This window comes from Streptacidiphilus rugosus AM-16, from assembly GCF_000744655.1.
Taxonomy (GTDB): Bacteria; Actinomycetota; Actinomycetes; order Streptomycetales; family Streptomycetaceae; genus Streptacidiphilus; species Streptacidiphilus rugosus.
The window spans coordinates 6702648-6817990 of sequence record NZ_JQMJ01000004.1; the positions used below are offsets into that span (position 1 = coordinate 6702648).

Here is a 115343-nt window from a genome sequence, read left to right on the forward strand (position 1 = left end):
ACGTCGATGGACGGCACAACTGTCTCCTCAGGGGGATGCGGGTTGTTACGCACAGAGCCTAGCCCGTGTCGGGGCCGGGACCACTCAGGACCTTTGCCCTGTCTTGACTGACGGACATCTGGCGCAAACGCGGGAAAGCCCCTACCGGTCGGTAGGGGCCTTTCGCGAAGGTGCGTGCCGCGTCCGCTACACGAGGACGAGCCGCTCGCCGACGAAGATCAGATCCGGGTCGCTCCCGACGGTGGACCGGTTCCGCTCGTACAGCGCGTGCCAGCCGCCCGCGACGTGGTGGCTCGCGGCGATGCCGGAGAGGGTGTCGCCCGCCTCGACCGTGTAGACGCCGGCCGTGGACGAGCCGCCGTGCGCCGGCGCGCCGGGCCTCGGCTTGGCGTGCTTGGGGGCGGACTTCTTCGGCGCGGCGGGCTTGCTGTGCGAGTGGCCGGAGCCGGACTTGGAGGAGGTGTCGACGGTGGCCGGCGCACCGCCCGCGCTCAGACCGGCCCGCGGGCCGCAGACCGGCCACGCGCCCGGCCCCTGACTGTCCAACACCTTCTCGGCGACGGCGATCTGCTGACCCTTGCTCGCGTGGTTCGCGGTGGAGGCGTAGGCGCCGCCGCCGTAGGCCCGCCAGGTGCTGGCGGAGAACTGGAGCCCGCCGTAGTAGCCGTTCCCCGTGTTGATGGACCAGTCGCCGCCGCTCTCGCACTGGGCGACCTTGTCCCAGGTGGAGACGGACGCGGCGCTCGCACTGGCCGCCCCGATGAAGGGGAGGGCCACCGCGGCGCCGGCCACGCCGGTGGTCGCGACGATGGCCTTGGCCTTGTTGACGCGGATTCGGCGATGGCGGCCGTTGCCGGAGAGGAGCATGAAGGATTCCCTCTGCGACGCCTGCGAGGTGAGCTGTCGGGTTCGGGCCGTAGAGGCTGGCCCGGACGCTGATGCGTCTTCACCCCGAGCCGTCCGCGCTCCCGCGTGAACGGCGACCTACCTGGGTCCCCCACTCCTGCCCGTTCGTCAAGTCGACGTTGCCGCCCCACGGTGGACAGGACTCGGCGTCCCGCGAGGCGGTGTCCGCTGACGCGAACTTCACGGAGGCTAGGCAGGTTTTCATACGAACTCAACCTCCGACACGAGGAGCCGGAGGGCCGCCGACCCGGCGTCAGCCGCGTGAACTGGGCTTCCTCTGCGCCAGGACGTCAGATGTGAGCTCCGTTACCCTGCCGTGATACGAGCAACCGGTGGGTCAGGTGTGACCACTCGTCAAAGAGGGACGCCTGGGGAACGCCCACCCCCAGCAGCCGCTCACTCCGCCGCGACAACCCGCCGGCCCAGCCCAGAAAGCGCACTCCCGCCGCGCGCGCGGCCGAAGCGTCGCCGACCGCGTCGCCGACGTACACGCAGCGGGAGACGGCCTCGCCGGCCACTCCCAGAGCGTGCAGCGCCTCCTGGATACCGGAGGGGTCCGGCTTCATCCGCGCCAGGTCGGCGGGGCGGCCGACGACATGCTTGGCCAGCGCCTCCACCAGGCCCGCACCGAGCAGGTACTCCTCGATCGCGGGACGTGCGTTGTTGCTGACCACGGCCAGGGGGACGCCGGCCTTCGCCAGCGCCAGCACACCCTCGCGCGCACCGGGCGTCGGATCGGCCGAGACCGCCGCCAGCAGCTCCTCGCGGGCCAGGGCCCGGTCCGTCAGCGCGATCAGCCGGGCGGCCTCGGCCGACGGCGTTCGGGCGGCGTCGAGCAGTGCGGGCAGTCGGGCCAGCAACCCGTGCGGGTCGTCGGTCTCCTGGAGCCATGCCACGCCCTGCCCGCGCAGCTCGTCGAGGAGCACGCGGGCGACCCCGGGCGCCGGGCGGCGGGCGAAGAGGTTGCACACCGGCCCGTCGAAGTCGAGCAGCACGGCGGCGACGGCCTCGTGCGGCGGCTGAGGGTGCGTGATCGCGTCACTCCGGTTCGTTCACGTGCGCCGGCCCGTCGAGCGGTGGCCGGTCGTGCTGCGGTTCGTCGGGCAGGGGTCTGGAGAGGGAGACGCCGTAGGGCTCGGCCCTGGCCCACCAGGAGGCGAAGAAGGCCCGGGCGGTGTCCACGTAGACGGAGTCCGTGTGGTTGGCGAGAGCCTGGCGCCGGCGCGGGAAGAGCCGGGTGCTCAGGCCGGTCAGGTCCTCCAGCCGCACCAGGTGGCCTCCGACGTGGACCGGGCGCTCTATGAGTTCGTACCAGCCCTCCAGCACCTCGTCGTCGTTCAGCACGTACAACTTCGACATCGGCGGAAAGGGCACGGTGCGGACCTCGATCACCGGCTCCGAGTCGACCAGCTGGTAGGTCTGCAGCGAGAGGGCCGCCGAACGCAGCGAGGTCACCTGGTCGTGCGAGATGCGGCGCAGCCGCTCCAGCGGCCTGGTGTCGCCCGGGTCGCCCAGCACCCGCGGATAGGTGGGGGTGGCGCTGAAGTCGCAGACGATCAGCCGGATCCTGAACTCGCTCAGCCGGGGCTCGCGGCGCGCTCGCAGGCCGATCAACTGGAGCTGGAGGGCGGAGACGAAGGACTCGGCCGTGACGCACAGGACGTCGACGTGGAGGCGTCCGCTGCGCAGCACCCGATCGAGGTGGCGTCCCAGCACGTTGACCGCGCCCTCGGCGGCCGGCTCCGGCGGTGCGCCCGGCTCCTGGGGACGGGCGCCGGTCAGCACGGCGCGCTTGCCCGGGTGGGTCTCGATCAGGCCGTCGCGAGCCAGCACGGTGAGGGCCTTGTGCACCGTGACCCGGGACACCTGCAGCTCCTCCGCCAACTGCCGCGCGGAGGGCAGCGACTGACCGGCCTGCCACTCCCCGGCCGCGATGCGCTGCACAAGCCGCTCCCTGACACCTTTCGGAGCCACTGGACCACCCCCTCACGGGGAGCCTACTCCCCTATGCAGCACGCAACCTGTCTATCCGTCAGATTTACAGGTTACCCAGTTGGCTGTACTGGAAATCATCTGTGCAACAGGGGAGGTGGACAGATGGAAGTACAAGGCAAGCTGTTCGACTGGCTGCTGGAGCTGTTGCTCCAGAACGCCGGCGTCGACACCGGCGTGATGCTCGTCGCCATGATCGCCCTGCTCTGCCCGCGCGAGCAGCGTCGCTCGCCGGTCGGGGTGATCCTGGCGCTCGGGCTGGTGATGTTCTTCGGCGGACACCTGGTCCTCCGCATCACCGTTCCGGGCTCGTCGACGTGACGCGGCGTGACCTCGACATGATGTGACGTGACGTAGGGCCAGGGATCAGAACTCGACCGGCAACTGCCGCAACCCCCGCATGATGAGGCCGCCGCGCCAGCGCAAGTCCGCTGGGTCGGCGGCCAACGTGGTCTTCGGGAGCCTGCGCAGCAGCGCACCGATCGCGTACTGCGCCTCCATCCGGGCCAGCGGCGCGCCGATGCAGTAGTGGATGCCCAGCCCGAAGGCGATGTGCGGGTTGTCCCGCCGGGCCAGATCCAGCACGTCGGGCGCGGCGAAGCGCCCGGGATCGCGGTCGGCTGCCGCGAGCACCACCAGCACCGGGTCGCCGACGGCGATCTGCTGCCCGCCGAGCGTCAGCGGCTCGGTGGCGAAGCGCCACGTCGCGATCTCCACCGGCCCGTCGTAGCGCAGCAGTTCCTCGACGGCGGATTCGAGCAGCGCGGTCTCCCCGCGGTCGAGCGAGGCCTGCAGCAGTGCGCGCTGCCCGGGGTGCGTCAGCAGCGCGTACATGCCGTTGCCGATCAGGTTGACCGTGGTCTCGAAGCCGGCGAAGAGCAGGATGAAGGCCATCGCCGCGGCCTCGTTCTCGGTGAGGTGCTCACCGTGGTCACTGGCCCGGATCAGGCCCGAGATCAGGTCGTCGCCGAGGTCCGCGCGCTTGCGGTGGATCAGTTCGGCGAGGTAGCCGCGCATCTTCTTCACCGCCCGGCCGACGCCGCCGCGCGGCGACTGACCGTGGTGGATCATCATGCCCGCCCAGTCGCGGAAGTCGTCCTGGTCCTCAGGAGGCACGCCGAGCAGGTCGCAGATCGCGTAGATCGGCAGCGGGAAGGCGAACTCGTGGATCAGGTCCGCGTGGCCCCGCTCGGCGAACCCGTCGATCAGCCGGTCCGTGATCTCGCGCACCCGCGGCTCGAACGCGGCGACGCGACGCGGTGTGAACGCCTTGGCCACCAGACGCCGCAGTCGGGTGTGGTCCGGCGGGTCGATGTTGAGCAGGTGCGTCATCAGGTCGGCGCTCCGCTCCCCCGGGATGCCGACACGTCCGCTGCGGTGCGCCTGCGTGCTGTGACGGGCCGGGTTCTTGCTCAGCCGCGCGTCGGCCAGGGCCTGCCGGGCGTCCGTGTATCGCGTGACCAGCCAGGCGTCCACGCCGCTCGGCAGTGTGGTCCACCGCACGGGCGCGTGCTCGCGCAGCCAGGCGTACGCGGGGTAGGGATCCGCTGCGAAATCGAAGGAGAACAGCTGAGGCGGGATCGACGATTGCACTCCACGACGTTAACCGTTCGTAAAGGTGGGGAGAGACACACTGTCGTACCCACCGGCAGTGAGCTTACGATCGCCCGCAGCGATCGGGCCGTGCGGGGGTCCGGGCTGCCGAGCGGAGACAGGGGTGCGGGCATGGAGCTGAAGGGTGCCGTCGTCGTCATCACGGGCGCGGCCGGTGGGATCGGCGCGGCGATGGCGCGGCGTTTCGCCGCGGAGGGCGCACGCGGGCTGCTGCTGGCCGACCTCGACGGGTCGAGGGTCGAGGATCTGGCGCAGGAGCTGGACCGGGCGGGCTGCCACACGGTCGGCGTGGCGAGCGACGTCGCGCGCGAGAGCGACGTCAAGGCGCTGGTCGACACGGCGGAGAAGCATCTGGGTCCGGTGGACCTGTTCTGCAGCAACGCCGGAATCGGCAGCGGCGCGGGCATCGGCGCGCCGAACGAGCTGTGGCAGGCCAACTGGGACGTCAACGTGATGGCCCACGTCTACGCGGCGCGGGCCGTGCTGCCCGGCATGCTGCGGCGTGGCCGCGGCTATCTGCTGAACACCGCGTCCGCGGCGGGCCTGCTGCAGATGCCGGGCGACGCGGCGTACACGGCGACGAAGCACGCGGCGGTGGCCTTCGCGGAGTGGCTCTCGGTCGCCTACGGCGAGCAGGGCATCCGCGTCAGCGCGCTGTGCCCGCAGGGCGTGCGCACGGGCATGACGGCGCAGGAGGACGTTCGCGCGGTCCTGACGGCCTTCGGCCCCATGCTGGAGCCGGAGGACGTCGCGGACTCGGTCGTCCGCGGCCTGGCCGCGGAGCAGTTCCTGATCCTCCCCCACGAGGAGGTCGCGAGCTACGAACAGGGCCGCGTCGCCGACCGCGAGGCCTGGCTCGCCGGCATGCGCAAGGCCGTCACCCAACTCCCCACCCTCGGCGCGTAACCCCTCCGGGTCCCCGGGCAGGACCCGGGGACCCGGAGACGCCTCCGCGGTACGGAGGGCCGTGGGTGCGGCCCCGCCGGGGAGGCCGGGCCTGGCGGGCGGGCCTGGCGGGCGGGCCTGGCGGGCGGGCTCGGCGAAGACGCCCTAGTGGACGACGCGGTAGTCGACGAGCAGGTAGCCGGTCGGGGACGTCTCGCTGTGGATCACCTCGAGGCGGATCGGCGGCAGGCCGTCGAGGAGGCGGCGGCCGCGGGCGGCGATCCGCGGTGCCGTGACGAGCCGGAGTTCGTCGACGACGTCGGCCGCGAGCAGGGCCTGTGCCACCGTGATGCTCGCGTGGACGCCGATGTCGCCGCCCGGCTGCTGCTTCAGCTCACGGACGAAGCCGACCAGGTCCCCGTCGATCGCCGTCGCGTGGTCCCAGCCCCCGTCGAGGGGCGTCGACGTGGCGACGTACTTCGTGACCCCGTTGATGAACGTCGCGAACGGCTCGATCTTGCTCTCCGGCCAGAACCGGGCCCACTCGTCGTAGCTGCGACGGCCGAGAACCACCGCGTCCTGGGTCTCGATCACAGCGGCGAGGTTGGCGTCCATCGCGCCGTCCCAGTCCGCGAAGAACTCGTCCGGGCTCTCGGCGACCCCGTCGAGGGAGAGCAGGGTGTAGACAACGATCTTTCGCACGCCTCATACCTCCGATTGGCATCGATGCTACTGATCGGACGGATCGGGACCTCGGAACTCATCGGTGCGACGTGCGGGAGTTCCGCCTACGCGGTGACCAGCCGCAGCGGGATCGTGCCGCAGGCGTGGGTCGCGGCGGGGTCGAGGGCGCGGGCGAGGTCGCCGGGGAGGCGGGCGGCGGTGGTGGAGGCGACGACGCGGCCACGGGGATTGACCAGGAAGGCCGGGCGCGCCAGCGCGCGCAGCGCGGGGACGGCGACGGATTCGAAGTGCCGCAGGTAGACGTCGGCCGCCGCGACGCCCGCGAACGATCCGTCAGGGCCGTGAACCGGCGCGGCCAGCGTCAGGCTGTACTCGTCCGTGCACAGGTAGTCCACGTAGGGGCCGGAGATCGCCCGCTGCCCGGTGTCACGGGGCAGGGCGTACCAGTCCCAGTGGGTGTAGTCGCTGTACGCCGAGGTCGCCGGGTCGAGGTCCAGCAGCAGGGGCTGGACCCGCGCGTCGGCCCGCAGCTGCCACCACTCCAGCCAGGCCGGCACGTCCGCCAGCAGGCCAGGCGCGGCCACGAAGCCCACGCCCACCACCAGTCCGCCCAGCTCCGCCCGCAGGGCCGGCTGCAGGCGGGCCAGCTGCCCGGTCGTCGGCTCGGGAACGGCGTCCAGCAGCGCCGTGACCGAGCGGCGGGTCCGCTCGACCGCCGCGAAGACGCTCTCCAGCAGCCCGCCGATCGCGTGCGCGACCGAGGCCACGGCGACCTCGTCCGTGCGGGGCCCGCTGCTCACGCCTGTTGCTGCCATGGGCCGTCCAGTCGCCGTTCGATGAGGCGGCGCAGCGCGACGTGCACGTGCTGCTCGGCGAGGTCGCGTGCCAGCTCCCCGTTGCCGGACGCCACGGCGTCCAGCAGCGCGCGGTGCTGGGCGTCCGCCTCGCGATGGGCCTCGGGTTGGTTGAACGCGAGACAGAGTAGCGGGCCGATCTCCGTCTGAAAACGGATCTCCTCGCGGGTCAGCCGCGCGGACTGCGCGGCCGCCGCGATCTCCACATGCAGGCGTCCGTCGATCCGGCCGCGGGCGGCCGGGTCCTCGGCCCGGGCGAAGTCGAGCAGGGAGCGGCGCGGGGCCTCCAGGTCGGGGGCGTCCGCGCGTTCCGCCGCGAGGCGGGCGGTGCCGCCCGCGAGCGCGGCCCAGTGGTCGGCGAGGTCGCGCAGTTCCTCCGTGGTGTGGGCCAGCAGTCGCGCGCGCAGGCGCTCGTCGAGGGTGTCGGCGGGCGCGCAGACGAAGGTGCCGCCGCCGCGACCGCGACGGGTCGTCACCAGGCCCTGGTGCCGCAGCACCACGAGCGCCTCGCGGAGGGTGACCGTGGCGACGCCGAGCTGGGCGGAGAGCTCACTCTCGCCCGGCAGTTGCTCGCCGTCGCCGAGCAGGCCCAGCGTGATCGCGTCGCCGAGGCGCCGGACCACCGCGTCGACGCGGGGCTCGGCCGCGAGGGACGCGAAGACCGCACGGCGGGCGGCACTCGAGAGCGGCAGCGGCTTCACGGGGGCCATCCCATCACACGCGATCACGAATCGAACTCATAGCCGGCCACCCATTGCCATATGACCTATGGATTCATATGTTTTGGCCCCACGGCTCAGCACAGCGCACACCCCACAGCCCCCACAGCTCCCCCGAAAGGTTCCCGTCCATGAGTGACGTCGTGTCACAGGACCAGGACGCCGCGGACGCCGCGCAACTCGCGGCGCTCGGCTACCAGCCCAGACTCACCCGGGCGCTCGGCCTCTGGTCCAACTTCGCGGTCGGCTTCACCTACCTCTCCCCGCTCGTCGGCGTCTACTCCGTCTTCGACTACGGTCTGGCCACCGGCGGTCCGGCCTTCTTCTGGACCATCCCGGTCGTCCTGCTCGGGCAGGGCCTGGTGCTGCTGACCTTCGCCGAGGTCGCCTCGCAGTACCCGCTGGCCGGCGGGATCTACCAGTGGGCCAAGCGCCTGGTCGGCCCGAGGTACGCCTGGCTCTCCGGCTGGATGTACACCTGGGCGCTGCTGGTGACCATCGCGTCGGTCGCCTACCCGATCGCCACCTACGCCGGTCCGCTGCTGGGCTACCGGGTCAACCACTGGAGCACGGTGATCACCTGCGTGGTCGTCATCCTGCTCTCCGCCGTGGTGAACCTGCTCGGCGTCCGGCGGCTGGCCTTCGTCGCCAACATCGGCGTCTTCGCGGAGGTCGTCGGCACCCTGGTGCTCGGCGGCTACCTGCTGCTCTTCCACCACAAGCAGCCGGTCAGCGTCGTCGTGCACACCTTCGGGGCGGGCGGCAGCGGCGGCTACCTGGGCGCGTTCCTGGCGTCCTGCCTCTTCGCGGTGTGGATCTTCTACGGCTTCGAGGCCTGCGGCGACATCGCCGAGGAGGTCAAGGACCCCTCCCGCAAGGTGCCGCGGGCGATGGGCATGACGCTGGGCGTCGGCGCGGTCGCCACCGTCGTGCTGACGCTGGGTCTGGTGCTGGCGGTGCCCGACTTCGGCGCCGTGATCAGCGGCAGGTCCACCGACCCGCTGGGCGACGTGCTGGCCGCCTCGCTGGGCACCGCGGGCAGCAAGTTCGCGCTGGCGCTGATCGTGGTCGGCTTCGTCTCCTGCACCCTGGCCATCCAGGCCGCCGCCACCCGGCTCGTCTACTCCTACGCCCGTGACGGCGTGATCGTCGGGGCGAAGTGGCTCTCCAAGCTGCACCCGACCTTCCACATGCCCCCGGCGGCCACCGCGGTCACCGCCGTGATCCCCGCGGCCTTCGCCTTCCTCCCCTCGGCGACGGTCACCAGGATCATCACCTTCTCGGTGGTCGGCATCTACGTCGGGTTCCAGTCGGTCGTGCTGGCGTCGATCATCGGCCGTTCACGCGGCTGGAAGCCGGCCGGCGCGTTCACGCTGGGCCGCTGGGGCTGGGCTGTGAACATCGCCGGCCTGGCCTACGGCGTGACCGCGATCGTGGTGCTCTCGGTCAAGACGCCGGCGAACGGCACCGGATTCTTCGACCGCTGGCTGGTGCCGCTCTCGGTGGGCATCGTCGCCGCGCTCGGCGTGGCCTACCTGCTGGTGTTCCGCCCGAAGGAGCAGATCGCCGACGAGGACCGCGCCGACGCCGCCGGGCGGGCCGCGCTCGGCAGCGACGGCGAGGCGGTGGTCACGACGGGCTGACCGCCCTGATCGCCGCGGCCAGGGCCTGGGCGCCCTGGCCCGGCGTGGGCAGCAGTGCGGGGACGGGCACGGTGACGCCGTTCTCCACGTAGGCCCGCAGCTGCTCCCGGCAGCTCTCCGGGGCGCCGTGCACGATCAGCGCGTCCACCACCTCGTCGGGCACGGACGCGGCCGCCGCCTTCCGGTCGCCGGCGGCCCAGTTCTCCCAGAGCGGCTTCAACTGCTCCTCGCGGCCGAGCCAGCGGTGGAACTCGGCGTAGGCCGGGACCGTGAGGTACGCCGCGATGAGCCGCCGTCCCAGCGCGCGGGCGTAGTCCGCGTCCTGGGTCGGACAGACGAAGATCCTGGCGACGACGTCCTTGCCGTGGTCGGGCCCCGCCGCGGCGTCGAACTCCGCCCGCGCGGTGCGCACGTCCTGTGCGGACAGCCAGTTGAGGATCGTTCCGTCCGCCTCCCGTGCGGCGAGCTTCAGCATCCCCGGCCGCAGCGCGGCCAGCAGCACCGCGGGGGTGTGCGCGGGGACCCGGTCCAGCCGGAAGCGCCGGACCGCGAAGGTCGTGAACTCCTCCGTCACCGGGGCGCCCGTGAACGCGGCTTTCAGGAAGCGCAGGACGTCCCGGCTGCGCTGGAAGGGCTGCTCGAACGGGATGGCGTTCCAGTCCTGCACGATGACCGGCGACGAGGCGCCGATCCCCAGCGTGAAGCGCCCCGGCGCGGCCTCGGCGAGAGCCGCGGCCTGCATGGCCAGCAGCGCGGGACCACGGGTGTGCACGGGCACGATCGCGGTGCCCAGCCGCAGTTGCGGCGCCCAGACCGAGGCGAGCGCGAGCGGCGTGAAGGCGTCGGCGCCTGCGGTCTCCATCGACCAGAGGTCGGTGAAGCCCAGATCGGGAAGCGACTCCACGAGCGCACGCTGCGCGCCCAGCGGAATGCCGTCCAGCGGGAAGGTGAGGCCCCAGCGTGCGGGGGCCGTGGGGGTGGCGGTCATGGGCCGATGCCACCATGTCTGCGAACCGCGGACAAGAGGGGGCCCTGTGAGGAACACCCGGTTGACGGAACCCGCGGACGCGGGGACGCAGTGGCTTCCTTCGAGGGGACTGGCCGCCGGCGCGCTCGCCCTCGCCCTGGCGGTGGTCGCCGCGGCGCTCGGCATCATGGCCGTCGGCCCGGTGCGCTGCTCGCCTACGACAGCGGTCTGGCCGGGACCCCCGGCCGCTTCACCGCCGCGCACTGCTGGTCGGTCAAGCAGACCAGGGGCAGCACGAGTTACTGCGAGGGAAGCTTCACCGCCGACGACCGCTCTGTGACCGTGCCCGGGGTGACGCTGGTGAACACCCGGGCCGCGCCGGGCCGGCCGCTCGCCGTCCGGCGCGAGGCCGACGGCTCCGGCTACGCCGTCGGCGGCGTCCCGAACGTCTGCTTCGACCTGGCCTTCTGCCTGTTGATCCTGGCGATGGCGGGAGGCACGGTCGGGATGCTGGGCACGCTGCCGCGCCGGCAGGACCGCGACTGGGACCTGAACGCCCAGGTGCATCCGTGGGTCGGGATGCTGCTGACCGGCGTGGTCGTGTTCTTCGGCGGCTTGGTCCTGGCGGCGCTCAGCGGCCTGGTCGGCCTGGCGACGGGTTGGCTCGGCGGGTTCTGACCCGCTGCACTGCGGCCGGGTGCCGCCCGCCGCCGCGGGCGAAAGGCGCAGGCGACCGGCGCGGGTGACGGTGCGCGCCACGGACACCCGGGCCGGCGTGCCGGCGTGATCAATCGGCCGCGGCCCCCGCATGCGCGTCGCGCAGCGCCTCACGGCAGAGGCGGTCGGCGAGGCGGGTGGTCTCCGGCAGCCGGTAGCGCCGGGCGGCGTCCAGCACCACCGCGGTCGCGTCGTCCAGGTCCACCAGATGCCCCACCGAGACCGTCACCGGCCGGACCCCCTGCTGCGTCCGCAGCACCCGGGCCACGATCTCGCCGCGGTCGGTCACCTCCGCCGTCGCGCCGCGCTCGGACCCCGGCTCGTCCCACTCCCCCAGCAGCGGGGTCTTGGCGACGCCCAGCGTCGGCACACCCGTCAGCACGCCCAAGTGGCAGGCGAGACCGAAGCGGCGCGGGTGCGCGAGTCCCTGTCCGTCGCAGAGCAGCACGTCGGGGGCGACCGTCAACTTCTCCAGTGCGCGCATGAGGACCGGCAGCTCACGGAAGGCGAACAGGCCAGGGATGTAGGGGAACCCCGCCGTCCCGACGGCCGTCGCCTGCTCCACCGGTTCGAGCGTCACCGCGTCCAGCACGACCACGGCCGCGGCGACCGCGTCGTCAGCGCTGCCGTGGGCGCCCGCGTAGGCGACGTCGAGACCGGCGATCAGCCGGGGCGGTCGCGGCAACGCCGTGGCCCGCACCAGCGGGCGGAGCCGCTCCTGCACCGCCAGCGCCTCGGCCTCGGTCCGGGGCCACGTGTGCGCGTCCGCGCGCTCCGTCCCCATCACCGGGACTCGGCGGACCGGATCGCGTCGCGGTAGGCACGCGCGGCCTCGCGTAGCGCGGCCTCCGGGTCCGTGCCCGCCGCCTGGGCCTCGACCGCCAGACGCAGAAGTCGCGCACCGAAGTCCTCGCCCGTGGGGGCCGCCACCCGGACGCCCGCCTTGGTCGCGCGGGAGTGGAGCTTCGCCGCCAGCGCCAGTGCGGGCTGGCCCAGCGGGACGCCGTCGACGGCGGAGTCGCGCTGCTTCTCGGCGGCCTTCAGCTCCTCCCAGTTGGCCTCGACCTGGTCCGGTGTCGAGGCGTCGACGTCGCCGAAGACGTGGGGGTGCCGGTACATCAGCTTCTCGACCAGGTCGCCGACCACGTCGTCGATGGAGAACGGCTCGGTCGGGTGCTCCTGCGCGATGCGGGCATGGAAGAAGACCTGCATCAGGACGTCCCCCAGCTCCTCGCGGAGCATGTGGCGGTCCTCCTCCTCGATCGCCTCGACGAGCTCGTACGCCTCCTCGACCAGGTACTTCACCAGCGAGGCATGGGTCTGCTCGGCGTCCCAGGGGCAACCGCCCGGCGAGCGGAGCCGGTCCATCACGGTGACGAGGTCGAGCAGGCGGGCGCCGGGGAGGTCGTAGGAGCCGGGCAGCAGCTCCAGCTCGGGGATGACCGCGCCGGGCGTCTCCGCGCCCTCGACGGCGAAGCGGGCCAGCGAGTCCGTCAGTCCCGGGTCTCCGTCCGCGCCGACCAGCCACACCACGAGGGTTCCCCGCGCGGCCTCCGCGAGGGTGCGCGGCAGCGCGTAGGAGGGGACGTCGAGCACCTCCACGGCGACGCCGGCCCGCGCCAGCGGCGCCAGCTGCGGATGCGCGGCGTCCCCGACAAGGACGCGCTCCGCCGCGTGCAGGACCTGCCAGGCGGGCCAGGAGAGCAGGCCGGGGGCGACCCGGTGCGTGCTGCCCAGCAGCACGAGCCGCCCAGGGCTCGTCGGCTCGGGTCCGGTCGGCCCTGAGTCGGGCAGCTCGGCGGGGGAACCGGCGGGGTTGGTCTCATTCAGTGCCACGCACCGAACCTACCCCGCCCGGATCACCCGGCAGGTCCTATCCCTGCTTGATCCACGGCTGGGCGGCCTCGGGCAGCTGCGGCTGGCCCGGGTTCCAGGAGCCGCCGTAACGCGGGTTGATGTCGATGCCCTGCGCCGCGGCCGCGTCGTCGAGCATCTTGGTGAGGGCGGGGGCGGCCTCCGGCGAGTCGGTCGAGACACCGGCCGACTGCAGCAGCTTCACCTCACCGGAGGTCATCCGGAACCAGTCGTCCAGATCCGCCGGGGGCAGCCCGGCCTGCGACACGAACTGGGCCTCCAGGGCGCTGCGACTGGTCCCCTGGGCGAGGACGTGGGCCTCCTCGGCCGTGACGTCGCTCGCCGACACGGTCAGCCCCTTCTGGTTCAGCGCGGCCTGCACGACCTGGGTCTTGATCAGGAACTGCAGCACGTGGTCCGGCATCCCGGAGGAGTCCTGGCCGTAGATCGCGGGGCTGGAACTCGTTCCCGGCTGGCCGTGCGCGGGGGCGACGTCGCGGAACGCGGTGACCTGGCTGTCCAGCGCCGCCACGCTGATCCGCTGCCCTCCGACCACGGCCGCGGAGCCGGTGTGCACGGTGCCGCCGCTGCCGCCCGAACACGCCGAGAGCCCCGGAACGGCGACCACGGCGAGCAACGCGAACAGGACGGTGCGAGGGCGGTTCACTGGGCCTCCTGCGACTGACGGTCCGTCTGATGTCTGTGGCGACGAGTGCGGTTCACGCTTTCGGAGATTCGGAGATCACCGTGCCACGCGCGCGGCCCGCGCACCAGAGCCCGACACGAAGACCACCGGGTTGCACCAGCCCCACGGCTCAGCGCGCGGCTCGGGGCACGGCGAGCGCCCGCGCGGTCAGCCGGGCGAAGGCCTCGGGGTTGTCCAGCATGATGTTGTGGCCGCAGTCCGGCACGGCCACCACGTCGATCCCGGCCGCGACCAGGGCCTCCTCCCCCTTGAGCGGACCGTCGGCGGCCGGACGCAGGAAGGTCCGCGGCAGGCTCAGGCCGAGCAACTGCTCGCGCATGGTCGGCACGCTGCCCCGGGCGAGGTGGGTCGCGCTGCGGTACAGCGCCTCGCGACCGGCCAGCCGCATGGTCGCCCACCAGTGCGGACCGACGAGCTCGGCCAGCTCCTGCCGGCCCGTGCTCAGGAACTCCGCCTCGGAGTACGCGGCGACGGCGCCGCTGACCATCCCTTGGCCGGGTTCTACCGGGTCCAGATTGGCGTCGACCAGGACCAGCCGGCCGACCAGGTCCGGGTGGCGCGTGGCGAGGAGGACCGCGACGGCGCCGCCCATGCTGTGCGCGACCAGGTCCGCGGCCTCGACACGGGCGGCGCGCAGGGCGGCGGCCACGGCGTCGGCATGGTCCTCCAGCGTGTAGCCGAAGTCGGCGGGCCGGTCGCTGAGGCCGAAGCCCAGCAGGTCGACCAGGAGCGAACGGTGTCCGGCGAGCGCGGGATGCGTGGCCGAGGCCGCGAAGTACGGCGCGGCCGACGCACCGAGCCCGTGCAGGTAGACGCGGGCGGGTGCGGTCCCGCCGGGGATCTCGACCCAGCGGATGCACGAACCGTCGGCGGTGACGGGGGCGGCGCGCATACGGCTCCTCTCACGTGCCTCGCGCGACGCTGCCTGTCGCGCGATGACCCGACCACCTTATACCTCGATGCCGATGTATATCGATGATGAGGAAGAATGAGGGCATGCTGGAACTGGCCATCCTGGGTTTCCTCTGTGAACAGCCACTGCACGGCTACGACCTGAAGCGCCGCGTCGCACAGCTCACCGGGCACGTGCGCCCGATCGCGGACGGCACGCTCTATCCGGCGATCAAGCGTCTGGAGCGGGCCGGATGGCTCGAGCGGCACACCGAACCCGGCAGTCGCGCGGCACCCAGGCACGTGCTGAGCCTGACTCCGGCGGGGCGGGCGGAACTGCTGCGCCGCCTGCGCGACGCGGGCGAGACGGACGGGACGGACATCAGCAACGAGAACCGCTGGTTCACGGTGCTGGCGTTCCTGCGGCATCTGGCCGACGCGGGGGACCAGGCGGCGGTGCTCCGCCGACGGCAGGCGTTCCTGGAACAGCCGAGCAGTTTTTTCTACGAGGGCGCGCAGCCGCTCACGGCCGAGCAGGCGGGCGATCCCTTCCGCGCGGGGATCCTGACGATCGCCCGCGCCACCAGCGAGGCGGAGTTGCGCTGGCTTGACGCGACGCTGACCGCGCTCGACGCCGCCCACGAGGGCTGACGGGGACGGAACGGCCCTGGTTTTACGGCCCCGGTTCAGTGACCCTGGCGCTCGGGCTGCGGCTGCGAGTGCTGCTGCCCCGGTCGCGGCTCGGCGGCGACCGCCGCGCCCACCGCCGACTGCGAGCCCGCCGCCTCCGCACCGCCACCCGCAGGCTCGGTGGCCGTCTCGGCGTTCTCCGCGGCTTCGGCCGGGGCGACCTCGCCGAAACGGGCGAGGGCCAGGGCGCCGGCCACCGCGACGGCGAAGCCGAGCAGCGCCAGCCACAACATGCCGGGACGGGTCCGGTCGCCCAGCAGGATCACGCCGAGCACCGCGGGCAGGGCCGTCTCACCGAGCACCATCGCGGCCGTCGCCGTGGTCACCTTGCCGCCGCGCACGCCCTCGGTCATGAAGACGAAGGCCACCGCACCGCCGCAGAGCAGGGCGTACGTCGCCGGATCCTTCAGCAGCGGCACCAGGTCCATGCCGTGGACGGCCGGCAGCAGGCGCACGGACAGGCCGACGACGCCGAAGCCCAGACCGCAGAGAGCGCCCATCACGGCCGCGCGGCGGGGCTCGGTCAGTCGCCAGGCCGCCGCACCCGCGACGGCGATCACGACGATCGCACCGAGCAGGATCCAGTGCAGGGCGTCGCCCGGATGCTTGTCGCCCTCCTTGCCCGCCGTCGCGCCGAGCAGTGCGAGTCCGACGCAGACGCCCGCCACGCCCAGCCACTCGGCACGGCCGAGCCTGAGCTTCAGCAGGGCCGCGCCCAGCACCGCCGTCACCGCGAGCGCGCCGGCCAGCGCCGCCTGCACCACGTACAGGGGAAGCGTGCGCAGCGCGACCAGCTGGGCGGCGAAGCCGAAGAGGTCGAGCAGCAGCCCGCAGGCGAACGGGATGTTCAGCATCGCCTTGGCCGTGCCGAGCAGTCCGGACCCGGGCTCCGCCGGCGAGTGCCGCTGCGCGCCGAGGGCCTGCAGCACCATCGCCGAGCCGAAACAGAGAGCGGCGAGCAGCGCCATGGCGAGTCCGAGAAGCATGACTCGAGCCTATCCGCAGCCGGGCGGTGAGAACGAAGCCGTCCGGTTCCGGTCCGCACCCGGCGCGCCGGGGCGCAGCGCCCCGACCGGCCGCTTCACACCCGCGTGAGCGCGAAGCGAAGCTCCTCGGTGAAGGGGTGCCGGGGACCGTGAACCCGTTCGGCGTCCGGCAGGAGCCCGGCGAGCGCCTCTCGCGCGCCCGCGCGGTCGCCGAGCGCCAGCCGCATCTGCGCCTCACGGCGGCGGATGTCCAGCGCCTGGCGGGGGTCGACGCCCGCGTAGGGGTTGTCGACGTAGCCGCGCAGCGACCGGTACTCGGCGAGCGCGGCCGCGAACTCGCCGAGCTGTTCGAGGCACTGGGCGGCCTCGTACCGGTACTGGAGCACCTGCTGGTCCGCCGGTCCCGACTCGCGGGCGCGGTCCTCGGCCAGGCGTCGCAGTTCGGGCAGGGCCCGCGTGTACTGCCCGACGCCGAGCAGCGTCCTGGCGTACTGCTTCCGCAGCATCCGCGCCACCGGTGAGCCCTCGCCCTGCTCGGCCACGACGGCCGGCAGCAGGCCGCCCAGCACGTCGACGGCCTGGGTGGCCTGTCCGGCGTCGAGCAACCGCTTCACCTGGTCGACCGCCTCCGCCAGGCCCGGCAGCTCGGGCTGCGAGGCCCTCGGCTGCCCGGTGGCCACGGACGCCGCGGAGCCGCCCGGCTCGGGCCAGGGCGAGCAGGGGCGCAGGAACGGACGCGTCGGGTCGAACTGCGGGCCCGGAACGCCCCGCACGGGCAGCAGGGCCACCAGCTCCCGGTGCACCTCCGCGGCGCTCGCCGGGCGCGCCTGCTGGTCCTTCGCGAGCAGGCGCAGCACCAGCGCCTCCAGCGACTGCGGCACCTCGGGCCGCAACTCACGCAGCGGCTGCGGCTGCTCGTACAGGTGCTGGTGCAGCACGCCGACGTCCGTCGGCGCCGTGAAGGGGACGCGGCCGCTGAGCAGTTCGTGCAAGACCACGCCGAGCGCGTACAGGTCCGTGCGCGGACCGACCGGGCCGCCCATGGCCTGCTCGGGCGCCATGTACGCGGGGCTGCCGACGGCGGCCCCGGTGCGGGTCAACCGCGTGGTGTCGGTGCCGAGGACGGAGGCGATGCCGAGGTCGAGCACGGTCAGCGCGCCGTCCGGGCGGACGATCACGTTGCGGGGCTTCAGATCCCGGTGCACGACGGGGACCGCGTGCACCGCGCCGAGGATGGCGCACAGCTGCGCGGCGACCGCGACCGCCCAGGGCCACGGGTAGGGGTGGTGCTCGGCGAGGTGGTCGGCCAGATCGGCGCCCTCGACGTACTGCATGACCAGATACAGGTCGTCGCCGTCGGCCCCGGCGTCGTGGACCGTGACCAGCCCCGGATGGTCGACCCTGGCGGTGACCTGGGCCTCGCGCAGGAAGCGTCGGCGCAGTTCCTCGGTGCCCTCCCCGTGCATCCGGTCCGGGCGCAGCAGCTTCACCGCGACGGAGCGGCCGAGGCGTTCGTCGTAGGCCTTCCAGACCTGGCCCATGCCGCCCTGGCTGATGAGCGAACCGATGGTGTAACGCCCGGCGATGATGCGGCCGTTCACCGGTCCCGTTCCTTGCGCAGGTAGTCGCTGAGCTCGTCGAGCTCCGCGCGCACCTGGCCGAGCCGGTAGGACTGCTCGGGTATCGGCGGCTGGGCCAGCGGCCGATGCGCGGGAGACCCGTACGGGACGGGGCCGGCGTCGGGCGTCGACCCGTGACCGGCGAAGGGCCCTGCGTGCGGCGGCTGTTGCAGGTGCATCGGCGCCACTGGACGCAGCCGGGGCGGCCGCAGGTCGCAGACCACGTAGTAGACGGTCGCGGCGATGCCCTGGCCCAGCATGCCCACCGACAGGAGGCTCACCAGCACCCCGGGGTGGTTGCTGTCGTGCTGTGCGGAGACGGCGACGCAGCCGACGACCGCGTAGACGAAAGCACCGAGGGTGAGCCACAGGTCGCGCCGCTGCCGCCGACGGACCGCCAGCACCCCGAGCGGCACGAAGGCGAAGATGCCCACGCCGCCGATCAGCACGACCGCGATGACGAACCACGCGAGCGCCCGCCCCACGGTCGCACCGCGACGGGCGGGCGGGGCCGGAGCCATGAGGGGCGGCGGGCCGTACATCTGCGCTCCTGGTGAACGGGCTGTGTCGTCGACGCGTCGAGCCTAGCGACCCGCGACGACACCGTACGTTCGATTCCACCGATCGCATCCGCCGGGCCGCCGCCGCTGCCCCGCGCCGCCCGCACGTCACGCCTCCGGGGGCAGCGTCCCGTCGGTGAGGGCGTCGTGGAGCCCGCGGACCAGCTGGTCGCCGAAGCGTCCCGCCTGCCGCAAGGCCTCCTCGAACGCGGCCAGTTCACGGAAGTGCGCGCCGTAGCGGCGCTGCTCGGCGAGCGGCAGCCGGGGCAGCTGGAGCCTTCGCACGTCGAGCCGCGCCGCCGTGGACGCGTAGCTGCTCGCCTGGCGGGCGTTGGCGCTGCCGCGCAGGAAGCCGGCGAGGAACCAGGAGTCGAGCGCCGCCGCCTCCGGGCGCAGCACCTGCAGGTTCCGGCCGAGCGCCGCACCGGCCGTGTCCGCGTCCACGACGCGGGCCACGCTGCCGCCGCCGAAGACCGGCACGACCACGTCTCCCTCGCGCAGCAGCACCGCCTCCTCCCCCTGCTCTCCGGCGAGCAGTGCGGCGGCGCCGGTCGGCCCGGTGCCTGCCAGCACGTCCTGGTCGGTGAGGACCCGGACCTGGCCCTCGACCGCACCGGCGCCCCCGGCCCGCATCACCAGCGCGCCGGTGCGTGCCAGTTCGCCGACCGTGGTGGTGGTCCAGCGCACGGCCGGACCACTCTGCGCGGACGCCGCCTCCGCCGGAGGCGGCGGGGGCGTGAGCTCCACGGTGCGACGCAGGGTGTCGCTCAGACGGCTGCTGAGCTCCCCGAGTTCGGCCAGGCCGCCCGCGCCCGCCGAGGAGGGCAGGTGACGGGCCGGAGCCAGGTCGACGTCGTCGTCGAGCAGTTCGAGGACCGGCACCACCCGGCTCAGCGGCACGGCGGTCCCGGTGTCGACGCCGCCGGTCGTCCGGCGTCGGCCACGGGCGACCGGCGTGCCACCGGCTCCGGTGGCCCGCTCGAAGGACTCCCAGGCCTCCAGGACCGCGTTCCTGACGGACTGCCACTCCGCCCCGTCGGCGCCGGCGGTGGGGAGCGCGGAGACGTCGACCAGCAGCACCTCGGGGCCGCCGGGCGACATCGCCGCGGTGCCCCCGCCCGGCCTGCGCAACACCCACAGGTGCAGCGGCACGCTCTGCGGCGGCGCCACCCCGGCGGGCAGCGCCACGACCGCGCGCAGCGCCCCGCGCCGCAGCAGTTCGGCGCGGATGCGCCGTCCCGAGCGCCGGGAGGCGACGGCGGGGGGCAGCAGCAGGACCGCGCCGCCGCCGTCGCGGAGCCGGGCCAGCGTGTGCTGCACCCACGCCAGCTCGGACTCGACCCGCGGCGGCAGGCCGTACTCCCAGCGCGCGTCGTAGGAGAGCTCGTCGTAGCCCCAGTCCCGCTCGTTGAACGGCGGATGGCAGAGCACCGCGTCGGCGCGGAGCTCGGGGAACGGGTCGGAGCGCAGGCTGTCGACGGCCGCGACGCGGATCGCCGCCTCGGATTCGAGGGCGAGCCGGAGAGCGGTCAGGGCGGCCTGCCCGGGATCGCTGTCGACGCCGTAGAGCACGGCCGGGTGCGCGGGCGGCAGAGCCTCGGCGCGGAGCAGCGCCCCGGTGCCCGCCGCGGGATCGAGCACGCTCGGGCGCTGCCCGGCCGCTGCGGTGTGAACAACCGGGCCGGCCAGCGTCGCCATCAGCTCGGCGAGCCCCGGCGGCGTGAGTGTGTACAGCCGCGGGTTGGCGTCGAGATGGCGGCCGAGCAGGAACTCGTAGGTCTGCCGGGCGCCGAGATCCGCCGCGAGCTCCACGGCGGCGCGCACCAGCGGCAGTGCGGACGCCAGTTCACGGCCGGTGGGCGTGTGAACCGGGCGGTCCCGGCCGAGTCGCGAGTCCAGGGCGTGATCGACGAGCGGTGGCAGGAGCTCGACCAGCTCCGCCTCCGGGCGGCCGGCCAGTCCCTGCCAGAGATCCGGATGGTCGCGGACGACCAGCAGCACGCTGCCGATCCTGACCAGGGCGGGGACGACCCCTTCGGCCTGGGCCGCGAGCTGCTGCCAGACGCGTTCCCGCAGGGGCAGTTCGGCGATCTTCCCCTGGCCGCGCAGCCATGTCTCGACGTCGGCCAGAGCGAAGGAAGGGCTGGTCTCGGTGCCGCCGACCGGCCTCGGGAAGTCGGCGTGGCGGCGTCGCCAATTGCTGACGGCGGCTCTGCCCACCCCCGCCAGTCGGGCGATCTCGGCTGCGGTGACTTCGGCCTGGTGCTCGGCCATCCGGTTGCTCCCCTTCCCGTGCCGGCCGCCCGGACGCGGGGGCGGCCGGGCGTGCACCCGAGCATACCCAGCCGCTCAAGCCCAGTCGGTTCACAGTGTGAACATCTGATTTTCTCTGACTTATGTTGACTCGGTTCACAGCACCGTGGTTCTGTGTACTCATCAGCCCGGCGGCCCGCCGGGTGGATCGACTCACAAGGGGTACCGCCATGTCGCGCACCACCAACCGCTCGCGTCGCACCGTTCTCGCCGTCGCCCTGGGGGCGCTGATCATCGCGGGCACCGCCGCGTGCAAGGACACCACCGGCGGCTCGGTCTCCACCGACGCCAAGCCGACCACCGCGGCCTCCGGCCACTCCTCGGGCTCCGGCTCCGGCAGTACGTCCGGCTCCAAGTCGGCCAAGGTCGGCGACACCATCGCGCTCAAGGGCATGGACAGCACGGCCGACGTCACCGTGGTCAGGATCGTCGACAACCCGGCCGGAGCCGACGAGTTCAACACTCCGGAGGCGGGCAAGCGCTTCTTCGCCGTCCAGTTCCGGATCAAGGCCACCGGCAGCAAGGCCTACAGCGACTCGCCTTCCAACGGCGCCAAGGTCGTCGACAGCCAGGGGCAGGCATACGAGGCCGACATCAGCGACACCAAGGCAGGCCAGTCCTTCCCCGCCTCCGTGAACATCGCCCCCGGCGGGAGCGGCCTCGGCTTCATCGTCTTCCAGGTCCCGTCCAACGCGAAGATCACCCAGATCCAGTTCGGCCTGGACAGCGGCATGGCCGACCAGACCGGCCAGTGGAACGTGAACTGAGGACGCGGAAGGGCGCGAGGCGACACGCCTCGCGCCCTGGACCGAGCAGCCGCCGTCGAGCGCTCAGCGCTTGGCGGCCAGCTCCTCGAACATCACCGAAAGGAACTCCGCGCACCAGGTCAGCAGCTCACGGCCGACCACGGGCTTGCCGCCGATGCGCGCCGTCGACGGCCGCGGCACCAGCGCCAGCCTGGTCGCCGCCTTCACCTGGCTGCGCGGGTAGAGCCGGCCGAGGCGCAGCTCCTGCGACTCCCGCAGCTCGATCGGGCCGAACCGGATGAACTGACCCTGCAGTGTGATGTCGGAGATCCCGCAGCGCCGCGCGAACAGTCGCAGCCCGGCCACCAGCAGCAGGTTCTCCACCGGCTCGGGAAGCTTGCCGTAACGGTCCGTCAGCTCCGCCCGCACCTGCGCGATGTCCTCCTCCGAGTTCACCGCCGCGATCGACCGGTAGGCCTGGAGCCGCAGCCGCTCGCCCGGCGCGTAGTCGTGCGGCACGTGCGCGTCGACCGGCAGCTCGATCTTGACCTCCAGCGGCTCCTCCTCCGGAGCCTCGCCGCCGTTGGCCAGCTGCTCGCGGAACTCCGCCACCGCCTCGCCGACCATCCGCATGTAGAGGTCGAAGCCGACGCCCGCGATGTGCCCGGACTGCTCGCCTCCCAGCAGGTTGCCCGCGCCGCGGATCTCCAGGTCCTTCATGGCCACGTACATGCCCGCGCCCATCTCGGTGTGCTGCGCGATGGTCGCCAGCCGCTCGTGGGCGGTCTCGGTCAGCGGGCGCTCCGGCGGGTAGAGCATGTAGGCGTAGCCCCGCTCGCGGCCGCGGCCCACACGCCCGCGCAGCTGGTGCAGCTGGCTCAGACCGAAGGTGTCGCCGCGCTCCACGATCAGGGTGTTGGCGTTGGAGATGTCGATGCCGGACTCCACGATGGTGGTGGAGACCAGGACGTCGAACTCCTTCTCCCAGAAGTCGACGACGACCTTCTCCAGCTGCTGCTCCCCCATCTGCCCGTGCGCGGTCGCGACCCGGGCCTCGGGGACCAGCTCCTTGATGCGGGCCGCCGCCTTGTCGATCGACTCCACCCGGTTGTGGATGTAGAAGACCTGGCCCTCGCGGAGCAGCTCGCGGCGGACCGCGGCCGCGATCTGCTTCTCCTCGTAGGGGCCGACGAAGGTCAGCACCGGGTGCCGCTCCTCCGGCGGGGTGGTGATGGTGGACATCTCGCGGATGCCGGTGACCGCCATCTCCAGCGTGCGCGGGATCGGCGTCGCGGACATCGTCAGCACGTCGACGTTGGCGCGCAGCTTCTTCAGCTGCTCCTTGTGCTCGACGCCGAAGCGCTGCTCCTCGTCGACGATGACCAGGCCGAGGTCCTTGAACTTGGTCTCGGACGAGAAGAGACGGTGCGTGCCGATGACGACGTCGACGCCGCCCTCGCGCAGGCCCTCCAGCACGGCCTTGGCCTCGCTGTCGGTCTGGAACCGCGACAGCGCCTTCACCACGACGGGGAAGTTGCCGTAGCGCTCGGAGAAGGTGGAGAAGTGCTGCTGCACCAGCAGCGTCGTCGGGACCAGCACCGCGACCTGCTTGCCGTCCTGCACCGCCTTGAACGCCGCGCGCACCGCGATCTCGGTCTTGCCGTAGCCGACGTCACCGCAGATCAGCCGGTCCATCGGGACCGACTTCTCCATGTCCTCCTTGACCTCCGCGATGGTGCTGAGCTGGTCCGGCGTCTCCGCGTAGGGGAAGGCGTCCTCCAGCTCGCGCTGCCAGGGGGTGTCCGGTCCGAAGGCATGGCCGGGCGAGGCCATCCGGGCGGAGTAGAGCTTGATCAGGTCGGCCGCGATCTCCTTGACCGCCTTCTTGGCCCGGGCCTTGGTCTTGGTCCAGTCCGCGCCGCCGAGCCGGTGCAGGGTCGGGGCCTCGCCGCCGACGTACTTGGTGACCTGCTCCAGCTGGTCCGTCGGCACGAACAGCCGGTCGCCCGGCTGGCCCCGCTTGGCGGGCGCGTACTCCAGCACCAGGTACTCACGCGTCGCGCCCTGGACGGTGCGCTGCACCATCTCGATGTAGCGGCCCACACCGTGCGCCTCGTGGACGACGAAGTCGCCCTGCCGCAGGGCGAGCGGGTCGATCGCGTTACGGCGGCGCGAGGGCATCCGGCGCATGTCCTTGGTGGAGGACTTCTGGCCGGAGAGGTCGGTCTCGGTGATCACGCAGAGCTTGAGCGCCTCGTGGACCAGACCGTGCTCGATCGCGCCGCAGGCCACATGGATCACGTCGGCGTCCGGCGCGGCGGTCAGGTCCGGGGTGAGCCGGGCCCCGATGCCCTCGCCGCCCAGCATCTCCGCGATGCGGGACGCCGGGCCCTGGCCCTCCGTCACCAGCACCACGCGCCAGCCCTCGGCGAGCCGGCCCTTGCAGTCGGCGATCGCCCGCGCGGTGTCGCCGCGGTAGGCCTCGACCGGGTGCATGCCCAGGTGCAGCACGTCAGGACCGGTCGCGCCCTCCTCGTCCGCGGCGAAGGGACTGACGGACCACCACGGCAGCCCGATCTCGGCGGCGTGCTCGCGGACGTCGGCCAGCGACCAGAGCGAGGCCGCGCCGACGTCCAGCGGCGCCTTCCCGCCGGACGCGGCGGCCACCCAGGACGCCTGGAGGAACTCGGCGCTGGTCGCCACCAGGTCGGCGGCGCGCGTGCGGACCCGCTCAGGGTCGCAGACGACGGCGACGCTGCCCTGCGGCAGCACGTCCATCAGCAGTTCCATGTCGTCGACCAGGACCGGTGCGAGCGACTCCATGCCCTCGACGGCGATGCCCTGGGCGATCTTGTCGAGGATCTCGGCGAGTTCGGGATGCTCCGCGGCGAGCTCCGCGGCACGGGCCCGCACCTCGTCCGTCAGCAGCAGCTCACGGCAGGGCGGCGCCCACAGGCCGTGCTGGGCGATCTCCAGCGAGCGCTGGTCGGCGACCTTGAAGTAACGGATCTCCTCGACCTCGTCGCCCCAGAACTCCACCCGCAGCGGGTGCTCCTCGGTGGGCGGGAAGACGTCCAGGATGCCGCCGCGCACGGCGAACTCGCCGCGCTTCTCGACCAGCTCGACCCGCTGGTACGCGGCGGCGGCCAGCCGCTCGACGAGATCGTCGAGATCCACCTCCTGACGCTGCCGCAGGCTGACGGGCACGAGCTCGGCGAGCCCCTTGACCTGCGGCTGCAGCACGCTGCGCACCGGGGCGACGATCACCTGGAGCGGGCCGGAGGCGGGGTCGTCGGCGCTGGGGTGGGCGATCCTGCGCAGCACCGCGATCCGGCGGCCGACGGTGTCGGAGCGGGGCGAGAGCCGCTCGTGCGGCAGCGTCTCCCAGGCGGGGAACTCGGCGACCGCGTCCGGCGGCAGCAGGGAGCCGAGCGCGGCGGCGAGATCCTCGGCCTCGCGGCCGGTGGCCGTGACGGCGAGGACAGGCCTCCCCCGGCTCCCCTTCGCCTTCCCTGCGAGGGCACGGGCCAGCGCGGCGACGGCGAACGGCCGGGCGGCCGGCGGTCCGACCAGATCCAGGTGCCGGCGGTCCCCGGCGAGTGCGGCTTCCCCGGCCTCGGCGAGCGCCGAGTCCGAGGCGACGATGTCCAGCAGGCCGGTCAGGCTCATCTACTTCTCTCAGCCAGAAGGCAACGCGAAACGCCCGGACAGCGAGGCGGCCCGGGGGTCCCAGGGTACGCCGCGCGACGCCCGAGCGCCGAGCGATAACCCGCGTGAAGCCGCACTCCCCGTCGGCGGGGCAGGCTCACTGCCCGAGGCGGGCGGCTCCGCCGATCTGCGCCTCCGGCGCGTGGGGCGCGACCAGATCGGGACGCTGCGCGACGGCGGGCCAGGTGCACCGTCCCAGGGGCGCGAGGCTCCGCCGATCCGCGCCTCCGGCGCGTAGGCGCGACGAGATCGGAGCGCCGCGCGACGGCCGGGTAGTTGCGCCACCCCAGGGGCGCGGGGAACTGCGCGGCAAGCCACCCGCGCAGGTGCCGGTCCGAACGCGCAGGGCCATCCGCACGGCGGTGGTTGCTCGCGCGCGCCCTGGCGGGGAGCTCAGTCCTCGGCGTTGTCCACAGCCTGGGGAAGAGTCGGGAGCTCGGAGGTGTCCGCCTCGCTGTCGCTCTCGGCCGGGGCCGGGTCCTCCGGGGTCACCGTGCCGGTCAGCGCGGTCAGCGTCTCGCGGATGTGGTCCAACTGCGACTGGATGAGGTCCCTGCGCTCCGCGAAGGCGGTCTCCTCACGGGCCGACTGCTCGGCGATCCGTTCCGCGTCCCGCCGGCCCTTCTCCAGTCGGCGTTCCGCCTGCGTCGCCGCGTCCGCCTCGATCTGCTCCGCCTTGACCTGCATCGCCTTCAGATGACGGTCGACCTCGGCGAGCTTGCGATCGCCCACCGCGACGATCTCGTCCTCCCAGGCCAGCACCTTCACGTCGTGCGCCGCGAACTCCTGGTCCGCCGCCCGCTGCTGCCCGGCCAGCCAGGCGTGGGCCTCGCGGGACGCGGTCTCCGCGCGGGCGCCTGCCTCCTCGGCGTGGGCCGTCGTGGCCTCGCGGATCGCGCGGGTCTCGCGGTCGGCCTCGGCGCGCAGCGCCTCCGCCTGGGCGCGGGCCCGTTCCAGTTCGCGCCGGTGGGACTCGTCCGCCGCGGCACGCAGCCGGTCCGCGAACTCGCCGGCGGTCGTCCGCGACCGGCGCGCGTCCGTGCGCGCCGCGCTGTCGATCCGGTTGGCCTCCTGCACCGCGTCGGACCGGACCGCCTCCGCCTCGTCCTCCGCCGTCACCAGCAGTCCGGCCGCGCGCGGGCTCAGCACCTCGAAGTCGGGGACCGTGGCCTCGGCCGCCTGCTGCGCCTCCCGCAGGTCCATCAGCCGGCGTTCCAGCGCGCGCATCTCGTCGCCGAGACCCGCCAGGCGCTGCCAGGCCTCGTCGCGGGCGGCGGTGAGCCGGGCCAGGGCCTGGTCGACCTGATCGACGTCGTAGCCCTTGCGGATCAGCGGGAAATCCGCCGCGTTCGGAGTCGTCAGGTCGCTCATGATCTGCTTCCGTTCCTCCGGATGCCGGACATGGTCGTGTGTCGTCCTATTTTGAGCAGATTAATGCTTCTTAGGACGGTACCGACACAGAGGAGGGGGTCGGCCCGATGGCCGACCCCCTCCTCTCCCGCGTGTCCAGCCGCTACAGCAGGCCGTCCCAGAACTGCTCGAGCACCACGGCCCACCAGTTCTCCGGCGAACCGAGCGCCGCCGGGTCGATGGCGGCGAGCTCGTTCTGGAAGTCCGTCGTCCAGCGACCCGCCTGTTCCTGCGTCAGGCCGTAGCGGAACCGCCACAGCCTTCCGAGCACGGCGAGGCTCCGCACGAACTCCGGCAGGCCGCTGTTCACGAAGCGCGGCTGCGCACCCTCGGGGCCGGCCGGCTGACCGGCCGTGCCCAGGTCGACCGCGACGATCGCATTGGTGCCGTACTGCACGCAGATCTGTCGGCCGTAGTCGTTGCCGAGGACCAGGTAGGTCCCCGCGTCGGCTCCGCTGACCAAGCCGCGCTCGGCGGCGTGCTCGGCGAGCGTCGGCACCGGCCGGCCCGGCTGGGCCTGCGCCCAGAAGAACGGACCGAAGTCGCGCGGCAGACCCGCCCAGGTCAGCGTGGAGGCGACGACCTCGGGGACGCCCGCCCGCGAGACCGCCTGCGGGTCGTAGCGGAACAGGTTCTGGTCACCGAACGCCGCCTGCAGCTCCTGCGCGAGGGCCTGCGGGGGCGGCGGGGGGCTCGGCTGCTGCGCGCCGACCGGCGGCAGCGGCGCCCGCACCGACGGCACGGGGGCCGGGCCGGCGGCGTGGGTGTGCAGCTCCTTCAGGTGCTCCAGCAGGTGGTCGACCCCGCGTCGGCGCGCGCCGGCGTCCCGCCCGTAGGGGGCGGTGTGGGTGATCCTGACGTTCGGCCAGGCCTCCTTGACCATCCGCGCGCAGTAGCCCGCAGGCAGGTCGCAGCACTCCAGCTCCGTGTGGAGCTCCAGCACCTGCTCCGGCGGCACGTTGAGCCGACGGACCTCCTGGAGGATCTGCCACTCCGGGTGCGGCAGTCCCAGCGCGGAGCGCTGGATGACCTGCTGCTCGGAGCCGTCCGGGCCCCGGTACCGAAGCACGGCGAGGTAGCCGGGTCCGACCGTCGGCGCGCCGGAGGGAGGCGCGGCGGGCGCGGGCGCTCCGCCCATCGAGGCGCCAGGAGGCGGCGGAGGCGCGGCGGGAACGCCCTGGGGCCCGGCCCGGGCGCGCCCATCGGGACTCCGGGCGGCGGAGGCGGCGGCGTGGGCACGCCGGGCGTACCCGTCGCTCCCGGACGCGCCACCGGGGGGCCGGCGAGCATGGTCGGCGCGTAGTCGATCCCGCCCTGCGGCGCACCGGGACCACCCGCAGGCCCACCCGGAGGCGGCGGAGGAACGCCAGGACCACCGAGCGGCGCGCCCGGAGGCGGCGGAGGCAGACCGGGACCACCCGACGGCGCGGCCGGAGCGGGCGGCGGAGGAGGAACGCCGGGACCGCCCAGCGGAGCACCCGGAGGCGGCGGAGGCAGACCAGGACCGCCGGAGGGAGCCGCCGGGGGTCCGGCAGGCGAGGGAATCACGACCGGGGGTCCGGCGAGCATGGTCGGCGCGTAGTCGATCCCGCCCTGCGACGCACCAGGGCCACCCGGAGGCGGCGGCGGAACGCCAGGACCACCGAGCGGCGCGCCCGGGGGCGGCGGCGGCAGGCCAGGACCACCCAGCGGAGCGCCCGGAGCGGGCGGCGGAGGAACGCCGGGACCGCCCAGCGGCGCGCCCGGAGGCGGCGGAGGCAGGCCAGGACCACCCGAAGGCGTGCCCGGAGCGGGCGGCGGCGGGAGCACCGGGCCGGAGCCGGGGCGCGAGCGCACCGTCGGGGCGTACTCGATGCCGCCCTGCGGCTCGACCGGCGGCGCACCGTGCTGCACGCCAGGAGGCGGCGGAGGAACGCCGGGACCGCCCACGGGCCCCGCCGGAGGCGGCGGGAAGCCGTAGCCGCCCTGGCCGCCGCCCGCCGCCTGCGCCGCAGCGGGCGCGGCGGGCTGGGCCGGCGCCGGGCGGGGCGTCGGCGGGGCGAGCATCGTCGGCACTTCGCCAGGAGGGCCCGACGAGACCGGCGGTGCCACCTGGAGCCTGGCGGGCTCCTCCACCGGGGCAGGGGCCGCGGCCTCCTCCAGCCACTGCGGGGGGCTGAGCAGGAAGGACGTCGCCTCCGCCATGTCCCGCCCCGGCATCTCCGGCATCCGCGCCGGGGTCACGCCGATCGGGCGGCCGTACGTCTCCTCGTAGCGCCGCACCACGTCGTTGATCGGCAGACCGGGCCAGAGCGTGGTCGCGCCCGTGTCCCGTGCGATCACCATCCGGGCCGCGCCGCCGTCCGAGGACGGCCCGTCGCTGCGGTCCACCGCCCAGGCCACGAAGCCCAGGTCGAACTCGCGCACGCGAACCTCGCGGCGCCGGTACGCGGGCACCCCCGCGTTGATCCACTCCTCGGCGCGCTGCTGCGCCTCCGCGTAGGTCACCACGCCGACGTCACCCTCACCCCTCCACCGGGACGGCGCGCGCGAAGCCGCCGTCCACCATCAGTTCCGCGACCGTCTGCAGCTCCGGCGGACTGCCCGCGAGCCGCAGCAGGAAGGCGTCGAAGTCCTCGCCGCAGGGCAGCAGCAGGCGCTCGCAGCGCTGGGCCGGCGTGAGCGCCGGGTCGCCGTCGTCGCGGGCGTCGTCGTGGGGCAGGAAGCCGACCGTGCCGATCCTGTCCCCGCGCACCTTGATCACCAGCAGGCCGCCCTGCGCGTAGCCGATGCCCAGGTAGTCCTTGGTCACGTGGTCCCGCAGGCACTTGTTGACGTACGCCACGTCGTCGAGCGTCCGTTCGCCGCGCAGCGCGAAGAACGGCTGGTCGATCAGCACGCCGAGATCGGTGTCCAGCCCCAGGCCCTTGGGGGCGCGGCCGCCGGCCGCCTTCAGGAAGAGCCGGTAGGGGCCCGGCAGTGTGTAGCCGAGGGCCTCCTCCACCGACTGCAACCGCTGCTCCGTCTCCGCCGGTCCGAGCTGCGCCGCGGCCTCGCCCTCGGCGGCGCCGTCCGCGCCGTCGGGCAGCGGGAAGTGCACGGGGCGTCGCTCCTGGAGCGGCCGGGTGCCGCGCTTGCCGTGGTCGGCTCCGGAGAGCGCGAGGCCGGCGTGATGCCGCAGCAGCATCTTGACCTCGACCGGGATCAGTTCGAGCCGCCGGTTGCCGGGCGAGGCCGGGGCGACCGAGTGGTGCCAGGTCCAGCCGACGGGCGTGCCGACGGGGCTCTCGACATCGGCCCAGAGCTCGTGGCCCTGGGCGCGGAGCGCCACGTTCGCCGAGACGTAGTCGGTCAGTCTCAGCTCGTCGACGCCGAAGCCCTCGGGCGGATCGGCCACCTCGGCCGCGGCCCGCGCGAAGGGGGCGAAGTCGGGGTGCCCCGCGGGGTCGACCTTCACCCCCGAGGGGTACAGCTGCGCCCGCAATGGATCGGGAAAGTGCACGACCTGTCCGGCGTACGCCGCGTTGGGCCGACCTGTCGTCATGGAGTGTGCCCCCTGCTGGAACTGACTGCCGGTGCCAAGACTAGGGGGTTGGCGCTCCGGAGGGATCTCCCCGGTGGCCCCAGGTGTTCGAATCGCAGCGATCGCCGTCCGAACACACCCCCGACTTCACTGTCCGTGGCCGCATTTGGCACCCTGATCACCAGAACGTTCACGGGGGTTCACGGGGGAAAGGAACCTATGATCATGGAAACCACGGGTCACCAGCGCAAACATGCGCCCGCGCCGCTGCTGCGTCATCGCAGGGACAGCCTGATGCCGATCGTGGCGGCGGCGCTGTCGGTGCGGGGTGATACGTATACGCATGTGAGCGAGAAGGGTGAGCTGCCGCGGCTGCACCCGCTGGTCGGGGGCTTTCTGGCGGACCTTCCTGTCGAACAGCTGGAGCGGTTCACCGGGCGCTGCCCGGAGGCGGTGCTGCTCTCGCAGTTCCTCGACCAGACGGAGGCCGGCCGGTCGGGGCGGGCGGCGCGCAAGGCCTTCGGGGAGGGCGAGGCGCGCAAGGCGCTGCGCGGCGCGAAGATGACGACGGTCCGTATCCGTGAGGAGGGCGACCCGGCGCACGGCACGCACCAGCCGCCGTGCCGTTCCTGCCTGCCGTTGCTCGACCACTTCGGCGTGAAGACGATCTCGCTCCGTCCGAAGCAGTAGTCCGGTCGTGCGGCAGTAAGGAAGGAGGGCACACATCCATGGAGGTACGGTTCCCGGCGGAGGTCGCCTCCGCCCTGACGAAGGCCGGGTGGTTCCCCGGCCGCAAGCGCCTGCAGCGCGCCGAGGAGTGGGCCGGTCAGCTCACCGCTTACGCGTCGCCCGAGGGTCACCGGCACGCCGTCTTCCCGGCGGCGCTGGAGGCCTGGGCGGAGTTCGGCGAGCTCTCGGTGACGCTCGACGGCCCGGGCGCGGAGGTCGCCCGGACGCCGTTCTCGATCGACCCGCTGTGCGGCCTGCACCAGCCGCGCACGCTGGCGGACCTCGGCCGCTCACTGGAGCTTCCGGTCTGTCCGCTGGGCGAGGAACGCGCCGGCGCGGCGCTGCTCGCGATCGACGCGGTCGGCCGCGTCTACAGCCTCGACCACGCGGGCGAGTGGTTCCTCGGACACTCGATGGACCAGGCGCTGACGACCCTGATCGCCGGCCGCCGAGCCGAGCGCCTGCGCTTCCTGACCGACGCGCTGTAACCCGCCTGGCCTGCCCGTGCCCAGGGCACGGGCAGGCCGGGCGGCGTCCACGTCGCCCCCGACTGCCGAAGCCACGCGCGACGGGACCGTCGTCAGCGGGCAGAGGACGCTCAGGATCCGGTTGACTCCCAGAGAGGGAGGACGGCTGCCTGGCCGCGCGCCGGCGGGATGCGGGGGCGTCAGTCGCCGTAGGCCTCGTGGAGGGCCGTGGTCAGCAGGTCCAGCGCCTGCGCCGGGGGGAGGCCCAGGGACTTCGCGCGCTGGGCGTAGCGCGCCGCCGCGCTTGCGAGTTCGGCGAGGGCGCGGTCGCCCGAGGCGGCGATCACCGTGCCCGCGCGGCCGCGGGTCTCGACCACGCCGGCGGACTCCAGCTCCCGGTACGCCTTCGCGACCGTGTTCACCGCCAGCCCGAGATCCTCGGCGAGCTTGCGGACCGTCGGCAGGCGCGTCCCCACCGGCGCGGCGCCGCTCGCCGCCGCCGCGGCGATCTGCGCCCGGATCTGCTCGAAGGGCGGGACGGCGGAGGCGGGGTCAAGAGAGATCAGCACGTTGCGGACTCCGGCGCTGGGGGCTTCGGCACGCCCCTACGTTAGTACCGCCGCCCGGCCGGGCTCCCTCAGTGCGAGGCCAGGAGCCGGGCCTCGACCCGGAAGCCGCCCTCGTCCGTGGGGCCCGCGGTGAACGCGCCGCCCAGCGCGGTGACGCGTTCGCGCATCCCGACGAGGCCGTTGCCGCCGCTCGGAATGGCCTTCTCCAGGTCCGCGTGCCGGTCCGCCGACGGACAGCCGTTGGAGACGGCCAGGGCGACGCCGCTGGGCACGTACGCGACGACGACCTCGACGTCCGCGCCCGGCGCGTGCTTGAGCACGTTGGTCAGCGCCTCCTGGACCACCCGGTACGCGGTCTGCTCGGCCTCGGCCGACAGCATCCGACGCGCGCCGCCGAGGGTGAACCGCACGCCGAGTCCGGCCGCGCGCGACTCGTCCACCAGCTTGGGCAGGTCCGCCAGCCCCAGCGGAACCGGTCCGGTCGGAACGACCGCCGACGGCGGAGTCCCGTCCACGGGGGCGACCACATCCGCGTCCTCGGGCTCGACCGTGCGCAGCACGCCCAGGATCTGCCGCAGCTCGTCCAGCGCCTGCCGGCCGATGTCGCCCATCAGCTTCGCGCTCGCCGCGGCCTTGTCCGGCTCCTTGTGCACGACCCGCTCCAGCGCGCCCGCGTGCACGACCAGCAGGCTGACCCGGTGCGCGACCACGTCGTGCATCTCGCGCGCGATCCGGGTGCGCTCCTCCATCCGGGCCCGGCGGGCGCGCTCCCTGGCCTGCTCGGCGAGCAGCGTCAACTCCGTCTCCAGGCCCTCGGCCCGTTCGGTCAGGGCGATCCAGAGGCGACGCCGCGCCCCGATGTAGAGGCCGAGCATGGTCGGCGGGACGCTGATCGCCACCGCGACCAGGACCGACAGCACGATCAGCACGGGCTCGGGCACACCGCGGTGCAGGGCCTCCTGCTGCTGGGTGCCGAGCGTCAGCGTGGAGACCAGCACCGTCTCGGCGATCGCGATCGCGCACAGCACGCTCATCGCCCGGCGTTCGGCGAAGCGCCCGGCCGCGCCCTCGGGCCGGTAGGCGCCCAGCGTGTACAGGCCGATCATCAGCAGCATGTAGCCGGAAAGCAGCGGGATCGTCGCCAGCGCCGCCGCGACCGGGACCAGCGGCCAGCGTCGCCGCACCAGCACCGTCGCCCCCGCGACCAGCCCGAACACCGCCACCGCGGCCATCGCCGCGGTGCCGAGGCGCTCCCGGTAGGCGAACATCGCGGCCGAGTAGGCGCACTCCATGGCCGCGGCCGCAGCCATCCCCAGGTCCAGCCACATGCTCCGCCGGCGCGTCCACGCTCCCACCCTCATGACCACAAGCCTAGAAGGAGGCCGCAGCCGCGGTGAGACCCGCGCCGCGATGTCCGCATAGCGACCATTCTCGTGGACGGTCACCGCCCGCAACCTATGCTGGACCGCGAGAGAAGCGGCTCACCGCCAACCACGCGGTGAGCCGTAGGGAACTCTCAGCCGCAGTTCACAGCAGTCAGTCAGTTCACAACCGAAAACTGCAGGACAGAGCAGAGCACCATCGGGGCGGACAGCGCGGTCCGCAACACGCCCATGCCCGTCCCCACCCACCCCGCAAGGGAGTACCAGCGTGAGCGACGCACGCGAGGCCACCGCGCCCGCCGTCCCCCCGGCCGAGACCGACAACAGCGCCCTGCGCGCCGACATCCGCCGCCTCGGCGACCTGCTCGGCGAGACCCTGGTCCGCCAGGAGGGCCAGGAACTGCTCGACCTGGTCGAACAGGTCCGCGCCCTCACGCGCAGCGACGGCGCCGCCGCCGCCCGGCTGCTGGAGGAGACCGACCTCGAAACGGCCGCCAAGCTGGTCCGCGCCTTCTCCACCTACTTCCACCTCGCCAACGTCGCGGAGCAGGTGCACCGCGGCCGGGAGCTCAACGCCCACCGCACGGACAACGGCAGCCTGCTCTCCCGCACCGTCGACAAGCTCGCCGACGTCGACGCCGACCACCTCGCCCTGACGCTGAAGAACCTCAACGTCCGCCCGGTCTTCACCGCGCACCCGACCGAGGCCGCCCGCCGTAGCGTGCTGCAGAAGCTGCGCCGGATCGCCGAGCTGCTGGACCAGTTGGACACCCCGTCCCGGCCCACCGGCCGCCGCCAGGCCGACCGCCGTCTGGCCGAGGTCATCGACATGCTCTGGCAGACGGACGAACTGCGCATCGCCCGCCCCGAGCCCGCCGACGAGGCCCGCAACGCCGTCTACTACCTGGACGAACTCTACAAGCGCGCCGTCCCCGACGTGCTGGAGGAGCTGAACGAGGAGCTGTCCCGGGTCGGCATCACCCTCCCCGAGGGCGTCCGCCCGCTCACCTTCGGCACCTGGATCGGCGGGGACCGCGACGGCAACCCCAACGTCACCCCCGAGGTGACCCTGGACGTGCTGGTGCTCCAGCACGAGTACGGGATCAACGACGCCCTCGACGTCATCGACGAGCTGCGCGGCTCGCTCTCCTCCTCGGTCCGCCTCTCCGGCGCCAGCGAGGAACTGCTGACCAGCCTCGCCGACGACCTGGCCCGGCTGCCCGAGATCAGCCCGCGCTACAAGCGGATGAACGCCGAGGAGCCCTACCGGCTCAAGGCCACCTGCATCCGCCAGAAGCTTCTCGGCACCAGGGAGCGCCTGGCCAACGGGACGCCGCACGTCACCGGCCGCGACTACCTCGGCACCGGCGAGCTGCTGGCCGACCTGGAGGTCATCCAGTCCTCGCTGCGCAGCCACAAGGGCGAACTGATCGCGGACGGCCGGATGAGCCGCGCCATCCGCACGCTCTCCGCCTTCGGCCTGCAGCTGGCCACCATGGACGTGCGCGAGCACGCCGACGCGCACCACCACGCGCTGGGCCAGCTCTTCGACCGCCTCGGCGAGGAGGCCTGGCGCTACACGGACATGCCGCGCGAGTACCGGCAGCGCCTGCTGGCCAAGGAGCTCAAGTCCCGCCGCCCGCTCGCGCCCACCCCGGCTCCGCTGGACGCGGCCGGCGCGAAGACGCTGGGCGTCTTCGAGACCGTGCGCGAGGCCTTCGTGCGCTTCGGCCCGGAGATCGTGGAGAGTTACATCATCTCCATGTGCCAGGGCGCCGACGACGTCTTCGCGGCGGCCGTGCTGGCCCGCGAGGCCGGTCTGATCGACCTGCACGGCGGGGTCGCCAAGATCGGCATCGTGCCGCTGCTGGAGACCACCGACGAGCTGCGCGCCGCCGACACCATCCTCGACGAGATGCTGCGCGACCCCTCCTACCGCCGCCTGGTCTCGCTCCGCGGCGACGTCCAGGAGGTCATGCTCGGCTACTCCGACTCCTCCAAGTTCGGCGGCATCACCACCTCCCAGTGGGAGATCCACCGCGCCCAGCGCAGGCTCCGCGACGTCGCCCACCGCTACGGCGTCCGGCTCCGTCTCTTCCACGGCCGCGGCGGCACCGTCGGCCGCGGCGGCGGCCCCTCGCACGAGGCCATCCTGGCGCAGCCGTACGGGACCCTGGAGGGCGAGATCAAGGTCACCGAGCAGGGCGAGGTGATCTCGGACAAGTACCTGATCCCCTCGCTCGCCCGGGAGAACCTGGAGCTCACCGTCTCGGCCACGCTGGAGGCCTCCGCGCTGCACACGGCCCCGCGCCAGTCGGAGGAGGCGCTGGCCCGCTGGGACGCGACCATGAACACGGTCTCGGACGGCGCGCACGCCTCCTACCGCCGCCTGGTCGAGGACCCCGACCTGCCGGCCTACTTCTTCGCGGCCACCCCGGTCGACCAGCTGGCCTCGCTCCACCTCGGCTCCCGCCCGTCCCGCCGCCCGGACTCCGGCGCGGGCCTGGACGGCCTGCGGGCCATCCCGTGGGTCTTCGGCTGGACGCAGTCCCGTCAGATCGTGCCCGGCTGGTACGGCGTCGGCTCCGGCCTGTCCGCCGCCCGCGAGGCCGGGCTCGGCGACATCCTCGACGAGATGCACGGGGAGTGGCACTTCTTCCGCAACTTCCTCTCCAACGTCGCCATGACGCTGGCCAAGACGGACCTGCGGATCGCCCGCCACTACGTCGAGCAGCTGGTCCCCAAGGAGCTGCGGCACATCTTCGACCTGATCGAGGCCGAGCACGCGCTCACCCTGAACGAGGTCCTGCGGCTCACCGGCGAGTCCGAACTCCTGGCGCACAGCCCGGTGCTGAAGCAGACCTTCGCCATCCGGGACGCCTACCTCGACCCGATCTCCTACCTGCAGGTCGCCCTGCTGCGCCGTCAGCGCGAGGACGCCGCGAACGCCGTCTCCGAGGACCCGCTGCGCTCGCGGGCGCTGCTGCTCACCGTGAACGGCGTGGCCGCGGGCCTGCGCAACACCGGCTGACCGGGACCGCCCACACGACGGCGGCCGGCCTCCCCTCGGGGAGGCCGGCCGCCGTCGTCGCGCTCTCAGGTGTTGTAGACCGACTGGGCCCGCTCCAGCCCCTCCGTCAGCAGCGACTCGACCGAGTCCGCGCACCGGTCCACGAACCAGGGCAGTTCCTTGCGCTCGGACGAGGAGAAGTCCCGCAGCACGAAGTCCGCGACGTCCATCCGGCCCGGCGGACGGCCGATGCCGGCCCGGACCCTGAAGTAGTCCGGGCCGAGGGACTTGGTGATCGACTTCAGCCCGTTGTGGCCGTTGTCCCCGCCGCCGCACTTGAGGCGCAGCGTCGGGTAGTCGATGTCGAGCTCGTCGTGGATCACCACGAGCCGGTCCACACCGACCTTGTAGAAGTCGCGCAGCGCCACGACCGGGCCGCCGGACAGGTTCATGAAGGACATCGGCTTCGCCAGCACGACCCGCTGCCCCGAGAGCCGGCCCTCCACCACCTGGGCCCGGCTCTTGTGCGCCTTGAACTTCCCGCCCACGCGCTCGGCCAGCAGGTCCGCGACCATGAAGCCGATGTTGTGCCGGTTCCCCTCGTACTGAGGACCGGGGTTGCCGAGGCCGACGACCAGCCAGGGTCCCTGCTCGCTCATCTCGCACTGCTCCAATCAGGATGCGACGCTGCCCCGGCCGTCGACGAGGACGACCGGGGCAGTGTCAGTGGTACGCGGGTTCAGACACAGAGGCTGAGGATCAGGCCTCGGCGGGAGCCTCGTCAGCGGCCTCGGCCGCCTCCTCGGTCTCCTCCTCGGCGGGGGCCTCGGCCTGGGCGCCGATGACCTGCAGCACGACGGCGTCCTCGTCGACCGCCAGCGTGGTGCCGGACGGCAGGGTGATGTCCTTGGCGAGGATGGAGGCGCCGGCCTCCAGGCCCTCGATGGAGACGGTGACGGCCTCGGGCAGGTGGGTGGCCTCGGCCTCGACCGGCAGCGCGTTGAGGACGTGCTCCAGCAGGTTGCCGCCGGGGGCCAGCTCGCCCTCGGTGTGGACCGGGACCTCGACCGTGACCTTCTCGCCACGCTTGACCAGGATCAGGTCGACGTGCTCGATGGTGCGCTTGATGGCCTCACGCTGGACGGCCTTCGGCAGCACGAACTCCTGCTTGCCGTCGATCGGCAGGGAGATCAGCGCGTTCGGGGTCTTCAGCGCCAGCATCAGGTCGTGGCCCGGCAGGTTCAGGTGGACCGGGGCGTGGCCGTGGCCGTAGACGACCGCGGGGACCAGGCCGGCGCGACGGGCGCGGCGGGCGGAGCCCTTGCCGAACTCGGTGCGGACCTCGGCGGACAGGCGGATCTCAGACATGGAAGCGCTCCTTGGAAGTGCGAGAACAGGGGCGCTCGGCGGCCATCTCACACATTCTCGTCACAAGAAGCGCGTCGATAACGGAGCCGGTGATCGTTGCGGGCAACGAAAAAGCTCCCTCGCCGGGCAGGAGGTCGAGTCTACCCGGGCCCGGCGAGGGAGCCAAAACGATCAGTCAGTGCGGCCTGCGGCCCCTACGAAGGGGACAGAACGGGTCAGGCGGTCTCGAACAGGCTGGTCACCGAGCCGTCGTCGAAGACCTCGCGGATCGCGCGGGCGATCAGCGGGGCGATGGAGAGCGTGGTGACCTTCTCCAGCTGGAGCTCGCCCGGGGTCGGCAGCGTGTTCGTGAAGACGAACTCGCTCGCCCGGGAGTTCTTGATCCGGTCCGCCGCCGGGCCGGAGAGCACGCCGTGGGTGGCGGCCACGATGACGTCCTCGGCGCCCGCCTCGAAGAGCGCGTCCGCGGCGGCGACGATGGTGCCACCGGTGTCGATCATGTCGTCGACCAGGACGCAGACCCGGCCCTTGACGTCACCGACGACCTCGGCGGACATGACCTTGTTGGCCACGTTCGGGTCGCGACGCTTGTGGATGATCGCCAGCGGCGCGCCCAGGCGGTCCGACCACTGGTCCGCGACCCGGACCCGGCCGGCGTCCGGGGAGACGACCGTCAGCTTGGCGCGGTCCACCTTGTCGCCGACGTAGTCGGCCAGCAGCGGGAGTGCGAAGAGGTGGTCGACCGGGCCGTCGAAGAAGCCCTGGATCTGCGCGGTGTGCAGGTCCACGGAGATCAGCCGGTCGGCGCCCGCCGTCTTCAGCAGGTCCGCTATCAGCCGCGCCGAGATGGGCTCACGGCCGAGGTGCTTCTTGTCCTGACGGGCGTAGCCGTAGAACGGCATGATCACGGTGATGGTCTTGACCGACGCCCGCTTGAGGGCGTCGATCATGATCAGCTGCTCCATGATCCACTGGTTGATCGGCGCGGTGTGGCTCTGCAGCACGAAGGCGTGCGCACCGCGCACCGACTCCTCGTAGCGCACGTAGATCTCGCCGTTGGCGAAGTCCAGAGCCTTGGTGGGGACCAACTCGACACCCAGCTGCTCGGCCACCTCCCGCGCGAGGGCGGGGTGTGCGCGGCCGGAGAAGAGCATCATCTTCCGCGAGCCGGACGATTTGATCCCGGTCACTGCAACCGTCTCCTTGTTGCTGATACACCGCAGGCGAACGTCTGGCCTGGAGCGGGCCTGTGGCGTGTGGATGACCACCAGGTTACGCGTCCAGGGAGCCTCCCGTCGCCTCCGGGTCGTCCTCCCGAGTGGTCGGCTACGCCTCAGCGGCCCCTTCGGCCTCGGCCTTCGCAGCCGCCGCGGCCTGCGCCGACGCGGATCCCGGCCGCTTGCGCTCCACCCAGCCCTCGATGTTCCGCTGCTGCGGACGGGTCACGCCCAGAGCCCCGGGCGGCACGTCCTGGTAGATCACCGAGCCCGCCGCGGTGTACGCGCCGTCCCCCACCGTCACCGGGGCGACGAACATGTTGTCAGAGCCCGTCCGACAGTGGGCGCCGATCGTGGTGCGGTGCTTGTTGACGCCGTCGTAGTTGACGAACACCGAGGCAGCGCCGATGTTCGTGCCCTCGCCGATGGTCGCGTCGCCCACATAGCTGAGGTGCGGCACCTTCGCGCCGTCGCCGACGACGGCGTTCTTCATCTCGACGTACGTACCCGCCTTGGCCTTCGCACCCAGCACCGTGCCCGGACGCAGATAGGCGTACGGACCGACGCTGGCGCCCGCCCCGACCACCGCACGCTCGGCTGTGGCATTGATCACAACGGCTCCGGCGCCGATCCCGGTGTCCCGCAGCGTGCAGTTCGGACCGACCTCGGCGCCCTCGCCGACCGAGGTCGCACCGAGCAGTTGGGTGTTCGGGTGCAGCACCGCGTCACGCTCGTAGGTGACCTGCACGTCGAGCCAGGTGGTGGCCGGATCGACGACGGTGACACCCGCGCGCATCGCGGCGTCGAGCAGCCGGTCGTTCATGATCCGGCGGGCCTCGGCGAGCTGGACCCGGTCGTTGATGCCGAGGATGTCGCGGTAGTCGGCGGCCACGACCGCGCCGACGCGGTGTCCGGCCTCGCGCAGGATCCCGAGCACGTCGGTGAGGTACTCCTCACCCTGGCTGTTGTCGGTGCGGACCTCGGCCAGCCCCTGGACCAGCAACTTGCCGTCGAAGGCGAAGACACCCGAGTTGATCTCGGCGATGGCGCGCTGGGCGTCGGTGGCGTCCTTGTGCTCGACGATCGCCTGGACCGAGCCGTCCTCGCCACGCAGGATCCGGCCGTAGCCGGTGGCGTCGGGAACCTCCGCGGTGAGCACCGTGACGGCGTTCCCCTCGGTGGCGTGCGCGGCGGCGAGCGCCTGCAGCGTGGCGCCGGTGAGCAGAGGGGTGTCACCGGTGGTGACGATGACCGTCCCGTCCAGCACGAGCCCCTGAGCGGCGAGCGCCTCCAGGGCGACCCGCACGGCGTTGCCGGTGCCGTTCTGCTGCTCCTGAACGACCGTGCGGACCTCCGGGTCCACCTCGGCGAGGTGCGCGGCGACCTTGTCCCGCATGTGGCCGATGACGACGGCCAGATGCTCCGGCGTCAGCTCCCGCGCGGCGGCGACGGCATGCCCGACGAGTGTGCGTCCGCACAGCGGGTGCAGCACCTTCGGCAGGGCGGCCGACTTCATCCGGGTGCCCTCGCCGGCGGCGAGAACGATCACAGCGGTGGGAGTCATGGGGCGCAGGCTCCTCTGCAACGGAACGGGGAGGGTCCGCCGGGCCGCCGAACACCCGAGCTGGGAGCCGCACAGACGTGCCCGAACACAGTGAGGATAACCGCCATCGGGACGATCGATCAGAACCGATCAGTAAGGTGCTCCGCCGCAAGGATTCGAACCTTGACTTGCCAACTCCAAAGGTTGGTGTGCTGCCAATTACACTACGGCGGACTGACCACAATCCGCACCGGGCAGAGTGGCGGCTCCTACTATGCCGCACCAGGCACCCTCGATGCGACGAAGCAGCCAAGCGCTCCGCCGAACATACACGGTGAGACAACCGTGATAGCCGGTGCCCACGTTGTGCCGTGTGGTCTTCGGATTGTGGCGCTTGAGCGTGGTCGAACCGAAGCACGCGTCCGCGCCGACCCGCCCGGCCCAGAATCGCTCGGCGGCGCTCACGTCCGCGGACTCGTGGATGGCCACCCGGAAGCGCAAGTGCCGGCGCTCCACCCCGAGCATGCGGAGCCAGGCCAAGAAGACATCGATCATGTCGGGATCGCTGTTGATGAAGACCAGGGCGCTCTGCGTGCGCCACGCCTTCGACTTGGACCCCTCCGACCAGTAGAGGCCGACCCCGAGCAGAAACAGCTCGCGGTCGCTGAGCCGCCCGACGGCCGAGCGCGCGGCTGCCCGCTCGGCCTGATGACTCAGCGCCCGGCGTGCGCGGAGGGGCGCCCAGCAGACCTCCTCCATGTGGAGCCGCCGTCGCTCCCGATCCTGCGGCGTCGCCGCCGGGCGGGGCACGTCCCGCACCCAGACGGAGGCGGAGCTCTTGGAGACCCCGAGCGCGGCCGCGATCTCGTCGAGGCTGCGGCCCTCGGCGCGGAGGCGGCGGGCTTCGGCTTGTTCGCGGTGCTTGGCCTGCATGGGCCCAATCTCCTCGGGTGCCGAGGAAGCGCGCGGCCGAACGGCGACCGTTCACACGATCGAGCGGAATCGGCCGTCGTCGGGAATTCACCCTCCCGCCACGCCGTCCGGAGGATGGTCTTCCCCGCCGACGGGCACAGAACCTACGATGCCGTAAGTTACGGTTCCGTAGGCCGAAGGGCGTCCTATGACTTTGCAGATCACCGACGTCGTCGACAACGGTCCGAGCCGGCCGCCGACAGATGGGACCAGAGGCGGGGAGCGCCAGGGGATGGCGCAGCGCGTCGCTCTGGGGCTGTTCATCGTGGTGCCGTTCCTCGCCGTGCTGGCCGCGGTGCCGGTCGCCTGGGGGTGGGGCGTCGGGTGGCACGACGTCGTCATCGCCGTGGCGATGTACTTCACCGCCTGTCACGGGATCACCGTCGGTTTCCACCGCTACTTCACGCACGGTTCCTTCAAGGCCAACCGCGCCCTGAAGATCGCCATGGCCGTGGCCGGCAGTCTCGCCGTCGAGGGGCCGATCGTGCGGTGGGTGGCCGACCACCGCAAGCACCACAAGTTCTCCGACCGCGAGGGCGACCCGCACTCGCCGTGGCGTTACGGCGAGTCCGTTCCCTCGCTGCTGCGCGGCCTGTGGTGGGCGCACATGGGGTGGCTCTTCGACGAGGAGCAGACCCCGCAGCAGCAGTACGCGCCGGACCTGGTGAAGGACCGCGACGTGCACTGGATCTCCCGTCAGTTCTTCCTCTTCACGATGGTCTCGCTGCTGCTTCCGCCGCTGGTCGGCGGCCTGTGGGCATGGTCCTGGCAGGGCGCGCTGACCGCGTTCTTCTGGGGCTCGCTGGTGCGGATCGCGCTGCTGCACCACGTGACCTGGTCGATCAACTCGATCTGTCACGCGGTCGGGGCCCGGCCGTTCCGCTCGCGGGACCGCAGCGGCAACGTCTGGTGGCTGGCGGTGCTGTCCTGCGGGGAGTCGTGGCACAACCTGCACCACGCCGATCCCACCTCGGCCCGGCACGGCGTGCTGCGCGGACAGGTCGACTCGTCGGCGCGGCTGATCCGCTGGTTCGAGCGAATCGGCTGGGCCACGGACGTCCGCTGGCCGAGCCGGGATCGGTTGGCGGCCCGGCGGGCGGCATGATGGTGCTGTGAACGAGAGCAGTGGCGACAGGGACCCGGTAGGCGACACGCCCTCGTCCAGGCGGGGGGCGCCGGCACGTCGTGGCACACGCGTGCGGATGAGCGGGAAGCAGCGCCGCGAGCAGCTGCTGGACATCGGGCGGACGCTGTTCGCGGAGCGCGGCTACGACGCGACGTCGGTGGAGGAGATCGCGGCGAAGGCCGGGGTCTCGAAGCCGGTGGTCTACGAGCACTTCGGGGGCAAGGAGGGGCTGTACGCGGTCGTCGTGGACCGCGAGATGCAGTTGCTGCTGGACATGGTCACCGGCTCGCTGACGGGCGGTCATCCGCGGGAGCTGTGCGAGGAGGCGGCGTTCGCGCTGCTCGACTACATCGAGACCTCGACGGACGGCTTCCGGATCCTGACGAGGGACTCGCCGGTGACGCAGTCGACGGGGACCTTCGCGTCGCTGATCGGCGACATCGCGAACCAGGTGGAAGACATCCTCGGCCTGGAGTTCAAGTCGCGGGGCTACGACCCGAAGCTGGCGCCGATGTACGCGCAGATGCTGGTGGGCATGGTGGCTCTGACGGGCCAGTGGTGGCTGGACGTCCGCAAGCCGAAGAAGGCGGAGGTCGTCGCGCATCTGGTGAACCTGGCCTGGCACGGTCTTGAGGGCATGGAGCGCCGCCCCCAGCTGGTCGGCCGCAGGAAGTCCTAGCCTGCCCGGGTGGCCGGGGGTGCGGAGCCCCCCGGCCCCGCACCCCCGCTCGTCCGCCGCGGTCGTCCGCCCCGCCCGCGCTCAGCCGCGCGGTTCGAGGAACTCGATGCGGTTGCCCGAGGGGTCGAAGGAGTAGAAGCGGTCGTGGCCCGGCAGGTTGTCGTCCCAGACGACCTGGGCGCCGCCGGCGGCGAGGGAGTCCGCGTAGGCGCGGATCCCGGCGACGCGCAGCGCGGGGTGGGCCTTCTTCGCCGGGGTGAAGGGGTCCTCGATCCCGACGTGGATCTGGACGGCTCCGTCGCCGGTGGCGAACCAGCAGCCGCCGCGCGCGGCGAGCACGGGGGGCTTGGGGATCTCGGTCAGGCCCAGCACGCCGACGTAGTAGGCGCGCAGCGCGTTCTCGCTGCCGGCGGGCGCGGCGAGCTGGACATGGTCGAGGGCGACGATCACGAGGGGCTCCGTTTCGGGGGCGGGGTGGGGCGGGGTGGGGGCGGCGGCCGGGTTCAGCGCTTGACGGCGACGGCGAAGACGCGGCGGTAGGGCAGGACGGTGCCGAAGCTCTGCCGCGGATAGGCGGTGTCGAGCAGCGCGCCGTACTCGGCGAGGAAGTCGGCGCGCTGTTCCGGGTTGGGGAGCGCGTCGAGCGCGGGGCGAAGGCCGGTGCCGAGCATCCAGTCGATGACGGGGTGGTCCCCCGTCAGCACCTGGTGGTAGGTGGTCTCCCAGACGTCGACCGCGCAGTCGAGTCCGGCCAGGGCGGTGAGGTACTCGGCGGGTCGGGGGATGTCGGCGCGGTGCGGGCCGCCGACGGCGGCCTTCCAGCGGGGGCTGTTGCGCAGTTCGGTCAGCAGTGTGTGCGAGGGCTGGTCGAAGTTGCCGGGGACCTGGAAGGCGAGGGTTCCGCCGCCGGGCAGCGCCGCGATCCAGCGGGGGAAGAGGGAGAGGTGTCCTGGCACCCACTGCAGTGCGGCGTTGGAGAGGATGAGGTCGGGCCGGTCGGCTCCGCTCGACGGCGGGGCGTAGCGGGTGATGTCGCCGATCCGGAAGTCGACGGCGGAGCCGTGGTCGCGGCGGGCCTGCTCGATCATCGCGGGGGAGCTGTCCAGTCCGGTGACGACGGCGCCGGGCCAGCGGGCGGGGAGGGCGGCGGTCGTGTTTCCCGGGCCGCAGCCCAGGTCGACGACGCGGCTCGGGGTGCAGGGGATGCGGTCGACGAGTTCGAAGAACGGGCGGCTGCGCAGGTCGGCGTGCCGGAGGTACTGCTTCGGGTCCCAGCTGACAGGCGTCATGGCGTCCTCGCTCCGTTCCATTTATCTTGACATCAAGATACTCTCAGCATGCCCCCGGTAAATTCTTGATGTCAAGAGACTTCATGTCGATAGATATCCGACTACACTGATCACCATGGAGGACGAGGTCGATCGGCTGGTCGCAGCGTGGCGTCGCGAGCGCCCCGACCTCGACGTGGCCCCGCTCGAGGTACTGAGCCGGGTCAGCAGGCTCTCCCGCCACCTCGACCGGGCGCGCCGCACCGCCTTCGCGGAGCACTCGCTGGAGCCCTGGGAGTTCGACGTCCTCACCGCGCTGCGCCGCGCGGGGACGCCCTACCAGCTCTCCCCCGGCCAGCTGCTCACCCAGACCCTGGTCACCTCCGGCACCATGACCAACCGGATCGACCGCCTGGCCGGCAAGGACCTGGTCCAGCGCCTGCCCGACCCCGGCGACCGACGCGGCGTACTGGTGCGGCTGACCCAGGCGGGTCAGGAGCGCGCCGACGCGGCCCTCTCCGGCCTGCTCGACCACGAGCGGGCGATCCTTGGCGAGCTCTCCCCCGCCCAGCGCGACGACCTCGCCGCGCTGCTGCGTCAGCTCGTGGCCCCCTTCGACAACCTGCCGGAGTAGTCGCCGGGCGCACCGTCGCCGACCTCCGCTCACCTCAGCCCCCATCAGGCCCGGACAGGCCGGGAGCGGCGGTCGCGTCGGGTCCACGCGTGCACGGGTCTTGTCAGGGGTTACTGGCGGGTTGTCTACTCCCTTGCCGGGACCGCAACACAGCGGTCTCCGGAAGGGGGACACCACCCGATGACCGCACTCCCGCGGCTGGCGCGCACCATGGGCGCCGCCGCCACCGCCGCGCTGCTCGCCCTCGCCATGGCCGGCCCGGCCTCCGCGGCCGCCCGACCCCAGGCGGGCGTCACCGTCCAGGCGGTGAGCCCGGCGCACCACCACGAGAGCCCTGAGTACTACGTCTCGCTCGGCGACTCGCTGGCGGCCGGATACCAGCCCAACGTCGGTCACAACACCGACGTCTCCTACACCGACCAGCTCTTCGCCAGACTCAAGCAGCACGATCCGGACCTGGTCCACATCAAGCTGGGCTGCTCGGGCGAGACCACCGAGAGCATGATCAACGGGGGCATCTGCAGCTACCCGGGGGCGACCTCGCAGCTCGACGCGGCGGTCAAGTTCCTGCGGGCCCACCGCGGCCACGTCAGCTACGTGACCCTTGACATCGGCGCCAACGACGTGGACGGCTGCCTCAAGGGCGGCTCGATCGACCCCGCCTGCGCGAGCCAGGGCATCGCCACCGTGGCCGCCCAGATGCCGCAGATCACCAAGGCCCTGCACCGGGCCGGCGGCAGCCACCCGCGGTACGCCGGGATGAACTACTACGACCCGTTCCTGGCCGTGTGGCTGACCGGACCGGCGGGGCAGCAGGCGGCGCAGCTCTCCACCCAGTTGGGCGTGGGGCTGAACGGCGCGGTCGCGGCCGGCCTGCGGGCGGGCGACTTCCGGCTGGCGGACGTCTCCACCGCGTTCTCCACACTCGACTTCGCCGACCAGGTCACCCTTCCCGGCTTCGGCCAGGTCCCGCTCAACGTGGCCAGGATCTGCACCTGGACCTGGGAGTGCACCCCCTTCCACGACATCCACGCCAACCCCACCGGTCACGCGGTGATCGCGGGCGTCTTCCAGGAGCTCTTCCGGCACCACCGGCGGTAGCCTCGCCACCGCCGACAAACTGGCCTATTTGTCCCGTTCTGGTGTGTAATCATGAAGATTCGACCAGAACGGGATGGATGCGCACGTGTCGAGCGAGACCACGCCCAGCAGTCGTCAGAAGTGGCAGCACCGAGCCGCGCTCGCCGCCGTCTGGTACCTGCGCATCGCCACCGTGCTCAACCTGCTGGGCGCCTTCTCGGCCCCGTTCCGCCGCCAGGTCACCCGGCACAACACCGGTGAGCTGTTCACGCCCTACCTGCTGACCGCGGGCTTCACCTCGGCCGCCGTCGCCTGTTTCATGGCGATCATGATGCGACGCGGCAAACGGGCCGCGTGGATCTTCAACCTGGTCCTCTCCGGCGCGTACATCCTGCTCGTGGCCCTGGTCATGATCGTCGGCCCCGAGGTGCGCGAACACGTCTTCAACTGGATCTCCACCGGCATCAGCGCCTTCTTCCTGCTCTGCCTGGTGGTCGGCCGCCGGGAGTTCCACGCCAAGGGCGACCGGTCCAACCCGCTGCTCGCCCTGGGAACCCTGATCGGCGGCGGCGTGCTCGGCATGCTGATCGGCACCGCGCTGGTCACCCTGACCAACACGGCCGAGGGCTCGACCCTGTGGGACCGGATGAACTACGCGCTGATGCGCGTCTACACCCTCGCCCCGGCCGGATCCGAGCACGTCGGCGTGCAGATCCCGCACTGGGTGGACATCGCCATCAACGTGATGAGCGTGATCCTCTTCCTGCTCGTGCTCTACGCCCTCTTCCGCGCCCCGAAGGGCAAGGAGTACCTGGGCGCGGAGGACGAGAGCCGGCTGCGCGCACTGCTCGACCGGCACGGCGAACGCGACTCGCTCGGCTACTTCGCCCTGCGCCGAGACAAGAGCGTGGTCTTCTCCACCAGCTGCAAGGCGGCCGTCGTGTACCGCGTGGTCGGCGGCGTCTCGCTGGCCTCCGGCGATCCGATCGGCGACGTGGAGGCGTGGCCGGGGGCGATCGAGCAGTGGCTGGAGCAGGCCGAGCTGCACGCCTGGACGCCGGCCGTGATGGGCGCGAGCGAGGAGGGCGGCACCGTGTACGCCCGCCACGGCCTGAACGCCCTGGAACTCGGTGACGAGGCGATCGTCGAGGTGGACGAGTTCACACTCGAGGGCCGCGCGATGCGTGGCGTCAGGCAGGCCCACAAGCGCGTCGGCCGGGCCGGCTACACCGTCCGGGCGCGCCGCCACGGCGAGATTCCCGAGGACGAGATGGACGCGCTGCTGAGCCTGGCCGACCACTGGCGCGACGGCGAGACCGAACGCGGCTTCTCGATGGCGCTCGGCCGCCTGGGCGACCCCGACGACGGCCAGTGCGTGATGCTCGAGTGCCACGACGGCGAGGGGGAACTCAGGGCCCTGCTGAGCTTCGTCCCGTGGGGCCGCGAGGGCCTGTCGCTGGACCTGATGCGCCGGGACCGCGAGTCCGACAACGGCCTGATGGAGTTCATGGTCATCGAGCTGATCCAGCAGGCGGAGAAGCTGGGCGTGAAGCGGATCTCGCTGAACTTCGCCATGTTCCGCGCGGTCTTCGAGCGCGGCGGCAAGCTGGGCGCGGGACCGGTGCTGCGCCTGTGGCGCGAGGTGCTGATCTTCTTCTCGCGCTGGTGGCAGATCGAGTCCCTCTACCGGGCCAACGCCAAGTACCGGCCCATCTGGGAGCCGCGCTACCTGCTGTTCGAACGCAGCAGCGACCTCCCCAGGATCAGCATCGCCTCGGCCCGCGCGGAGGGCTTCATCACCGCTCCGAGCCTGCCCTCCCTGTTCAAACGGCGCCACGCGCCGCTTGCGCCGCCCGCCGAAAGCCGGCCCGCGCCGGTCGCGGGTCCTCCCGGCGAATGAGCCCGGCCTCCGTCCGGCGGAGCAGAACGCGACCTCAATTCGGGCTTACCGTTGGATAAGACGTAAAACCACGTCTACGGAGGAACTGCGCGTATGCCAGGCACAGCAGTCGCCGTCCGCTCCGCGGTGCGCTCGGGTGCGGAGCGCGAGTGGGGCGCGCTGTTCGGCGCCCTGCGCTCAGGGGTGCGCGGCAGGGGGCTGGCGGCGATCCCGATGACGCTCACCGCCACCCTGGCGGTCCTGGTCTTCCAGATCTGGCAGCAGTCGCCGTCCGGTGCGGCGATGGTCGAGCAGCTCGGCGTCGTCCGCGCCTCGCTCCCCATCGGCGTCGCGCTCTCGCGCACCCCGCTCTCGCTCTTCGTCCCGGCGCCGGACCTGCCGGTCTGGGGCGCGGCGGGCCAGATCTTCTTCGTCTTCGGCATCGCCGAGATCACCCTCGGCCGCTGGCGCACCCTGGCCGTCGCCTACGCGGCGACCCTGGCGGGCACGATGTACGCGCGGCAGGGCATCGAGCTGGGCCCGAGCCACTTCTTCGGCCTCTCCTACGAGGCGGCGTTCGTCCGTGACACCGGCCCCTCGGTGGCCGTCGTGGCCCTGGCCGTCGTCATCGCGTGGCGCTACCGCGCGCTGGTGACCGGCGCGCTGGTGGTGGCGGCGATGATCGGCGAGGCGCTGCTGCTGACGAATCTCGCCGGTGCGGAACACCTGATCGCGATCCTCACCGCGCTGGCCGTCTGCACCGGTGGCGAGCTGGTCCGCCGCCAGTCCCAGCGGACGACGGCCGCGCTGGAGGCGCTGGACACGATGGTGCTGGTGCGCCGCCGGACCTGAACCGGGGCCCGTTGCCGCCGTCGGACGTCAGCCCTCGGCGGGTCCGACGCCCGCCCGGCGGGCCAGGGCGACGGCCGCGAGGGTGGAGTGGACGCCCAGTTTCCCGAGGACGTTCTGCATATGGGTGCGCACGGTGTGCGGCGAGAGGTAGAGCCGGTCGGCGACGGCCTGCCGCCCGAGGCCGGCGACCATGCAGCGCAGCACCTGCTTCTCGCGCGGGGTGAGCGAGTCCACCAGCCGCTCGCTCTCGGTGCGGTCCCGCCGGGCGGCGGTGAGCTCGCGGACGACGCCGGTGAGCAGGCTGGGCGGCAGGTGCGTCTCGTCCCGCATCACGCCCCGGATCACGGCCATCAGCCGTCCGAGCGAGCTCTCCTTCGCGACCCACCCGCCGGCGCCGGCCTGCAGCGCGCGCACGGCGCGATGCGGATCGTCGGCGGTGGCCAGGACGATCACCCGCAGGTCCGGGTGGACCGCCCTGGCCCGCCCGATCAGTGCGATTCCGTCCCCGCCCTGAGCGGTCGGCGGGCGCGGCGGTAAGGCGGGCGCGGCGAGCGGCCGGCGCTGGGCGGGCACATGGGCGGTGACGCCGAGGGTGGAGCCCGCGCCCGGGCCCGCGCCGAGGTCGGCGTCGACGAGCATCACCTGGAACGCCCGCCCCTCGCCTGCGGCGCGCTCCAGCGACCGCTCGGCGGCGGCGGCGCTGCCGGCTGCCGCGACCTCTACGTCAGGCTCCGCGGCGAGCGCGGTGGCCAGCGCCTCGGCGAAGATCCGGTGACCGTCGGCCACCAGCACCCTGATCCGCCCCACGCCCACTCCCCCCAACGCAGCACCACCCCCTACCCAATCCAGCGTAGGGGCGCGCCCGCACCTGCGCGGAACAATCACCCGAACGGGGCAGCTCCCCATACGCGGGAAACCAGCCAAGCGCTCAGGAGCGGGGGGAGCGGGGGGTCTTCTGCACGCGAGAAACCAGGCAAGCACCCAGGGGCGCCGGTCTTCTCCACGCGAGAAACCAGGCAGGCGCTCAGGGGCGCGGGAACTGCGCGAGGAACCACCCGGGGCGGACGGCCCTGCGCATTGAGGACCGACCGGTCGCCGGTGGCTTATCGCGCAGTTCCCCGCGCCCCTGGCGTGCTGCAACTTCCCCTCGCAGGAACGTGCCGCGACCGCGCGCCGGAGGCGCGCAGTTCCTCGCGCCAATGGGGTGAGTGCAACCGGCCCTCCGCTGTCGAGCGATGCCTATGCGCCGGAGGCGTCCAGCATCTCGTCGCGGGGGACGACCTTGACGCGTTCGCGGCCCTGCGCCGCGCCGAGGGCGCGTTCGTGGGCGTCGAGGCGGTACCAGCCCTCGCGGCTGGTGTAGCGGACGCCGCGCTCGCGCAGGAACGCCTCGACCGACTCCGGGGACGGCGACGTGGGAGCCGCGAGCCGACCGGCCGCGTGGTCGGCGAGGAGGGAGGCGACGGTCTCGTTCGCGTCGCCCTTGGTGTGGCCGATCAGGCCCACCGGGCCGCGCTTGATCCAGCCCGTCACGTACGTCGACGGCTCCACCCGGCCCGCGTCGTGCGGGACCGTGCCCGAGTCGACGTCGAACGGGAGCTTCGCCAGCTCCTCGGAGTAGTAGCCGACCGCCCGGTACACCGACTGGACGTCCCAGTCCCTGAACCGGCCGGTTCCGCGGACGTTGCCGGTGCCGTCCAGCTCGGTCCGCTCCGTGCGCAGGCCCACCACCTTGCCGTCCTCGCCGAGCACCTCCACGGGTGACTCGAAGAAGTGCAGGTAGAGCCGGTGCGGGCGGTCGCCGACATCACGGATGGCCCAGTTCTCCAGGGTCGAGGCGACCATGTCGGCCTGCTTGTTGCCGCGCCGGGTCGCGATCGAGCCCTCGTCGTAGTCGATGTCCTCGGGGTCGACGACGACCTCGATGTTCGGCGAGTGGTCGAGCTCGCGCAGCTCCATCGGGCTGAACTTGGCCTGCGCGGGTCCGCGGCGGCCGAAGACGTGCACCTCCAGGGCCTTGTTCTGCCTGAGGCCCTCGTAGACGTTGGCCGGGATCTCGGTGGGCAGCAGCTCGTCCGCCGTCTTGGCCAGCACCCGGGCGACGTCGAGCGCGACGTTGCCGACGCCGAGGACGGCGACCTTCTCGGCCGTCAGCGGCCAGTCGCGGGGGACGTCGGGGTGGCCGTCGTACCAGAAGACGAAGTCCGCGGCGCCGTAGGAGCCGTCCAGGTCGATGCCCGGCAGGTCCAGCGCACGGTCGGCGTTGGCGCCGGTCGCGAAGACGACCGCGTCGTAGAACTGGTGCAGCTCGTCGAGAGAGAGGTCACCGGGGTAGTCGACGTTGCCGAAGAGGCGTATCTGGGGCTTGTCCAGCACCTGGTGCAGGGCGGTGATGATGCCCTTGATCCGGGGGTGGTCGGGGGCCACGCCGTAGCGGATCAGACCGAAGGGCGCGGGCATCCGCTCGAAGATGTCGATGGACACGCCAGGGTCCTGTGCGGCGTCGGACTTGAGCAGCGCGTCGGCGGCGTAGATGCCGGCGGGGCCGGAACCGACGATGGCGACCCGGAGAGGGCGTGTCATGGCAGCGGGATCCTTCGGTCGGGCGGACGAGCAGGCGTCTGCGCAGCGGGGAGGCGGAGCGCGGGTAAGGCAAGCCTCACCCGCGATCCTTCCGTCACACTAGTGCCTTCGACTTTATGACCCCATAAGCATCACTTATGGGTTGCTCGGCCGGGGACCGCACCGAAGGCAGCCGCCCGCAGCGGGGTCCGCCCTGCTCAGGCCAGTCGTCGCGCCCCCGGCGCGGGCGTCGCGGTGAAGAAGCTCGGCGCGTTCCAGTCCGGCTGCGCAGCATAAGCCGACTCGATGGCCGCCGTGATCGCGGGCACCCGGTCGGGGACGGTCAGCACGATCACGCAGCCGCCGAACCCGCCGCCGGTCTGCCGCGCGCCCAGCGCGCCCTGCGCCAGCGCCGTGTCGACCGCCGTGTCGGACTGCGGGCAGGAGATGGTGAAGTCGTCCCGCTGCGAGGCGTGGCCGGCCGTCATGATCGGGCCCAGCGCCCGCACGTCTCCTGCGGCGAGCAGCCGCGCGGCCTCCAGCACCCGGGCGTTCTCGGTGACCACGTGCCGGGTGAGCCGGCGCAGCTCCTCGTCCGGGAGCGAGGCGAGAACCGCCTCCAGTTCCGCGCCGCCCGTCGCCTCCACGTCCCGCAGCGCCGGGACTCCGAGCAGCGCCGCCGACTTCTCGCAGCCTGCCCTGCGGTGGCGGTAGGCACCGTCGGCATGGCCGTGTTCGACGTGGGTGTCGACCACGAGCAGCACCAGTCCGGCCGCCGCCAGGTCCAGCGGAACCTGACGCTGCGCCAGGTCGCGGGTGTCCAGGAAGAGCGCGGCGCCCTCCTCGCAGCAGAGCGAGGCGGTCTGGTCCATGACCCCCACCGGAGCGCCCACGTAGTCGTTCTCGGCGCGCTGGGCGAGCTTGGCCAGCTGGGGACGCTCGACGCCGAGGCCGAGCAGTTCGTCGCAGGCCAGCAGGACCGCGCACAGCAGCGCGGCCGAGGAGGAGAGCCCTGCGCCGAACGGCACGTCGCTGTCCAGGTGCAGGTCGAAGCCGGGCACGGGGTGGCCCGCCTCGCGCAGCACCCACAGCGCGCCGGCCGGATACGCGGCCCAGCCCTCGACGGAGCCGGGCCGCAGCGACTCGACCGTGAACCCGACCACCCGACCGTCGCCCTGTGAACTGTGCACGCGGACCAGGCCGTCGTCGCGCCGGGCCACGGCGATCCGCGCCGCGTGCGGCAGCGCCACGGGGAACACGAAGCCGTCGTTGTAGTCGGTGTGCTCGCCGATCAGGTTGACCCGCCCCGGCGCCTGCCAGACGCCCTCGGGCTCGCGTCCGAAGAGCGCGGTGAAGTCCTTGGCGACGGCGTCCGCGGTCGGCTCGTGCGGCTCGATCACTGCTGGTTCTCCTGCTTCTCGGCTGCGGACTCCGCTGCGGCGGGCCGGTCGGGGCGGGTCGGACGGCTCGGCGACGGGCGTCGCCGAGCCGGGGGACTCAGCCGGCGGCGGGGGCGTCGCCGGTGAGGGAGAGCGCGAACTGCCAGGCGTCGGCGACGATTCCGTCGAGGTCGGCGCGGCTCGGACGCCAGCCGAGCAGTTCACGGGCGCGATCCGCGGAGGCGACCAGCACGGCAGGGTCTCCCGCGCGTCGGCCGGCCGTCACGGCGGTGATCTCACGGCCGGTCACGCGACGCACCGCGTCGATGACTTCGCGCACCGAGAAGCCGGCGCCGTTGCCCAGGTTGCACACCAGGTGCTCGCCGGGGCGGGCGGCGTCGAGGGCGAGCAGGTGCGCCTCGGCCAGGTCCGCGACGTGGATGTAGTCGCGCACGCAGGTGCCGTCCGGCGTCGGGTAGTCGTCGCCGTAGACGGAGATGTGCGGACGGATGCCCAGCGCGGCCTGGATCACCAGCGGAATCAGGTGCGACTCCGGGTCGTGCCGCTCACCCTGCCGGCCGTAGGCCCCGGCGACGTTGAAGTAGCGCAGCGACACCGCGGCCAGGCCGTGGGCCGCCGCCTCGCTGGTGATCATGTGGTCGACGGCGAGCTTGGTGGCGCCGTACGGGTTGGTCGGCCGGGTCGGGGCGGTCTCCACGATCGGCGTCGACTCGGGCTCCCCGTACACCGCGGCGGTCGAGGAGAAGACCAGGCGGCGCACGCCCGCCTTGCGCATGGCGCTCAGCAGCTCCAGCGAACCGGCGACGTTGTTGCGCCAGTACTTCTCCGGATCCACGACCGACTCGCCGACCTGCGAGCTCGCCGCGAAGTGCAGCACGCCGTCGAAGGAGCCGTCCAGCACCTCGCCCGCGTCCTGGATCCGCCCGCGCACGAACCGCGCCCCGGCGGGCACGGACTCGCGGAAGCCGGTGGACAGGTCGTCGAGCACCACCACCTCGTGGCCCGCCTCCAGCAGATGGGCCGCGACGACCCCGCCGACGTAACCGGCGCCACCGGTGACCAGGTACTGACTCATGGCTTGACCTCCCGCAGGCGTCGCGCGGCGTCCTCGGGCGCGACGTCGTTGATGAACACGTCCATGCCGGACTCGGAGCCGGCCAGGAACTTGAGCTTCCCTACCGTACGACGGATGGTGAAGAGCTCCATATGAAGGGCCAGCTCGCTCCCGTTGCCCGGGGTGTGCCTGGTGGGGGCCTGGTGCCAGGCGGCGATGTACGGCGTGCGGTTGACGGTCCGGCCCGAGGCGCGCAGTTCCTCGGGCGTCTCAGGGGCGAAGAGCAGGTCGAAGCGGCGCAGGAGGTCGAGGTAGAGGTGGGCGAACTCGGCGCGCTCCGCGTCGTCGAGCGCCCTCAGGTCGCCCACCCTGCGGTGCGGATACAGATGCACTTCATAGGGCCAGTGCGCGGCGAAGGGCACGAAGGCGGTCCAGTGCTCGCCCTCGACGACCACGCGCTCCCCCGAGCGCCGCTCGGCGTCCAGCTGCTCCTCGAAGAGGTTGCGCCCGGTGCGGCGGCGGAAGGCGGCCGCCGCGTCGATCATCCGCTCGGTGCGCGGTGTCACGAAGGGGTAGGCGTAGACCTGCCCGTGCGGGTGGCCGAGGGTGACGCCGATCTCCGCACCGCGGTTCTCGAAGCAGAAGACCTGCTCGACGCCGGGGAGCGCGGAGAGCTCGGCGGTGCGGTCGGTCCAGGCCTCCAGCACGGTGCCGACCTGCCGGGGGGTGAGGTCCGCGAAGGAGGCGTCGTGGTCGGAGGTGAAGCAGACCACCTCGCACCGCCCGGCGCCGGGTCGGATCACCTGGGGCGGGGTCGCCGCGACCAGGTCGGGGTGCGGGTGGGGGGCCAGGGAGGGGAAGCGGTTCTCGAAGACGACGACCTCGTAGTCCGGCTCGGGGATCTCGCTGAGCCGTCCGTCGCGGCTGGGGCAGAGCGGGCACTCGTCCGCGGGCGGGTGATAGGTCCGCCCCTGGCGATGTGCGGCCACCACCACCCACTCGTCGAGCACCTGGTCGTAGCGCAGCTCCGACAGGGTCTCACTGTGCGGCAGGGGCCGCCGGTCCTCGGCTGCGCGGACGACGTCGTCGCGGGAGTCGTAGTAGATCAACTCACGGCCGTCGGCCAGTCGCGTGCTGGTCTTCTTCACTACGGGGATCTCCAAGGTCGGCCTCGCTGACGTTCTCGCTGCTCGCTCGCTTCAACATATTCGAACACAATTAAGCAGTAGTCAACAGCCCCAGGCAACGTGAGTCCAGCCTGCGAGCAGCAGGCACGGTCAGGGCGGGGGCGACGCCGGCGGACTGTTCGGAAGTGTTGGGTTACGGTTGGATTCCCGTCGGTCACACCTCGGTCGGCCAGGCGCGGTGCGGCTCGGCGCGGCGCAGCGCCGGCTCAGCGAGGAACGCGGCCGACACGCTCCAGCAGACCGGTCCTGGCCGCGACGGCGGCCGCCTCCAGGCGGGTGCGCGCGCCGAGCTTCACCAGCACGCGCTGGACGTGGGTCCGGGCGGTGCTGGGCGCGATGCGCATGCCCTCGGCGATCTCCTGGGTGTCCTGGCCCTCCGCGATCCGGGCCAGCACCTCCGCCTCACGGCGGGTCAGCAGCCGCAGCAGTTGCTGCGCCTCGTCGTCGGACTCCACGGTGGGACGCAGCAACTGCTCGAAGGCGGCGCGCAGCAGCTCGGGCGCGACAGCGGCCTCGCCGGCGCGCACCCGTCCCAGCGCGCGCTCCACGACCTCGATGCGCTCGTCCTGGCGCACGTACCCCGCCGCCCCGGCGGCGAAGGCGGCCGCGACCCCGCCGAGGTGGTCGACACTGCCCATCACCACGACGGCCACCTCGGGCCGCTCCCGCCGGATCCGGCGCACCACGTCGAAAGCGCCGGGCTCCTCGGGCCGGGAGACCCCGAGCAGACACGCCTCCGGCCTGCGGTTCACCACCAGATCGGCGGCCACCCCCGTCGGCGTCCCCACCGCGAGCACCCTGTGCCCGCGCAACTGCAGGGCAGCCGCGAGCGCCTCGGCAAGCAAACGGTGGTCGTCGACGACCACGAGCCGAACCCCCACGGAGTCCTCCGCCCTCCCCTGGCACGACGTGTGACGCACCATCACAACGCATTCTGCCCATGGAACGCCATACGACCGTGCTCGTTCGAGGGAACACCCGGCCAAACTCGCGACCTGACGACGAAGGCCCGCATCCGTGCTAACGGATACGGGCCTTCATGTCGGAGCCCCCATGCGGAATCGAACCGCAGACCTTCTCCTTACCATGGAGACGCTCTACCGACTGAGCTATAGGGGCGAACGAGGAAGACCTTACCTGGTCAGAGCCCCGGATGGGAAATCCGCTCCGAGCATGGCCCCGGCACCCTTCCGAACGCGCTTCCGGACGGCCCTCCGGTCGCCTCCGGCGCCTGCCCTTCGGCGCCCAGGGCTCCGTCGGTCGCCCCTTCCACGCCCCGGAACGCGGGCCCGGCAGCCGCCAGGAGCTCTTGCGGGGGCCCTCGGACGCACTTCCCGCCGGTGCGGCCTCACCGCGGACACGGACCCGAACAGCACGGCCCCCGCACGACCGAGGTCGTGCGGGGGCCGTCTGTGCTGTCCGTCACACGTCCTCGGCCAGCTCCAGCCACTGCATCTCCAGCTCCTCGCGCTCCTCCTTGAGCGCGCGCAGCTTGCCGTCCAGGTCGGCGATCTTGCCGAAGTCCGCGGCGTGCTCGGCCATCTGGTCGTGCAGCTTGGCCTCCTGGCCCTCCAGCTTGGAGAGCTGACGCTCGATCCGCTGGAGCTCCTTCTTGGCCGCACGCGTGTCGCCGCCCGCCTTCTTCGCCGCGGGGACCGCCGGAGCCGCCGCCTCGACGGCCGCGGCGCGGCGCTCCAGGTACTCCTCGATGCCGCGCGGCAGCATCCGCAGGCGGCGGTCGCCGAGCAGCGCCCACGCGGTGTCGGTGGTGCGCTCGACGAAGAAGCGGTCGTGGCTGATCACGACCAGCGAGCCGGGCCAGCCGTCGAGGAGGTCCTCCAGCTGGCTGAGGGTCTCGATGTCGAGGTCGTTGGTCGGCTCGTCGAGGAAGAGCACGTTCGGCTCGTCCATCAGCAGCCGCAGCAGCTGCAGGCGGCGGCGCTCACCGCCGGACAGGTCGGCGACCGGGGTCCACTGCTTCTCCTTGGTGAACCCGAAGGTCTCGCAGAGCTGACTCGCCGACATCTCACGGCCCTTGCCGAGGTCCACGCGCGAACGCACCTGCTCGACGGCCTCCAGCACGCGCAGCGTGGCCGGCAGCTCGGCGACCTCCTGAGAGAGGTAGGCGAGCTTGACCGTGCGGCCGACGACGACCTTGCCGCCGGCCGGCTGCCGCTCGCCCTCGCTCGCCCAGGCGGCCTGCATCGCGCGCATCAGCGAGGTCTTGCCCGCGCCGTTCACGCCCACCAGGCTGACGCGGTCGCCGGGGCCCAGCTGCCAGGTGAGACGTTCCAGCAGCAGCTTGTCGCCGGCCTTGATCGTCACGTCCTCCAGGTCGAAGACGGTCTTCCCCAGGCGCGAGTTGGCGAACTTCATCAGCTCGACCTTGTCGCGCGGCGGCGGCACGTCCGCGATCAGCTCGTTGGCCGCCTCGACGCGGAAGCGCGGCTTGGAGGTGCGGGCGGGCGCACCGCGGCGCAGCCAGGCCAGCTCCTTGCGGATGAGGTTCTGCCGCTTGGTCTCCTCCGTCGCCGCGATCCTGGACCGCTCGGCCCGCGCGAAGACGTAGTCGGAGTAGCCGCCCTCGTACTCGTGCACGGCGCCGGCCTGGACGTCCCACATCCGGGTGCAGACCTGGTCCAGGAACCAGCGGTCGTGGGTGACCACGACCAGCGCGGAGCGCCGGGCCTGGAGGTGCCCGGCCAGCCAGGCGATGCCCTCGACGTCGAGGTGGTTGGTGGGCTCGTCGAGGACGAGCAGGTCGTGCTCGGCGATCAGCAGCTGCGCCAGCGCGATCCGGCGGCGCTCACCGCCGGAGAGCGGGCCGATGACGGTGTCCAGCCCCAGCGCGAAGCCCGGCAGGTCCAGCCCGCCGAAGAGCCCGAGCAGCACGTCGCGGATCTTGGCGTCGCCCGCCCACTCGTGGTCGGCCTTGTCACCGATGACCTCGTGCCGGATCGTCGCGGCCGGGTCGAGCGCGTCGCCCTGCGCCAGCACGCCGATCTGCAGCCCGGTGACGTGCGTCACCCGCCCGCCGTCCGGCTCCTCCCGCCTGGCCATGATCTGCGTCAGCGTGGTCTTGCCGTCGCCGTTGCGGCCGACGACGCCGATCCGGTCTCCCTCGCTCACACCGACGGACACACCGTCGAGCACGGCACGGGTGCCGAAGATCTTCCGTACGCCTTCGACGGTGACGAGATTGACTGCCACGGGTGCTGCGCTCCTGCGGGGGCTGGGGAAACTACCGCCCCCCAGGGTAGTCGGCCCGGCCGTCGCGCCGTCGTGGCGGCTCAGAGCACGGTCGCTCCGGGGACGGGGCCCTCCGCCTGGCGGACTTCGCGGCAGGTGCCGGAGAGGGCGAGCGCGGCGGCGACCGCGGACGCCTCGGCCGCGTTCTTGGCGAGGAAGGCACAGGTCGGTCCCGAGCCCGAGACCAGGGCGCCGATCGCGCCAGCCTCGCTGCCCGCGCGCAGGGTGTCGGCCAGCGCGGGGCGCAGCGACAGCGCCGCGGCCTGCAGGTCGTTGCTGAGGGCGGCGCCCAGCGCGGCGGCGTCGCCGGCGGCCAGCGCCTCCAGCAGCGCGGTGTCGGGGGCGGGCGCGGGGATCCGCGTCTCGTCCGCGCCGCCGGGACCGGCGGCGACCTCGCGCAGGCGGTCGCACTCGCCGTAGACGGCGGGCGTCGACAGGCCGCCGTCGGCGACGGCGAAGACCCAGTGGAAGCCGCCGCCGGTGGGGATCGCGGTGAGCCGCTCGCCGCGCCCCTCGCCGAGGGCGACCCCGCCCTGCAGCGAGAAGGGCACGTCGCTGCCGAGCTCCGCCGCGAGCGCGAACAGCGTCTCCCGCGGCGTGTCCAGGCCCCACAGCGCGTCGCAGGCCAGCAGCGCGGCGGCGGCGTCGGCGCTGCCTCCGGCCATGCCCCCGGCGACCGGGATGTCCTTGGCGATGTGCAGCGCGACGTTCGCCTCGACCCCGTGGTGCGCGGCGAGCGCGCGCGCCGCACGGGCCGCGAGGTTGCTGTCGTCGGTCGGCACCACGTCCGCGTCCCGGCCCTCGACGGTGAGCGTCAGGCCGTCCGCCGGGCGGGCGGTGACGGTGTCGTAGAGGCCGACCGCGAAGAAGACGGTCGCCAGCGCGTGGAAGCCGTCGGCGCGGCGGCCGCCGACGGCGAGTTGCACGTTGACCTTGGCGGGGACGCGGACGGTGACGTCGGCGGCGGACATCGGCGGGATGCTCCTGACGGGCCGGTGGGCGGGTGCTGCGGGCGTCGGGCCGGTTGCGGTCCCGGTGCCCGGACGGCGGTTCATTGTGGCAAGACCGGGGCCGCGCCCCGGCGCTGCCCTCAGTCCTGGTGCTGCGGCTTGTTCTCGGCGATGGCGATGAACTGCTCCACCGTCAGGGCCTCGCCGCGCAGCCGGTGGTCGATGCCCGCGGCCTGCAGCGCCGCCTCCGCGGCGACCGGGCTGCCCGCCCAGCCCGCGAGCGCGGCGCGGAGCGTCTTCCTGCGCTGCGCGAACGCCGCGTCCACGACCGCGAAGACCTCCCGCCGCGAGGCCGTCGTCCTGATCGGCTCGTCGCGCCGGACCAGCGAGACCAGCCCGGAGTCGACGTTCGGCGCGGGCCAGAAGACGTTGCGCCCGATCGACCCGGCCCGCTTGACCCTGGCGTACCACTGGGCCTTGACCGAGGGGACGCCGTAGACCTTGTTGCCGGGCTGGGCGGCGAGCCGGTCGGCGACCTCGGCCTGCACCATCACGAGCGTGCGCTCGATCGTCGGGAACTGCTCCAGCATGTGCAGCAGCACCGGGACGGCGACGTTGTAGGGGAGGTTCGCGACCAGCGCGGTCGGGGCGGGGCCCGGCAGCTCGGTGACGGTCATCGCGTCGGCGTGGACCAGCGCGAAGCGGTCGGCGCGCTCGGGCATCCTGGCCGCGACGGTCGCCGGCAGGTGCTGCGCGAGCAGCGCGTCGATCTCGACGGCGGTGACCCGCTCCGCCGCCTCCAGCAGTCCGAGCGTCAGCGAGCCCAGACCCGGGCCGACCTCGACCACGACGTCGTCGGGCCGCACCTCGGCGGCGCGGACGATGCGGCGCACCGTGTTGGCGTCGATGACGAAGTTCTGTCCGCGCTGCTTGGTCGGGCGGACGCCCAGCCGGCCGGCCAGTTCACGGATGTCGGCGGGGCCGAGCAGAGCGGCGTCGGAGGACTGGGCCTCGACGGGCTGGTCGGGATCGGTGGTGCTCACCCGGCAAGGATACGGGGCGGCGGGAGCGCGAACCGGCGCGCACCCCGCCGGTGGTCAGCCGTGGGCGCGGTGGCCGCAGGAGGGCCAGGGCGCGGTGCCGCGCTCGTGGAAGAGGGTGCGCGCGCGGGAGGTCTGCTCCGACGCGGAGGCGTTCTGCGGCAGGCCGTGACCGCCGAGGCTGTGCCAGGTGTGCGCGTCGAACTGGTAGAGCCCGCCGTAGCGGCCGGACGGGTCGGTGATGTGCGGGTTGCCGCCGGACTCGCAGCGGGCCAGCGCGCCCCAGTCGAGATCGCCGGTGACGTGGGACAGGCTCGACAGGTCGGTGAAGGCCCCCGCGCGATGGCGGCCGTGCCCGGCCGCGATGACGGCGTGGTCGCTGACGTGCGCCGGTTCGGCCGCCCGGTGGTGCGGCTTGGCGTGTCTGGGCCGGTGCGGCAGTTCGGGCGCGGACGGCGTGGAGGGCATCTGCGGCAGGGCGAGGGAGTCGACCGACCGCGGCGACGGCAGCGCCGCCGTCCCGGCGCCGTGCTGCGTCGCAGCGCCGGACGCACCGGCCGCGTCCACAGCCACCGCGCCGTCGGGCAGCAGGTCCGCGGCCTCGGTCACCCGCTCGTCGCCGCGGGGCTCCTCGGCCAGGAACGCGCCGGTGCCGCCGACCAGCAGCGCCAGGATCAACGCCTGCGGCAGCGTCCGTGGTGACGCACCTGAAGAAACGTTCACGCGTGGCCTCCGCCGCGTCGTCGGTCGTCCGTCGTCCGTGCGGGGCGACGTGCGGACTGACCAACGAAGAGCCGGGGCCCACGTCACGCCCCGCAGGGGTGGCGTCGGCGCGGCTCAGTAGTCGAAGGCGCGCGCGGTGTTGGCGGCGACGGCGGCCGCGAGTTCGTCCTCCTCGATGCCCCTGACCTGGGCCATCGCCCGCAGCGTGAGCGGGATCAGGTAGGGGGCGTTGGGACGGCCGCGGAAGGGGGCCGGGGTGAGGAACGGCGCGTCGGTCTCCACCAGGACGCGGTCCAGGGGGGTGACGGCGAGGGCCGCGCGCAGGTGGTGGTTGGCCGGGAAGGTGACCGGCCCGGCGAAGGAGAGGTAGTAGCCGGCCTCGGCGCAGATCTTGGCCATCTCCTCGTCGCCCGAGTAGCAGTGGAAGACGGTGCGCTCGGGCGCACCCTCCTCGGCGAGAATCCGCAGCACGTCCTCGTGGGCGTCGCGGTCGTGGATGACCAGCGCCTTGCCGTGCTTCTTCGCCAGCGCGATGTGCCGCCGGAACGACTCCTGCTGCACCTCGACGCCCTCGGGCCCGGTGCGGAAGTAGTCCAGTCCGGTCTCCCCGACCCCGCGCACCTGCGGCAGGGCGGCGAGCGCGTCGATCTCCGCGAGGGCCGCGTCGAGGGCGGCCGTCCCACCGGGGCCGCGCTTCTGGCCGCTCCAGCCGTCCGGGTCGCCGAGGACGATGCGCGGCGCCTCGTTCGGGTGCAGCGAGACGGTCGCGTGCACGTTCGCGTGAACCCCGGCGATCTCCGCGGCCCACCGTGAACCCGGGACGTCGCAGCCGACCTGGACGAGGGTGTTCACGCCGACGGAGGCGGCCTTGGCGATGATCTCCTCGGGGGTCGCGTCCTGCATGTCCAGGTGCGTGTGCGAGTCCGCGACGGCAATCCGCAGCGGCTCCGGCACGGGCGGCGGAGTCGGGTCGCTCTTCGATCGGGCCACGCGGGGATCCTTTCTCAACTCCGGGCAACTCCGGGCGGTCGAGCAGCCATGCACTGCTCAGGGGCGCGGGGCTCCGCTCGTGAACTGCGTGCGCGAGCGACCACCCGCGGGCGGATGGCCCTGCTCGCCCGGCGACCCACCACCCAGGGTGGCTTGTCGCGCACGCACTTCGCGAGCAGAGCCTCGCGCCTCTGGCCGGGTGCGACCGGACCTAGTCGGCCTTCTTCTCCTCGAGGCGGGGGAAGAGGATCTCGCCCTTGGTCACCGTGACGCCCGCGGGGAGCACGCCCCACCGAGCCGCCTCGTCGATCCGCTGCGCGGGCAGCGCGCCCAGCACGGCCTCCGCGCCGAGGGAGTCCCAGAGCAGCCCGGAGACCCGCGGCATGACCGGGTTCAGCAGAACCGCGATGCCGCGCAGCGACTCCGCCGCCGCGTAGAGGATCGTCGCCAGGCGCGCCTGGCCCTCCGCGGACTCGTCCTTGGCGACCTTCCACGGCTCCTGCTCGGTGAGGTAGCCGTTGACCTGCTTGACGAAGTCGAAGATTGCCGCGATGCCGCCGGCGAAGTCCAGCCTCTCGCCGATCTTGTCGTCCGACTCCGCGACCGCCTTGGCCAGGCCCTCCGCCAGCGCGGCCTCCGCCGGGCCGGACGCCGTGGCCTCCGGCAGCACGCCGCCGAAGTACTTGCCGACCATCGCGGCCACGCGCGAGGCGAGGTTGCCGAAGTCGTTGGCGAGCTCGGAGGTGTAGCGGGCGGAGAAGTCCTCCCAGGAGAAGGAACCGTCCGTGCCGAACGGGATCGCCCGCAGGAAGTAGTAGCGGTAGGCGTCCACGCCGAAGTGGGACGTCAGGTCCTGCGGCGCGATGCCGGTCAGGTTGGACTTGCTCATCTTCTCGCCGCCGACCATCAGCCAGCCGTTGGCGACCACGCGCTTGGGCAGCGGCAGACCGTTGGCCATCAGCATCGCGGGCCAGATCACGGCGTGGAAGCGGAGGATGTCCTTGCCCACCAGGTGCACGTCGGCCGGGAAGGTCGCCTCGAACTTGCTCTGGTCGGAGCCGTAGCCGACCGCGGTGGCGTAGTTCAGCAGCGCGTCCACCCACACGTAGATGACGTGCTTCGGGTCCCAGGGGATCTGCACGCCCCAGTCGAAGGTGGAGCGGGAGATGGAGAGGTCCTGCAGGCCCTGCTCGACGAAGCGGACGACCTCGTTGCGCGCCGACTCCGGCTGGATGAAGTCGGGGTTGGCGGCGTAGAGCTCCAGCAGCTTGGGGCCGTACTCGGAGAGCTTGAAGAAGTAGTTCTCCTCCTTCAGCATCTCCACCGGCTTCTTGTGGATCGCGCAGATCTTCTGGCCGGCGAACTCGCCCTCGCCGTCCAGCAGCTCGCCGGGGGCCTTGTACTCCTCGCAGCCCACGCAGTACGGGCCCTCGTAGCCGCCCTGGTAGATCTCGCCCTTGTCGTAGAGGTCCTGGACGAACTCCTGCACCCGGGCCGTGTGGCGGTCCTCGGTGGTGCGGATGAAGTCGTCGTTGGCGATCTCCAGGTGCTCCCAGAGCGGCTTCCAGGCCTCCTCGACCAGCTTGTCGCACCACTCCTGCGGTGAGACGCCGTTGGCCTCGGCGGTGCGCATGATCTTCTGACCGTGCTCGTCCGTCCCGGTCAGGTACCACACCTGCTCACCGCGCTGGCGGTGCCAGCGGGTCAGCACGTCACCGGCGACGGTGGTGTAGGCGTGGCCCAGGTGCGGGCGGTCGTTGACGTAGTAGATCGGCGTCGAGACGTAGTAGCTCTTACCGGGGTTCTGGACGGCGGTCATGCCGCAATGGTATCGGCCGCCGGGGGTGCCTCCGCCCGAGTGATCACAGCGTGAGAGGGAAGCCTTCTGGGCAGGCGAGGGGGTGGGCGAATGCAGGCGCTCGAGGGCGGCGATCCGGAACAACTGGGTGGGTACAGACTGCTGGCGCGGCTGGGGGCCGGCGGCATGGGGAGGGTCTATCTGGCCCGTTCGCGGGGCGGGCGGCGGGTGGCCCTGAAAGTGATCCGGCCGGAGCTGGCCGACGACCCGGACTTCAGGGCCAGGTTCGCCAGGGAGGTCGCGGCGGCGCGGGTGGTCGGCGGGGCGTTCACGGTGGCGGTGCTGGACGCCGACACCGAGGCGGACACCCCGTGGCTGGCGACGGAGTTCGTGGCCGCGCCGACTCTGGCCCAGGCGGTCCGCGAGCGAGGGCCGCTGCCGGTCGAGTCGGTGGTCGCGCTGGCGGCCGGGCTGGCCGAGGGGCTGGCCGCGATCCACGCGGCCGGTGTGGTGCACCGCGATCTCAAGCCGTCCAACGTGCTGCTGGCGCTGGACGGACCGCGGGTCATCGACTTCGGGATCTCCCGGGCGATGGAGGCGACGGAGCTGACCCGCACCGGGGTCGTCGTCGGCTCGCCGGGCTTCATGTCCCCCGAGCAGATCGAGGGCGGCCGGGTCACCCCCGCGACCGACGTCTTCTCGCTCGGCGCGGTGCTCGCCTACGCGGCGGTCGGCCACGGGCCGTTCGGCGACGGGGCGACGCCCGCCCTGCTCTACCGGGTCGTCCACGCGGAGCCGCAGCTGGAGACGGTTCCCGCCGCGGTGCGCGGACTGATCGCCTCCTGTCTCGCGAAGGAACCGAGCCTGCGCCCCACACCGGACGCGCTGCTCGACCTGCTGGAGGCCTCGGGCCAGGGCGCGGAGCCCACGCAGACCTGGCTGCCGGTCGAGCTGACCAGCATGATCGAACGCGTCGAGGCGGAGTTCCCCAGCAGGCTCGGCTCCCTGTCGGGCCCGACCGCGGCGGCGTCACCGCCGCCCACTCCCCCGCCGACCCCGGCGATCCCGCCGACACCCGCACCCGGGCCGACGCCGGGCGCTGCGCCGACCGCCACGACGCCCCTGTTCACACCGGCCGCCGCATCGGAGCGGCCGACCCCGCCGCTGCCCGGTTTCGGCCCGGCGCCGGCGTCGTTCGCCGTGAACGCCCCGGCCCAGGCATCGGGCGGAGCGCGGGGGAGGAACCGGGCGGGCCGACGGACCGCCGTGCTGGTGACCGCGGTCCTGCTGCTCGGTCTGCTCGCCACCGGTGTCTGGGCGCTGACCCGTGACCACGCAGGCGGCAACGGCGCGGCCGGCCTCAGCACGCCGACCCTCGGCGCGACCGGCGCCGCGGCGACCACCTCGCCCTACGCGTCCGGGTCGGACTCCGGCTCCGGTGCCGCGGGCGCCTCGGCCTCCGACACCTCGACCGTGAACGCGGCGGTCACGGTGACCGTCCCCGGCGTGGTGGGCGAGACGGTGAGCCGGGCGGAGCACGACCTGACCGCGGCCGGATTCTCCCGGGACGCCATCAGGACCACGCTGACCTGCGAGGGCAACGCGCGCGGCGTCACCGGCGTGCTCAGCCAGAGCCCGACGGCCGGCTCGGCAGTGGCCTCGACCCGCACGGTGCGACTGACGGCGGAGGCGGCGGACTGCAAGGCCTACGCGAGCGAAGTCGGCCGCCCGGTGGCGTACGCCGTCACGGACCTGGCGAACCAGGGGTTCACGAACGTGAGCAACCAGCCGGGCAACGTCTGCGGCGTGGCGACGGACCCGGTCGGGACCGTGGAGGCGCAGGACCCGCAACCGGTCGCCGAGGGGGCGCTCAGGGCGGGCACCGCGATCACGCTGTTCACACAGCCCCAGGACTGTGTATCGCCGTCGCCGACAGCGACGAGCGCGATGTCGCCGTCGGCGGCCGCGAGGAGCGGATCGTCGCCGTCTCCCGCGGCGGCGTCTCCCTCGGCGGCGACGGCGAGCGCCTATGTGCCGTCCCCGGCCACGACGACCGCGTCGTCACGGCCGTCGTCACGGCCGTCCTCACCGCCGCCGTCGCCGACCGCGACATGAGCCGCCGCGAAGTTGAGGCGGCCGCGAGCTGAGGCGGACCGTGTCAGCGGTCGCGGTGCCAGTGGAAGGGCAGGTGGAAGTGCCTCCGCCGGTCGGCCGGCGGGGGCGTCTCCGCCTTCGGCTCCGCCGTCGCCTCGGCGTCGGCCTCGGTGTGGGCTTCCGGCTTGTGCGGGTGCCAGTTCTCGGCGACCGTGGCGACCCGCCCGGCGGCCATGATCCGGACGTGCTCACCGCCGCAGCCGGGGCAGCCGGGGTGCGTCAGGGGCGAGGCCACGGGTACGCCGTTGGCCCGGTAGCGGTAGACCATCCGGCCGTTGTAGTCGACGCTGTGTTCGATCTCGTATGCCTGCTCCCAGACGAATCCGCAGTTCAGGCAGGCGAAGGAGTAGGCCTCGTGGACCGGCTCCATGGGCTGTCGGCGGGTGGGCACGGAGGTTTCGCTCATGACGTTCTCCCAGGGCCCGGCGGGCGTCCGCCCGAACCGGGGCTTTCTCGTCCTCATGTTTTCCCGGGGAATGCGGCAGCGAGCCTTCGGCCGGGAATTCTTGGGGGAGAGTTGGTGCATTTTGACGCGCCCGCGACCTACCGGGAGGGTTTCGAGGGCGCGGCTTTAGCCGCTGTTTGCCTGTCCCGTCACCGTACGCCCGATTGGCTCCGGACGTAAGTCGGGGCAGGTCACGGCGGATGCCCGGGGAACGCCCAGCGCTCAGGGAGCGCTTTTCGCCGCCACCACCGCGTCGAACACCTCGCGCTTCGGAAGTCCGGCCTCGATCGCGACCGCGGCGATGGCCTCCTTGCGGTGCTCCCCCGCGTCCACGCGGACCGCCACACGCCGGGCCAGCTCCGCCGCGTCCACCTCGGCGGGCCCGGCGGCCGGCGCCCCGGCGACCACGACGGTGATCTCGCCGCGGACGCCTGCGGCCGACCACTCGGCGAGCTCGCCGAGCGAACCGCGCTTGACCTCCTCGTACGTCTTGGTCAGCTCACGGCAGACGGCCGCCTCGCGCTCCGCGCCGAAGGCCTGCGCCATCGCCGTCAGCGAGTCCTCGATCCGGTGCGGCGACTCGAAGAACACCATGGTCCGCGGCTCCGCGCCCAGCTCCCGCAGGCGCGCACCGCGCTCGCCGCCCTTGCGGGGCAGGAAGCCCTCGAAGCAGAAGCGGTCCACCGGCAGCCCGGAGAGGGCGAGCGCGGTCAGCACGGCGGACGGACCCGGCACGGCGGTGATCCGTACCCCCGCCTCGACGGCGGCGGCTACCAGCCGGTAGCCGGGGTCGGAGACGGAGGGCATGCCGGCGTCCGTCACCAGCAGCACCCGGGCGCCGCCGCGCAACGCCTCGACCAGCTCGGGGGTGCGGCCGACCTCGTTCCCCTCGAAGTACGAGACGACCCGCCCGGTCGGCGCGACGCCGAGCGCCTGCGCCAGCCTGCGCATCCGCCGCGTGTCCTCGGCGGCGACGATGTCCGCCTCCGCGAGCTCCTTCGCGAGCCTCGGCGGGGCGTCCTCGACGTCACCGATGGGGGTTCCAGCCAGCACGAGTAGACCTGTCACCCGCCCATCGTCCCATCCTGCGCGCCTCCGCCCCCGCCGCCGGCCGACGGACCCGCCGTCCCGCCGGTCGGCGCCGAGAGGCTTCTACGGAAGGGACATCTGGGTGATCGCGTAGCGGCGGCGGTTCGAACGCCGACGGCGACACGGCAAGCCGGCCCCACCGAACACGGCACGCGCTGCCTTCGCCCCGCCCTGGCCCACGCCCAGGCAGCTCGCACTCGGCCACGCGCCCGGCCGTCGCGCCCTCGCCCTCGCTCTCTCCCTCGCCCGGCGAACTTGTCACGAAAATCGCGACAAGTTCCCCCTTCCCCGCCCCTCCCGCCCCAGCGGGATCACGCGCCACCGCTGGCGCGGACAGGATCCGCCCCTACGATGCTCGCGTGGATGAAGACAGGACGGACACGCTGACCGCCGGCTCCCCCGCATCCGGGGAGGACGACCATGCCGGCGGCGCGAGCCCGCGGCGGCGGATGCCGCTGACGGCCTGGCAGCGCCGGCTCGGCAGGTACGGCTACCGCGCCCCCGAGCGGACGTCGCTGCGCGACCGGCTGGTGCCGCCGATGCCCGACGGCCGAGGCGTGCCGACCGGCGCGCCCTCGCCGCTGCTGGCACGGATGGGCGTCGCGCTGCCGCCCGCCCTGTGGGCGTTCCTGTGCCGCTGGGCCGGCTGGATCGGCCCGCTCGTGATCACCGCCTTCGCGGGCCTGCTGACCTTCTGGAAGCTCGGCACGCCGAACGCGATCATCTTCGACGAGACGTACTACGCCAAGGACTCCTGGTCCATGTGGCACTACGGCTTCGAGCGGAACTGGGCCGACAACGCCAACGCGGGCATCATGCAGACCCCGCAGCACATCCCGACGCCCACCGGCGCCGAGTTCATCGCGCACCCCCCGGCCGGCAAGTGGGTGATCGGCCTGGGCGAGGAGCTCTTCGGGCTGAACCCCTTCGGCTGGCGCTTCATGGTCGCCGTGCTCGGCACCCTCGCGGTGCTGCTGGTCTGCCGGATCGGCCGCCGCCTCTTCCGCTCGACGCTGCTCGGCTGCGTCGCCGGACTGCTGCTGACCGTCGACGGCCTCCACCTCGTGATGAGCCGCACCGGCCTGCTCGACCAGATGGTCATGTTCTGGGCGCTGGCCGCCTTCGGACTGCTGCTGCTGGACCGCGACCGCAGCCGGGCCAGACTCGCCGACCTGGTGGGCGCGACCGCCGACCGTCCCGACGCCGTCCCGGACGCGGCCGCGGCCGCCGCCGCACGCCTGGGCTGGCGGCCGTATCGGCTTCTGGCGGGCGTCTGTCTGGGGCTGGACTGCGCGACCAAGTGGAACGGGCTCTGGTTCGTCGCGTTCTTCGGCGTGATGACGGTTCTCTGGGACGCGGCCGCGCGGCGGACCGCCGGGGCCCGGCGGCCCTACCTGACGGCGGCGCTGCACGACGCGCCGTGGGCGTTCGTCTCCGTCGTGGTGGTCGCGCTGCTGACCTACATCGCGTCCTGGACCGGCTGGTTCGCCACCACCGGCGGGTACGACCGCACCTGGGCCGACGGCCGCAAGGGGCTGTCGCCGGACTCCTGGGGTCCGCTGCACAACCTGCCGCAGGTCGACATGACCTGGGTGCCGGCACCGCTGCGGAGCCTGTGGCACTACCACTCGGAGATCTGGAACTTCAACACCACCCTGCACACCCCGCACACCTACATGTCCAACCCGTGGAGCTGGCTGATCAACGGGCGGCCGGTCTCCTTCTACTACGAGTCGCCGACGGCCGGGAAGAGCGGCTGCACGGCCGCGCAGTGCGCGAGCGAGGTGCTGGGCATCGGCACCCCGCTGCTCTGGTGGACGGCGACCTTCGCGCTGGTCTACGCGCTGTACCGGTGGGCGTTCCGGCGTGACTGGCGGGCCGGGGCGATCGTGTGCGGCATCGCGGCGGGATATCTGCCGTGGTTCCAGTGGCAGCAGCGAACGATCTTCCTCTTCTACACCATCGATTTCGAGCCGTATCTTGCGCTGGCCGTCGCATTCATGATCGGCGCGATTCTCGGCTCGGCTCGGGCGCGCGGCGACCGCCGCCTGCTGGGCGGAATCGGCGCCGGGGTCCTGGTGCTGGCGATTATGGTCAACTTCCTCTATTTCCTGCCCCTCTACAACGCCGAGGTCATTCCGATCGACGACTGGCGCGGGCGTATGTGGTGGCCCACCTGGATCTGATTCGGATAACGGTTCACCGGCGCGGCTTCCGGTAGCAGCAGACGCACACGTACGATCCCCCACGAGCGGGGCCGGAGCGGCCCGATGTGATGGGGGGAAGAACGTGAACCGTGGAGCCAAGGCGGCCGTCGCCGTGGTGGTGACTGCCATGGTGGGCGGCGCCGGGTACGGCGCCTACAACATCGTCAACGGCGTCACGGGCGGCGGGGGGCCGTCCGCGAAGCCGACGTTCCAGCCGACGGCGCTGTCCACCACGGCGCCGACGGCGGACGCGGCGGTGAAGCAGGCCACCGCCTTCCTGCAGTCCTGGCAGGCCGGCCCCACGCGCTACGCGGACGCGGGCCACGACACCGACTCCCCGCTGACCACCGAGGCCGCGCTCCAGGCGTACCACGACGGGCTCGGGCTGACCGGCGTCACCTTCACCGCGATCACCGCGGGCGCGCCGACCACCGCGCAGGTCGACCAGGGCGGCGGCGTCTCCACCAGCGCGCCCACCACTCCGGTGACCTTCCAGGCGAGCGCGAAGGTGACCGGCGGCACCTGGACCTACCAGGGCACGCTGGACGTCCTGCAGAGCAGCAACGGCCAGACGGCGGTCCGCTGGGACCCGTCGGTGCTCTTCCCGAAGCTGAAGAGCGGCCAGACGCTCAAGGCCGGGGCGATCACCGGGGACGCCGCGTCGGTCACCGTCACCGATGCCAAGGGCGTCGCCCTGACCCCTGCGAACGCCCCCTCGCTGACCGCCGTCCTGGACAGCATCCGGGCCCACGCGAGCGGCAGCGGCGGCAACGGCGGCACCGGTGTGGAGGTTGTGGACGGCAGCGGAGGACCGGTCGCCCCGGCGACGGTCTTCACCCAGCCCAAGGCCTCCACGATCAGGACGACGCTCGACGCGCGGCTGCAGAAGCAGGCCGAGGCGGCCGCGCGCCTGCAGAAACTGCCGACCGGCGTGGTGGTGATCCGGCCGAGCGACGGGCACATCCTCGCCATCGCCAACACGGCGTCGAACGTGAACCTGGCGATCAACGCCCAACTGCCGCCCGGCTCGACCATGAAGATCATCACCGCGGCGGCGCTCTTCGACCACACCTCGCTCACCCCCAGCAGCACGCTCAAGTGCATGAAGACGCAGGCGGCGGGCGGGCAGGTCTTCCCCAACGAGGCCGACGTGCCGGAGAAGCCGAACGCCACGATGACCGAGGACTTCGCGCGCTCCTGCAACACCGCCTTCGTCTACGGCGGCTACCACTACCTGGTCCAGGGCGGGGCGCCGAGCTCCGTCCTGCACGACGAGGCGACGCAGGTCTTCGGTTTTGGCAACTGGTCGATCGGCGGCGACGTGCAGACGGCGAACCCCACCGTGCCCGCCAGCCCCAACGGCAGCGACAACGCGGCCGACTTCATGGGCCAGGGCGGCGACCTGGTCAGCCCGCTGGTCATGGCCTCGGTCGCCGCGACCGTCCAGGACGGCCGCTTCCACCAGCCGATCCTGCTGCCCGACCAGCCGCAGACGCCCGCCTCGGGTTCGTTGTCCGCGTCGGACGACAGGAACCTGAAGACGATGATGCACGCGGTCGCCTATGCCCCCTACGGCACGGGCTACCCGCGGCTGAACGATCTCTCCGGCGTCGGCGCCAAGACCGGAACGGCCGAGGTCACCGGCGGCACCGATGGCTGGATGACGGCCTACAACGGCCAGATCGCCGTCGCGTCGGTGGTCCAGGGCGGCTCCTCCGGCGTCGACACGGCCGGCTACGTGGTGCGCGCACTGCTGCAGGCCACCGGCTCCTGAGCCGGCGTCACCCGTACACCGACTGCACGTTGTCCCTGGGCTCGGGGCGGTGGTTCGCCGCCGGCCCCAGGGCGAAGGCGGTGAGCAGGTTCTCCGTCGTGCGGGTGACGAACGCCGCCGTGCGGGCGTCCATGCCGTGGTCGCCGCCGTCGTCGTGGCCGCCGGCCATCAGGCCCTCGACCCAGCGCATCGTGCCCGAGGCGAAGACGCCCGCGCCGCTGCGGGCGGTGTAGTACGCGGTGTCCGAGTGGCTGTGGTTGCCGTTGCAGACCAGGGGCGAGTGGGCCAGGATCTCGATCGGCCTGGGCGTGGGCGCGCTCGGGGTCACCCGGTCGTACTCGACGCCCACCAGGTGCGCGAACGAGTCCCCGGCCCGGACGCCCGTGCCCGCGAAGAGCCAGTGGTCGGGGGCGTGCACGACGTAGGGCGCGTCCGTCGGGTAGCCCTCGTAGAAGACCCCGGTCATGGACGACTCCGGGTCGGCGGCCGGACCCGAGCGGAAGTCCGTCGTGGTCAGCGCGCGGTTCTGCAGGTAGGCCGGGTCGTCGCGGTAGTCGGTCTTGTAGCAGACGACCGTGCGTCCCCCGTCCTCGACGCGGATGCGGCGGAAGCAGGTGTTCGCGCCGAGGAAGGCCACGTTCGTGCCCGCGTCACGCGCCTTGGTGACGGCCTGGCGCTGCTGCGGGGTCCAGTACTCGTCGTGGCCCAACGACAGCACGGCCGTCGCGCCGGCGAGGATGGACGGGTCGGTGTGGACGTCGACGCCGGTCGTGTACGCGAGCGGGATGCCGAGCCGTTCGGCGAGCACGACCAGGGCTCGCTCGTAGACGAGGAACTTCTCGGCGCCGTTGTCGTCGTAGGGCCGGTCGAAGGAGACCTTGAGCGCGCGGGCCCCGTAGCTGCCGTCCTCGCCCTGGTAGAGGCTGGTGCCGCCCCAGGTGTTGTACGCCTGCCAGGTCGCGGTGCCGTGCATGACCAGCACCCGCCCGTGCGCGTCGGCGGAGCGGACGATCAGCGGGATCCAGCGCTGCGCGTGGTTCTCGGCGTCGAGCCTGAAGAGGTAGGCGCCCTCCGGCCAGCCGGTGGTGTCGACGGTCAGGCTCGGTTGCCAGCGCGCCTGGACCGTTCGGGTGGGCTGCACGATGACGGGTGCGGCCTGCTGGTGTCCGGCGACGCGGCCGGACCGCCAGACCAGCCGGGCCTGGGTGCCGTCGTACCAGCCGACGCGGTAGGCGGAGACGGTGAAGCCGGGGGCCGTGGTCGACACCCGCAGCGTGACCGCCTCGCCCGGGCGCACGGAGGCGCGGTCCGCGTAGCCCACGACGTCCTCGGGAGCGCCGAGGCGGGATATGCGCCAGTCGGCCGCGCCCGGCCTGCGCTGCTCCGCGGCGGCGCCCGCGGAGGCGTCGGACACGGGGGTACCGGCGTGCGCCGGATGCACGGCCTTGGGTGAGCTGCCCCCTTCACAGCCCGCCAGCCCGAGCCCCGCCCCGACGGCCGCGGCTGCCCCGAGCACGCTCCGACGCGGCAGACCGCGCTCCCCGCTCTCCACCACCGTGCCGCCTCCTCCTCAGCCGACGATCGCCCTCGAACGACCTTACGACGTCCGCGCGCGACCACCACTTCGGGAGAGTCCGGACATGGCCGCACAAGCCGTGCGGGACGAACGGCGGCGCGCCTCGGGTTGACGCAGCGTCCGCCCCCGCCCGGGCCGGCCACGGGCCGGAGCCGGCGCGGCCGGCCCGGGCGGAACGAGCGGCCCGTCGGCGGCCTGCGTCGCAGCAGCGTTCGCAGCAGGACGGCGAACTGAAGCCGGAGCAGCGTCACGAGGCCTCCGACCTGCCCGGGCCGTCCCGACGGCGTGTCCCCGGCGGTCGGGACGCGAGTGGTCGGCGGCACCGGCGCGCGGCCGGCGGCGGGCAGGCCCTGACCTGCGAGGGCCTGCGACGGCGTCAGGTGGGCTTCGGGTCCCACGGCGAGCAGCACGCGGCAGATTCGTGCGCGGCGGCCACGCCGAGTGTCCGAGCCGAGCGCCGCGCGGTTCGCGCACTCGCGCAGGTGGCGGGCGAGCCGCTTGCGCCACAGCGGGCTGGGCCTGCCGTCCCGGGTCCTGGTCATGCGGTCCGGGCCGGCGCAGCGCCGGGCCGGGTCAGGTGGGGGTGGGGCGGGCCGTGGGGGCGAGGTGGCGACGGGTGCGGTGGGGGGTGAGGGTTCCGCGCTGTGCTCGTCGTCCGGGGTCGGGGCGAGGGCACGGCCGCTGCGCAGCGCGAGGCGGGGCCAGAGGACCAGCAGGACCGGCAGTTGCAGGTAGCCGAAGCGGCCGGCCGGGGCCAGCAGGAAGGCCGTCGCCACCCCCAGCGCCAGCCGGTCGCAGGCGGTCCTCGCGTCACGCGGCGGACGGATCATCAGCCAGACGCAGATGGCGAGCCCGCCCAGACCGAACAGGACCAGGGAGGCCGTCCGCCCGGCAGGGCCCAGCTGGGCCAGCAGGTGGCCCGGCAGCGGGCTGCCGGCCGGGGTCTTCACGGTGGAGAGGCCGAGCGGGTAGCGGACGACCTGTTCCAGCATCGCCCCGTGGAAGGCGACGGCGAACGGCAGCACCAGCGCGCCGCCCACCAGCAGGGTCCAGCCGAGCCCGCGCAGCGCGGGCCGACGGCCGCCGACCTGACGCAGCAGCAGTAAGGCCACCGGCACGGCCGGCCAGGCCGTCCACTTCAGCGCGCAGACCAGGCCCAGCACCACCCCCGTCCGGCGGCCGTGGCCCTGCCCGGCCAGCGCCAGCGCCACACAGCAGCCGCCGATCATCGGCAGGTCCACGCCGCTGACCGCCGCCGGGAGGGCGACCAGCGGTGAGGCGACGACGAGTGCGAGGGGCACGGCGATCGGCCCGCCGCGCAGCAGCCGCCAGGTGGCGACGAGGCCGACGAGGAAGACGCCCAGGAACCAGACCCGCGCGTCGCCGAGCGACCCCGGCAGGATCAGGTGCGGAAAGCCGAAGAGGGCCATGCCCGGCAGGTAGGGCGTGTAGCCCGTGTAATGGTGGGGGTGGGCCAGGTAGGGGCTGCCGCCGTGCACCAGGCGGTCGGCGGACGCCTGGACGACCCAGACCTCCGACTGGGCCTCGCTCCGCGCCAGCAGCAGGATCAGCGGGACGACGACCGCGCCGACCAGGGCGGTCGCCACCGCCACCCGTAGCGCGCGCGAGCGCGGCAGCAGCGCGACGCAGAGCCCGGCGACCACGTAGCCCGCTCCGGCGGACCAGCCCCAGGCACGCTGCGAGGCGAGGTTGGAGATCAACGGAAAGGCGAACGCCCAGGTCGCGCAGGCGAGTGCGGCGAACGCCCAGGGCAGCCTGCGGAACGCCTCCGGCGCGAAGGGGTCACCCGTTCCGCCGGGGCCGTGGCGGCCGGAGGCGTGCTGCTCGGCTCGCTGGCGTGGCAGCCAGAGGCGGGCGGCGGCTCGTCGCACTTCCCCCGAACGGGCATGAGTCGTCGTCACGGTGCCAAGCGTAGGAACGGACGACCCGCGCTGTCGTCACACTCGAGGGTTGTTCACCCGTCCTCCCCCGGTAGGGGGCCACCTGGAGGCCGTCACGACCGGCCGCAGCCGCTTTCGCCGGGGCTCGCCGCGCCGCCGTGACCACGACCTCCGGTCAGTCGCCGCCCGCCAGGCCGTGTTCGTAGGCGAAGACGACCGCCTGGGTGCGGTCGCGCAGTTCCAGCTTGGCCAGGATCCGTCCGACGTGCGTCTTGATGGTCTGTTCGGACAGGACCAGTTCGTCGGCGATCTCGGAGTTGGACAGGCCCCTGGCGACCTGCCGCAGCACGTCGAGTTCCCTGGCCGTCAGGGCGGAGACCGCCTCCGGACGCAGGTTCCCTGCCCGGCGACGGCGTGCGACGTCCGCGATCAGACGGCGTGTCACCGAGGGCGCGAGCAGCGCCTGACCCGCGGCGATCACCCGGACCGCGTTGATCAGATCCCGGGCCGGGGCGTCCTTGAGCAGGAAGCCGCTGGCTCCGCGCGCCAGCGCCTCGTACACGTATTCGTCGAGGTCGAAGGTGGTCAGGATGAGGACGCGGGGCGCCTGCTCGCCGCCGTGCTCGATGATCGAACCGGTCGCGGTCAGGCCGTCCATCCCCGGCATCCGGATGTCCATGACCACGACGTCGGGCCGCAGTTCGCGGGCCAGCTGGATCGCCCGCAGGCCGTCGCCGGCCTCGCCGACCAGCTCGATGTCGGGAGCCGTGGACAGCAGGGCGCCCAGTCCGTCGCGGACCATCTCCTGGTCGTCGACGAGCAGGACTCTGATCGCGTCCGACGGGTTCGCCGCCGCCCCGGCGGATTCCGCCTCGGCCGCCCGGGCCCGGGCCGCCCCCGCCGCCGCAGCCGTGGTCTGCGCAGCCCGAGGTCCCGTCGCGCCCGCACCCGCCGCCAGTGTCACTGCTCCCCCTGTCCGTCCACCGGTCCGTCCGGCAGCCCGTCCGGCCCGTTCGTACTCGATTCTCCACGCTGCGTACCGATCGGCGGCACCGCACCCTCCATCGGGAGCACAGCCGTCACCTCGAACCCGCCGCTCGCCCGCCGTCCGGCGCGCAGCGTGCCGCCGAGCAGGGCGGCGCGCTCGCGCATCCCGGTCAGGCCGTGCCCGCCGTTTCCACCGGGTGGCGGAGACGCGGTCGTGCTGGCCGGACAGCCGTCGTCGGCCACGTGGATCCGTACCCCGTCGGCGTTGCGGTCCACCTCGATCGCGACGTGCGCGCCCGGCGCGTGGCGGCCCGCGTTGCTCAGAGCCTCCTGGACGATGCGGTAGACGGAGACGTCGAGCACCGTCGAGGGCCGCTCGGGCCCGCCGGTCAGGGTGAGGTCGACCTGCATGCCGGCCCGGCGGGCGGCGCGGACCATGTCGGGAATGCTGTCGATGCCCGGCTGCGGCGCGCGTTCCGCGCCCTCGTCCTCCTCGCGCAGCAGCCCGATGACCCGGCGCATCTCGGTCAGCGCGGTGGTGGAGGCCTCACGGATGGCGGCGAAGGTGCGCCGGGTCTGCTCGGGCAGGTCGGGCTCCTTGTACGGAGCCGCCTCCGCCTGGATCGCGATCATCGACATGTGGTGCGCGACCACGTCGTGCAGTTCACGGGCGATCCTGCTGCGCTCCTCCAGCACGGCCTGCCGGGCCAGCCCGGCGCGGCGCTGCTGCTCGGCCTGCTCCAGATGGCGTTCGGCCACGAGTCTGGAGTGGATCGACTCGCCCAGGACCAGCACCAGGGTGACGCCGACGGCGGCGACGGCGAGCACGACGACCGGCAGGTCGACCACGAGCACCGCGGGCAGCAGCACGGCGGCCGCGGTGAGCAGGTCGACGGCGACGGCGATGTCCCGGCCGTAGCGCTGGGCGGTGACGAAGAGCAGCAGCACGTAGGCGCAGCAGGAGCTGACCGACCAGGGCCAGAACGGCGTCGGCGCGTGCCCCACCTCGGCGAAGGTGGCGAGGGTCATCCCGAGGGCGCTGATCCGCCAGCCGGCCAGCGGACGCGAGACGACGAGCAGCAGCGGCAGCACCTGCAGCGCGGCGAGCGCCCAGGCGAGGTTGCCGGGCACCAGTTCACTCAGCTCGAAGTCGGCCATCACGGCCAGCGCCCCGACGGCGATGATCCCGAAGGCTCCCAGGGCGAGGCGTGCCCTCCGGCTCAGTTGGGGGGCGACGGTGACATGCCGGTCCGGCGCGGCCCATGCGGCATCCCGCAGCAGCCGCGCGGCGCGGCAGACCCGCCCCCACACGCGGCCGATGCCGCGACGCAGTGCGCTTCCCATGACCGGGTCAGCCTAAAGCCTGGACGAACCCCGGGCGCATGCGGGACGGACCGGCTCACGCCGGCTGTGTACGCACTGCCGCGTGGGCCCGCGAAACCATTGACCCTCCGCCAGATTGGCCTATACCTTCCCTCTCATTGGTCTATGCCAATGATCGAGCCTCCCTTTTCGCGCAAGCGTTCCGCTCCTGCCTGAGGCATCCCGTCGAGGAGAGTCCATGCCAGCGATCCGTCGCGCCTCCGTCCGCCGCGCCGCCGTCGCCACCGCGGCCGCGGCCTGCGCCGCCGCACTGCTCGGCAGTGCGCCCGCACACGCCGCCGCCCCCGCGTCCGCTGCCGCCGCCGACCGGGCGGGCGACTACGGCCAGAACCAGAAGCAGCTCATCGGGTACTTCACCCAGTGGGGCATCTACTCGGGCAACTTCGAGAAGAACCTGATCAGCAGCGGTGAGATCAAGCACCTCACCGAGCTCGACTACGCGTTCAGCAACATCTCCGCCGACGGTCTGTGCGCCAGCGGCGACAGCTGGGCCGACTACCAGCGCCCGTTCGCCGCGAGCGAGTCGGTGACCGGTCAGGCCGACGCCGCCGGTCAGGCCCTGCTGGGCAACTTCAACCAGCTGCGCGAGCTCAAGGCGCAGTACCCGAAGCTGAAGATCGTGATGTCGATCGGCGGCTGGTCCTGGTCGGGACAGTTCTCCGGAGTCGCCTCCACCGCGGCGGCCCGGCAGAAGTTCGTCGCCTCCTGCATCGACCAGTACGTCAACGGCAACATCCCCGGCCTCCCCGCCAAGGCCGCCGCCGGCATCTTCGACGGCTTCGCCATCGACTGGGAGTACCCGGGCGAGCCCGGCAACGGCAACCCCTACGGCCCGCAGGACACGCCGAACTTCACCGCGCTGATGCAGGAGTTCCGCACCCAGCTCGACGCGGCCGGTGAGGCGAACGACGCCCGCTACCTGCTCACCGCGAACACCTCGGCGAACCCGGCGGTGGCGGACAAGCTGGAGCTCGGCAAGCTGGCCAAGGTCGTCGACTGGTTCAACGTCATGACCTTCGACTACCACGGCTCCTGGGAGGCGACCGGACCGACCGACCTCTCCTCCGCGCTGACCCAGGACCCGCGCGACCCGGCCGCGGCCGACAACAGGTTCAGCATCACCCAGGCCGTCCAGTACTACGAGAGCCACGGCGTCAAGCCGAGCAAGATCGGCCTCGCGGTGCCGTACTACGCCCACACCTGGACCGGCGTGGCCCCCGGCCCGCGCGGCGACGGCCTCTTCCAGCCCGCCACCGCGGGCGGCGGCACGCCGAACTACAACCAGGTCGTCACCGCCCCCGGCAAGACCTTCTGGGACCCGGCGGCCAACGAGCCCTACAAGTACGACGCCGCCTCCGGCACCTTCTACACCTACGACAACCCGCTCTCGCTGTGGATCAAGGGCCAGTACATCCGCGCGCAGGGACTGCGCGGCACCTTCGTCTGGTCCATGGACGGCGACACCTCCGACGGCAGCCTGACCGCCGCCCTCGGCGCCGGTCTGACCGGCCGCTGGCTGCCCTGACCCGACCCAGTGGTGATCCGGCCCTTCGGGGTCACGCGCGGCGTGGATCGGCCTCCGGCCGATCCGCGCCGCGCAGGCGTGAGTGCCTGATGCTGTAGCCGAAGTAGATCACCGCGGCGCCGGCCAGCCAGGCCGCGAAGAACCCGAAGGTCAGCGGGTGCAGGCCGGAGATGACGTACAGACAGGCGGCCACCGAGAGCAGCGGCGTGACCGGATAGCCGGGCACCCGGAAGCCGCGCGGCATCTCCGGGTAGGTGCGGCGCAGCACCATGACGCCGATCGCCACCACGGTGAAGGCGACCAGCGTTCCCAGGCTGGTCAGGTCCGCCAGCACGTCGAGCGGCACGAAGCCGGCGAGCAGCGCCACGCCGACGCTGACCACGACCGTGTTCCAGACCGGCGTGCCGGTGCGCGGCGAGACGGACGCGAACGCGGGCGGCAGCATGCCGTCCCGGCCCATCGTGTACAGGATCCGGGTCTGGCCGTAGATGACCACGAGGGTCACGCTGAAGATCGAGGCGATCGCCCCCAGCGCGAACATGATGGAGGGCCAGGTCTGCCCGGTCACGTCGCGCAGGATCTGCGCCAGGCCGGCCTGCTGTCCTTCGAAGAGCGTCCACTTCTGCGCGCCGACGGCTGCGAGCGCGACCGCGACGTAGAGGGAGGTGACCACGACGAGGGCGATGAGGATGGCCCTCGGCAGCGTCCGGTGCGGCTCGCGCACCTCCTCGCCCGCAGTGGACACGGCGTCCAGGCCGATGAAGGAGAAGAAGATGCTGGACGCGGCCGTGCTGATGCCGGAGAAGCCGAGCGGCGCGAACGGTCTCAGGTTGTCGGCGTGGAAGCCTGTGAACGCGATCGCCACGAAAAGCAGCAGCACCACGATCTTCACCCCGACCATGACCGCGTTGAGCGTCGCCGACTCCTTGGTGCCGCGCACCAGCAGCAGGCAGCAGAGGGTCACCAGGACCATGGCCGGGACGTTCACGTAGCCACCGCCCCCGGGCGGCTGGGCGATCGCGTCGGGCAGGGTGAAGTCGAAGGCGTCGTGGAAGAACTCGTTCAGGTACTGCCCCCAGCCGACCGACACGGCGGACGCCGACACCCCGTACTCCAGCAGCAGGCAGGCCCCGACCCCGAAGGCGACGGCCTCCCCGAGCGTGGCGTACGCGTAGGAGTACGAGGATCCGGAGACCGGGATCGCCGAGGCCAGCTCCGCGTAGCAGAGCGCGGCGAGCCCGGCCGCCACGGCGGCGATCACGAACGAGACGACGACGGCGGGCCCGGCCTCCGGCACGGACGTGTTCAGCACGAAGAAGATGCCCGTGCCGACGGTCGCGCCGATGCCGATGGCGGAGAGCTGGACCAGCCCGATCGACCGCTTCAGATGCAGCCCGGACCGCTCCTGCGCTGTAGCCCCGGCCCCCTCTGCGAGCGCGGGCGGCAACGCCTCGATGTCGCCGCTGCTCTCGGCCATGATCTGGGCCACGGGCTTCCGGCGGAGCAGCTGCTGCGCCAAGGGCGCTTCAGGGGGCGTCATGTGACGTATCGTCGCACGCAAATGAGACAATACGGATGAATACCCCTTGGGCTCAGCCGGTGGCGGCGCGGTCGGCGCCGGGTGGGAGCGGAGACCGTCCTCGCGACGGCCGACGCGTGGGCGCCCCGGACACCACGGCAGGGGCCGTGTCCCGAGGGAGAGCCCGGCCACGCCGCCGCGAAGGCCGGGGCCGGGCCCTCTCACATGTCCTTGGGATCAGCCCGCGTCGTCCGGTGCCGTGCCTCGCAGGGCGGAAGGGCGGCCTCGCACCGGATGTACTCGACCGGGCCCGACGGTCCCCCGTGCTGCGGCCGGGAGGTGCGCCCTCCCAGGTGCACGTGCGAGGTGCAGTGCCGGGCCACGCGGGTCCGGCGAGAGACGCCCCCTGCCTTCGGGCTGGGCGGTGCGCCCTGCGAGGTGCGGCGGCAGGCGACGCGGGTCCGGCGGGGATCGTCGGACGGGGGTGTCGGGGTCTAGGACTCGCCCAACGCCCGGGCGAGTTCCTCGCGGGTGGGGAGGGACGGCTGGGCGCCCGCGAGGGTGGTGCTGAGCGCGGCGGCGACGTTCGCGCGGCGGACGGAATCGTGGAGCGAGCGCCCCTGGACCAGGCCCACCGCCAGCGCGCCGCAGAAGGCGTCTCCCGCCGCCGTGGTGTCCAGGGGAGCGACCGCGTACGGCGGCACGAAGGCGACCGCGCCGTCCTCGCAGAACAAGGCTCCCTCCGCGCCGAGCGTCACCACCACCGCCGCGGGGCCGCGCAGCCGGCGTGCGGCGTCCGCCACCGCGTGCAGGTCGGGCAGCGGGTGGCCGACCAGCGTGGCCAGCTCCTCCCGGTTGGGGACCAGCAGGTCGACCATGTGCAGCAGGTCCAGGTCGAGCTCCCGCGCGGGCGCGGGATTCAGCAGGACCGTGCCGCCTGCGAGCCGCGCCGCGGCGGCGACGGTGTCCAGGGGGATCTCGTGCTGCAGCAACGTGACGTCCGCGTCCCTGAGCAGCGCCCCCTCCGTCGCGCAGTGCTCCGGCGCGAGCGCGGTGTTCGCGCCCGGGCTGACGATGATCGAGTTCTCACCCGTCAGCTCGTCCACCGCGATCAGCGCCCGTCCCGTCGGCACCCCGTCGACCGGCTCGATCCGGCTGACGTCCACGCCCTCCCGCTCCAGCCCCCGCCGCAGCCGCGCCCCCGCGTCGTCCGCGCCCACCCGCCCCAGCATCGCCACCGCCGCCCCCAGCCGCGCCGCGGCCACCGCCTGGTTGGCCCCCTTCCCCCCGGGATGCTCGGCCAGATCCCCGCCCAGCACGGTCTCACCGGGCCGCGGATGCCGCGGTACCGGGACGACCAGATCGAGGTTGATGCTTCCGACGACTGCGATCTTCGGCATGGGGTCACCTTACTGAGCCCGTCCCCAGGCCCGCCGTCCTGAGCGCGGCGACGGCGCGCGTGACGATGTCGTCGACAGGTCCCACCGCATCGACGGTGACCAGGAGATCGCGCCCGGCGTAGTGCCGGACGACGGGCGTTTCCAGAGCCTCGTACCTTGCGTACCGCCCGCGGACGCGGTCGTCGGTGTCGTCGTCACGTCGGTGGAGCTCACCGCCGCACTCCTGACAGGCGCTGTCGCGGACCGGCGCATCCCCCGTCACCTCGGCAGGGCGGGCCGTGTCGCCGCGACAGACGCGACGAGCCGTCTGCCGACGGATGCGCCGCTCCAGCTCCTCCTCCGGAAGGTGCAACCGCAGCACGGCGTCCACCGGCAGGCCCCGTTCCTCGAGCAGCGCGTCCAGCGCGAGCGCCTGGGCGGCGCCGCGCGGGTGCCCGTCCAGAAGGAAGTCCGTGGGAACAGCGCGATCGAGGTGGTCCCGGACGACCTCGGTGGTCATCGCGTCCGGGAACGGCCGTCCCGCGTTGAAGATCGCCGCGGATCTGATGCCCAGGTCGGTGCCCCGGCGGAGGTGAGCACGCAGGAGATCGCCGAAGCGGACGTGCGGCACCCCGAGGGCCTTCGCCAATGGGACGGCCGGGGATCGCCCCTCCCATGCCGGCGGTTCCAGCAGGACGACGCGCATCGGCTCACCAACTCCCGGATTCGACTCGGACGTCGGGCCCTCCGGGCCGGATGGCTCGCCCTCGGACACGGTCGCAGCATGCCCGGTGCCGGGCATCGGCGTCAGCCGAAAATCCGCTCAGCTGTTCAGGACCGCCTGCATGACCGCCTTGGCGATCGGCGCGGCCAGACCACCGCCGCTGATGTCGGCGCGGTTGGCGTTGCTGTCCTCGATCACCACGGCGACCGCCACCGGCGAAGCCGCGGACGCGCTCGGTTTGGCGTAGGAGATGAACCACGCGTACGGCGTACCGCTGTTGCCGACGCCGTTCTGGGCGGTGCCGGTCTTGCCGCCGACGATCGCACCGGAGATCTGCGCGTTGGTGCCGGTGCCGTTCTCGACCACGTTCACCATCGCCTGCTGGATCTCCGCGGCGACGTCCGCGGAGACCGGCCGGCCGAACTGCTTGTCGCCGAAGGTCTGCACCGTCGACCCGTCGCTGCGGGTGACCTTGTCCAGCAGCCTCGGCTGCATGAGCACGCCGTTGTCGGCGACCGCCGCCGCGACCTCCGCCATCTCCAGCGGCGTCGCCGCAGTGTCGTACTGGCCGATGGAGGAGAGCGCGAGAAAGGCCTCGCTGGTCAGGTCGGCGTCGAAGTTGCTCTTCACGACGCCGACCGGCACCGTCTGGCCGGTCTGGTTGAAGCCGAACGCCTCCGCCGTCTTCACCATGTTCTTCGCTCCCACGTCCACTCCGACCTTGCCGAAGACGGTGTTGCAGGAGACCTGGAGCGCGTATTCGAGCGTGGCGTTCAGGCACGCGTCGCTCGCCGACTCGTTGGTGAGCGCGTGGTCGGTGTCCTTGGGCGTGTACGGGTTCGGTGAGTCGGTGGGCACGTCGATCCCGCTGTAGAGCCCGGTCTGCAGCGCCGCTGCCAGCGTGACCACCTTGAAGGTCGAGCCCGGCGGATACGTCTGCCGCAGGGCCCGGTTGAGCATCGGCTGGGTGCTGTCCGCGTTCAGCCTCGTCCAGTCGGCCGTCGTGGCCGGCCCGGTCCCGGTGATCCCGTTCGGGTCGTAGGACGGGGTGCTCGCCAGCGCCAGGATCCGGCCGGTGGCGGGGTCGAGCGCGGCCACGGCGCCGCGCTTGGAGCCGAGGCCCTGGAACGCCGCCTGCTGCGCCTTGGAGTTGATCGTGGTGAAGACGTTCCCGCCGGGCACCGAGGCCCGTGAGATCTCGTCCCAGAGCGGTCGCGTCGAGAGGCGGCTGTCCTGGCCGGTCAGCACGTCGTTCTCCACGCCTTCGACCAGGGTGTTGCCGTAGGTCTGCGAGGAGAAGCCGGTCACCGGGGCGTAGAGCGGACCGTCGGTGTAGGTGCGCTGGTAGGCGTAGATGCCGCCGGTCTGCTTCGAGCCGGTGACGGTCCGGCCGGCGACGAGGATGTTGCCGCGCGGCTGGCTGTAACGGGCGATGACGCTGCGCTGGTTCGCCGCGTCGTCGTTGAGGGACTTCGCCTGGAAGACCTGCAGGCGTGTGCAGTTGAGGAGCAGCAGCAGGACCAGGGCCAGGCAGAACAGGCCCGCCCTGCGCCCGGTCCGGCTCAGGGACAGCCGGACGGCGCCGGCGGGCGGGGTCGTCTGCGGCGGCTTCGGTGTCTTTCGGCTCATGGCTGCGGCACCGCCTGCGTCTCCTCGCCGTCCGGTCCCTCGTCACGGCCGTCCCCCGCGGAGTGCCCGCGCTGCGCCGGGTCCGCGCCCTCCGCCCGGACGGCCCGGCCCGGGCTGTCGGGCGTCGGTGCGACGATCAGCGGGACCGGCGGCTCCGGGCGGCGGGCCGCGTCGCTGAGCTTCACGAGCAGGGCGATCAGGATCCAGTTGGTCACCAGCGAGGAGCCGCCCTGGGCCAGGAACGGCATGGTCATCCCGGTCAACGGGATCAGGTCGGTGACGCCGCCCGCGACCACGAAGACCTGGAGCGCGAGCAGCGTGGCCAGGCCGATGGCGAGCAGCCGACCGAAGGGGTCGCGCAGCAGCCGGCCGGTGCGGTACCCGCGGACCACCAGGATGGCGTAGAGCAGGAAGAGCGCCGCGAGACCGACCAGCCCGAGCTCCTCGCCGAAGGTCGCCAGGATCCAGTCCGACTTCATGGCGAAACCGATCAGGTACGAGTGACCGAGCCCGAGGCCGGTGCCGAGCATCCCGCCCGCGGCGAAGGAAAAGAGCGACTGGGCCAGTTGGCTCGGGCCCTTGCCCTGGTGGATCGTCCGCATCGGATCGAGCCAGTCCACGAAGCGCACGTGGACATGCGGTTCCCAGAGCGCGACGGGCACGACGGCGAGGCCCACCATCAGCAGCCCGACGGCGATCCAGCCGGTCCGGCCGGTGGCCACATAGAGCATGATCACGAACAGTCCGAAGAAGATCAGCAGGGTGCCCAGGTCCTGCTCGAGAAAGAGGATCGCCGCACTGGCCAGCCAGATCACCACGATCGGACCGAGGTTACGGCCGCGGGGCAGCTCCAGCTTCCAGACCTTGCGGCCCGTCAGCGCGAGCGCGTCGCGATGCACGGCGAGGTAGGCGGCGAAGAAGATCGCCAGAGCGATCTTCGCGAGCTCTCCCGGCTGGAAGGAGAGCGGCCCGATCTTGATCCAGATCTTGGCGCCGTAGACGGACGGCAGGAAGATCGGGACGATCATCAGCAACAGGGTGGCGAAGGCCAGCACGTAGGCGTAGCGCTGGAGGATCCGGTAGTCGCGGAGCAGCAGCACGACGGCGCTGAAGAGCAGCACGCCGATGGTCGACCAGATCAGCTGGGAAGGGGCCGAGGAGTTGCCGGGGGTGGCCCGGTCGAGCCGGTAGATCACCACCAGCCCAAGCCCGTTCAGCAGCACCGCGATCGGCAGCAGCAGCGGGTCGGCGTAGGCGGCCCGCAGCCGGACGCACAGATGCGCGATCAGCGCGAGCGCCCCGAGGCTCAGCCCGTACCTGAGGGTGTCGGCGGGCACCTTGCCGTCGAGGTTGTAGCCGACGTCGGCGTACCCGTACGCGGCGATGGCCACCGCCACGACCACCAGGACGAGTTCGACCCAACGCCGGCGGGGGGCCTTCGCCGCCTCGGGAGCGGGAGGCGTCGCCTGGGCGGCGGTCGCTGCCATGGGGTCGCCTCGATCGTCTCGTCAGGAGTCGGGTCCGGCCTGCCGCGCGGAACGCGCGTGGGCCTCCCCAGGCGGGGAGGCCCCTCGCTCGTCGCCGCAGGGCTCAGACCGCGTGGGCGGCGGCCGCGGCGGCCGCCTCCTTGAGGTGCTCCTCGTCGGCCGGGCTGAGTGAGGTCTGGATGATCTGGCCGCCGAAGGGCGCGAGTTCGGGCAGGACCTTCTCCGTCACCGCGTCGCTGACCAGCGTGAACACCGCGGCCGAACCGGCCACCAGCTGGGCGCCCACCTTGCGCATGAAGTCGTCGTCGACCCCGAAGTCCTGAGCGGAGCCGACCGCCGCGCCGGTGGCGCCGCCGATCGCCGCACCCAGGAACGGCATGAAGAAGAGCAGCCCGATCAGACCGCCCCAGAGCGCGCCGCCCGCCGCGCCGGCGCCCGTGGTGCTGACAGCCTGGTGCAGCTTCACCTTTCCGTCCGACCGGCGTTCGACGACGACCGCGTCCTCGACCTTGATCAGCTTCTGCTTCTGCAGCTCGACCAGCTTGCTCCTGACCTGCTGGGCGGTGGCCACGTCGGGGTAGGCGACAGCGATGAGGTTGCTCACAGGGATTCCCTTCCAGGCGTCGATCTACCTGGGAATCTACCTAGACGCTCCGGATTTGTCCGATTTGTTATCCGCGTGTCGCGCCGCGCACGACCTGACCCACGATCTCCGCGCGGAGGGAGAGCGTCGGGGCACTCGCGTCGGCGCCGTCCGGGGCCAGGGTGAAGCCGATCTCCGCGCCGCCCCCCGGGCGGTTCCGTGCGAACACCTCGCCGCCGTGCTCCTCCGCCACCTCGCGGACGATCGACAGGCCCAGCCCGGAGCCGGGCAGGCTGCGCGCCGCCGTGGCCCGGTAGAAGCGGTCGAAGATCCGCTCCAGGTCCTCCGGTTCGAGGCCGGGTCCGCGGTCCAGCACGGTGATCCGGTCCGCACGGATCTCGACCGTGATCTCCGACGGACCCGAGGAGAACTTCGCGGCGTTCTCGACCAGATTGGTCAGCGCACGCTGGAGCGCCTGCGGTCGCACCGAGAGCTCCACATGCTCGGCGTCGACGGCGATCTCGCGGCCGGTCCGACGCCGGGTCAGGTCCGCGACCCGCTCGGCGAGCTCGTCCAGCCCGGTCATGGCGGGCTGCTCGGTGCTGCGCCGGTCGTTGGCCAGCTCGACCAGCTCGTTGACCAGGATGGTCAGCTCCCTGGTCTCCGTCTCCAGATCGTCCAGGAGCGCGGCCCGGGAGCTGTGCGAGAGCCGATCCATCCGGCGCAGCGCGGCGATGTTGGTGCGCAGCGAGGTCAGCGGGGTCCGCAGTTCGTGTCCGGCGTCCTGGACCAGGCGGCGCTGGTCGTCCTGGGACCGGGCCAGCCGGCCCAGCATGTCGTCGAAGGCGCGCGCCAGTCGGCCGATCTCGTCCCGGCCGCGCTGCGGCACGTCCAGGGTGAGCTCGCCCGTCGCGGCGACCTGCTCGGCGGTGGCCGTCAGCCGCACCAGACGGCGGGTGATCCGCCCGGCCACCCACCAGCCCGCGGCCCCCGCGGCGATGATGACGGCACCCGCCGTGAGCGCGATCCGGATCATCAGCGCGTCCAGCAGGTCGTCGGTGGCACTGAGCCGCTCGGCGATCATGACGGCGCCGCGGCCGCCGCCCAGCGAGACCGTGACCACGTGGTACCGGTCGCCACCGGTGAACTCGGTGATGTTCCGCGTCTTGCCGGGTGTGCGGGTGCGGGCGAGCTGCTGGTCCTGGCGGGCGACCGGCAACGGGTCCGGCTTGCCCCACTGGATGACCTCGCCGTCCGGCCCGAGGACCTGGACGCCGATGTCGCCGGAGTGGGTCAGCTGGTCGACCAGCTGCTCCTTGCTCGCCGGGTTGGCCGTGAAGTCACGGGCCGACAGGTTGAGCGTCTCGGCGTCGCCCTCCAGCGTGGCCAGCGACTGCTGGAAGTCCTTGGCCCGGTCGCTGCGGATCAGCGTCGCGGCGGAACTGTAGCCGAGGGCGCCGACGAGCACCGCCACCAGCGCCGCCAGCGCGGCGAAGGCGACGGCGAAGCGGACCCGCAGGCCCACGTTGGCCCGCAGCCGACTCACGGCTCACGCAGGGTGTAGCCGACGCCCCGGACGGTGTGGATCAGCGGCGTGCGCCCCGGGGTGTCCAGCTTCCGGCGCAGATAGCCGATGTAGACGGCGAGGTTCTTGGAGCCGGGGCCGAAGTCGTAGCCCCAGATCCGGTCGTAGACCGTGCTGTGGTCGAGCACGATCCCGGCGTTGCGGGCGAGCAGCTCCAGCAGGTCGTACTCGGTGCGGGAGAGCTGGATCTCCCCGCCGGCCCGCCAGACCCGCCGTGCGGTCGGGTCGATGCGCAGGTCGTCGACCTCGATCAGCTCGTGCCCGACCAGGCCGATCTCGCCCCCCGCGGCGCCCGGCTCGACCGCCGCGGCGGGCACCGCCGCCCGGCGCAGCAGGGCCCGCAGGCGGGCCAGCAGCTCCTCGGCCTCGAAGGGCTTCAGCATGTAGTCGTCCGCGCCGGCGTCCAGCCCGGCCACCCGGTCGGAGGTCTCCACCCGGGCGGTCAGCATCAGGATCGGCACGTTGTCGCCCTCGGCCCGGAGCACCCGGCAGACGGCGAGTCCGTCGATGCCCGGCATCATGACGTCCAGCACCAGCACATCGGGGCGTTGCTTGTGCACCGAGGCCAGCGCCTCGATGCCGTCGGACACCGGGGTCACCTGGTAACCCTCCAGGGTCAGCAGGCGGTCCAGCGAATCGCGAATGGCCCGGTCGTCCTCGGCCAGCAGAACAGTCGACGTCACACATCCGATTGTCCACGACGGCATGAGGAACTGGTAAGAGCCCTTCTGCCCCTTGGCTCCCGTGGTCCCTCATGCCCCCGTCATGCCCCTTGGGGCCCTGCTCCGCAGGCTCAGCCCGAATGGACCGTGAGCACCGCGCCGTCGATCTCGACCCGACGGGTGCGACTGAGGTCGCCCCGGCGAAGCGCGTCGAGACAGCGCCGGAAGAGCAGCATCTCCGCCGTGTCCAGCACGGCGGCGGCGAGATCGAGAACCCCTTCGAGGGCCTCGTCCGTCAGTTCGGCGGGCAGCTCACCGGAGAGCAGCACCACCGATTCCCCAGAGCGGCCCCGTACCACCGCGGTGGTGGGGCCTCCTTGCACGACCAGCACGTATCCCCCTGGCCTTCGCACCATTGAGCCACAGCGGCCACCGGTGTTTCCGGGGTCCCTGTGGCAGACGACGCTAGCCCGCTTCGGTGTCCCGAGCCCCTGGCAATCGCCGAATTCGCTCTTTCCGGTCGAAGGCGGACAGCGGTGCAACCATTTCCGACGCCCGAGCGTCCATACGCGACCACGCGCTCGCGTGCGCGAGCGACGGCCCGCGCACGGGGACCGGTGGAGCGCGGGAGCACCCGGGACGCCGGGTCAGTCGCCGGCGCCGCCCTCCGGCTGGCGGCCGCGCTCCAGCAGCGACTCGACGAGCGCGGCGACGTGCCGGCGGTCGTGCGCGGACAACTGCTGGACGCTGGCGATCAGGACGTCCACCTCGGGATCGGGGTCCGCCTGGTACAGGTGGATCCCGCAGGCCTCGGCGGCGGCGCGGCGGACCGTGTCCAGCGGCAGCTCGAGACCCCGGGCCAGCCCTTCGAGGGTGCTCGGCTGCGGCATTCTGACCAGCCGTTCCGACGTGGCCAGGTGGTGCACGGTGGAGCGCGGGATCTCACCTCGACGGGCGACCTCGCCGTAGGACCAGCCCTGCCGGTCCAGCCGCTCGCGCATCAGCACCTGTAGCGCGTTGGACACCCGGACTCCCTCCCTCGTGCTCCTCGTGACAGCGGTACGCGGGCTCGATTCTAGGGCGATCACGCCTCCTTGAGCGGGGACATACGGGCTCACCTGCACATTTCAGCCTGTTACTGGTCTGTTACAGAGCGTCGCGACGAAAGTGCTTGCGCGGCGCCGAATCCGCCGACTACTGTCCAATCTCGTTGGACACGGCGTCCGACACGATTGGACGGACGCCGCCGCTGCTACCCCGAGGGGGACTCATGAGCATGGACATGTACGAGCTGGAGGCCGAGTCGGCCGAGCTGCTGCCGGGCCGCGAGGCGCTGGGCCGGCTGAAGTTCAGCTTCACCAAGACGGTCACCAAGCACGTCGTGAACGTCAACGCGCACAACAACTCCAGCGCGCTGAACGTCGACTCGGACTGCGCCACCGCCGCCTCGGACGCGCAGCAGTCGATCGTCATCCACCAGTAGTCCGGGTCCCGACCCACCGCACCGCACGCCGGCCCGGCCGCACACCGGACCGTCGGAACGCCGGGGCCGTCAACCACCCGGCCGCCAGAACACCACCGCAGGTACAGAGAGACAGGAAGAGATCATGAGCATGGACATGCACGAGCTGGAGTCCGAGTCCGCCGAGCTGCTGCCGGGCCGTGAGGCGCTGGGCCGCCTGAAGTTCAGCTTCACCAAGACGGTCAACGTCACCAAGCACGTGGCGAACGTCAACGCCCACAACCACTCCTTCGCCGGCAACTTCGGTTCCGACGGCGCCACGGCCGAGTCCGAGGCCGCCCAGTCGATCGTGATCAGCCAGTAGTCGGTCCAAGCACCAACCGGGTCCGCGTCGTGGGTCGGTTCAGGGGAGAGGCCGGCCCACGCCTACGGGGGAGGACACCCAGATGACAGTCACTACGGAGGCCGGGGCGTTCGTCCCGGGCCCGGTGGCTTCGCAACGCCCGTGCAGCCGTCGCGCCCGGTCGGCCCGACGTTCCCCGTACCTCGGCTCAGTTCGGGGCTACGGCTGCACGGGGAGTACCAGGGCTCAGGTTTCACCGAGCCCAAGTACATCGCCCGCAGGGGGGACGGACAGGTGGTGCAGCTGTCGCGGCTGCTCCACCTGGTTGCCGGGGCGATCGACGGTGAGCGCGACACCGAGGGGATCTCCCACCGCGTCAGCGGCCTGTACGGCAGGGAGGTCAGCGAGGAGAACGTCGCCTTCCTGATCGAGAAGAAGCTGATCCCGCTGGGCGTCACTGTTCCCTGGGGGCAGGAACACGACGAGGTGGACGCCCCACGCTCGGATCTGCTGCTCGCGCTCAAAGGGCACAGGGTCCTCTTCGGCGAGCGCCGGGTCCTGAGGATCGCGCGCTCGCTCGCCTGGCTGCACCGGCCGCCGGTGGTGGTGACCGTCCTGCTCGCCGCCGTCGCCATGGACGTCTGGCTGTTCGGCTACTACGGGGCGATGACCCCGGTCCTGCACGTGCTGGACCAGCCGGTGCTGCTGCTGGTCGTCTTCGCACTCACCGTGGCCTCGCTCGTCTTCCACGAGTTCGGCCACGCTTCCGCCTGTCACTACGGCGGGGCGAGACCGGGGTGCATCGGCTGCGGCCTCTTCCTGATCTGGCCCTCCATGTACACCGATGTCACCGACGTCTACCGGATCGGCCGCCCCGGCCGGATCCGCACGGACCTCGGCGGGGTCTACTTCAACGTCGTCTTCATGCTCGGCCTGGCAGGCTGCTACCTGCTGACCGGCCAGCCGTTCTTCCTCAGCGCGGTCTACCTCGGCCACTTCGAGGTGCTCGAACAGCTCATGCCCGCGGTCCGGCTGGACGGCTACTACATCCTCGGCGACCTGGCCGGCATCCCCGACCTCTACGGCAAGATCCGTCCGATCCTGCTGAGCATGGTGCCGGGGCGCACCACGCCGCCCGAGGTCGCCGAGCTCAAGCGTTCCGCCCGGGTGATGGTCACCGTCTGGGTCTGCAGCATGGTCCCGCTGCTCCTGGGCGACCTCGGCTACGCCATGTGGAACCTGCCCCGGATCCTCGCGACGGGTGTGCGCTCGCTGACCGAGCAGCTCGCCGGAACCGGTTCCGCCTTCGCCCACGGCGAGCTCGCCGCGGGAGCGGCGGGCCTGGTCGGTTCGCTGATGCTGATCTTCCCGCTGGCCGGCATGGCCTATCTGACGGTGCGGCTGGCCGGACGGCTGCTCCGTGCCGCCCGCCGGACCACGGCGGGCCGGCCCCGGCTGCGCGCCGGGCTCTGCGCCATCGGCCTCGTCGCGGCCGGCGGGCTCTGCTGCGCCTGGGTCGTCGGCCTCACTCCCCGGCCGCTGCCGCCGCAGCCGCCGATCGTCCCGGTGCTCCAGCCAGGCGTACCGACGGTCGCGCCGAGCCCTTCACCCAGCACCCCGCCCACCCCGGGCGGGTCGGCGGGCACGCCGACCTCCCCGACCGCAGGCGGAACCGGTCGGCCGAAGCACGGCGGCGCGGCGAGCGGCAGCCCGCTCCCCGGCGGCGCGGCCTCGCCCTCGGCCTCGGCCGCGCCCTCCGCCACGCCGACCGCCCGTCCCTCGGGCACCCCCACCGCACGACCGTCGGCGTCCGCCTCCGGTCCGGCGAGCGGGCCGACCACCGGCCCGCCGGCCACTCCCACGGGCACCCCCACGGCCCAGGGAACCCCGTCCGCCTCGGCGTCTCCCCCGCCCACGACGGCCGCACCAGGGAGCCCGCCGGCCAGCCCGGCGCCCCAGTAACCAGCACACGCTGCCCCGTAGCGAAGGAGCCTCACCATGGAGTTCACCCCTCACAGGAAAGTCCGCGTGCGCACCGGCACGGCGCGTCGAGCCGTGCGCATCGGCCTGCTGGCCACGGCCGGCCTGGGCATCATCGGCGCCACGACGGGCGCGGCGCAGGCGGCCGGATTCAACGGCGGTGGCGTCGCCGTCGCCGACGACAGCGCGCACACGCTGGCCAATCCCGGCCACGAGTCCCGATTCCAGGACTCCTTCACGGTCCACCAGTACGGCTCCCTCTTCGCGGCGGGCGTCCGCAACCAGGCGACGGCCTTCGCCTCGCACTGCACCGCGGCGGACCCGTGCCGGTCGGTGGCGCTCTCCTTCCAGATCGTCACGATGGCCGGGACGAACATCCACCTCAACGCGGTCAACCTCAGCCGGGCCGACAACGTCCACTGCCCCGGCTGCGAGTCGCTGGCCGGCGCCTACCAGTTCATCGTCTCGACGCCCCGGCCGTTCACGCTGAGCGCCGCCGCCGAGCGGCAGCTGGCCGTCGTGCACCGGAAACTGGACGCGCTGGGCCGGTCGACGGCCCCGATCGCCGACGTGAAGCGTCAGGCGGACGCCCTGGCGGCCCAGGTCGCGGCGATCCTCAAGTCCGCGGCCGCGTCCGCGCCCAAGGGGCCCGGCGTCGACGCGCTGTCCCAGATGGAGCCAGAAGTGACGATCCACCGGGTCTTCGACCAGAACTGATCCGCGCAGGAGCAGCACGGCAGAGCGGCAACCGGCAGACCGGAAGACCGACGCAACACAGGGAGAAGCGGGGCCCCGACCACGGGGTCCCGCTTCTCCCTGTGTTCCGGCTTTCAGGGTGAGGATCGACGCACGCGCGGTACTGTCCGGCGATACCCGGCGCCGGGGTGGTCCGCCACGGGCGGGTCGATCGAGAGAGGCACGTGAAGCCGTGAGCGGGAGCGCACTGTCCCTGTCAGGTCCCCTGGCCGACGTCGCATGGCTGGCCGCGCGGCTGGACGAGCCCGGCCTGCTGATCCTGGACGCGAGCGTGGGCGCCCACCGGCGTCCGGTGCCCGCGATCCCCGGGGCGCGCCCGTTCGACCTGGACGGCCCGCTGTCCGCGCCCGACAGCACGCTGCCGCACACCATGCCCGGCCAGGAGCAGTTCGAGCGCGAGGTCCGCGCCCTCGGCCTGGACCGGACGGACACCGTCGTCGTCTACGACAACGCGGGCGTCTACTCCAGTGCCCGAGGCTGGTGGATGCTCCGCGCCATGGGCTTCGACCGGGTCGCCGTCCTCGACGGCGGCCTGCCCGCCTGGCGCGCGGCCGGGCTGCCGCAGCAGGAGGCGCCGGCGGCGCCCGCCCGCCCCGGAGACTTCACCGCCAGGCCCCGGCCGGAACTGATCGTCGACAGCGCCGCCGTGCTGGACGCGCTGGCCGACCCGGCGTCCGCCGTCCTCGACGCCCGCGCCCACGATCGCTTCACGGGCGCGGCCCCGGAGCCCCGGCCGGGCCTGCGCGGCGGCCACATGCCGGGCGCGCACAGCCTCCCCTTCGGCGATTTGCTCGACGACGGCGGCCGCTTCCTGCCGAAGGACGAGCTGCGGGCCCGCTTCACCGAGCGCCTCGGCGACCGGCCCGAGCGGCTCCTGTTCAGCTGCGGCTCCGGTGTCACCGCCTGTGTCCTCGCCCTCGGCGCCACCCTGGCCGGGTACGCCGACCACTCCGCGCTCGCCGTCTACGACGGCTCGTGGAGCGAATGGGGCCTGCCGTCCGCGCTCCCTGTGGTGTCCGGTGAGACGCCGACCGGTCCCGCGGTGTGACCCACGAGGCGGACGACCCGGCGACGGCCGGGTACGCTCGCCCCTCCGCCGCAGGTGGCCGCCGCTTTCAGGCGGTCCCGACCGCTTCTCCAAAAAACTTTCGGCGGGATGCAGCGTTTCCGGCGGCGTCGGTTGTCGAGACGGGAAAGGCAGTCGAACACGGGGGTCGGAGTGAGGGCGGAGGACGCGGAGTTCACGCGGTTCGTCGCGGACACGCACAGTCAACTGTCCAGATCGGCGAGGTTGCTCACCGGTGACTGGCACACGGCGGAGGATCTGGTCCAGGCGACGCTGATGCGGGTGTACCGGCGCTGGCGCCGGGTCGCCGCAGCGGACTCGGCCCTGGCCTACTCCCAGCGCATCATGATCAACCTTTTTCTCACCTCGCTCCGTCGGCGCTGGCGGGGCGAGGCGCCGCAGGAACGCCTCCCCGAGACGGCGACACCGGACTTCAGCACCGGCGTCAACGAGCGGGACGCGCTCTCCCGGGCACTGCAGGAGCTGCCCCGACGGATGCGGGCCGTGATCGTCCTCCGTTACTACGAGGACCTGTCCGTCGAACAGACGGCCCACCTGCTCGACTGCAGCGAGGCGACCGTTCGCAGCCAGGCCACCCGCGGCCTGGCGAAGCTGCGCGCCGGCGTCGGATCGACACAACTGGAGACGGGGGCCTGATGTCCGAGAACGAGCACCTTCGCAGTCAACTCGTCGGGCTGGTCGAGGACCGCCCCGACACCCCCTCCCCCGCCGCCCTGGTCATCGCCAAGGTGCGGCGCGGCCGGAGGCGGCGCGCAGCCGCCGGGGCGTTCACGCTCGCGGCGGCCGTGCTCGGCGGCCTGCTGGTGGGTCTCCCCCACGCGGACCGCACGCCGACCCCGGCCAAGCCCGTCCCGCTGTGCACCGTGGCCCTGCCACAGGCCTGGACCGCGGCGCTGGGCGACCCGTCCGACGTGCTGCACCGGGGCACCCTGCTGGCGGCGGCCCCGGACGGATCCGTCGCGTTCGTCCAGGACGGCAGTCAGGTGGTGCAGCTCACCGACCACTTCGCGACCCGGCGCGTCGTCATGACGCTCCCCGCGACGCCTCCGGCCGCGCACACGTCCCGCTGGACCGTCAGCGGACACATGGTCGGCGACTGGTTCGCCTTCGACCTCATCCCGCAGGCGGACCCGAGCAACGGCAACTACCTGGGTCTCTACGCCTGGAACCACCGGACCGGGGTCCTGCGCACCCTGCTGCCGGCCGGACCGTCCCCCTCGCTGGAGATGAACTTCTGGACCCTCGGCCCCGGCTATCTGGCCTGGGACTCCTCTCCCTATGAGACGAACGGCTTCCTGGCCGACGGTAGTGAGCGTCACACCGTCGAGAACCTCGACAGCGGCAGCCGCATCTCCGTCCCCCACTCCGTCAACCTCTTCTCCGGCGACATCGCGGTGAGCACCGATCTGACGCACAACCCGACGGCCGTGTCGGCCGCCACCGGTCAGCCCGCCGAGGTGCCCGCACCGCTGCGGCACGCGTTCCGCTCGGCCACCGGCATGGCGTCGGTCTCCGGGGACGGCATCTTCGTCTGGAGCACCGACCAACTGAGGGGCACGGACGACCACGGTGCGTCGATCGGGGTCGGCTCCCACAACTGGCACATCTGGTGGCCGAGCGGGTCGACCGTGCTGCAGATCGCCCCGCCCGCGGGGACCGTGGACATGTCCGTGGTCCCGATCGGCGCCGACTTCCTGGTGGTGGACTTCGGGGTGCCGCACGTCGGCAAGCCCTACGTCACCGGACAGCGTGCCGTGCTGGTGGACCTGCGCTCGCACAGCTCGGCGCCGCTGCCCATGGACGCGGCCATCGGCGACGGTCCGGCGTTCGCGCCCCAGCCGGGGGACGCCCCCCACGTGCTGGCGACCACCACACTGCCCCGTCTCCCGCGCTGCTGACCCGGCCCCACCGGCACCGTGCCTCCGAGGAGGTACGGTGCCGGTCATGGCCACCGAAGACGCGTCGCTTCCGCCGCTGCTCTTCCTCGACGTGGACGGACCGCTGATTCCGTTCGGCGGCCCCGTGCCGCACCGCCAGGTCGGGCCCGGCGAGGGGGCCGCAGCAGCACACCCGCTGCTGGCCCGGCTCGATCCGACGCTGGGAGCGCGCCTGGCCGGGCTCGACTACGAACTGCTCTGGGCCACGACCTGGGGCGAGGACGCCAACGCATACGTCGCCCCACGCATCGGTCTGCCGCCGCTGCCGGTCCTCCCGTGGCCGGAACCGTCGGAGACCGAGGAACGGGACGTCCGCGCCGGACGGCACTGGAAGACCCGGCCGATCGTCGCCCGCGCGACGGGGCGGCCGTTCGCCTGGGTCGACGACGAGATCACGCATGCGGACCGCCTATGGGTGGCTGCCCACCACGACGGGCCGGCCCTGCTGCACCGAGTGGATCCACGCCTCGGCCTCACGGCCGACGACATCGGCGCCCTCCGGTCCTGGGCGGCGGAACTGAAGGCGCGGCACTGAATCTCGGCCTCTGGCACGGGGGCTGCCCCTGAGTCGGCCTCGAACCGACCCGCCCCCTGTCCGGCGCCGTCGCTCAGAGCTGTTCGGCCCCGGGCCGGCGTCGTGCGTTCAGCCACTCGCTCCGGTTCCACTCGACCCCCATGGCTCCGACCGGTTCGAAGGCGATGTCCGGGTCGTCGCTGTGGACCAGACACAGGACCCGTTGTCCGAAGACCGCGCCGCTCCGGCCGTGGTCGGCCAGGATGTCGAGAACGATCTGCGCCTCCCGGGGGCAGGCCCGGGCGAAGGCGTCGTACTGGGTGAAGGCGAGCGCGAACCCGGCGGCGTCCGCCGGGATGCCGTACTCGCCGCCGACCACGTCGCGCAGGCAGTCGTTGAGGGCGTCGAGGTTCTGGCCGTAGTACCCGGGGAAGTCCAGGGCCGTCGCCAGATCCCGGTGCATGGCCTCGCTCGTGGTCCACGGCGAGGCGTCCACCTCCACGACGGCGAAACGCTGCTCGCGCAGCCGCGCGATCGCGTCGTCGAACAGCGCTCGCCGCCAGTAGAGGGTGACGAAGGTGTTGGCCGCCAGCTCCCGGTACAGGCGCTCGGGAGTCATGGCGACGGCATCGGGCAACGAGTGGTCGCTCACGCCGTCGATCATGACACGGCGGCGTGAGCGCCCAGACGTCAGGCGGCGGCCGAGGGGACCCAGCCGCTCCAGCCCGGGATCTCCTCACGGGTCCGGAGCCAGAGCACGGGAACGCCCCCCGTTCCGGTCCGGGCCCCGACGACGCCTCCGGCGATCGCGCAGGTGGTGTCGCGGTCGCCCCACCCGCCGACGGTCTGCCACAAGGCCTCGGCCAGGTCGTCCAGATGCCCGGCGGCGGACCACAGGGCGAAGGGAACCGTGTCGGGAGCGGAGAGCCTGGCCCCCGATCCCAGCACGGACGCGGCATGACGCACCGACGTGCCGGCCGGGAAGTTCGCGGCCATCAGCAGACCTGAGCGAACGTCACTCTCCTGCAGACGCCCGGCGACCTCTCGCAGGAACTCGGGGCGCGACGGCGCGTCCTGTTCCCGGCCGACCGCCGCCAGCGCCGCGGCGACCGCGACCGCCACGGCCCCGGCGACCGCCTCGGGGTGGGCGTGCGTGGTCAGCGCGGACAGGCGGGCCTGCTCCGCGACCGTGTCCAGGTCGTCCCTGAACCACGCCCCCAGCGGGGCGACCCGCATCGCCGCGCCGTTGCCGTAGGAGCCCTGTCCGCCGAACTTCGCCGTGGTGACGCTCCGCCAGTCCGCCCCTTCGCTCACGGCCCGCAGCACCCCGTGCATCGACGGGCCGTACTTGCGGCCGGGGTCCCGCCCGTACTCGGCGGCGAACTCCCGCGCCAAGTCGTCCGGCCGTACCTCCCCGTGGGCCGCCAGGTGAGCGAACAGGACGCATGCCATGGCGGAGTCGTCCGTCCACGCCCACGGCCCCGCACGCAGCTCCCGCGCGGCCCACAGCGCCTCGATGTCCTCGTCGGAGCGCGTGAACCAGCGGTCCCCGAAGGCGTCGCCCAGCACAAGGCCGTCCAGGCCGTCGTGTGCCTGCTGCGGACCGGTCATCGTGAAATCTCCTCAGAACGAAGGGTGGCCCCGGAATTCTCACCGCGGGCGGACCACGCACGCGAGCGGATTACCTGGCCTGACGCGTCGCGCTCCGCTCACCGGGTGGCGGTGCCAGGCGCTGAGACGGTCCGACGTCCGCGCGGTGTCCGTCGGGGCCCTGGCCTCCCGAGCGCGGCCCCCGGCGATCATGCGGGACCGGGGCAGCGCGCCTACTGCCGTCCACTCGAACACTGCGGGACCGCGAGCGTGCCCCCGCGAGCCGCCGCCCCGGACGGGCCGGCACATGGCCCGGCAAGCGGCGAGCACCTCGGAGGACCGGAGGAACCCTGGAGCGGGCCGGTTGCCGGCACGCCCTGCGGGCGTCAATGCGAGAGGCCCTGCCCGGTTTCCCGGGCAGGGCCTCTGCGTTGGGTGGAGCTGAGGGGATTCGAACCCCTGACCCCCTCGATGCGAACGAGGTGCGCTACCGGACTGCGCCACAGCCCCAACAAGAAGAAACTCTAGCAGGTCCGGAGGGGTGCTCGTGCACGGGTTATTCGTTGGCGGCGCGGGGGGCGTCGTCGGCGAACTGGTCGAAGAGGGGCGTCGCCGGCTTCGGGGCCGGGCGCCGGGGGGTGGCCGGCTTGGAGGCGGGCCCCCGGCCGGAGGAGTAGGTGTTGGGGGCGGAGAGGTCGAGGCCGAGGGTCGCACGGGGGGCGACCGGGGCGGTGACGTAGGTGGGCAGCGGCACCGGGACCGGGTTCCAGACGTCGTCGGCCTGACCGGCCTGCGGCGCGGCGGAGGCGTGGTCCGGGCGGTCGTCGTCGGTCCAGGGCTGGACGGCGGCCTCGGCCGCGTGCGCGGGGGCGAGGGAGCCGGTACCCGCGGTGGTCCGCTCGGCCGGGCCCTCGACGGGCTCGGGAACGGCGGCGGGCGCGGCCTCCGGTGCACGGCGGGCGGCGGCCTGCTGGCGGACGCGCTGGGCTGCTTCCGCAGCCCTCCTGCGGTCCAGCTTCACCTCGTAGCGCCGATGCTCCTGGCGGCGCATCTGCGCGATGTAGAGGGAGAAGAGCACCGCGGGCACCGCCGGGATCCAGAGCAACGCCACGCCGCCCACCGCCGCGGCGATCATGCCGAGGGTGAACGCGGCGAAGAGGACGACCACCATGCGCCGCCTGCGGGCGAGCAGCGCCGCACGCCGACGCGACTCCGCCGCCGAGGGGGACGGCTCCCGGGAGACCGCTCCCGCCTGGGCAGGCTGGTGGGCAGGCGCAGCCGGCACGGGGGTCGGCGGGGCCAGGGCCTGGGTCTCCTCGAGCTGCCGGGAGATCTTCCGTTCCATGGCCGCGCGGCCCGACAACAGCCGGATCGCCGTGCTGAACTTTTCCGTGGGACGCGCCTCGTTCAGCTCGTCCTGACGACGGAGCCACATGGGGACCAGATACGCGGCCCAGGCCCCAACAATGACCGCGTAAATGAGGCCGCTACTGCTCACGGTTCACACCGTACGGGCGTGAGGGACGGCCCGGCGGCTATTTCGGCCGGTGTGTCGCTGAATCATGTTCATATCGACCTATTTGTGATGACTCTCAATGCCACGCCAACGTGCCAGCAAACCCTCGGGCACCTCGTCGGCCGTCAACGCGAAGACCAGATGGTCCCGCCAGCCCCCGTCGATGTGCAGGTAGCGGGGGCGCAACCCCTCCTCCCTGAAGCCCAGCTTCTCGACGACGCGGCGACTGGGCAGATTCTCCGGACGGATGCAGACCTCGATCCGGTGGAGGCCCATGGACTGGAAGCAATGGTCCACGGAAAGCGCCACCACCGTCGGGATGATGCCCCGGCCCGCATAGGACTCGTCGATCCAGTAGCCGATATTCGCCGAGCACATCGAGCCCCAGGTGATTCCGCCCACGGTCAGTTGCCCGACAAGGTGCCCGTCATAGGTGACGACAAAGGGCAGCATTCGTCCGGCATGCGCCTCATTGCGTAGAAAGCGCACCATCTGACGGTATGTCGGCCTTGGCCCGGCGGGAACGCCGGGGCGCGACGGTGGCACGGTCGCCTCCCAGCGCCGCAGCCAGTCGCGGTTGCGGCGGCTGACCTCCTGCCAGGACCGCTGGTCACGGGCTCGGATGGGGCGGAGCCCGATCGGCCCCTCGCTCAGTTCGACCGGCCAGAAGGCGTTCAGCGGGAGCCTCCTCTGCGATGGTCGCCTGCGGACGCGCCGCCGGCCGAGCGCGCACCGTCCCCGGAAGGGGCGTGGTCGCCGCCCGCGACCTGGTCCACCGCGTGGGCCAGGATCGGGCCGAGCACCGACAGACCGTCCTTGACCCCGCCGGGCGAGCCGGGCAGATTGACGATCAGGGTCCGGCCCGCCAGACCGGAGAGTCCGCGCGAGAGGGCCGCCGTGGGCACGCCGTTCTCTCGTCCGTAGGCCCGGATCGCCTCGGCGATGCCCGGCACCGGCCGGGTGATCACCTGGGCGGTCATCTCCGGGGTGAGGTCGAGCGGAGTCAGGCCCGTGCCGCCGGTGGTGACCACCACGTCGTAGCCGTCCCCGACGGCCTTGCGCAGCGCTGTCAGCACCGGGTCCCCGTCCGGCACCACGACCGGACCGATCACCGTGCAGCCGAGCGCGGCGAGGCCGGCCGCGACGAGCGGACCGCCGCGGTCCTCGTAGACGCCCGCGTGGGCCCGGTTGGAGACGGTGAGCACGAAGGCGCGCATCAGCGGATCGCCCCCTGCTCGTCCAGGTCCTCGCGACGCCAGTCCCCGCTCTTGCCGCCCGTCTTCTGCTCGACCTGGACGGCGTCGATCCTGGCGCCCTTGTCGACCGCCTTGACCATGTCGATCACGGTCAGCCCGGCCACGGCGACGGCGGTGAGCGCCTCCATCTCCACGCCGGTCCGGTCCGCGGTGCGCACCGTGGCGCTGATCTCGACGGCGTCGTCGGCGACGACGAGGTCGACGGTCACACCGGAGACGGCGATCGGGTGGCAGAGCGGAATCAGGTCCGGCGTGCGCTTCGCACCCATGATCCCGGCGATCCTGGCGACGGAGAGCGCGTCGCCCTTCGGCACGCCCTCACCGCGAAGCAGCTCCACGACGCGCGGCGACACCAGCACCCGGCCGCTCGCCCGCGCGGTGCGGGTGGTCGTGGCCTTCTCCGAGACATCGACCATCCGGGCCGCGCCCGAGGCGTCGACGTGGGTCAATCCGGGCCCTGACGGGTCGGGGCTGGTGCTGTGCACGTGCGCTCCTGCGATCGAGACGGCGGGCTGCGGCGCCAGGGTATCGCTGCCCGGCCGACACGTCTCTTCGGCGTCGGGCGGCGGCAGCCGTGACCGGCGAGGCACCACCGGGTCGTCCGGTGGTCGGGACCAGTCGGGGACGGTCGACGGGGCGATCACCGCACAGGCCACCGGCCGCGGCTCCGGCGGGCGCCGATGGTCGCAGGTGGTCACCGGTGTTCCGGGGCGAGCCGGCCGGGTCCGCGCTCGGCCCCGTCAGGTTCGAGGCCTGTCCGAGGCCTGTCCGGGGCCTGTCCGGGGGAGGACCCGCCTCGCGGGTCTCCGGCCACGCCCCGTGCCCGGCCCGCCCGTGGGAGTCAGCCCGCGGGAGTCAGCCCGCGGAGTCCAGCAGGACCGTGCGGACCTCTGCGCCCTCGGCGACCTCCGTGGTGTCCTCGTCGACCACGATCAGTGCGTTCGCCTGCGACAAGGCGCCCAGCAGATGCGAGCCCGCGCCGCCGACCGGTGTCACCGTGCCGCTCTCAGGGTCGTAGGCGGCACGCGCGAACTGGCGGCGGCCTCCCGGAGAGGAGAGGCGCTCGGTCAGGCGAGCCGTGACCGTCGTCCGACTGATCTCGGCGGCGCCCAGCATCCTGCGGATCGCCGGCCGCACGAAGAGCTCGAAGGAGAGGTAGGCGCTGACCGGATTGCCGGGCAGGGCCAGCAGCGGCACGGGACCGCTCGATCCGTCCAACAGGCCGAAGCCCTGGGGCTTGCCCGGCTGCATACGCAGCTTGCGGAAGGAGATCTGCTCGCCCAGCGCCTCCTTGACCACGTCGTACGCGCCGACGCTGACCCCGCCGCTGGTGACGATGAGGTCCGCCCGGATCAGCTGGTCGTCGATCACCTCACGCAGCCGCTCCGCGTCGTCGGGCACGCCGCCGACGCGGTACGCGATCGCGCCGGCGTCCCTGGCCGCGGCGGTCAGCGCGAAGCTGTTCGAGTCCGAGATCTGGCCGGGCCCCACAGGCGTGCCCGGCGGAACCAGCTCGCTGCCGGTCGACAGCACGACGACGCGGGGCCGGGGCCGGACCCTGACCATGTCGTGGCCTGTCGCCGCGAGCAGGCCGATCTGCGTCGGTCCGAGCCGGGTGCCGGCCGGGAGCAGCGGCTGCCCGATCGCGATGTCGTCGCCGCACCGACGGACGAAGGCGCCGGTGTCCACCGGCTGGAAGATCCGCACCTCGCCGGTGCCGACCGGCTTGTCGCCCTGGGGGGACATCGTCGTGGCGGCCTCTCCCGAGCCGCTCCCCGCGTCGGTCCACTCGACCGGGACGACGGCCTCGGCGCCGGGCGGCATCGGCGCGCCCGTCATGATCCGCGCACACTGGCCGGGGCCGATCACCGGAAGCGCGGCCGCGCCCGCGGCGACGTCCCCGACGACGGTCAGCACGGACGGGTACTCGGCCGTGGCGCCGTTCACGTCGGCGACGCGGACCGCGTAGCCGTCCATCGAGCTGTTGTCGAACGGCGGCAGCGCGACCGTGGAGACGATGTCCTCCACGGTCAGACAGCCCTGCGCCTCCAGCAGCTGCAGTTCGAGCGGGGGCAGCGGCGCGACGGCGGCGAGGACGTCGGCGAGGTGCTCGTCGACGCTCCACATCCGGGCGCCGCCCGGCTCGGCGGCCTCGGCCGTGCACGGGTCCGCGGCCGCCCCCGTGCCGTGGGCGTGCGTGTGGCCGTTGCCGTGGCCGTGCCGCGACTCGTCCTGCTTCCGCTCGTCGTGATGCTGCTGGTCGGTCATGGTGCGCTCCCCCGTGGTGGTGCGTCGGTCCGGCGGCCTGCTGTGCGGTCGAAGGTCAGGACTCGGAGACGGCCGGGCCGTCCAGCTCGCCGCTGCCGACGAAGTCCTTGAGCCAGGAACGGAACTCCGGCCCCAGATCCTCACGCTCGCAGGCCAGGCGCACGATCGCCCGCAGGTAGTCGCCCTTGTCGCCCGTGTCGTACCGACGACCGCGGAAGATCACGCCGTGCACCGGACCGCCGCGCCCCGGCGTCCGCTGCGCCAGCACGCGCAGGGCGTCGGTCAGCTGGATCTCGCCGTTCTTCCCGGGCGGCGTCTCGTGCAGCACGTCGAAGATCGTCGGATCCAGCACGTAGCGGCCGATCACCGCGTAGTTGCTCGGCGCCTCACCCGGAGCCGGCTTCTCCACCAGATCCGTGATCCGCACGATGTCCTCGTCCCCGCCGAGGGTGCCGTGCCACTCCGCCGGCCGGATCGACGCGCATCCGTACAGGTGCGCAAGCGCCGGGTCCACCTCGATCAGCGCGACGACACTGCCGCCCAGCTCGCTCTGCACCTCGATCATCTTGGCCAGCAGCGGGTCCCTCGGGTCGATCAGGTCGTCACCGAGCAGGACCGCGAACGGCTGGTCCGCGACGTGCGGTTCCGCGCACAGCACGGCGTGCCCCAGGCCCTTGGGGTCGCCCTGCCGCACGTAGTGCATCGTCGCCAGGTCGCTCGACTCCCGCACCCGGTCCAGCTTGGCCTGGTCGCCCTTCCTGGCCAGCTGCTCCTCCAGCTCGTACGCCCGGTCGAAGTGGTCCTCCAGCGGACGCTTGTTCCGGCCCGTGATCATCAGGACATCGGTCAGACCGGCCGACGCGGCCTCCTCCACGACGTACTGGATCGCCGGCTTGTCGACCACCGGCAGCATCTCCTTCGGAGTCGCCTTGGTGGCCGGCAGGAACCGGGTTCCGAGCCCAGCGGCGGGGATGACCGCCTTCGAAATTTCGCGGATACGAGCCTTTGTCATACGGACGACTCTAGCTTCCTGATTGTGTCCCCTGCGTGTCTCTCCGCCGTGAGGGACTTGTCAGCAGCCCGCAGCAGGAGGGCTGCGTGCGAACCATCCGCGGGCAGCCGCCCCAGGCCGATCCTGGCTGACAGACCGTTGCCTGGAAGAGCGCCGCTCTCGTCCGCGAGCACCGGCACCGCGGGGAGCGCGAGCGGATGCCGGCGCACCGTCCACGCCAGCCGGTCGGCGACGGTCCTGGCCCCCGCCTCGTCCGTGTCGGGCAGCAGCACCAGGAACTCCTCACCGCCGTAGCGGCCGAAGACGTCCTCCTCGCGCACCTCCATCGCCAGTCGCTGGGCCAGATCGCGCAGCACCGCGCCGGACCGCTGGTAGCCGTGCTCGCGCCGGATGTCGGCGAATCCGTCGATCTCCACCAGCAGGACCGCGAGCACCCGCTCCTCCGGGCGCCGGTTGCAGCGGGAGACCTCCCGGTCGAGGGCGAGCTGCAGGTAGCGGTAGTTCCAGACCCCGGTCAGCGCGTCCGTGCAGGAGGTCCGTTCCAGTTCCGCCCGGCCGGCGCGCAGGGCCTCCAGTTCCGCGAGCTGGGCCCCGACCACGGCCCGCACCCGCGCCCTGCCGCGGAGCAGCGCTCCGGCGGCGAGCAGCGCGGGCAGGCAGAGAGCAGCGAGGATGTTCGCGAGGACGGGCGGCATGATCGTCCCTCCGCACAGTGCAGGCCGGTTACGAGACGGAAGGCCGTCCCATCCGATGGTGAACGAGAAGAAGGCCATGAGGTCACGGCTGATCGCGGCGCGTGCGGCGATGTCACCCGTCGAGCGGGCGACAGCGGCGAACGCGCTGACCGCCTCAGCACTGACGTTCGTGCACGGCATCGGCGCCCGGACCGTGGCCTGCTATGTCTCGCTGGGTTCGGAGCCCGGCACCCGCGCCCTGCTGGACGCCCTGCGCGCCGAGGGGACCGAGGTGCTGCTGCCGGTGCTGCTGGCGGACAACGACCTCGACTGGGCCCGGTACGACGGCGCCGAGCTGCTCGCGCCCGCGCGCTTGGGGCTGCTGGAGCCGACCGGCCCGAGGCTGGGTGCGGACGCCGTCTGCGGCGCGGACCTGGTGCTGCTGCCCGGCCTGGCGGTCGACCCGACGAGCGGCCTCCGGCTGGGGCGGGGCGGCGGCAGTTACGACCGCGTGCTCGCCCGCCTGGACGCGGCCGCCGCGCCGGCTCTGCTCGCGACCTTGCTCTTCGACTCCGAGCTCGTCCCCGACCTGCCCGCGGAACCCCACGACCGCCGGGTGGACGCCGTGCTGACGCCCGCTCGCACGCTCACCTTCCCGCGCGACGCGTGAGGCACCACGCCCGAGAGACCCGGAGGGACGCCCCGGGCACGGTGCACCACGGCGCCGGATGCACGACGCCCGCCCACCCGGAACGGTCCGGATGGGCGGGCGTCAGGCGTATCCGTGCGGGATCAGCCCCGTGCGGTCACGACCCGAGGGTCATGGCGTCAGCGAGAGCTTGTCCTCGGCCGCCGCCTCGACCGTCTTGCGGTCGTAGGCCCAGCTGAGCATCTGCCCCGAGACCCACAGCGGCATCTGGTCGTCGTAGTGCGGACTGAACGCGTGGCCGGAGGCGCCGCCGATGTTGATCCAGCGGGACGCGTCGAAGTTCCCCAGGTTGACGATCATCCGCATCGACGGGGCCTCGTCGACCGTGAAGCCGTTCGCCGCGTTCCAACTCGCCGCGTCGACCGCCGCGCTGCCGCCGTCGAGCCTGTAGGGGCCGCGGTTGAGCATCCAGTGCACCATGCCGGAGGCGACGGACGAGTCGTCCGAACCGAGCGTGCGCTCCTTGAGGTCGAGCGTGTGGATGCGGCCCCAGCTCCAGCCGCTGATGTCCTTGCCCATCAGCGAGGTCAGCTGCTTGCGGGCGTCGATCATGGCCTGCTTCAGCAGGGAGTCGCGACCCTCGGTCTGCTGGCGGCCGAGGCTGTCCGTCCAGTTCCACCACGGGCTCTTCGGCTGGGTCAGCAGGCCGCCGATCACGGTCATCCACTGGTCGTTGCCGTCGGGCTGCGCGGTCGCGCCGTCACGGAGGCCGCAGGTGCGGACCCGCTTGGGCGTGCCGTTGACGTCGTCCTGCGGGATGCCGGCTTTGTCGGCCGGGACGACCATGATGCAGTCGGTGGTGCTGCGCACCTCGGCCGGGAACTTCTCGTCCAGCGCCAGGTGGAGCAGGTTGGACCAGACCGCGTTGTAGTACGCCGCCGCGGCCGAGCCCGCGTCCTGCTGGAGGTTCCAGCCGCGAAGCAGGTCCTGTGCGTCCTTGTAGTACGGGTCGGTCAGCTGGATCTTGAGCAGGTACGGCACGAGCGTCGTCGCGAAGACACTGGTGTCGTCCAGCTGGATGGAGGCCATGTCGTCCGGCGAGATCTTGCCGCCGCCGGCCAGCTTGCCCTTGATCAGCGAGGTGATCTTGGCCGCGCGGGTGCCGTAGTCCCAGTCCTTGGTGATCAGGTACGGGTAGGAGGTGTCCACCGCGGCCTGGTTGGCCGTGACGATGTACCCGGCCTTCGGGTCCTCCTCCCAGGGCAGCGACTTGAAGTCGACGAACTTCGGCTCCCAGGCGTAGCGGGAGTCCCAGCCCGGCTGCGGGTAGGTGCCGTCGCTCGCCGTACCGTCGACCTTGGGGCGGATCGGGATCTGGCCCGGCATCTGGTAGCCGATGTGGCCGGCGGTGTCCGCGTAGATGAGGTTCTGCGCGGGGACGGAGAAGTCCGCCGCCGCCGCCCGGAACGCGGTGAAGTTCGTGGCCCGGTCGAGCTCGAACACCGCGTCCATGGTGTTGTTCGGAATCAGCGCGGTCCACTTGAGCGCGATGGCGTAGCCGCCGCCGCGCGGCGGGGCGGTGCCGTCGGCGGGCGCGTCACGGCCGACGGTCTGCTCCTCCGTGCTGTGGTCCGAGATGATCGGCATCCCGTCCTTGGTGCTGCGCACCGTGATGGTCTGGGCCGAGCCGTCGGCGACCCGGATGGTCTCCGTGCGGGTGTCGAACGGCACGTTCTTGCCGTCGTAGAGATAGGTGCCGTCGCTGTTGACCTGCTCCAGGTAGAGGTCCTGGACGTCCGCGCCGAGGTTGGTGAAGCCCCAGGAGACGCTCTGGTTGTGACCGATGATCACTCCGGGCATGCCGGGGAAGGTGAAGCCGGTGACGTCGAACGGGCACTGGGCGCTGACGGTGTTGCAGTGCAGACCCATCTGGTACCAGATGGACGGCATGCCGGGGGCCAGGTGCGGATCGTTGGCCAGCAGGGGCATGCCGGTCGTGGTGTGCCGGCCGTCGACCACCCAGGAGTTGGAGCCGATGCCCGCCGCGCCGGGACGGCCGAGCATGGTCGGCAGCACGGCGAGGTTGTCCGCCAGCGCCTCGGCGGCCTGCTGTGCGCCCTGGGCGGCGGGACGGCCGCCGGCGCTCCCGGTCCGGTAGGAGGCGGGCGTCGTGCTCGCGGTGGAGCCGGAACCGGTGGCCGGCGAGCCCGGGGCGGCGCCGGTCGGCGTGGTCCGGCCGTCGACCGGGACGTACTTGCCGTCCTTGCCCACGGTTCCGGTCCTCGCGATGATCGTGCCGTTCGCCGCGTACGGGTAGTCCGGGTACAGCTGGGCGATCTGCTGGGCGTTGAAGGTCCCGGCCAGCAGCGAGCGGTCGATCTCCTGCTGCATGTTGCCGCTGAGGTCCCAGGCCATTGCCTTGAGCCAGGAGATCGAGTCGACGGGCGTCCACGTGGCGGGCTTGTAGTCGCCGTGGACGGCGCCGAGCAGCGCGTACTCCAGGGAGGCCCCGGCGCCGCCCGGGTGGTCCTTGAGCCAGGCGTTGACGCCGTCGCTGTAGGCCTGGAGGTACTTCTTCGTCCCGGCCGACAGCTTCGAGTCCCACTCCTGCTGAGCGACGCCGCGCCAGTTCATGGTGCGGATGAAGGCGTCCGTCTGGACCTGGCCCGAGCCGAACATCGAGCTGAGCGTGCCGGAGGTGATGTGCCGGTCCACGTCCATCTGCCAGAAGCGGTCCTGCGCCTGCACATAGCCCTGGGCCATGAAGAGGTCCTCGGCACTGGCGGCGTAGATCTGCGGGATGCCCTTGTCGTCCCTGATCACGTCGACCGGACCGGAGAGGCCCTGCAGGTGGATGCTGCCGGTGGTCTGCGGGTACGAGGCGTGCACCTGGCGCACGCCGTACCAGCCGCCGAGGGCGACGCCGGCCACCAGCAGCAGCACGACCAGCACCACCAACAGGCGCAGACGACGGAACTTCTTGGAGCGGGGCATCAGGGTCCTTGTGAGGGGCAGTGACTGTACCGCGACGTGCCGCGCGAGGCGGCAGGTGCTGACGCTAACACCCGAAGCGGAAGCGGTGGCGCGCGGCCGAGGCCTGGCCGGTGTGCGGCCGGTGACCAGGGGTCACCCGCGCAGCGTGCCCAGCCTGTGGACGAACCACGGTCCACACCCGTCCCGACGGTAAAATCTTGCCCCAGAGAAGTGGAAGCAACGATTCTGCTGTGCGAGGTGCCCCTGCGTGTCCGTCCACCGGCTCGACCTGCTCCTCCTGCTGTTCTCCCTGGTGCTGCTGGTCGCCGTCGCGGCGGTCCGGCTCTCCTCCCGCAGCGGGCTGCCCAGCCTGCTGCTCTACCTGGGCATCGGGGTCCTGCTCGGCCATGACGGCATCGCCGGCATCACCTTCGACAACGCCATGCTCACGCAGGTACTCGGCTATGCCGCCCTGGTGGTGATCCTGGCGGAGGGCGGCCTCGGCACCCGGTGGAACGACATCAGGCCCTCCGTCCCGGCCGCCGCCGTGCTGGCCACCCTCGGCACGGTGGTCAGCGTCGGCGTGGTGGCCCTCGGCGCCCACCTGTTCACCGGGGCGGACTGGCGCATCGCCCTGCTGCTGGGCGCCATCGTCTCCTCCACCGACGCGGCGGCGGTCTTCTCCGTGCTGCGTCGGGTGCCGCTGCCCGCGCGGCTGAGCGGACTGCTGGAGGCGGAGTCCGGCTTCAACGACGCCCCCGTCGTCATCCTGGTCGTCGCCTTCGCGACCTCGGGACCGATCGACTCCTGGTGGATGCTGGCGGGGACGGTGGTGGTGGAGCTGGCGATCGGTCTGGCCGTGGGCCTGGTGCTCGGTCGACTGGGCGCGCTGACGCTGCGCCACGTCGCGCTGCCCTCCTCCGGCCTCTACCCGATCGCCGTCGTCGCGCTGACGCTGCTCGCCTACGCGGGCGGCGCGCTGCTGCACGGCTCGGGCTTCCTCGCCGTCTACATCTGCGCCCTGGTGCTCGGCAACGCCCGACTGCCGCACGGCCCCGCCACCCGCGGCTTCGCCGAGGGCCTGGCCTGGATCGCGCAGATCAGCATGTTCGTCATGCTGGGCCTGCTGGTGAACCCGCACACCATGGGGGACGCGGTGGTGCCCGCGTTCGTCGTCGGACTGGTGCTGGTGCTGGCGGCCCGCCCGGCCTCGGTGCTGCTGACCCTCACCCCGTTCCGGGTGGGCTGGCGCGAGCAGACGCTGCTGAGCTGGGCCGGCCTGCGCGGCGCCGTGCCGATCGTGCTGGCCACCATCCCGGTGGTGCACGCCGTACCGGGAGCCGACCAGCTCTTCAACACGGTCTTCCTGCTCGTCGTCGTCTTCACCCTGATCCAGGGGCCGACGCTGCCCTGGCTCGCCACCTGGCTGCGGATCTCGGAGTCCGCACACGCCGACGATCTGGAGGTGGAGTCCGCCCCGTTGGAGCGGCTGCACGGGCACCTGCTCTCGGTCTCGGTCGGTCCGCACTCGCGGCTCGCCGGAGTCGAGGTGAGCGAGCTGCGCCTGCCCGCGGGCGCGGCGGTGACGCTCGTGGTCCGCGAGGGGACGAGCTTCGTCCCCGGCCCGACGACGGCGTTGCGGCACGCGGACGACCTGCTCGTGGTGACCACCGACGCCGTGCGGGACCGGGCGGAACGCCGCTTGCGCGCGGTCGACCGGGGCGGCAAGCTGGCCGGCTGGCTGAGCGGCACGCGGGGCGAGTACTGAGGCATGCACCACGTTCAGTGGACTTATCGACCCGGAATACCGCATCATTGAGGATCGTTAGCACTCATAGCCTTAGAGTGCCAGGAGGAAACCAGTGCCGACGTACCAGTACCAGTGCACCCAGTGCGGCAACGGCCTCGAGGCCGTGCAGAAGTTCAGCGACGCCGCGCTGACCGAGTGCCCCGAGTGCGGCGGCAAGCTGCGCAAGATCTTCTCCGCGGTGGGCGTGGTCTTCAAGGGATCCGGCTTCTACCGGACCGACAGCCGCTCCTCGTCCAGCAGCAGCATCTCGTCCTCGTCGACGAGCGCGCCCGCGGCGTCGAGCTCCTCTTCGACGTCCTCCTCGACGTCCTCGTCGAGCTCTTCCGGTTCCGCCTCGTCCGGCTCGGCCGGTTCCGCCGCCTGAGCCGACCCACGCGGCTACGCTGCGGCGCATGACAGACCAGTCAGCTGCAGCGGTCCGGGCCGAGATCGGCATCATCGGCGGCACGGGGCTCTACGCGCTCGTGGACGACCTGGACGAGGTCGTCGTCGACACCCCCTACGGCGCTCCCAGCGACTCGCTCTTCGTGGGCGAGTTCGCGGGGCGCCGTGTGGCGTTCCTGCCGCGGCACGGGAGGGCGCACCGGATCCCCCCGCACGCGATCAACTACCGGGCCAACCTCTGGGCCCTGCGTTCCCTCGGTGTCCGGCAGGTGCTCGGCCCCTGCGCGACGGGCGGCCTGCGCCCCCAGTTCGGCCCCGGCACGCTGCTGGTCCCCGACCAGTTCGTGGACCGCACCACCGGACGCGTCCAGACTTACTACGACGGACTGACACGCGCCGACGGCCGGGTCCCCGAGGTGGTCCACGTCTCGGCGGCCGACCCCTACTGCCCGACCGGGCGGGCGACCGCGGTGAAGGCCGCGCACGCGGCGGGCTGGCCGCCGGTCGACGGCGGCACGCTGGTGGTGATCGAGGGCCCGCGCTTCTCCACCCGGGCCGAGTCCCGCTGGTACAGCTCGCAGGGCTGGTCGGTGGTGGGCATGACCGGGCATCCGGAGGCGGTGCTCGCCCGCGAACTCGCGCTCTGCTACACCTCGCTCACCCTGGTGACCGACCTGGACGCGGGCGTGGAGACCGGCCAGGGCGTGACCCACGCGGAGGTGCTGGCGGAGTTCGCCAGGAACATCGGCCGCCTGCGCGGCGTGCTGACCGGGACGGTGGCCGCGCTGCCGGCCACGGCGGACCGGGACTGCATCTGCGCGCACGCACTGGACGGCCTGGACACCGGGCTGTAGCGGTCCCGGGCCACCCGATCGGGTGGCCGGGTTTTCCACAGGGCCGGGTTTTCCACAGGCTGTGGGGACACCGCTGGATCGGGTCGTGACGCGGGGGCAGGGTGGGCACCACGGCGGAACACCGCCGACTTCCCACCCGCTCTGCTCCCCGCCCTCCGGAGGCACCGGTGTCCCTCTCGATCCCGCCCACGTACTGCATCGCCGCCTTCCCGCCCATCCGCGCGGGCGGCCGACACCGGCTGCCCACGCCGGTGCGCCGCCGGCCCGGGCCGATCGCGGCCGGACTCATCGTCGCGGCCACCACGCTGGCGGTCGGATCACTCCGACAGCTCCCCGGTTCGAGTGAAAGGGGAGCGGCGGCCGGCGCGCGCGCCCACCCCGAAGCCGGGGTGTTTGCTCAGGTCGCGCCGGTGCCACCGGCCACGACGCCTCCGCACGGGTGAACTTCCACGGTCCCCGGGCTCGCCGCTTCTCCCGTAACTTCCGTTGACCATGAAAGGCTTCAAGGCATTCCTGCTCCGCGGCAACGTCGTGGATCTCGCAGTCGCGGTCGTCATCGGCGCCGCGTTCACCAAGGTCATCAACTCGATCGTCGACGGGATCATCAACCCGGTCGTCGGGGCGTTCGGCACCCAGGACCTCAACGCGTACTCGTCCTGCCTGAAGGGCACCTGCCAGCTGGACAAGGCGACCGGCAAGGTCGACGGCATCCTCATCCAGTGGGGCACGGTCCTCGGAGCCGTGCTCAGCTTCGTGATCACGGCAGCAGTCGTCTACTTCCTCATCGTGCTGCCGATGAACCACTTCATGAAGCGCTACATGTCCAAGAAGGACGCGCCCGTCGAGGTGGTCAAGGAGCCGGAGATCAGCGAGGTCGAGATCCTCGGCGAGATCCGCGACCTGCTCGTCGCACAGCGCGGCTGAGGCGCCGCGCGGTACCGGCCTCCGTCACTTCTCCCCGTGGTGCGGCGGGGTCTCGCGCAGGTACCAGTCCTTGTCGCGTGAGCCCTCGCCGTTCCCGGTCCGCTCGTCGCCCCAGCCGGCATCGGTGTCGTCCCGGCTGCGACCGCTCATCGGGTCGTCAAAGACGATCTTCTTCTTCTCGCTGTCACTCACCACTCCAGGGTAGGCGAGCGCCGCCCGGCAGAGCCGGGAGCCTTCGCCCGGGCCCCTTCTCCCGGCTCCGGCCCCGCCCCGACCGCACCGCCGGACCGGGACGGGATCCGCCTCAGTGGTCGGACGGTCCGAACCGCCAGGCGGCCAGGGCGATCCCGAAGGACAGGGCCTCGAAGCCGGCGCACCACCAGGCGACCGAGGTACGCCCCTGCATCCAGGCGTCGACGCCCACGCCCAGGGCCCAGAGCTGGCCCACCACGATGCTGAGGACCACGATCAGCCGGCCGCTGAGCATCGCCGAGCGCTCCGGGTCGTGATCGGTGCCCGCGCCGGGCCCGGGACCGCTGTGTCGGACCCGGGAGTCGCCGTAGCCACTGGTCGGCCGGATCTGGGGGTAACGCTCCGCAACCGGCCGGTTGAGCCGGGGCTGGGCGCTCCCCGGGGCGCTCCACTCCACCGCACCGGTGGCGAGGGCGTCGTCGGGCTGGTCGGCCGGAGGTGCCATGGCGGGTCAGTCCCTTACCGACTTGGGGCAGGCGACCTGCCCGAGCTTGGCGTCCTTGGCGCTGAGCTCCCGGCACGCCGCGTGCACCGGGCTCTCGTCGGAGTAGGTGGTCCCGACGGCCCAGATGGAGCCGTCGACCTGCTCCAGCATCAGGACCTTGGGCAGGCCCCGCGGTGGCGGGCCCTGCACCACCGCGCCGTTGCGCGGTTCGAAGGCGCCCTCGTGGCACGGGCAGTACAGCTGCCCCTCGTCTCCCCGGTCGTCCCGCCACAGCACACCGCAGGCCAGGTGGGTACAGACGGTGGAGTAGCCCACCAGCGTGCCGTCCTGAAGCCGGATCGCGATCGCCCGGTCGTGCGCGGTCGGGTAGTTGAAGGTCACGGCACGGCCCTTGGGCAGGTCGTCGGCGACCCGGAGCGGGACCACCTCCGCCGCCTTGGCGTCGCCGTGCCGGGGCAGCACCCCGGCGGCGACGGCCACCGAGCCGACGGCCAGGCCTCCGGACACGGTCGCCATGACCCGCAGGTAGTCCCGACGGCTGGTCAGCGAATCGGCACTGAGCCGGTCGCGGAGCCGTTCCCGCTCCTCCGGGTTCCCAGGGTCCGGACTCCCGCACCGGGCGTCCCGGTCCTGTGGCGCCTGCCCGTCCGGGCGCGGTTCCCCGGTCATGCCGCACCTCCCGCAGCCACGGTGCTGCCGGAAGGGCCGCTGCCGGCGCTACCGCCGCCGGCGGTGCCGGTGACGTCGCGGCCGTTGACGGCCACCAGCGGCAGCCCGCCGGGCACCGGGCGCTCGCCCCGGTCCCAGGGGACGATCATGCCGACCCCGGTGCTGATGCCGGTGTCCCCGAACTCGAACCAGTTCGACACCGAGACGCCGGGCCGCTCGGCCTGGAGCTCCTCCAGGGTGCCGTAGAAGAGCGCGCCCGTCGGACAGACCGTCGCGCACATCGGGGCCAGGCCCAGCTCGGTGCGGTCGTAGCAGAGGTTGCACTTCAGCTGGAGCTTCGCCGCCAGATCGATCTTCGGAACGCCGAAGGGGCAGGCGTTGACGCAGTTCGAGCAGCCGATGCAGCGGGTCGGGTCGGCCTCGTGGACCACCCCGTCCGGGCTGATCAGGATCGCCTCCGCCGGGCAGACCTCGGCGCAGGGCGCGACCGGGTCCTCGCAGTGCATGCAGACCGTCGGCAGCGAGGCGACGCTGTGGCCCTCGTCCGGGTAGTCGAGGTGGATCATCGACTTGCCACGGTGCGAGTCGCACTCCCGGCAGCCGGAGACACAGGCCTGGCAGCCGATGCAGCGTCCAGGGTCGATGAAAAGGGTCCGGCCCATCATCGCTGCCTCAGCTCCCTTCGCCGGTGCCGCGCCCCTGGGGAGAGGTCGGCGGACGGGTGGTGGTCCGCGGGGCCTGGACCTCGGGACAGGCGGGGCGGCCCGGCGGCGTCGGCGGCGCCGGCACCTCGTCCACCCGCTCGGCGCGCTCGATCCGGCAGGCGCAGACCTTGTACTCGGGGATCTTCGAGCGCGGGTCCAGGGCGTCGATGGTCAGGGCGTTCGCGGCGGTCGGCACCGGCCAGTGGTACGGCACGAAGACGTGGTCCGGCCGGATGGCCTCGGTGACCAGGGCCGGGAACACCTCGGTGCCGCGCCGGGTGGTGACCCGGACCGGGTCCCCGGTGCGGAAGCCGTGGGAGGGGTGCACCTCCACCCACGGGCGCGGCGTCTGCTCGACCAGCGCGCCCAGCCGGCGCGTCTGGTTGCCGGACAGGAAGTGCGCCACGGTCCGGCCGGTGGTCAGCCGCATCGGGTAGGTCTCGTCGAAGGCGTCGGCGGGCTCGTGCCACTCGACGACCTGCATGTGGACCTTGCCGTCCGGGTGGTAGGTCCGCCCGCCCTCGAAGAGTCGGGGCGTACCCGGATGGTCAGGTTCGGGGCAGGGCCAGGAGATGCCGCCGGTCTGCTCCAGCCGCTCGTAGGTGATGCCGTAGTAGTCGTTGACGGAGCCCCGGGAGGCTTCCCTGAGCTCGTCGAAGACCTCGCGGGCTCCGGCGAAGGCGAACTTGTCCCCCTCCCCGAGCCGCTCGGCGATCTCGCACATCACCCAGGTGTCGGTGCGCACCCCGGGCGGCGGCTCCTGCGCCTTGTTGTGCTTGATCACGCGGGCCTCGGCGTTGGCCATCACGCCCTCGTCCTCCGCCCAGGTCGTCACCGGGAAGACCACGTGCGCGTTGGCCGCCGTCTCGGACAGGAAGAAGTCGAACTGCGCGTGGAACTGCAGCCGGTCGTAGCCGTCCTTGACGGTGGCGTAGTGGGGCAGCGAGACGAAGGGGTTGTTGCAGACGCCGATCAGCCCGC

General features: G+C 72.6%; 103 protein-coding genes, 3 tRNA genes, 1 pseudogene and 1 riboswitch (2 of these 108 cut by a window edge). Of the genes and pseudogenes, 32 read left to right on the plus strand and 75 right to left on the minus strand.

The features are described from left to right. The 4 genes from eno to BS83_RS39215 all read right to left on the minus strand — a co-directional run. Positions 1-17, minus strand: partial view of a phosphopyruvate hydratase gene (eno, locus tag BS83_RS39200; RefSeq protein ID WP_037608108.1) — the 5' portion only. The gene continues 1264 nt to the left of window position 1, outside the view; 17 of the gene's 1281 nt are visible here — the first part of the coding sequence; its start codon is at positions 15-17; its stop codon lies off the left edge, out of view. A gap of 169 nt (positions 18-186) precedes the next feature. Next, positions 187-867, minus strand: a complete 681-nt coding sequence (locus BS83_RS39205; protein WP_037608110.1) for a LysM peptidoglycan-binding domain-containing protein — start codon at positions 865-867, stop codon at positions 187-189. Positions 868-870: 3 nt separating this feature from the next. Beyond that, positions 871-1027: riboswitch (cyclic di-AMP (ydaO/yuaA leader) on the minus strand. Positions 1028-1196: 169 nt separating this feature from the next. Next, the gene (locus BS83_RS39210; protein WP_051945086.1) at positions 1197-1901 is read right to left on the minus strand and encodes an HAD family hydrolase; all 705 of its coding nucleotides are present in this window, start codon (positions 1899-1901) and stop codon (positions 1197-1199) included. Between the two features lie 43 nt (positions 1902-1944). Further along, entirely contained in the window at positions 1945-2880 is a 936-nt protein-coding gene (locus tag BS83_RS39215; protein WP_084714796.1) for a GntR family transcriptional regulator, read from the minus strand. Between the two features lie 123 nt (positions 2881-3003). Here BS83_RS39215 and BS83_RS39220 point away from each other — a divergent pair, with 123 nt between their 5' ends. Further along, positions 3004-3219 (plus strand): hypothetical protein, encoded by a 216-nt coding sequence (locus BS83_RS39220; RefSeq protein WP_037608113.1) that lies wholly within the window; start codon positions 3004-3006, stop codon positions 3217-3219. A 45-nt stretch (positions 3220-3264) separates the two neighbouring features. On the opposite strand, the gene BS83_RS39225 is transcribed toward BS83_RS39220, so the two are convergent. Continuing rightward, on the minus strand, positions 3265-4491 hold the full coding sequence (locus BS83_RS39225; protein WP_037608115.1) for a cytochrome P450 family protein: 1227 nt from the start codon (positions 4489-4491) through the stop codon (positions 3265-3267). 132 nt (positions 4492-4623) lie between these two features. Here BS83_RS39225 and BS83_RS39230 point away from each other — a divergent pair, with 132 nt between their 5' ends. Then, complete coding sequence (locus tag BS83_RS39230) at positions 4624-5418, plus strand: SDR family oxidoreductase (RefSeq protein WP_037608116.1); 795 nt, start codon at positions 4624-4626, stop codon at positions 5416-5418. Positions 5419-5562: 144 nt separating this feature from the next. Here BS83_RS39230 and BS83_RS39235 read toward each other — a convergent pair whose 3' ends face one another. The 3 genes from BS83_RS39235 to BS83_RS39245 all read right to left on the minus strand — a co-directional run bounded on the left by BS83_RS39235 (position 5563) and on the right by BS83_RS39245 (position 7645). Continuing rightward, on the minus strand, positions 5563-6099 hold the full coding sequence (locus BS83_RS39235; protein WP_037608118.1) for a dihydrofolate reductase family protein: 537 nt from the start codon (positions 6097-6099) through the stop codon (positions 5563-5565). 86 nt (positions 6100-6185) lie between these two features. Then, complete coding sequence (locus BS83_RS39240; protein WP_037608120.1) at positions 6186-6896, minus strand: cache domain-containing protein; 711 nt, start codon at positions 6894-6896, stop codon at positions 6186-6188. After that, positions 6878-7645 (minus strand): FadR/GntR family transcriptional regulator, encoded by a 768-nt coding sequence (locus BS83_RS39245; RefSeq protein WP_051945089.1) that lies wholly within the window; start codon positions 7643-7645, stop codon positions 6878-6880. Before BS83_RS39245 ends, BS83_RS39240 begins: the two co-directional genes overlap by 19 nt. Before the next feature lie 140 nt (positions 7646-7785). Between BS83_RS39245 and BS83_RS39250 the strand changes: the two genes are divergently transcribed. After that, entirely contained in the window at positions 7786-9297 is a 1512-nt protein-coding gene (locus tag BS83_RS39250; RefSeq protein WP_037608122.1) for an amino acid permease, read from the plus strand. On the opposite strand, the gene BS83_RS39255 is transcribed toward BS83_RS39250, so the two are convergent. Next, positions 9284-10285, minus strand: coding sequence for an LLM class F420-dependent oxidoreductase (locus tag BS83_RS39255; protein WP_037608123.1), 1002 nt, complete (start codon positions 10283-10285; stop codon positions 9284-9286). The two genes, BS83_RS39250 and BS83_RS39255, sit on opposite strands and share 14 nt — an antisense overlap. Before the next feature lie 330 nt (positions 10286-10615). Between BS83_RS39255 and BS83_RS39260 the strand changes: the two genes are divergently transcribed. Continuing rightward, positions 10616-10942 carry a hypothetical protein gene (locus BS83_RS39260; protein WP_157597495.1) on the plus strand — a complete coding sequence of 109 codons (327 nt, stop codon included), beginning with the start codon at positions 10616-10618 and terminating at the stop codon, positions 10940-10942. Between the two features lie 109 nt (positions 10943-11051). On the opposite strand, the gene BS83_RS39265 is transcribed toward BS83_RS39260, so the two are convergent. The 4 genes from BS83_RS39265 to BS83_RS39280 all read right to left on the minus strand — a co-directional run bounded on the left by BS83_RS39265 (position 11052) and on the right by BS83_RS39280 (position 14433). Beyond that, entirely contained in the window at positions 11052-11765 is a 714-nt protein-coding gene (locus BS83_RS39265) for an endonuclease V (protein WP_037608127.1), read from the minus strand. Then, a complete protein-coding gene (locus BS83_RS39270) occupies positions 11765-12811 on the minus strand; it encodes a MazG family protein (protein WP_084715283.1) in 1047 nt (348 codons plus the stop codon). Before BS83_RS39270 ends, BS83_RS39265 begins: the two co-directional genes overlap by 1 nt. Before the next feature lie 43 nt (positions 12812-12854). Further along, positions 12855-13502, minus strand: a complete 648-nt coding sequence (locus tag BS83_RS39275; protein ID WP_037608130.1) for a SurA N-terminal domain-containing protein — start codon at positions 13500-13502, stop codon at positions 12855-12857. Between the two features lie 148 nt (positions 13503-13650). After that, the gene (locus tag BS83_RS39280) at positions 13651-14433 is read right to left on the minus strand and encodes an alpha/beta fold hydrolase (protein WP_037608132.1); all 783 of its coding nucleotides are present in this window, start codon (positions 14431-14433) and stop codon (positions 13651-13653) included. Positions 14434-14537: 104 nt separating this feature from the next. Between BS83_RS39280 and BS83_RS39285 the strand changes: the two genes are divergently transcribed. Next, the gene (locus BS83_RS39285; protein WP_037608134.1) at positions 14538-15083 is read left to right on the plus strand and encodes a PadR family transcriptional regulator; all 546 of its coding nucleotides are present in this window, start codon (positions 14538-14540) and stop codon (positions 15081-15083) included. Positions 15084-15118: 35 nt separating this feature from the next. On the opposite strand, the gene BS83_RS39290 is transcribed toward BS83_RS39285, so the two are convergent. From BS83_RS39290 to BS83_RS39305, 4 genes are all read right to left on the minus strand, one after another. Then, entirely contained in the window at positions 15119-16108 is a 990-nt protein-coding gene (locus BS83_RS39290) for a hypothetical protein (protein ID WP_063774323.1), read from the minus strand. Positions 16109-16203: 95 nt separating this feature from the next. Continuing rightward, positions 16204-17709 carry a serine/threonine-protein kinase gene (locus BS83_RS39295; RefSeq protein WP_037608136.1) on the minus strand — a complete coding sequence of 502 codons (1506 nt, stop codon included), beginning with the start codon at positions 17707-17709 and terminating at the stop codon, positions 16204-16206. Next, complete coding sequence (locus BS83_RS48115) at positions 17706-18269, minus strand: hypothetical protein (protein ID WP_037608138.1); 564 nt, start codon at positions 18267-18269, stop codon at positions 17706-17708. The genes BS83_RS39295 and BS83_RS48115 overlap by 4 nt, the downstream gene beginning before the upstream one ends. A gap of 126 nt (positions 18270-18395) precedes the next feature. Continuing rightward, the gene (locus tag BS83_RS39305) at positions 18396-20561 is read right to left on the minus strand and encodes an N-6 DNA methylase (protein WP_037608139.1); all 2166 of its coding nucleotides are present in this window, start codon (positions 20559-20561) and stop codon (positions 18396-18398) included. Positions 20562-20770: 209 nt separating this feature from the next. Between BS83_RS39305 and BS83_RS39310 the strand changes: the two genes are divergently transcribed. Beyond that, complete coding sequence (locus BS83_RS39310) at positions 20771-21367, plus strand: DUF4352 domain-containing protein (protein WP_051945093.1); 597 nt, start codon at positions 20771-20773, stop codon at positions 21365-21367. A 63-nt stretch (positions 21368-21430) separates the two neighbouring features. On the opposite strand, the gene mfd is transcribed toward BS83_RS39310, so the two are convergent. The 4 genes and pseudogenes from mfd to BS83_RS39335 form a co-directional block, all read right to left on the minus strand. Further along, positions 21431-25015, minus strand: coding sequence for a transcription-repair coupling factor (gene mfd / locus BS83_RS39315; protein ID WP_037608140.1), 3585 nt, complete (start codon positions 25013-25015; stop codon positions 21431-21433). A gap of 432 nt (positions 25016-25447) precedes the next feature. After that, complete coding sequence (locus BS83_RS39320) at positions 25448-26425, minus strand: coiled-coil domain-containing protein (protein ID WP_037608142.1); 978 nt, start codon at positions 26423-26425, stop codon at positions 25448-25450. Positions 26426-26567: 142 nt separating this feature from the next. Further along, positions 26568-28954 (minus strand): annotated as a pseudogene (locus tag BS83_RS43035) (SUKH-4 family immunity protein). Positions 28955-28967: 13 nt separating this feature from the next. Continuing rightward, positions 28968-29987, minus strand: coding sequence for an SMI1/KNR4 family protein (locus BS83_RS39335; RefSeq protein WP_037608146.1), 1020 nt, complete (start codon positions 29985-29987; stop codon positions 28968-28970). Between the two features lie 204 nt (positions 29988-30191). Here BS83_RS39335 and BS83_RS39340 point away from each other — a divergent pair, with 204 nt between their 5' ends. Both BS83_RS39340 and BS83_RS39345 read left to right on the plus strand, forming a co-directional pair. Then, a complete protein-coding gene (locus BS83_RS39340) occupies positions 30192-30656 on the plus strand; it encodes a YwqJ-related putative deaminase (protein ID WP_232248643.1) in 465 nt (154 codons plus the stop codon). Between the two features lie 38 nt (positions 30657-30694). Further along, on the plus strand, positions 30695-31183 hold the full coding sequence (locus tag BS83_RS39345) for an SUKH-3 domain-containing protein (protein WP_037608147.1): 489 nt from the start codon (positions 30695-30697) through the stop codon (positions 31181-31183). Positions 31184-31362: 179 nt separating this feature from the next. Here the strand turns inward: BS83_RS39345 and BS83_RS39350 are convergent, their stop codons facing one another. Next, the gene (locus BS83_RS39350; protein ID WP_037608149.1) at positions 31363-31731 is read right to left on the minus strand and encodes a GntR family transcriptional regulator; all 369 of its coding nucleotides are present in this window, start codon (positions 31729-31731) and stop codon (positions 31363-31365) included. Between the two features lie 68 nt (positions 31732-31799). After that, a complete protein-coding gene (locus BS83_RS39355; protein WP_051945099.1) occupies positions 31800-33092 on the minus strand; it encodes a sensor histidine kinase in 1293 nt (430 codons plus the stop codon). A 352-nt stretch (positions 33093-33444) separates the two neighbouring features. Between BS83_RS39355 and ppc the strand changes: the two genes are divergently transcribed. After that, entirely contained in the window at positions 33445-36144 is a 2700-nt protein-coding gene (gene ppc, locus BS83_RS39360) for a phosphoenolpyruvate carboxylase (RefSeq protein WP_232248801.1), read from the plus strand. A gap of 65 nt (positions 36145-36209) precedes the next feature. Here the strand turns inward: ppc and pth are convergent, their stop codons facing one another. The 6 genes from pth to BS83_RS39390 all read right to left on the minus strand — a co-directional run bounded on the left by pth (position 36210) and on the right by BS83_RS39390 (position 41184). Continuing rightward, positions 36210-36782, minus strand: a complete 573-nt coding sequence (gene pth, locus BS83_RS39365) for an aminoacyl-tRNA hydrolase (RefSeq protein WP_037608152.1) — start codon at positions 36780-36782, stop codon at positions 36210-36212. 100 nt (positions 36783-36882) lie between these two features. Beyond that, positions 36883-37491, minus strand: coding sequence for a 50S ribosomal protein L25/general stress protein Ctc (locus tag BS83_RS39370; protein WP_037608153.1), 609 nt, complete (start codon positions 37489-37491; stop codon positions 36883-36885). Between the two features lie 215 nt (positions 37492-37706). Next, positions 37707-38681, minus strand: a complete 975-nt coding sequence (locus BS83_RS39375) for a ribose-phosphate diphosphokinase (RefSeq protein WP_037608155.1) — start codon at positions 38679-38681, stop codon at positions 37707-37709. 136 nt (positions 38682-38817) lie between these two features. Beyond that, entirely contained in the window at positions 38818-40272 is a 1455-nt protein-coding gene (gene glmU / locus BS83_RS39380; protein ID WP_037608158.1) for a bifunctional UDP-N-acetylglucosamine diphosphorylase/glucosamine-1-phosphate N-acetyltransferase GlmU, read from the minus strand. Between the two features lie 140 nt (positions 40273-40412). Beyond that, positions 40413-40485: transfer RNA gene (locus tag BS83_RS39385), tRNA-Gln, on the minus strand. Beyond that, positions 40471-41184 (minus strand): hypothetical protein, encoded by a 714-nt coding sequence (locus BS83_RS39390; RefSeq protein ID WP_037610951.1) that lies wholly within the window; start codon positions 41182-41184, stop codon positions 40471-40473. Before BS83_RS39390 ends, BS83_RS39385 begins: the two co-directional genes overlap by 15 nt. 187 nt (positions 41185-41371) lie before the next feature. Between BS83_RS39390 and BS83_RS39395 the strand changes: the two genes are divergently transcribed. Continuing rightward, the gene (locus BS83_RS39395) at positions 41372-42328 is read left to right on the plus strand and encodes an acyl-CoA desaturase (protein ID WP_037608160.1); all 957 of its coding nucleotides are present in this window, start codon (positions 41372-41374) and stop codon (positions 42326-42328) included. A gap of 97 nt (positions 42329-42425) precedes the next feature. Continuing rightward, on the plus strand, positions 42426-43028 hold the full coding sequence (locus BS83_RS39400; protein WP_037608163.1) for a TetR/AcrR family transcriptional regulator: 603 nt from the start codon (positions 42426-42428) through the stop codon (positions 43026-43028). Between the two features lie 81 nt (positions 43029-43109). Here BS83_RS39400 and BS83_RS39405 read toward each other — a convergent pair whose 3' ends face one another. Then, positions 43110-43478: a VOC family protein gene (locus BS83_RS39405; RefSeq protein WP_037608166.1), complete on the minus strand. Its 369-nt coding sequence runs from the start codon at positions 43476-43478 to the stop codon at positions 43110-43112. A 53-nt stretch (positions 43479-43531) separates the two neighbouring features. Further along, complete coding sequence (locus BS83_RS39410) at positions 43532-44317, minus strand: methyltransferase domain-containing protein (RefSeq protein WP_157597496.1); 786 nt, start codon at positions 44315-44317, stop codon at positions 43532-43534. Positions 44318-44432: 115 nt separating this feature from the next. Between BS83_RS39410 and BS83_RS39415 the strand changes: the two genes are divergently transcribed. The 4 genes from BS83_RS39415 (at position 44433) to BS83_RS46050 (ending at position 48741) form a co-directional block, all read left to right on the plus strand. Continuing rightward, positions 44433-44930, plus strand: coding sequence for a MarR family winged helix-turn-helix transcriptional regulator (locus tag BS83_RS39415; protein ID WP_037608171.1), 498 nt, complete (start codon positions 44433-44435; stop codon positions 44928-44930). A 180-nt stretch (positions 44931-45110) separates the two neighbouring features. After that, positions 45111-46031 carry an SGNH/GDSL hydrolase family protein gene (locus BS83_RS39420; protein ID WP_051945102.1) on the plus strand — a complete coding sequence of 307 codons (921 nt, stop codon included), beginning with the start codon at positions 45111-45113 and terminating at the stop codon, positions 46029-46031. Between the two features lie 73 nt (positions 46032-46104). Next, positions 46105-47910, plus strand: coding sequence for a phosphatidylglycerol lysyltransferase domain-containing protein (locus BS83_RS39425; RefSeq protein WP_051945106.1), 1806 nt, complete (start codon positions 46105-46107; stop codon positions 47908-47910). Between the two features lie 93 nt (positions 47911-48003). Continuing rightward, positions 48004-48741 carry a hypothetical protein gene (locus BS83_RS46050; protein WP_063774324.1) on the plus strand — a complete coding sequence of 246 codons (738 nt, stop codon included), beginning with the start codon at positions 48004-48006 and terminating at the stop codon, positions 48739-48741. 27 nt (positions 48742-48768) lie between these two features. Here BS83_RS46050 and BS83_RS39435 read toward each other — a convergent pair whose 3' ends face one another. From BS83_RS39435 to metG, 13 genes are all read right to left on the minus strand, one after another. Next, positions 48769-49548, minus strand: a complete 780-nt coding sequence (locus BS83_RS39435) for a LuxR C-terminal-related transcriptional regulator (RefSeq protein ID WP_037608174.1) — start codon at positions 49546-49548, stop codon at positions 48769-48771. A gap of 432 nt (positions 49549-49980) precedes the next feature. Next, a complete protein-coding gene (locus tag BS83_RS39440; RefSeq protein WP_037608176.1) occupies positions 49981-51324 on the minus strand; it encodes an FAD-dependent oxidoreductase in 1344 nt (447 codons plus the stop codon). A 197-nt stretch (positions 51325-51521) separates the two neighbouring features. Beyond that, positions 51522-52703, minus strand: a complete 1182-nt coding sequence (gene galK / locus BS83_RS39445; protein WP_232248647.1) for a galactokinase — start codon at positions 52701-52703, stop codon at positions 51522-51524. 97 nt (positions 52704-52800) lie between these two features. Beyond that, positions 52801-53778 (minus strand): UDP-glucose 4-epimerase GalE, encoded by a 978-nt coding sequence (gene galE, locus BS83_RS39450; protein ID WP_037608179.1) that lies wholly within the window; start codon positions 53776-53778, stop codon positions 52801-52803. Further along, positions 53775-54905, minus strand: coding sequence for a galactose-1-phosphate uridylyltransferase (gene galT / locus BS83_RS39455; RefSeq protein WP_037608182.1), 1131 nt, complete (start codon positions 54903-54905; stop codon positions 53775-53777). Before galT ends, galE begins: the two co-directional genes overlap by 4 nt. A gap of 245 nt (positions 54906-55150) precedes the next feature. Further along, positions 55151-55825, minus strand: a complete 675-nt coding sequence (locus BS83_RS39460) for a response regulator transcription factor (protein ID WP_037608185.1) — start codon at positions 55823-55825, stop codon at positions 55151-55153. A gap of 165 nt (positions 55826-55990) precedes the next feature. Then, positions 55991-56063: transfer RNA gene (locus BS83_RS39465), tRNA-Thr, on the minus strand. A 303-nt stretch (positions 56064-56366) separates the two neighbouring features. Next, the gene (locus tag BS83_RS39470; RefSeq protein ID WP_037608186.1) at positions 56367-58154 is read right to left on the minus strand and encodes an ABC-F family ATP-binding cassette domain-containing protein; all 1788 of its coding nucleotides are present in this window, start codon (positions 58152-58154) and stop codon (positions 56367-56369) included. Between the two features lie 80 nt (positions 58155-58234). Continuing rightward, entirely contained in the window at positions 58235-59164 is a 930-nt protein-coding gene (locus BS83_RS39475) for a 4-(cytidine 5'-diphospho)-2-C-methyl-D-erythritol kinase (RefSeq protein ID WP_037608187.1), read from the minus strand. 119 nt (positions 59165-59283) lie between these two features. After that, the gene (gene rsmA, locus BS83_RS39480; RefSeq protein ID WP_037608188.1) at positions 59284-60186 is read right to left on the minus strand and encodes a 16S rRNA (adenine(1518)-N(6)/adenine(1519)-N(6))-dimethyltransferase RsmA; all 903 of its coding nucleotides are present in this window, start codon (positions 60184-60186) and stop codon (positions 59284-59286) included. Between the two features lie 54 nt (positions 60187-60240). Further along, a complete protein-coding gene (locus tag BS83_RS49065; RefSeq protein WP_408641080.1) occupies positions 60241-60906 on the minus strand; it encodes a transglycosylase family protein in 666 nt (221 codons plus the stop codon). A gap of 114 nt (positions 60907-61020) precedes the next feature. Next, entirely contained in the window at positions 61021-61896 is an 876-nt protein-coding gene (locus BS83_RS39490; RefSeq protein WP_037608190.1) for a TatD family hydrolase, read from the minus strand. Positions 61897-62107: 211 nt separating this feature from the next. Beyond that, positions 62108-63715 (minus strand): methionine--tRNA ligase, encoded by a 1608-nt coding sequence (gene metG / locus BS83_RS39495; RefSeq protein WP_037608191.1) that lies wholly within the window; start codon positions 63713-63715, stop codon positions 62108-62110. 90 nt (positions 63716-63805) lie between these two features. On the opposite strand from metG, the gene BS83_RS39500 reads away from it, so the two are divergent. Further along, positions 63806-65809 (plus strand): serine/threonine-protein kinase, encoded by a 2004-nt coding sequence (locus tag BS83_RS39500; RefSeq protein WP_051945109.1) that lies wholly within the window; start codon positions 63806-63808, stop codon positions 65807-65809. Positions 65810-65852: 43 nt separating this feature from the next. Here the strand turns inward: BS83_RS39500 and BS83_RS42645 are convergent, their stop codons facing one another. Both BS83_RS42645 and rsmI read right to left on the minus strand, forming a co-directional pair. Further along, the gene (locus BS83_RS42645; RefSeq protein ID WP_084714806.1) at positions 65853-66254 is read right to left on the minus strand and encodes a hypothetical protein; all 402 of its coding nucleotides are present in this window, start codon (positions 66252-66254) and stop codon (positions 65853-65855) included. Positions 66255-66515: 261 nt separating this feature from the next. Continuing rightward, positions 66516-67361 (minus strand): 16S rRNA (cytidine(1402)-2'-O)-methyltransferase, encoded by an 846-nt coding sequence (gene rsmI, locus BS83_RS39510; protein ID WP_037608192.1) that lies wholly within the window; start codon positions 67359-67361, stop codon positions 66516-66518. A 470-nt stretch (positions 67362-67831) separates the two neighbouring features. Between rsmI and BS83_RS39515 the strand changes: the two genes are divergently transcribed. Together BS83_RS39515 and BS83_RS39520 are read left to right on the plus strand one after the other, a co-directional pair. Beyond that, a complete protein-coding gene (locus BS83_RS39515) occupies positions 67832-69568 on the plus strand; it encodes a dolichyl-phosphate-mannose--protein mannosyltransferase (protein WP_051945833.1) in 1737 nt (578 codons plus the stop codon). Positions 69569-69671: 103 nt separating this feature from the next. Then, a complete protein-coding gene (locus BS83_RS39520) occupies positions 69672-71363 on the plus strand; it encodes a penicillin-binding transpeptidase domain-containing protein (protein ID WP_037608194.1) in 1692 nt (563 codons plus the stop codon). Positions 71364-71370: 7 nt separating this feature from the next. On the opposite strand, the gene BS83_RS39525 is transcribed toward BS83_RS39520, so the two are convergent. The 3 genes from BS83_RS39525 to BS83_RS39540 all read right to left on the minus strand — a co-directional run bounded on the left by BS83_RS39525 (position 71371) and on the right by BS83_RS39540 (position 77171). Next, a complete protein-coding gene (locus BS83_RS39525) occupies positions 71371-72630 on the minus strand; it encodes a N,N-dimethylformamidase beta subunit family domain-containing protein (protein ID WP_037610958.1) in 1260 nt (419 codons plus the stop codon). A 2385-nt stretch (positions 72631-75015) separates the two neighbouring features. Further along, positions 75016-75672, minus strand: coding sequence for a response regulator (locus BS83_RS39535; RefSeq protein ID WP_408641111.1), 657 nt, complete (start codon positions 75670-75672; stop codon positions 75016-75018). Between the two features lie 128 nt (positions 75673-75800). Continuing rightward, complete coding sequence (locus BS83_RS39540; protein ID WP_051945118.1) at positions 75801-77171, minus strand: sensor histidine kinase; 1371 nt, start codon at positions 77169-77171, stop codon at positions 75801-75803. A 217-nt stretch (positions 77172-77388) separates the two neighbouring features. Here BS83_RS39540 and BS83_RS39545 point away from each other — a divergent pair, with 217 nt between their 5' ends. Further along, positions 77389-78735: a glycoside hydrolase family 18 protein gene (locus BS83_RS39545; RefSeq protein ID WP_051945121.1), complete on the plus strand. Its 1347-nt coding sequence runs from the start codon at positions 77389-77391 to the stop codon at positions 78733-78735. Positions 78736-78766: 31 nt separating this feature from the next. On the opposite strand, the gene BS83_RS39550 is transcribed toward BS83_RS39545, so the two are convergent. The 10 genes from BS83_RS39550 to BS83_RS39595 all read right to left on the minus strand — a co-directional run bounded on the left by BS83_RS39550 (position 78767) and on the right by BS83_RS39595 (position 89328). Then, on the minus strand, positions 78767-80275 hold the full coding sequence (locus BS83_RS39550) for an APC family permease (RefSeq protein WP_037608195.1): 1509 nt from the start codon (positions 80273-80275) through the stop codon (positions 78767-78769). Positions 80276-80748: 473 nt separating this feature from the next. Then, a complete protein-coding gene (gene rbsK / locus BS83_RS39555) occupies positions 80749-81654 on the minus strand; it encodes a ribokinase (RefSeq protein ID WP_037608196.1) in 906 nt (301 codons plus the stop codon). A 4-nt stretch (positions 81655-81658) separates the two neighbouring features. Further along, on the minus strand, positions 81659-82339 hold the full coding sequence (locus BS83_RS39560) for an adenylate kinase family protein (protein ID WP_037608197.1): 681 nt from the start codon (positions 82337-82339) through the stop codon (positions 81659-81661). A gap of 117 nt (positions 82340-82456) precedes the next feature. After that, the gene (locus tag BS83_RS39565; RefSeq protein ID WP_037610963.1) at positions 82457-83923 is read right to left on the minus strand and encodes a penicillin-binding transpeptidase domain-containing protein; all 1467 of its coding nucleotides are present in this window, start codon (positions 83921-83923) and stop codon (positions 82457-82459) included. 59 nt (positions 83924-83982) lie between these two features. Then, positions 83983-85473, minus strand: coding sequence for an FtsW/RodA/SpoVE family cell cycle protein (locus tag BS83_RS39570; protein WP_084714810.1), 1491 nt, complete (start codon positions 85471-85473; stop codon positions 83983-83985). Between the two features lie 103 nt (positions 85474-85576). Further along, on the minus strand, positions 85577-86077 hold the full coding sequence (locus BS83_RS39575) for a DUF1269 domain-containing protein (protein WP_037608198.1): 501 nt from the start codon (positions 86075-86077) through the stop codon (positions 85577-85579). Positions 86078-86144: 67 nt separating this feature from the next. Then, positions 86145-87602, minus strand: coding sequence for a HAMP domain-containing sensor histidine kinase (locus tag BS83_RS39580; RefSeq protein ID WP_063774325.1), 1458 nt, complete (start codon positions 87600-87602; stop codon positions 86145-86147). Then, positions 87599-88324, minus strand: coding sequence for a response regulator transcription factor (locus BS83_RS39585; RefSeq protein WP_037608199.1), 726 nt, complete (start codon positions 88322-88324; stop codon positions 87599-87601). Before BS83_RS39585 ends, BS83_RS39580 begins: the two co-directional genes overlap by 4 nt. Before the next feature lie 110 nt (positions 88325-88434). Then, positions 88435-88695 (minus strand): hypothetical protein, encoded by a 261-nt coding sequence (locus BS83_RS39590; protein WP_232248648.1) that lies wholly within the window; start codon positions 88693-88695, stop codon positions 88435-88437. Positions 88696-88950: 255 nt separating this feature from the next. Continuing rightward, positions 88951-89328, minus strand: a complete 378-nt coding sequence (locus tag BS83_RS39595) for a helix-turn-helix domain-containing protein (protein WP_037608201.1) — start codon at positions 89326-89328, stop codon at positions 88951-88953. Positions 89329-89573: 245 nt separating this feature from the next. Between BS83_RS39595 and BS83_RS39600 the strand changes: the two genes are divergently transcribed. The 8 genes from BS83_RS39600 (at position 89574) to BS83_RS39635 (ending at position 96403) form a co-directional block, all read left to right on the plus strand. Then, positions 89574-89786, plus strand: coding sequence for a hypothetical protein (locus BS83_RS39600; RefSeq protein WP_037608202.1), 213 nt, complete (start codon positions 89574-89576; stop codon positions 89784-89786). Positions 89787-89910: 124 nt separating this feature from the next. Next, on the plus strand, positions 89911-90129 hold the full coding sequence (locus tag BS83_RS39605; protein WP_037608204.1) for a hypothetical protein: 219 nt from the start codon (positions 89911-89913) through the stop codon (positions 90127-90129). Positions 90130-90270: 141 nt separating this feature from the next. Continuing rightward, positions 90271-92070 (plus strand): zinc metalloprotease, encoded by a 1800-nt coding sequence (locus tag BS83_RS39610; RefSeq protein WP_051945123.1) that lies wholly within the window; start codon positions 90271-90273, stop codon positions 92068-92070. A gap of 36 nt (positions 92071-92106) precedes the next feature. Next, on the plus strand, positions 92107-92805 hold the full coding sequence (locus BS83_RS39615) for a hypothetical protein (protein WP_037608205.1): 699 nt from the start codon (positions 92107-92109) through the stop codon (positions 92803-92805). A 211-nt stretch (positions 92806-93016) separates the two neighbouring features. Beyond that, on the plus strand, positions 93017-93892 hold the full coding sequence (locus BS83_RS39620) for a sulfurtransferase (protein ID WP_037608206.1): 876 nt from the start codon (positions 93017-93019) through the stop codon (positions 93890-93892). A 171-nt stretch (positions 93893-94063) separates the two neighbouring features. Further along, positions 94064-94567 (plus strand): SigE family RNA polymerase sigma factor, encoded by a 504-nt coding sequence (locus tag BS83_RS39625; protein ID WP_037608207.1) that lies wholly within the window; start codon positions 94064-94066, stop codon positions 94565-94567. After that, complete coding sequence (locus tag BS83_RS39630; protein ID WP_037608208.1) at positions 94567-95829, plus strand: hypothetical protein; 1263 nt, start codon at positions 94567-94569, stop codon at positions 95827-95829. Before BS83_RS39625 ends, BS83_RS39630 begins: the two co-directional genes overlap by 1 nt. A gap of 46 nt (positions 95830-95875) precedes the next feature. Next, a complete protein-coding gene (locus tag BS83_RS39635; RefSeq protein ID WP_037610969.1) occupies positions 95876-96403 on the plus strand; it encodes an HAD domain-containing protein in 528 nt (175 codons plus the stop codon). A gap of 73 nt (positions 96404-96476) precedes the next feature. On the opposite strand, the gene BS83_RS39640 is transcribed toward BS83_RS39635, so the two are convergent. From BS83_RS39640 to BS83_RS39685, 10 genes are all read right to left on the minus strand, one after another. Beyond that, positions 96477-97034, minus strand: a complete 558-nt coding sequence (locus BS83_RS39640; protein ID WP_232248649.1) for a barstar family protein — start codon at positions 97032-97034, stop codon at positions 96477-96479. A gap of 38 nt (positions 97035-97072) precedes the next feature. Further along, on the minus strand, positions 97073-97993 hold the full coding sequence (locus BS83_RS39645; RefSeq protein ID WP_037608209.1) for an ADP-ribosylglycohydrolase family protein: 921 nt from the start codon (positions 97991-97993) through the stop codon (positions 97073-97075). A gap of 415 nt (positions 97994-98408) precedes the next feature. Next, positions 98409-98482, minus strand: a tRNA-Ala gene (locus BS83_RS39650). 46 nt (positions 98483-98528) lie between these two features. Then, complete coding sequence (gene sepX, locus BS83_RS39655) at positions 98529-99470, minus strand: divisome protein SepX/GlpR (RefSeq protein ID WP_037608211.1); 942 nt, start codon at positions 99468-99470, stop codon at positions 98529-98531. Positions 99471-99548: 78 nt separating this feature from the next. Next, positions 99549-100166: a GNAT family N-acetyltransferase gene (locus BS83_RS39660; protein ID WP_084714812.1), complete on the minus strand. Its 618-nt coding sequence runs from the start codon at positions 100164-100166 to the stop codon at positions 99549-99551. After that, on the minus strand, positions 100163-100705 hold the full coding sequence (locus BS83_RS39665) for a MogA/MoaB family molybdenum cofactor biosynthesis protein (RefSeq protein WP_037608213.1): 543 nt from the start codon (positions 100703-100705) through the stop codon (positions 100163-100165). Before BS83_RS39665 ends, BS83_RS39660 begins: the two co-directional genes overlap by 4 nt. Next, entirely contained in the window at positions 100705-101160 is a 456-nt protein-coding gene (moaC, locus tag BS83_RS39670; RefSeq protein ID WP_051945836.1) for a cyclic pyranopterin monophosphate synthase MoaC, read from the minus strand. The genes BS83_RS39665 and moaC overlap by 1 nt, the downstream gene beginning before the upstream one ends. Before the next feature lie 439 nt (positions 101161-101599). Next, positions 101600-102871, minus strand: a complete 1272-nt coding sequence (glp, locus tag BS83_RS39675) for a molybdotransferase-like divisome protein Glp (protein ID WP_037610976.1) — start codon at positions 102869-102871, stop codon at positions 101600-101602. A 196-nt stretch (positions 102872-103067) separates the two neighbouring features. Then, positions 103068-104024 carry a UTP--glucose-1-phosphate uridylyltransferase gene (locus BS83_RS39680; protein WP_037608215.1) on the minus strand — a complete coding sequence of 319 codons (957 nt, stop codon included), beginning with the start codon at positions 104022-104024 and terminating at the stop codon, positions 103068-103070. Continuing rightward, positions 104021-104719: a GGDEF domain-containing protein gene (locus BS83_RS39685; protein WP_051945127.1), complete on the minus strand. Its 699-nt coding sequence runs from the start codon at positions 104717-104719 to the stop codon at positions 104021-104023. Before BS83_RS39685 ends, BS83_RS39680 begins: the two co-directional genes overlap by 4 nt. Before the next feature lie 76 nt (positions 104720-104795). On the opposite strand from BS83_RS39685, the gene BS83_RS39690 reads away from it, so the two are divergent. Continuing rightward, complete coding sequence (locus BS83_RS39690) at positions 104796-105368, plus strand: 5-formyltetrahydrofolate cyclo-ligase (RefSeq protein WP_232248650.1); 573 nt, start codon at positions 104796-104798, stop codon at positions 105366-105368. Positions 105369-105518: 150 nt separating this feature from the next. Here the strand turns inward: BS83_RS39690 and BS83_RS39695 are convergent, their stop codons facing one another. Further along, the gene (locus BS83_RS39695) at positions 105519-108341 is read right to left on the minus strand and encodes a penicillin acylase family protein (protein ID WP_198035404.1); all 2823 of its coding nucleotides are present in this window, start codon (positions 108339-108341) and stop codon (positions 105519-105521) included. Between the two features lie 247 nt (positions 108342-108588). Between BS83_RS39695 and BS83_RS39700 the strand changes: the two genes are divergently transcribed. From BS83_RS39700 to mscL, 4 genes are all read left to right on the plus strand, one after another. Continuing rightward, positions 108589-110088: a potassium/proton antiporter gene (locus tag BS83_RS39700; protein WP_037608220.1), complete on the plus strand. Its 1500-nt coding sequence runs from the start codon at positions 108589-108591 to the stop codon at positions 110086-110088. 94 nt (positions 110089-110182) lie between these two features. Next, on the plus strand, positions 110183-110494 hold the full coding sequence (locus tag BS83_RS39705) for an FmdB family zinc ribbon protein (RefSeq protein ID WP_037608221.1): 312 nt from the start codon (positions 110183-110185) through the stop codon (positions 110492-110494). 28 nt (positions 110495-110522) lie between these two features. Then, positions 110523-111368 (plus strand): S-methyl-5'-thioadenosine phosphorylase, encoded by an 846-nt coding sequence (locus BS83_RS39710; protein ID WP_037608223.1) that lies wholly within the window; start codon positions 110523-110525, stop codon positions 111366-111368. A 492-nt stretch (positions 111369-111860) separates the two neighbouring features. After that, complete coding sequence (gene mscL / locus BS83_RS39715) at positions 111861-112292, plus strand: large conductance mechanosensitive channel protein MscL (protein ID WP_037608224.1); 432 nt, start codon at positions 111861-111863, stop codon at positions 112290-112292. Positions 112293-112316: 24 nt separating this feature from the next. Here the strand turns inward: mscL and BS83_RS46890 are convergent, their stop codons facing one another. From BS83_RS46890 to BS83_RS39735, 5 genes are all read right to left on the minus strand, one after another. Then, on the minus strand, positions 112317-112484 hold the full coding sequence (locus BS83_RS46890; protein ID WP_198035491.1) for a hypothetical protein: 168 nt from the start codon (positions 112482-112484) through the stop codon (positions 112317-112319). Positions 112485-112596: 112 nt separating this feature from the next. Next, entirely contained in the window at positions 112597-112989 is a 393-nt protein-coding gene (locus BS83_RS39720) for a DUF6755 family protein (protein WP_051945131.1), read from the minus strand. Between the two features lie 6 nt (positions 112990-112995). Next, the gene (locus tag BS83_RS39725) at positions 112996-113658 is read right to left on the minus strand and encodes a QcrA and Rieske domain-containing protein (protein WP_037610982.1); all 663 of its coding nucleotides are present in this window, start codon (positions 113656-113658) and stop codon (positions 112996-112998) included. Then, positions 113655-114323, minus strand: coding sequence for a 4Fe-4S dicluster domain-containing protein (locus BS83_RS39730; RefSeq protein ID WP_051945134.1), 669 nt, complete (start codon positions 114321-114323; stop codon positions 113655-113657). Before BS83_RS39730 ends, BS83_RS39725 begins: the two co-directional genes overlap by 4 nt. A gap of 7 nt (positions 114324-114330) precedes the next feature. Beyond that, positions 114331-115343, minus strand: the 3' end of a protein-coding gene (locus tag BS83_RS39735) for a molybdopterin oxidoreductase family protein (protein WP_037608225.1). Its footprint extends 1306 nt past the window's final position; 1013 of the gene's 2319 nt are visible here — the last part of the coding sequence; the start codon falls outside the window, past its right edge; it ends in the stop codon at positions 114331-114333.

Excerpts from the sequence above, each read along its gene's own strand:
- pth (WP_037608152.1), bottom strand. The coding sequence starts at position 36,782 with ATGAGCGAGCAGGGACCCTGGCTGGTCGTCGGCCTCGGCAACCCCGGT.
- BS83_RS39420 (WP_051945102.1), top strand. The coding sequence starts at position 45,111 with ATGACCGCACTCCCGCGGCTGGCGCGCACCATGGGCGCCGCCGCCACC.
- mscL (WP_037608224.1), top strand. The coding sequence starts at position 111,861 with ATGAAAGGCTTCAAGGCATTCCTGCTCCGCGGCAACGTCGTGGATCTC.
- BS83_RS39720 (WP_051945131.1), bottom strand. The coding sequence starts at position 112,989 with ATGGCACCTCCGGCCGACCAGCCCGACGACGCCCTCGCCACCGGTGCG.
- BS83_RS39310 (WP_051945093.1), top strand. The coding sequence starts at position 20,771 with ATGTCGCGCACCACCAACCGCTCGCGTCGCACCGTTCTCGCCGTCGCC.
- BS83_RS39280 (WP_037608132.1), bottom strand. The coding sequence starts at position 14,433 with ATGCGCGCCGCCCCCGTCACCGCCGACGGTTCGTGCATCCGCTGGGTC.
- BS83_RS39545 (WP_051945121.1), top strand. The coding sequence starts at position 77,389 with ATGCCAGCGATCCGTCGCGCCTCCGTCCGCCGCGCCGCCGTCGCCACC.
- galE (WP_037608179.1), bottom strand. The coding sequence starts at position 53,778 with ATGAGTCAGTACCTGGTCACCGGTGGCGCCGGTTACGTCGGCGGGGTC.
- BS83_RS39710 (WP_037608223.1), top strand. The coding sequence starts at position 110,523 with ATGACAGACCAGTCAGCTGCAGCGGTCCGGGCCGAGATCGGCATCATC.
- BS83_RS46050 (WP_063774324.1), top strand. The coding sequence starts at position 48,004 with ATGCCAGGCACAGCAGTCGCCGTCCGCTCCGCGGTGCGCTCGGGTGCG.
- BS83_RS39665 (WP_037608213.1), bottom strand. The coding sequence starts at position 100,705 with ATGCGCGCCTTCGTGCTCACCGTCTCCAACCGGGCCCACGCGGGCGTC.
- BS83_RS39390 (WP_037610951.1), bottom strand. The coding sequence starts at position 41,184 with ATGCAGGCCAAGCACCGCGAACAAGCCGAAGCCCGCCGCCTCCGCGCC.
- BS83_RS39250 (WP_037608122.1), top strand. The coding sequence starts at position 7,786 with ATGAGTGACGTCGTGTCACAGGACCAGGACGCCGCGGACGCCGCGCAA.
- BS83_RS39410 (WP_157597496.1), bottom strand. The coding sequence starts at position 44,317 with ATGACGCCTGTCAGCTGGGACCCGAAGCAGTACCTCCGGCACGCCGAC.
- BS83_RS39240 (WP_037608120.1), bottom strand. The coding sequence starts at position 6,896 with ATGGCAGCAACAGGCGTGAGCAGCGGGCCCCGCACGGACGAGGTCGCC.
- BS83_RS39245 (WP_051945089.1), bottom strand. The coding sequence starts at position 7,645 with ATGGCCCCCGTGAAGCCGCTGCCGCTCTCGAGTGCCGCCCGCCGTGCG.
- BS83_RS39220 (WP_037608113.1), top strand. The coding sequence starts at position 3,004 with ATGGAAGTACAAGGCAAGCTGTTCGACTGGCTGCTGGAGCTGTTGCTC.
- metG (WP_037608191.1), bottom strand. The coding sequence starts at position 63,715 with ATGACCGCCGTCCAGAACCCCGGTAAGAGCTACTACGTCTCGACGCCG.
- BS83_RS39305 (WP_037608139.1), bottom strand. The coding sequence starts at position 20,561 with ATGGCCGAGCACCAGGCCGAAGTCACCGCAGCCGAGATCGCCCGACTG.
- BS83_RS39680 (WP_037608215.1), bottom strand. The coding sequence starts at position 104,024 with ATGACAAAGGCTCGTATCCGCGAAATTTCGAAGGCGGTCATCCCCGCC.
- BS83_RS39475 (WP_037608187.1), bottom strand. The coding sequence starts at position 59,164 with ATGTCCGCCGCCGACGTCACCGTCCGCGTCCCCGCCAAGGTCAACGTG.
- glp (WP_037610976.1), bottom strand. The coding sequence starts at position 102,871 with ATGTGGAGCGTCGACGAGCACCTCGCCGACGTCCTCGCCGCCGTCGCG.
- BS83_RS39205 (WP_037608110.1), bottom strand. The coding sequence starts at position 867 with ATGCTCCTCTCCGGCAACGGCCGCCATCGCCGAATCCGCGTCAACAAG.
- BS83_RS39540 (WP_051945118.1), bottom strand. The coding sequence starts at position 77,171 with ATGGGAAGCGCACTGCGTCGCGGCATCGGCCGCGTGTGGGGGCGGGTC.
- BS83_RS39320 (WP_037608142.1), bottom strand. The coding sequence starts at position 26,425 with ATGAGCGACCTGACGACTCCGAACGCGGCGGATTTCCCGCTGATCCGC.
- BS83_RS39725 (WP_037610982.1), bottom strand. The coding sequence starts at position 113,658 with ATGACCGGGGAACCGCGCCCGGACGGGCAGGCGCCACAGGACCGGGAC.
- BS83_RS39425 (WP_051945106.1), top strand. The coding sequence starts at position 46,105 with ATGGATGCGCACGTGTCGAGCGAGACCACGCCCAGCAGTCGTCAGAAG.
- moaC (WP_051945836.1), bottom strand. The coding sequence starts at position 101,160 with ATGGTCGATGTCTCGGAGAAGGCCACGACCACCCGCACCGCGCGGGCG.
- BS83_RS39615 (WP_037608205.1), top strand. The coding sequence starts at position 92,107 with ATGGAGTTCACCCCTCACAGGAAAGTCCGCGTGCGCACCGGCACGGCG.
- BS83_RS39395 (WP_037608160.1), top strand. The coding sequence starts at position 41,372 with ATGACTTTGCAGATCACCGACGTCGTCGACAACGGTCCGAGCCGGCCG.
- BS83_RS39560 (WP_037608197.1), bottom strand. The coding sequence starts at position 82,339 with ATGCGCGTCGTCCTGCTGGAACCGCCGGCATGGGAGGGGCGATCCCCG.
- BS83_RS39345 (WP_037608147.1), top strand. The coding sequence starts at position 30,695 with ATGGAGGTACGGTTCCCGGCGGAGGTCGCCTCCGCCCTGACGAAGGCC.
- BS83_RS39645 (WP_037608209.1), bottom strand. The coding sequence starts at position 97,993 with ATGACCGGTCCGCAGCAGGCACACGACGGCCTGGACGGCCTTGTGCTG.
- BS83_RS39355 (WP_051945099.1), bottom strand. The coding sequence starts at position 33,092 with ATGAGGGTGGGAGCGTGGACGCGCCGGCGGAGCATGTGGCTGGACCTG.
- BS83_RS39635 (WP_037610969.1), top strand. The coding sequence starts at position 95,876 with ATGGCCACCGAAGACGCGTCGCTTCCGCCGCTGCTCTTCCTCGACGTG.
- BS83_RS39440 (WP_037608176.1), bottom strand. The coding sequence starts at position 51,324 with ATGACACGCCCTCTCCGGGTCGCCATCGTCGGTTCCGGCCCCGCCGGC.
- BS83_RS39730 (WP_051945134.1), bottom strand. The coding sequence starts at position 114,323 with ATGATGGGCCGGACCCTTTTCATCGACCCTGGACGCTGCATCGGCTGC.
- BS83_RS39415 (WP_037608171.1), top strand. The coding sequence starts at position 44,433 with ATGGAGGACGAGGTCGATCGGCTGGTCGCAGCGTGGCGTCGCGAGCGC.
- mfd (WP_037608140.1), bottom strand. The coding sequence starts at position 25,015 with ATGAGCCTGACCGGCCTGCTGGACATCGTCGCCTCGGACTCGGCGCTC.
- BS83_RS39400 (WP_037608163.1), top strand. The coding sequence starts at position 42,426 with ATGAGCGGGAAGCAGCGCCGCGAGCAGCTGCTGGACATCGGGCGGACG.
- BS83_RS39630 (WP_037608208.1), top strand. The coding sequence starts at position 94,567 with ATGTCCGAGAACGAGCACCTTCGCAGTCAACTCGTCGGGCTGGTCGAG.
- BS83_RS39370 (WP_037608153.1), bottom strand. The coding sequence starts at position 37,491 with ATGTCTGAGATCCGCCTGTCCGCCGAGGTCCGCACCGAGTTCGGCAAG.
- BS83_RS39685 (WP_051945127.1), bottom strand. The coding sequence starts at position 104,719 with ATGCCGCCCGTCCTCGCGAACATCCTCGCTGCTCTCTGCCTGCCCGCG.
- BS83_RS39605 (WP_037608204.1), top strand. The coding sequence starts at position 89,911 with ATGAGCATGGACATGCACGAGCTGGAGTCCGAGTCCGCCGAGCTGCTG.
- BS83_RS39550 (WP_037608195.1), bottom strand. The coding sequence starts at position 80,275 with ATGACGCCCCCTGAAGCGCCCTTGGCGCAGCAGCTGCTCCGCCGGAAG.
- rbsK (WP_037608196.1), bottom strand. The coding sequence starts at position 81,654 with ATGCCGAAGATCGCAGTCGTCGGAAGCATCAACCTCGATCTGGTCGTC.
- BS83_RS39570 (WP_084714810.1), bottom strand. The coding sequence starts at position 85,473 with ATGGCAGCGACCGCCGCCCAGGCGACGCCTCCCGCTCCCGAGGCGGCG.
- BS83_RS39500 (WP_051945109.1), top strand. The coding sequence starts at position 63,806 with ATGCAGGCGCTCGAGGGCGGCGATCCGGAACAACTGGGTGGGTACAGA.
- BS83_RS39230 (WP_037608116.1), top strand. The coding sequence starts at position 4,624 with ATGGAGCTGAAGGGTGCCGTCGTCGTCATCACGGGCGCGGCCGGTGGG.
- glmU (WP_037608158.1), bottom strand. The coding sequence starts at position 40,272 with ATGACTCCCACCGCTGTGATCGTTCTCGCCGCCGGCGAGGGCACCCGG.
- BS83_RS39695 (WP_198035404.1), bottom strand. The coding sequence starts at position 108,341 with ATGCCCCGCTCCAAGAAGTTCCGTCGTCTGCGCCTGTTGGTGGTGCTG.
- BS83_RS39340 (WP_232248643.1), top strand. The coding sequence starts at position 30,192 with ATGGAAACCACGGGTCACCAGCGCAAACATGCGCCCGCGCCGCTGCTG.
- BS83_RS39600 (WP_037608202.1), top strand. The coding sequence starts at position 89,574 with ATGAGCATGGACATGTACGAGCTGGAGGCCGAGTCGGCCGAGCTGCTG.
- BS83_RS42645 (WP_084714806.1), bottom strand. The coding sequence starts at position 66,254 with ATGAGCGAAACCTCCGTGCCCACCCGCCGACAGCCCATGGAGCCGGTC.
- BS83_RS39265 (WP_037608127.1), bottom strand. The coding sequence starts at position 11,765 with ATGGGGACGGAGCGCGCGGACGCGCACACGTGGCCCCGGACCGAGGCC.
- BS83_RS39690 (WP_232248650.1), top strand. The coding sequence starts at position 104,796 with ATGAGGTCACGGCTGATCGCGGCGCGTGCGGCGATGTCACCCGTCGAG.
- BS83_RS39515 (WP_051945833.1), top strand. The coding sequence starts at position 67,832 with ATGCCGCTGACGGCCTGGCAGCGCCGGCTCGGCAGGTACGGCTACCGC.
- BS83_RS39255 (WP_037608123.1), bottom strand. The coding sequence starts at position 10,285 with ATGACCGCCACCCCCACGGCCCCCGCACGCTGGGGCCTCACCTTCCCG.
- BS83_RS39285 (WP_037608134.1), top strand. The coding sequence starts at position 14,538 with ATGCTGGAACTGGCCATCCTGGGTTTCCTCTGTGAACAGCCACTGCAC.
- BS83_RS39335 (WP_037608146.1), bottom strand. The coding sequence starts at position 29,987 with ATGACGACAGGTCGGCCCAACGCGGCGTACGCCGGACAGGTCGTGCAC.
- BS83_RS48115 (WP_037608138.1), bottom strand. The coding sequence starts at position 18,269 with ATGTACGGCCCGCCGCCCCTCATGGCTCCGGCCCCGCCCGCCCGTCGC.
- BS83_RS39290 (WP_063774323.1), bottom strand. The coding sequence starts at position 16,108 with ATGCTTCTCGGACTCGCCATGGCGCTGCTCGCCGCTCTCTGTTTCGGC.